This window comes from Geodermatophilus telluris (assembly GCF_900102745.1).
In the GTDB taxonomy this organism is placed as follows: domain Bacteria; phylum Actinomycetota; class Actinomycetes; order Mycobacteriales; family Geodermatophilaceae; genus Geodermatophilus; species Geodermatophilus telluris.
Map to the genome: position 1 here is coordinate 355436 of NZ_FMZF01000003.1, position 97235 is coordinate 452670.

At 70.8% G+C, this 97235-nt stretch carries 71 protein-coding genes, 2 pseudogenes and 1 riboswitch (1 of these 74 cut by a window edge); of the genes and pseudogenes, 46 read left to right on the plus strand and 27 right to left on the minus strand.

Annotated features, from left to right (window positions below):
• Nucleotides 1–446, plus strand: partial view of an SMP-30/gluconolactonase/LRE family protein gene (locus tag BLQ97_RS12195; RefSeq protein ID WP_091366126.1) — the 3' end only. It extends 454 nt beyond the left edge of the window; 446 of the gene's 900 nt are visible here — the last part of the coding sequence; the start codon falls outside the window, past its left edge; its stop codon occupies nt 444–446.
• Nucleotides 447–1084: 638 nt separating this feature from the next.
• Here the strand turns inward: BLQ97_RS12195 and BLQ97_RS23330 are convergent.
• Nucleotides 1085–1246, minus strand: a complete 162-nt coding sequence (locus BLQ97_RS23330; protein WP_175471704.1) for a hypothetical protein — start codon at nt 1244–1246, stop codon at nt 1085–1087.
• 380 nt (nt 1247–1626) lie between these two features.
• A riboswitch (cyclic di-AMP (ydaO/yuaA leader) is annotated at nt 1627–1754 on the plus strand.
• Between the two features lie 12 nt (nt 1755–1766).
• Between BLQ97_RS23330 and BLQ97_RS12200 the strand changes: the two genes are divergently transcribed.
• The gene (locus tag BLQ97_RS12200; protein WP_091366127.1) at nt 1767–2279 is read left to right on the plus strand and encodes a C40 family peptidase; all 513 of its coding nucleotides are present in this window, start codon (nt 1767–1769) and stop codon (nt 2277–2279) included.
• Nucleotides 2280–2334: 55 nt separating this feature from the next.
• Here BLQ97_RS12200 and BLQ97_RS12205 read toward each other — a convergent pair whose 3' ends face one another.
• Nucleotides 2335–3471 (minus strand): N-acetylglucosamine-6-phosphate deacetylase, encoded by a 1137-nt coding sequence (locus BLQ97_RS12205; protein ID WP_091366128.1) that lies wholly within the window; start codon nt 3469–3471, stop codon nt 2335–2337.
• Between the two features lie 32 nt (nt 3472–3503).
• On the opposite strand from BLQ97_RS12205, the gene BLQ97_RS12210 reads away from it, so the two are divergent.
• The gene (locus BLQ97_RS12210; protein WP_175471705.1) at nt 3504–4421 is read left to right on the plus strand and encodes a carbohydrate kinase family protein; all 918 of its coding nucleotides are present in this window, start codon (nt 3504–3506) and stop codon (nt 4419–4421) included.
• A gap of 3 nt (nt 4422–4424) precedes the next feature.
• Here BLQ97_RS12210 and BLQ97_RS12215 read toward each other — a convergent pair whose 3' ends face one another.
• The gene (locus tag BLQ97_RS12215) at nt 4425–4730 is read right to left on the minus strand and encodes a DUF3303 domain-containing protein (protein ID WP_091366130.1); all 306 of its coding nucleotides are present in this window, start codon (nt 4728–4730) and stop codon (nt 4425–4427) included.
• 178 nt (nt 4731–4908) lie between these two features.
• The gene (locus BLQ97_RS12220) at nt 4909–5331 is read right to left on the minus strand and encodes a hypothetical protein (RefSeq protein ID WP_091366131.1); all 423 of its coding nucleotides are present in this window, start codon (nt 5329–5331) and stop codon (nt 4909–4911) included.
• Nucleotides 5332–5485: 154 nt separating this feature from the next.
• Between BLQ97_RS12220 and BLQ97_RS12225 the strand changes: the two genes are divergently transcribed.
• Together BLQ97_RS12225 and BLQ97_RS12230 are read left to right on the plus strand one after the other, a co-directional pair.
• A complete protein-coding gene (locus tag BLQ97_RS12225; protein WP_091366132.1) occupies nt 5486–9442 on the plus strand; it encodes an nSTAND1 domain-containing NTPase in 3957 nt (1318 codons plus the stop codon).
• Between the two features lie 118 nt (nt 9443–9560).
• Entirely contained in the window at nt 9561–10022 is a 462-nt protein-coding gene (locus BLQ97_RS12230) for a hypothetical protein (protein ID WP_139173595.1), read from the plus strand.
• 42 nt (nt 10023–10064) lie between these two features.
• On the opposite strand, the gene BLQ97_RS12235 is transcribed toward BLQ97_RS12230, so the two are convergent.
• On the minus strand, nt 10065–13337 hold the full coding sequence (locus BLQ97_RS12235; protein WP_091366134.1) for a TM0106 family RecB-like putative nuclease: 3273 nt from the start codon (nt 13335–13337) through the stop codon (nt 10065–10067).
• 82 nt (nt 13338–13419) lie between these two features.
• Nucleotides 13420–14415 carry a hypothetical protein gene (locus tag BLQ97_RS12240; RefSeq protein WP_091366135.1) on the minus strand — a complete coding sequence of 332 codons (996 nt, stop codon included), beginning with the start codon at nt 14413–14415 and terminating at the stop codon, nt 13420–13422.
• A gap of 185 nt (nt 14416–14600) precedes the next feature.
• On the opposite strand from BLQ97_RS12240, the gene BLQ97_RS12245 reads away from it, so the two are divergent.
• On the plus strand, nt 14601–16025 hold the full coding sequence (locus BLQ97_RS12245; protein WP_091366136.1) for an ADP-ribosylglycohydrolase family protein: 1425 nt from the start codon (nt 14601–14603) through the stop codon (nt 16023–16025).
• 71 nt (nt 16026–16096) lie between these two features.
• Nucleotides 16097–16975 carry a HepT-like ribonuclease domain-containing protein gene (locus BLQ97_RS12250; protein WP_091366137.1) on the plus strand — a complete coding sequence of 293 codons (879 nt, stop codon included), beginning with the start codon at nt 16097–16099 and terminating at the stop codon, nt 16973–16975.
• A gap of 617 nt (nt 16976–17592) precedes the next feature.
• Here BLQ97_RS12250 and BLQ97_RS12255 read toward each other — a convergent pair.
• A complete protein-coding gene (locus tag BLQ97_RS12255; RefSeq protein WP_091366138.1) occupies nt 17593–18174 on the minus strand; it encodes a hypothetical protein in 582 nt (193 codons plus the stop codon).
• 1 nt (nt 18175) lies between these two features.
• Nucleotides 18176–19567: a DUF4407 domain-containing protein gene (locus BLQ97_RS12260; protein ID WP_091366139.1), complete on the minus strand. Its 1392-nt coding sequence runs from the start codon at nt 19565–19567 to the stop codon at nt 18176–18178.
• 157 nt (nt 19568–19724) lie between these two features.
• Between BLQ97_RS12260 and BLQ97_RS12265 the strand changes: the two genes are divergently transcribed.
• Nucleotides 19725–20141: a cupin domain-containing protein gene (locus tag BLQ97_RS12265; protein WP_091366140.1), complete on the plus strand. Its 417-nt coding sequence runs from the start codon at nt 19725–19727 to the stop codon at nt 20139–20141.
• A gap of 12 nt (nt 20142–20153) precedes the next feature.
• Here BLQ97_RS12265 and BLQ97_RS12270 read toward each other — a convergent pair whose 3' ends face one another.
• Nucleotides 20154–20414, minus strand: coding sequence for a FitA-like ribbon-helix-helix domain-containing protein (locus BLQ97_RS12270; RefSeq protein WP_425402614.1), 261 nt, complete (start codon nt 20412–20414; stop codon nt 20154–20156).
• 110 nt (nt 20415–20524) lie between these two features.
• Between BLQ97_RS12270 and BLQ97_RS12275 the strand changes: the two genes are divergently transcribed.
• The 4 genes from BLQ97_RS12275 (at nt 20525) to BLQ97_RS12290 (ending at nt 23173) form a co-directional block, all read left to right on the plus strand.
• A complete protein-coding gene (locus tag BLQ97_RS12275; protein ID WP_175471707.1) occupies nt 20525–20728 on the plus strand; it encodes a ribbon-helix-helix protein, CopG family in 204 nt (67 codons plus the stop codon).
• On the plus strand, nt 20725–21102 hold the full coding sequence (locus tag BLQ97_RS12280; protein ID WP_091366142.1) for a type II toxin-antitoxin system death-on-curing family toxin: 378 nt from the start codon (nt 20725–20727) through the stop codon (nt 21100–21102). Before BLQ97_RS12275 ends, BLQ97_RS12280 begins: the two co-directional genes overlap by 4 nt.
• Nucleotides 21103–21267: 165 nt before the next feature.
• Nucleotides 21268–22479, plus strand: a complete 1212-nt coding sequence (locus BLQ97_RS12285) for a hypothetical protein (RefSeq protein WP_091366143.1) — start codon at nt 21268–21270, stop codon at nt 22477–22479.
• A gap of 28 nt (nt 22480–22507) precedes the next feature.
• A complete protein-coding gene (locus BLQ97_RS12290; protein WP_091366144.1) occupies nt 22508–23173 on the plus strand; it encodes a DUF6308 family protein in 666 nt (221 codons plus the stop codon).
• A gap of 76 nt (nt 23174–23249) precedes the next feature.
• Here the strand turns inward: BLQ97_RS12290 and BLQ97_RS12295 are convergent, their stop codons facing one another.
• Genes BLQ97_RS12295 through BLQ97_RS23340 form a run of 3 tightly spaced genes read right to left on the minus strand, consistent with a single transcriptional unit; the run spans nt 23250 to nt 26309 of the window.
• Nucleotides 23250–24026 carry an endonuclease/exonuclease/phosphatase family protein gene (locus BLQ97_RS12295; RefSeq protein WP_342670506.1) on the minus strand — a complete coding sequence of 259 codons (777 nt, stop codon included), beginning with the start codon at nt 24024–24026 and terminating at the stop codon, nt 23250–23252.
• Nucleotides 24027–24066: 40 nt separating this feature from the next.
• On the minus strand, nt 24067–25425 hold the full coding sequence (locus BLQ97_RS23335; RefSeq protein ID WP_175471708.1) for a DUF4407 domain-containing protein: 1359 nt from the start codon (nt 25423–25425) through the stop codon (nt 24067–24069).
• On the minus strand, nt 25422–26309 hold the full coding sequence (locus tag BLQ97_RS23340) for a hypothetical protein (RefSeq protein ID WP_175471709.1): 888 nt from the start codon (nt 26307–26309) through the stop codon (nt 25422–25424). Before BLQ97_RS23340 ends, BLQ97_RS23335 begins: the two co-directional genes overlap by 4 nt.
• Nucleotides 26310–26527: 218 nt before the next feature.
• On the opposite strand from BLQ97_RS23340, the gene BLQ97_RS12305 reads away from it, so the two are divergent.
• Both BLQ97_RS12305 and BLQ97_RS12310 read left to right on the plus strand, forming a co-directional pair.
• A complete protein-coding gene (locus BLQ97_RS12305; protein ID WP_091366147.1) occupies nt 26528–27046 on the plus strand; it encodes an HAD domain-containing protein in 519 nt (172 codons plus the stop codon).
• Between the two features lie 95 nt (nt 27047–27141).
• Nucleotides 27142–30396 carry an ATP-binding protein gene (locus tag BLQ97_RS12310; protein ID WP_091366148.1) on the plus strand — a complete coding sequence of 1085 codons (3255 nt, stop codon included), beginning with the start codon at nt 27142–27144 and terminating at the stop codon, nt 30394–30396.
• Here the strand turns inward: BLQ97_RS12310 and BLQ97_RS12315 are convergent, their stop codons facing one another.
• A complete protein-coding gene (locus BLQ97_RS12315; RefSeq protein WP_091366149.1) occupies nt 30397–31077 on the minus strand; it encodes a hemerythrin domain-containing protein in 681 nt (226 codons plus the stop codon).
• 168 nt (nt 31078–31245) lie between these two features.
• Between BLQ97_RS12315 and BLQ97_RS12320 the strand changes: the two genes are divergently transcribed.
• Entirely contained in the window at nt 31246–31866 is a 621-nt protein-coding gene (locus BLQ97_RS12320) for a hypothetical protein (RefSeq protein ID WP_091366150.1), read from the plus strand.
• 439 nt (nt 31867–32305) lie between these two features.
• Here the strand turns inward: BLQ97_RS12320 and BLQ97_RS12325 are convergent, their stop codons facing one another.
• Nucleotides 32306–33952, minus strand: a complete 1647-nt coding sequence (locus BLQ97_RS12325; RefSeq protein WP_091366452.1) for a nuclease-related domain-containing DEAD/DEAH box helicase — start codon at nt 33950–33952, stop codon at nt 32306–32308.
• Nucleotides 33953–34152: 200 nt separating this feature from the next.
• On the opposite strand from BLQ97_RS12325, the gene BLQ97_RS12330 reads away from it, so the two are divergent.
• Nucleotides 34153–34740, plus strand: coding sequence for a DUF6642 family protein (locus tag BLQ97_RS12330; protein ID WP_139173601.1), 588 nt, complete (start codon nt 34153–34155; stop codon nt 34738–34740).
• On the opposite strand, the gene BLQ97_RS12335 is transcribed toward BLQ97_RS12330, so the two are convergent.
• The gene (locus BLQ97_RS12335) at nt 34741–35415 is read right to left on the minus strand and encodes an NUDIX hydrolase (protein ID WP_091366152.1); all 675 of its coding nucleotides are present in this window, start codon (nt 35413–35415) and stop codon (nt 34741–34743) included. It lies immediately after the preceding gene.
• A gap of 63 nt (nt 35416–35478) precedes the next feature.
• Here BLQ97_RS12335 and BLQ97_RS12340 point away from each other — a divergent pair, with 63 nt between their 5' ends.
• The 6 genes from BLQ97_RS12340 to BLQ97_RS12365 all read left to right on the plus strand — a co-directional run bounded on the left by BLQ97_RS12340 (nt 35479) and on the right by BLQ97_RS12365 (nt 41002).
• The gene (locus tag BLQ97_RS12340; RefSeq protein ID WP_091366153.1) at nt 35479–36330 is read left to right on the plus strand and encodes an ARPP-1 family domain-containing protein; all 852 of its coding nucleotides are present in this window, start codon (nt 35479–35481) and stop codon (nt 36328–36330) included.
• Nucleotide 36331: 1 nt separating this feature from the next.
• Complete coding sequence (locus tag BLQ97_RS12345; RefSeq protein WP_091366154.1) at nt 36332–37750, plus strand: ADP-ribosylglycohydrolase family protein; 1419 nt, start codon at nt 36332–36334, stop codon at nt 37748–37750.
• Nucleotides 37747–38211 carry a hypothetical protein gene (locus tag BLQ97_RS12350; RefSeq protein ID WP_091366155.1) on the plus strand — a complete coding sequence of 155 codons (465 nt, stop codon included), beginning with the start codon at nt 37747–37749 and terminating at the stop codon, nt 38209–38211. The genes BLQ97_RS12345 and BLQ97_RS12350 overlap by 4 nt, the downstream gene beginning before the upstream one ends.
• Nucleotides 38212–38463: 252 nt before the next feature.
• Complete coding sequence (locus tag BLQ97_RS12355) at nt 38464–39465, plus strand: hypothetical protein (protein ID WP_139173603.1); 1002 nt, start codon at nt 38464–38466, stop codon at nt 39463–39465.
• The gene (locus BLQ97_RS12360; protein ID WP_091366157.1) at nt 39462–40118 is read left to right on the plus strand and encodes an HD domain-containing protein; all 657 of its coding nucleotides are present in this window, start codon (nt 39462–39464) and stop codon (nt 40116–40118) included. Before BLQ97_RS12355 ends, BLQ97_RS12360 begins: the two co-directional genes overlap by 4 nt.
• A gap of 125 nt (nt 40119–40243) precedes the next feature.
• Nucleotides 40244–41002 carry a hypothetical protein gene (locus BLQ97_RS12365; protein ID WP_091366158.1) on the plus strand — a complete coding sequence of 253 codons (759 nt, stop codon included), beginning with the start codon at nt 40244–40246 and terminating at the stop codon, nt 41000–41002.
• A gap of 13 nt (nt 41003–41015) precedes the next feature.
• Here the strand turns inward: BLQ97_RS12365 and BLQ97_RS12370 are convergent, their stop codons facing one another.
• A complete protein-coding gene (locus tag BLQ97_RS12370) occupies nt 41016–42137 on the minus strand; it encodes an SIR2 family NAD-dependent protein deacylase (protein ID WP_139173605.1) in 1122 nt (373 codons plus the stop codon).
• 797 nt (nt 42138–42934) lie between these two features.
• Here BLQ97_RS12370 and BLQ97_RS12375 point away from each other — a divergent pair.
• Both BLQ97_RS12375 and BLQ97_RS12380 read left to right on the plus strand, forming a co-directional pair.
• Complete coding sequence (locus BLQ97_RS12375; protein ID WP_091366160.1) at nt 42935–45352, plus strand: PGN_0703 family putative restriction endonuclease; 2418 nt, start codon at nt 42935–42937, stop codon at nt 45350–45352.
• Between the two features lie 167 nt (nt 45353–45519).
• Entirely contained in the window at nt 45520–46587 is a 1068-nt protein-coding gene (locus BLQ97_RS12380) for a hypothetical protein (RefSeq protein WP_175471710.1), read from the plus strand.
• Here the strand turns inward: BLQ97_RS12380 and drmB are convergent.
• The 4 genes from drmB to BLQ97_RS24410 are packed head-to-tail and all read right to left on the minus strand — an operon-like array spanning nt 46529 to nt 54297.
• Nucleotides 46529–48340 (minus strand): DUF1998 domain-containing protein, encoded by a 1812-nt coding sequence (drmB, locus tag BLQ97_RS12385; protein ID WP_091366162.1) that lies wholly within the window; start codon nt 48338–48340, stop codon nt 46529–46531. The genes BLQ97_RS12380 and drmB overlap by 59 nt on opposite strands.
• Complete coding sequence (locus BLQ97_RS12390) at nt 48327–51482, minus strand: helicase-related protein (protein WP_091366163.1); 3156 nt, start codon at nt 51480–51482, stop codon at nt 48327–48329. The genes drmB and BLQ97_RS12390 overlap by 14 nt, the downstream gene beginning before the upstream one ends.
• The gene (locus tag BLQ97_RS12395; RefSeq protein ID WP_091366164.1) at nt 51479–52999 is read right to left on the minus strand and encodes an NERD domain-containing protein; all 1521 of its coding nucleotides are present in this window, start codon (nt 52997–52999) and stop codon (nt 51479–51481) included. Before BLQ97_RS12395 ends, BLQ97_RS12390 begins: the two co-directional genes overlap by 4 nt.
• On the minus strand, nt 52996–54297 hold the full coding sequence (locus BLQ97_RS24410; RefSeq protein ID WP_425402615.1) for a DEAD/DEAH box helicase: 1302 nt from the start codon (nt 54295–54297) through the stop codon (nt 52996–52998). The genes BLQ97_RS12395 and BLQ97_RS24410 overlap by 4 nt, the downstream gene beginning before the upstream one ends.
• A gap of 307 nt (nt 54298–54604) precedes the next feature.
• Here BLQ97_RS24410 and BLQ97_RS24415 point away from each other — a divergent pair, with 307 nt between their 5' ends.
• Entirely contained in the window at nt 54605–55027 is a 423-nt protein-coding gene (locus BLQ97_RS24415) for an effector-associated domain EAD1-containing protein (RefSeq protein WP_425402616.1), read from the plus strand.
• Nucleotides 55028–57303: 2276 nt separating this feature from the next.
• On the opposite strand, the pseudogene BLQ97_RS24420 reads toward BLQ97_RS24415, so the two are convergent.
• Nucleotides 57304–57717, minus strand: a pseudogene (locus tag BLQ97_RS24420) (sacsin N-terminal ATP-binding-like domain-containing protein); the annotation flags it as partial.
• Nucleotides 57718–58112: 395 nt separating this feature from the next.
• Nucleotides 58113–59252: a DNA cytosine methyltransferase gene (locus BLQ97_RS12405; RefSeq protein WP_091366166.1), complete on the minus strand. Its 1140-nt coding sequence runs from the start codon at nt 59250–59252 to the stop codon at nt 58113–58115.
• A 148-nt stretch (nt 59253–59400) separates the two neighbouring features.
• Here BLQ97_RS12405 and BLQ97_RS12410 point away from each other — a divergent pair, with 148 nt between their 5' ends.
• From BLQ97_RS12410 to BLQ97_RS12430, 5 genes are read left to right on the plus strand one after another with little or no spacing between them, the layout of a single operon-like run.
• Entirely contained in the window at nt 59401–62109 is a 2709-nt protein-coding gene (locus BLQ97_RS12410) for a Z1 domain-containing protein (RefSeq protein ID WP_217637166.1), read from the plus strand.
• Nucleotides 62106–63098: a PD-(D/E)XK motif protein gene (locus BLQ97_RS12415; protein ID WP_175471711.1), complete on the plus strand. Its 993-nt coding sequence runs from the start codon at nt 62106–62108 to the stop codon at nt 63096–63098. The genes BLQ97_RS12410 and BLQ97_RS12415 overlap by 4 nt, the downstream gene beginning before the upstream one ends.
• Complete coding sequence (locus tag BLQ97_RS12420) at nt 63095–64996, plus strand: hypothetical protein (protein WP_139173607.1); 1902 nt, start codon at nt 63095–63097, stop codon at nt 64994–64996. The genes BLQ97_RS12415 and BLQ97_RS12420 overlap by 4 nt, the downstream gene beginning before the upstream one ends.
• A complete protein-coding gene (locus BLQ97_RS12425) occupies nt 64993–65886 on the plus strand; it encodes a hypothetical protein (RefSeq protein WP_091366169.1) in 894 nt (297 codons plus the stop codon). Before BLQ97_RS12420 ends, BLQ97_RS12425 begins: the two co-directional genes overlap by 4 nt.
• On the plus strand, nt 65883–66671 hold the full coding sequence (locus tag BLQ97_RS12430) for a DUF6339 family protein (RefSeq protein ID WP_091366170.1): 789 nt from the start codon (nt 65883–65885) through the stop codon (nt 66669–66671). The genes BLQ97_RS12425 and BLQ97_RS12430 overlap by 4 nt, the downstream gene beginning before the upstream one ends.
• 7 nt (nt 66672–66678) lie before the next feature.
• Here BLQ97_RS12430 and BLQ97_RS12435 read toward each other — a convergent pair whose 3' ends face one another.
• A complete protein-coding gene (locus tag BLQ97_RS12435; protein ID WP_091366456.1) occupies nt 66679–67050 on the minus strand; it encodes a very short patch repair endonuclease in 372 nt (123 codons plus the stop codon).
• Between the two features lie 312 nt (nt 67051–67362).
• On the opposite strand from BLQ97_RS12435, the gene BLQ97_RS12440 reads away from it, so the two are divergent.
• The 8 genes from BLQ97_RS12440 to BLQ97_RS12475 all read left to right on the plus strand — a co-directional run bounded on the left by BLQ97_RS12440 (nt 67363) and on the right by BLQ97_RS12475 (nt 87241).
• Complete coding sequence (locus BLQ97_RS12440; RefSeq protein WP_245692116.1) at nt 67363–68418, plus strand: DNA cytosine methyltransferase; 1056 nt, start codon at nt 67363–67365, stop codon at nt 68416–68418.
• Nucleotides 68419–68578: 160 nt separating this feature from the next.
• Nucleotides 68579–68887 (plus strand): hypothetical protein, encoded by a 309-nt coding sequence (locus BLQ97_RS12445; RefSeq protein ID WP_091366172.1) that lies wholly within the window; start codon nt 68579–68581, stop codon nt 68885–68887.
• A gap of 395 nt (nt 68888–69282) precedes the next feature.
• A complete protein-coding gene (locus BLQ97_RS12450) occupies nt 69283–74505 on the plus strand; it encodes a DEAD/DEAH box helicase (protein WP_091366457.1) in 5223 nt (1740 codons plus the stop codon).
• Nucleotides 74502–77372 (plus strand): helicase-related protein, encoded by a 2871-nt coding sequence (locus tag BLQ97_RS12455; protein WP_217637167.1) that lies wholly within the window; start codon nt 74502–74504, stop codon nt 77370–77372. The genes BLQ97_RS12450 and BLQ97_RS12455 overlap by 4 nt, the downstream gene beginning before the upstream one ends.
• Entirely contained in the window at nt 77369–81337 is a 3969-nt protein-coding gene (locus BLQ97_RS12460) for an Eco57I restriction-modification methylase domain-containing protein (protein ID WP_091366173.1), read from the plus strand. Before BLQ97_RS12455 ends, BLQ97_RS12460 begins: the two co-directional genes overlap by 4 nt.
• Entirely contained in the window at nt 81334–84012 is a 2679-nt protein-coding gene (locus BLQ97_RS12465) for an AAA family ATPase (protein ID WP_217637168.1), read from the plus strand. Before BLQ97_RS12460 ends, BLQ97_RS12465 begins: the two co-directional genes overlap by 4 nt.
• A complete protein-coding gene (locus BLQ97_RS12470) occupies nt 84009–85301 on the plus strand; it encodes an McrC family protein (RefSeq protein WP_091366174.1) in 1293 nt (430 codons plus the stop codon). The genes BLQ97_RS12465 and BLQ97_RS12470 overlap by 4 nt, the downstream gene beginning before the upstream one ends.
• 128 nt (nt 85302–85429) lie before the next feature.
• A complete protein-coding gene (locus BLQ97_RS12475) occupies nt 85430–87241 on the plus strand; it encodes a hypothetical protein (protein ID WP_139173609.1) in 1812 nt (603 codons plus the stop codon).
• Between the two features lie 19 nt (nt 87242–87260).
• Here BLQ97_RS12475 and BLQ97_RS12480 read toward each other — a convergent pair whose 3' ends face one another.
• Nucleotides 87261–88013: a GP88 family protein gene (locus BLQ97_RS12480; RefSeq protein WP_091366176.1), complete on the minus strand. Its 753-nt coding sequence runs from the start codon at nt 88011–88013 to the stop codon at nt 87261–87263.
• A gap of 443 nt (nt 88014–88456) precedes the next feature.
• Between BLQ97_RS12480 and BLQ97_RS12485 the strand changes: the two genes are divergently transcribed.
• Both BLQ97_RS12485 and BLQ97_RS24425 read left to right on the plus strand, forming a co-directional pair.
• The gene (locus tag BLQ97_RS12485; RefSeq protein ID WP_091366177.1) at nt 88457–88774 is read left to right on the plus strand and encodes a hypothetical protein; all 318 of its coding nucleotides are present in this window, start codon (nt 88457–88459) and stop codon (nt 88772–88774) included.
• Between the two features lie 203 nt (nt 88775–88977).
• The gene (locus tag BLQ97_RS24425) at nt 88978–89226 is read left to right on the plus strand and encodes a hypothetical protein (RefSeq protein WP_425402617.1); all 249 of its coding nucleotides are present in this window, start codon (nt 88978–88980) and stop codon (nt 89224–89226) included.
• Between the two features lie 7 nt (nt 89227–89233).
• Here BLQ97_RS24425 and BLQ97_RS12495 read toward each other — a convergent pair whose 3' ends face one another.
• Nucleotides 89234–91180 (minus strand): reverse transcriptase family protein, encoded by a 1947-nt coding sequence (locus BLQ97_RS12495; protein WP_139173611.1) that lies wholly within the window; start codon nt 91178–91180, stop codon nt 89234–89236.
• 469 nt (nt 91181–91649) lie between these two features.
• Between BLQ97_RS12495 and BLQ97_RS12500 the strand changes: the two genes are divergently transcribed.
• Both BLQ97_RS12500 and BLQ97_RS12505 read left to right on the plus strand, forming a co-directional pair.
• Nucleotides 91650–91862 (plus strand): hypothetical protein, encoded by a 213-nt coding sequence (locus BLQ97_RS12500; protein ID WP_091366180.1) that lies wholly within the window; start codon nt 91650–91652, stop codon nt 91860–91862.
• Between the two features lie 5 nt (nt 91863–91867).
• Nucleotides 91868–92053, plus strand: a complete 186-nt coding sequence (locus BLQ97_RS12505) for a hypothetical protein (RefSeq protein ID WP_139173613.1) — start codon at nt 91868–91870, stop codon at nt 92051–92053.
• Nucleotides 92054–92198: 145 nt separating this feature from the next.
• On the opposite strand, the gene BLQ97_RS12510 is transcribed toward BLQ97_RS12505, so the two are convergent.
• Entirely contained in the window at nt 92199–93389 is a 1191-nt protein-coding gene (locus BLQ97_RS12510) for a hypothetical protein (RefSeq protein ID WP_091366182.1), read from the minus strand.
• A gap of 449 nt (nt 93390–93838) precedes the next feature.
• Between BLQ97_RS12510 and BLQ97_RS12515 the strand changes: the two genes are divergently transcribed.
• The 4 genes from BLQ97_RS12515 (at nt 93839) to BLQ97_RS12535 (ending at nt 96855) form a co-directional block, all read left to right on the plus strand.
• The gene (locus BLQ97_RS12515) at nt 93839–94105 is read left to right on the plus strand and encodes a hypothetical protein (protein ID WP_091366183.1); all 267 of its coding nucleotides are present in this window, start codon (nt 93839–93841) and stop codon (nt 94103–94105) included.
• A gap of 130 nt (nt 94106–94235) precedes the next feature.
• Nucleotides 94236–94751, plus strand: coding sequence for a hypothetical protein (locus tag BLQ97_RS12520; RefSeq protein ID WP_091366184.1), 516 nt, complete (start codon nt 94236–94238; stop codon nt 94749–94751).
• A gap of 754 nt (nt 94752–95505) precedes the next feature.
• Complete coding sequence (locus tag BLQ97_RS12530; protein ID WP_091366185.1) at nt 95506–96396, plus strand: hypothetical protein; 891 nt, start codon at nt 95506–95508, stop codon at nt 96394–96396.
• Between the two features lie 114 nt (nt 96397–96510).
• Complete coding sequence (locus BLQ97_RS12535; RefSeq protein WP_175471712.1) at nt 96511–96855, plus strand: hypothetical protein; 345 nt, start codon at nt 96511–96513, stop codon at nt 96853–96855.
• 177 nt (nt 96856–97032) lie between these two features.
• Here the strand turns inward: BLQ97_RS12535 and BLQ97_RS23345 are convergent.
• Nucleotides 97033–97235 (minus strand): annotated as a pseudogene (locus tag BLQ97_RS23345) (enoyl-CoA hydratase/isomerase family protein); the annotation flags it as partial.

Genomic DNA, 97235 nt, shown 5'->3' on the forward strand with positions numbered 1-97235 from the left:
TCGTCACCCCGGACGGCGGCACGCTGGTGGTCGGCGAGACGCTCGGCAACCGGTACACCGCCTTCGACCTGGCGGCCGACGGGTCCCTGTCGAACCGGCGGGTGTGGGCGTCGCTGGGGCCGGAGGTCACCGGGCGCACGGTCGAGGAGGTGCTCGGCCAGCTCGCCGTCGCCCCGGACGGCTGCTCGCTCGACGCCGACGGCTGCATCTGGGCGGCCGACGCGGTGGGCGGGCGGGTCGTGCGGGTGGCCGAGGGCGGCGAGATCGTCGACGCCGTCGCCGCGCCCGAGGGACTGGGCGTGTTCGCCTGCATGCTCGGCGGCGAGGACGGCCGGACGCTGCTCATGTGCGCGGCGCCGGACTTCTACGAGCACAACCGCGCGCCGGTGCGCGAGGCGGTGCTGCTCGCGACCGAGGTCGACGTCCCCCACGCCGGCCTGCCCTGAGCCGGCCGCCGCGGGTGACCCGGGTCCCCCGCGGCAGGTCGTGCTCTGCCCCGCCTGACGGGGCAGAGCACGACCGCGCTCGGACCACATTGCACGGGCTGGCTGTGTCCCGCATGGACTGTGGCGGCCGTGAGAGACCGTCTCCGGGGCAGGCCTCGTCGACCTTGACGACGCCGAGGTCGATGACGCCCTCGACGTCCCCGGTGAGGCGCTGGCCGGCGGGCACGTTCTGCGTACAGCCCCGCCAGTTGGCGTCCAGGACCTGCTGGCGCGTGTAGAGCAGGTCGTGCGACGAGCTCACGAAGACGCCGTTCACCTGGATGAGGTCTTGCGCGTCCTGGAGGTTCATCCCCACCACGGACGGCATCGCGAAGTCGACGACCGGCGTCGTCGACTCGTCGTCGTCCCCGTTGACGGCCGAGCCGATGACCCCGATGACGAGGAGCAGGGCGAGGACGGCGAACCACGGCCGCAGGTAGACGGGCGTGTCCTTCTTCTGCGGGGGTGGCGGTGGGAAGCCACCGGGCTGACCCGGCCAGGGTTGTCCGGGAGGGGGACCGCCAGTCGCGATCAGCCCCGGACGTGACGCGGCCCCCGCCCCGGAGGTCCGGGACGGGGGCCGTGATCAGGTGCCGGGATCAGTACCCGCGGCCGCCGGTGGTGCCGCCGCGACCGCCCTTGTTCTTGGCCTGGTAGTCGCGGATGAACTGCTTGATCTTGGCCTGGTTCTGCGGCTTCTGGAGCTCCTGCACCACCTTGGCGGCGACGCCCGAAGCCACGAGCTTCCTCAACATCCCCATGGGGAGCCTCCTCCTGTCGGTCCCTGGACCCGTGCCCCGTCAACGCGCACCGCAACCGTCGCGCTCCCGCCGTCCCCCGGTCGGCCGACCGTGGCCGCGTCCTGACTGCGCGTGCGGACGCACCGCGTCGTCCTTTCTTCTCGACGGCGGCGTGTCCCGGCAGGGGGCACGACCGGGCCGCCCGGCGCCGGACGGCGACGTCGCAGGTCAGGCGGGTGAGCGGACCGGCCGCGCCGACGTCAAGTCGATCGTGGTCCACCGGGCGTGGCGGCCCGGCCGGCCGGTTGAAGGCTCACGGAGCCCTACCTAGCGTCGTCGCGGTTCGGCCAGGGCCCTTCGTCACGTACCCAGTGACACCCGCCGGACACGCCGAACCGGGTGCCGGCCTCCCGCCGCACCCGGACCGGGGACCCACCGCAGCACTGGGGTGGAGCGCGACTCGTCGCGCCGGGCGACTCCCCCGTCCGAACCCGTCAGCTAACCCGGTAGGCGGCCGTGGAGAACAGGAGAACCGTCGTCGATGACGACTGCACGCACGTCCACCGCTCGCCGCACGTTCCGCGGCATCGCCGTGGCGGCCATCGCCGGAGCCGGCATCACCCTCGCGCCGCTGCCCGCCTCGGCCGCGGTGAGCGGGGTCAGCACCGCGGCCGTGACCGCCGCGCCCGCCCCCGCGCCCACTGGCGCGGCCCAGGTCGCGGTCGACACCGCGCTGGCGCAGCAGGGTGACATGTACGTCTACGGCGCCACCGGCCCCGACACGTTCGACTGCTCGGGCCTGACCAGTTTCGCCTACAAGGCGGCCGGGATCAGCATCCCGCGCACCTCCTCGGCCCAGTCGACCTTCGGCACCCCGGTGGCGAAGGCCGACCTGCAGCCCGGTGACCTGGTGTTCTTCTACAGCCCGGTCTCGCACGTCGGCATGTACATCGGCAACGGCCAGATGGTGCACGCCTCCACCGCCGGCAAGCCGGTGGCCGTGGTCGACCTGGACTCGATGCCGAGCTACCAGGGCGCCCGCCGCGTCGCCTGACGCCCGATCCGCACACGGTGCCCCGGCCGGGTCTCCCGGCCGGGGCACCGGCGCGTCAGGACGGCGGGACCACCCACCGTCCCGCGCGCAGCACGCCGGCCACCGACCAGGCCGGGTCCAGCAGCACCACGTCGGCGCGCAGGCCCGCGCGCAGCGCCCCCATGTCGACCAGTCCCAGCGCGGCCGCCGGCGTGGTCGCGGTGACCCGCGCCGCCTCGGCCGGGGTGCAGCCCAGCTCGGTCACCGCGCGGCGGAAGAGCACCGCCGACGTCGCCGTGCCGCCGGCCAGCGCGCCGCCGTCGGCCAGCCGGGCCACCCCGCCGGTGACCGTCACCGCCAGGCCGCCGAGGTCGTAGCGGCCGTCGGGCTCCCCCGCCGCCGCCGTCGCGTCGGTGACCAGCGCGACCCGGCCCGCGCCCGCCCCGGCCAGCACGTGCCGCTCCCACGCCGGGTGCAGGTGCACGCCGTCGGCGACGAGCTCGACGGTCACCCGCTCGTCCTCCAGCAGGGCCAGCACCGGGCCGGGCTCGCGGCCGGCGGGCGCCGGCACGGCGTTGAGCAGGTGCGTCGCCACGCGGGCCCCGGCGTCCACCGCCGTGCGGACGACCTCGAAGGACGCCTCGGTGTGCCCGATCGCCGGGACCACCCCCGCCGCGGCCAGGGCGGCGACCGCGCCGAGCGCGCCGGGCAGCTCGGGGGCGAGGGTGACCGTGCGGACGACGCCGGAGGCCAGCACCGTCGCCACCTCGCCGGGCGAGGGCGGCCGCAGCGCCCCCGGGTCGTGCGCGCCGCGGCGGGACGCCGACAGCCACGGCCCCTCCAGGTGGATGCCGGCCAGCTCGCCGTCCTCGACCAGCCCGGCCAGCTCGCCCAGCGCGCGGTCGAGCGCGGCCGGGCGCAGCGAGACCAGCGAGGCGACCGCCGTCGTCGTCCCGGCGGCCCGGTGCACCGCGAGCGCCCGCCGCGCGGCCCCGGCCCCGCCGTCGTAGGAGGCCCCTCCCCCGCCGTGCTGGTGGACGTCGACGAAGCCGGGCACCAGCGTGCGGCCGGTGCAGTCGACGACGTCGTCGGCGGCCGGGGCGGGCCCGGTGCCGACCGCGGCCAGCCGATCACCGGTCACCTGCACCCAGCCGCCGGGGAGGACGCCGTCGGGCGTGACGACGTCCCCGCCGGTCAACAGCAGCGTGGCCACACCGGGTCCTCCTCGTCGCTAGCGTGGGCCGCGTGACCGGCGGGTGCACGGCGGACGCGCCGCGCTGGCCGGGACCGGCCGGGCGGGGACCGGTCGTCGCGGTGGGCAAGCTGGTCGCCGACCAGGTGCTCGAGCTCTCGGCTCCCCTGGTGGCCGGCGGCCAGCAGCGGGTGGTGCGGACGACGACGGCGGGCGGCGCCCCGGCCAACGTGACGGCGGGGGTGGCCCGGCTCGGGGTGCCGGCGCGGCTGGCGGGCTGGGCGGGTGCCGACCCGCTGGCCGACGGGCTGCTCGCGGGGCTCGCGGGACGGGGCGTCGGGCTCGCCGTGGTGCGCCGCGGGCGGGCGCCGCTGTCGACGGTGCTGGTGCACCCCGGCGGGGAGCGCACCCTGCTCACCGACCACGGGGAGGGCGCCCTCGAGCCCGCCGACGTCCGCGCCGAGTGGCTCGCCGGCGCCGCCGTCGTCCACCTCGACGGATACGACCTGCTGCGCTTCCCGGCCGCGCTGCGGGCCCTGACGGCCACGGCGCACGGGCTCGGGGTGCCGGTCAGTGTGGACGTGGCCGCCGCGACCCGGATCGCCGCGCACGGCGCCGCCGCGTACGCCGACCTGCTCGCGGCGCTGCGGCCGGACCTGCTGCTCGGCAACGCCGGCGAGGCCGCCGTCCTCGGGCTGGACGGCGCACGGCCGGCCTGGGCGCCGCCGCTGGTGCTGGTGCACGCCGGCGCCCGCCCGACGCGGGTGCTCACCGCGGCAGGCACGTGGGAGGTGCCGGTTGAGCCGCTGCCGGAGGACCGGCTGCGGGACACGACCGGCTGCGGGGACGCGTTCGCGGCCGGTGTGCTGGCCGGCTGGCGGGCGGGGCTGCCGGTGCTCGACGCCGTCCGCTCGGGGCACGCGGCGGCCGCGGAGGTCGCCGCGGTGCCCGGCGGCCAGCCACCGCCCTGACCCCTACCGCGCGTCCCGGTACTGGATCCCGCGCATCTCCGCCGCGACGGCGTCCACGACGTCCATCACCGGCTCGACCGTGAAGGTGAAGGCGGCGAAGACCGTCGTCAGGTACTGCAGGTCCGCCGGCTCGTCGGTGTCGATCACCGCGTACCCGCCGAACTCGCCGAGCCGGACGACGAACTGGTGGAAGGTCAGGCTCTCCGGCATCTGCCAGTCGGAGAAGACGTCGAGCACCCGCTTCTGTGCCGCCTCGTACTCCGCGGCCGAGCCCGTCGGCCGCTCCCGCCAGGTGACGACGTACTTCATGGTCGGCTCCCCTCCACGTCCGGTGCGGCGGGACCCTGCCGGTGCCGGAGGGAGGCGACAAGGAGGAGGACCGCGGCCGGACGGACGCCCCGCGGGCCGGGGTGGCCGGCCGGACGCGTCGGCACAGCGCGTGCACCCGGGACCACCGCCCGGCGCGCGCTCCTGCCCCGTCGAGCCGTCAGTACCGGACGCCGAGGTGCTCGGCGGCGCAGCCCGTGCAGAGGCCGGTGCCGTCGTGCACGTGCTCGCGGCCGTTGACCCGCCGGCACACCGGGCACCAGCGGAACGTCCGGCGCCGCCTGCGGGCGACCTCCTCGGCCGCCGCGGCCAGCTCCGCCCGCTCGTAGAGCACCTCGTCGGCGGAGAACCGGCGGTCGGCCACGAACTCCTCCACCAGGTAGTGCCCGGCCCACCGCGGCTCCGGGCGGGCCAGCGCGAAGCCGAACCCGTCCCAGCCGACCGCCACCTGCGCCGGTTCCCCGCTGACGAACCACCGCTCGTGCTCCGGCCCGGACACCTCCCGCCAGCCGTCGCCCAGCGCGCGCACCAGCACGTCGGGCGCGACGCCGACCAGCGCGGCGAGCGCGGCGGTGTCCTCCACACCCACGACTGTGCCAGCGGGGCGCGACCCCCTCGCCCCGAGGGCGGCCACCGGTGACGACACGGTGACACTGCGGTGACGGCGGACCCGCTACACCTGTCCCGGCCCACGGTGACACCGTGCACCCGCCGCCGCGACCCGCTGGAAGGTCTCGATGGAGCCACACGCCGTCGACGGCGCCGCTGCTCCGCGGGACGTCCGCGTCCCGGCGGGTGGACCGGGGACCCGCCACGCGACCGACGTCTTCCTGTCCTACAACTCGCGCGACCGGAGCGCCGTCGAGCGCGTCGCGCGCCACCTCGAGCGGGCCGGCCTCGCACCCTGGTTCGACCGGTGGGCCCTCACCCCCGGGGGCGAGTGGCAGTCGGAGCTGGCGGCCGGACTGCTGCAGGCCTGCGCGTGCGCGGTCTTCATCGGCCCGCACGACGTGGGTGCCTGGGAGCGCCTGGAGGTGTCCCTCGCCCTGAACCGCGCGGCGACCGACCGGGCGTTCCGCCTCTTCCCGGTGCTGCTCCCCGGCCTCGACCCCTTCGACCCGGCGACCCTCCCTCCCTTCCTGGCCACCCGCACGTGGGTCGACCTGCGGGGTGGCCCGGACTCCCAGCGCGGCCTGCGGGAGCTGGTCGACGCGGTCCGCGGGATCCCGTTCGGCGGCACCCCGCGGGTCGGGGCGGACCCCGCCACGTGCCCGTACCGCGGCCTCGACGTCTTCGAGGAGGAGCACGCCCGCTTCTACTTCGGGCGCGAGGGCCACGTGCAGCGGCTGGTGGAGCGCCTGCGGCACGAGCGGTTCGTCGCGGTCGTCGGCCCGTCGGGCAGCGGCAAGTCCTCGCTGGTCCGCGCCGGGCTCCTGCCCCGCGTGCGCGCCGGCGCGGTCCCGGGCAGCGAGACCTGGTGGGTCCGGGTGCTGCGCCCGGGAGCGCACCCCGTCGCCGCGCTCGCCGGACCGGTGCAGGAGCTGACCCCGGCGTCGGGTCTGCAGCGGGCGTCGGACGGCCTCGGCGACGACGACCGGACCCTGCACCTGGCGGTGACCGCGGGGCTGGCCGACTCCCCGCCGGGGCGGCGCGCCCTGCTCGTCGTGGACCAGTGCGAGGAGCTGTTCACCCTGTGCCGGGACGAGCGGCAGCGGTCCCGGTTCCTGCAGAACCTGCACTACGCCGCGGCCGTCCCCGGTGGCCGCACGGCCGTGGTGATGACGCTGCGGGCCGACTTCTACCCCCGCCTGGCGGCCCACCCGGGCTTCGCCCAGCTGGTGCAGTCCCACCAGGTGCTCGTCGGGGCCATGAGCGAGGAGGAGCTGCGGCAGGTCGTCGAGGAGCCGGCGCGCGTCGCGGGGCTGGACGTCGAGCCGGGTCTCGTGGACACGATCCTGGCCGACGTCGTCCGCGAGCCGGGCTCCCTCCCGCTGCTCGAGTACGCGCTCCTCGAGACGTGGCGCCGGCGCCACGGCGGCCTGCTCGGCCTGGCGGGCTACCGCGACACCGGCGGCGTCCGGCGGGGGCTGGGCGAACGGGCGGAGGCCCTCCACGCCGAGCTGACGCCGGAGGGCCAGGAGGTCGCCCGGCAGCTGTTCCTGCGCCTCACCCAGCCCGGCGAGGGGACGGAGGACACCCGCCGCCGGATCAGCGTGCGCGAGCTGTCGCAGGAGCCGGGAGCCGACCTCGTCGAGGAGGTCGTGGGGCGCTTCGTCGACGCCCGCCTCCTGTCGTCCGACGCCGACGACCCCGACGGGGAGCGGTCGCTCGAGGTCTCCCACGAGGCCCTGATCCGCGGCTGGCCGCGGCTGCAGGGGTGGATCGACGCCGACCGCGCCGGCCTGCGCACGCACCGCACGCTGACGGCCTCGGCGGCGGAGTGGCAGCGCCTGGGCCGGGACGAGGGCGCGCTGTACCGGGGCGGGCGGCTCGTGGAGACCGCCGAGTGGCAGCAACGGGCACCCACCGCGCTCAACGAGCTGGAGCGCGAGTTCCTGGCGGCGAGCAGCGCGGCGGAGCGGGCCCGGCGGCGAGCCCGGCGACGGCGCCTGCAGGCCACCTTCGCCGCCCTGCTCGTCGCCCTGACCACGATCAGCGTGGTCGCCGTCGTGGCGGTGGTGCAGGCGCGGGAGGCCACCTGGCAGAAGGACGTGGCGGTCTCCCGCCAGTACGCCGCCGACGCAGCCGTGGCCCTCGAGAGCGACCCGACGCTGAGCCTGGTGCTGGCCCGGCGCGCCTGGGACGCCGCTCCCACGGCGCAGGCCGAGGAGATGCTCCGGCGGGCGACGGACGAGTCCCGGGGGCTGGCGATCCTCCGGGCGGGTGAGGGCCCGGTGCACAGCGCCCGCTTCTCCCCGGACGGGTCCACCATCGCGAGCGCCGGCGCCGACGGCGTGCTGCGTCTCTGGGACGTCGATGAGGGATCCGTGCGGGCCGAGTACCCGGCCCACCAGGGCTTCGTCATGGCCGTGGCGTACAGCCCCGAGGGGGAGCACGTCGCCTCGGCGGGCTACGACGACGGCACCGTGGTCGTGACCGACGTCGCGACCGGGGACCGGCGGGTGGTGGCGCAGGAGCCGTCCGAGGCCTACCCGGTCAACGTCGCCTACAGCCCCGACGGGGGACTGCTGGCCGCCTCCCTCTACGACGGCAGCGTCCACGTCTGGAACCGCGACGGTGCAGAGGTCGCGGTCCTCGGACCGGGCTCCGGCCCTGCGTACGCGTCGTCCTTCGGTCCGGACGGCGACGTGGTCGTCACCGGGAGGGGTGACGGGACGGCCGTGGTGTGGGCCGTCGTGGACCCCTCGCGGCAGACGGTCCTGCGCGGCCACGACGGCGCCGTGACCGCGGTCCGCTTCACCACCGCCGGCGCCGTCGCGACCGGCGACGAGGACGGGACGCTCCGGCTGTGGGACGTGGCCTCCGGGCAGGAGGTGCTGAGCGTGCCCGTGGACGACCAGGCCCTCTACGACCTCGCGCTGAGCCCCGACGGCACCCGGATCGCGGCGGCCCGCGAGGACGGGGCGGTCAGCCTGCTCAGCACGGACGGCGTCGAGCTGGCCGTCCTGCGCGGGCACGTGGACCAGGCCTTCACCGTGGGCTTCCGGAACGGCGCAGAGCCGGGCGGGGAGGTGCTCGCCAGCGCCGGGCAGGACGGCACCGTGCGCACGTGGGACACCCGGGTCGGCACCGCCGTCCGGGCGCCCGTCACCGCCGCCGCGTACAGCCCCGACGGCCGGCTGGTGGTCACCGGCGGGACGGACGGGCGGGTCCGGGTGTGGTCGTCCGCCTCCCTGGAGCCACAGCTGGAGGTCCCCGCGCACGAAGGGCGGTGCTGGGCGGTGTTCTCCGCGGACGGGGAGGACGTCTGGACCTGGGGCGAGGACGGTCTCGTCACCCGGGTGAGCGCGTCGGACGGCCGCGAGGAGTGGCGGCTGGAGCCGGGGCGGGGCGAGGTGTGGTCCGCCTCCGTCGACGAGGCCGGTACGAGGATCGCCGTCGGGAACCAGGACGGGACCGTCCAGGTCGTCGACGTCGCGGACGGCGCCTCGCAGGACCTCGTGGGCCACGCGGGTGCGGTCTACGCGGTCGCCCTCAGCCCCGACGGGCGCCACGTCCTGAGCGGGGACGAGAACGGCGAGCTGCGCCTGTGGGAGCTGGGCACGGGCGGCCGCGACGTCCGGGTCCTGTCCGGACACAGCGGGGCGGTCACGGCGGTGGCGTACAGCCCCGACGGTCGGGTGTTCGCGAGTGCTGGTGCCGACGGGGCCGTCCGGGTCTGGACGGCGACGGGGGAACCGGCCGCGGTCCTGCGCGGGCACCAGGGCACCGCCGAGTCCGTCCGCTTCACACCGGACGGCGGCCGGGTGGTCAGCACCGGGGCGGACCGGGTCGTCCGCGTCTGGGACGTCCCGTCCGAGCGGCTGCTCGTCGGCCTGCAGCGGCACGACGAGACCGTGGCGAGCGGCGAGATCGGTCCGGACGGGACCCTGCTCACCGCGTCCGAGGCGGGCGGGGTGCTGCGGACCTCGCCCTGCGACGTCTGCGGCTCCACCCGTTCGGTGCTCGCGCTCGCGCAGACCCGGGCGATCCGGCCCCTGACCACCGAGGAGGAACAGCGCTTCGGCTCGTGAACCGGCGGGGTCCACGGCACCGGACCGCGCCACCACCAGCCTCTCGGGATCCCGAGAGCACCGGAGAAGGGAGATCGTGATGGGGGACGTCCACACCGACACGGCCAGGGGGACGGACGTGAGCCGGCTCGCGGCCGTGGCCGCGCTCGCCCACCCGCTGGTGCAGCGGCTCCTCCCCGAGGGCGGTGCCCCGCCACCGATGGTCGTGCTGACCGGCCTGGTGGGGGTGATCGACACGGACCCCGAGCGGATCCGGCTCTACTACGACCACACCCTCCAGGACTGGCTGGAGATCCCGGTGCGTCTGGTGCGGCACGTCGAGGAGACGCCTTCCACCGACGGATGCCCGTGGGGTCAGGACGTCGTCTGGCTGCTGCACGAGGCCCCCGGAGGTGAGGCCGACGTCGCACGTGACGCCGCCGGTTCCACGGAGGCCGGATCGGATGAGACGGGTGTGATCCCGGACGTCGTCCCCAGGGGGCCCGGGCACTTCACGCTGGACCAGTACATGCGACGGCCTGTGGGAGGGCTGGGTGTGGCGCCGAGACCGAAGCCGACTCCTCCGCCTCCGCCCGGGTGAGCCCGGGACCGGCTGCACGCCGGTCCGGCCGGAGCCGCTGCGTCAGGTACCCGCCATCTCCGCCAGCCGGCACAGGGCGTTGACCTGGCGCAGCTGCTCCGGCGTGCGCACCTGCGCGTCGAGCAGCAGCGGGCTCATCACCACCACGGCCAGCGCCTTGGCCCGGGAGACCGCGACGTTGAGCCGGTTGAGGTCGTAGAGGAACGACACCCCGCGCGGGGCGTCGTCGGCCGACGTGGAGGTGGTCGAGTACACGACCACCGGCGCCTCCTGGCCCTGGAACCGGTCGACGGTGCCCACCCGTGCGCCGTCGGGCAGCAGCGAGCGGATGAGCGCCACCTGGTTGTTGTAGGGGGCCACGACGAGCACGTCGTCGGGGCCGATCGGCCGCTCGCTGCCCTCGGAGTCGACCCAGCCGACGCCCTGCAGCGACCGCCAGACGGCGGCGACCTCGGCGGCCTCCTCCCGGGACGACGCCGCCGCCGACGCCGTGTGGGCCACGGAGCGCACGGCCAGGCCGCTGCCCGAGACCAGCCCGCCCGGCCGCACGCTGATCCGCTCGCGCAGCGGCGCCGACTCCAGCCGGCCCTCGTAGGCCAGGTCGGAGACGAACGCGGTCAGCGCCGGGTGCATCCGGTAGGTGGTGTCGAGGAAGATCCCCCGGCCCTCCGGCACCGTGGGGTGGCCCTCGAGCAGGTGCTCCAGCGCCGAGAGCCCCGAGTCGCCGGGGTGCACGCCCTGCGAGGGCTGGGCGAGCTGCTGCGGGTCGCCGAGCAGCACCAGCGAGCGGGCCGACCGCGCCACCGCGACGGCGTTGGCGAGCGAGAACTGCCCGGCCTCGTCGACGACGAGCACGTCGACGGCCTCGGCGAGGTCGGGCTGCGTCCAGAACCACGCCGTCCCGCCGACCAGCGACACGTCGCCGTCGACGAGCCGCCGGGCGACGTCCCTGCCGTCCTTCGACCACTCCACGCCGGGCGCGCCGCACGCCTGGTGCTCGTCGCACTTCTGCAGCGCGGGCCGCCCGACGGCCGAGAGCACGTTGCCGATGACGGCGTGCGAGGTGGCCGTGACGCCGACCTTCTTGCCGGCGTCGAGCAGCGCGCGGATCAGGTGCGAGGCCGCCCGCGTCTTGCCGCTGCCGGGCGGTCCCTGGACGGCGAGCACCTCGCCGTCGAGCCGCAGCCCGATGCGGACGACGGCGTCGCCGGCCTGCTCGCCGGGCCGGCGGCGGCAGTCGGCCGGCACCCGCCGCTCCAGCAGCGCCTGGCCCAGGCAGTCGCGGCCGTCGAGCACGGCCTCGGCGGTGGCCGCGATCGCCCCGCGCATGCCCTTGTCGTCGAGGGGACCCTCCGGGCCGAGCGCCCGCGGGGAGAGCTCCTTGGTCGTCTTGACGACGACGCGGCCGGCGACGGCGTCCAGCTCGCGGATCTCGCCGACCCGGGCGCGGGTGTCGACGTCGACCACCTTCGACCCGACCGAGAGCTTCGTGTCCTGCGTCGGGAAGCCCAGCGCGTAGAGCTTCGACCGCTTCTCCGTGCCGATCTCGACCGGCGCCGACAGCCCGCCGAGCACGGTGCCGTCCTCGACCAGGGCGGCGTCGTCGAGGTCCGTGCGGCTGAAGAACTCCCACCAGCCGGGCCGGGCCTCGCGGCGGTGCCACTGGACGAGGTCGGCGAGCAGGCCGTGGCCCGCCTCCTGCAGCCGGCCGACCAGCGCCAGCTCGGCGAGCTCGGCCTCCGACCGCTCGGCCGGCCCGGTGGTCTCCGAGACCAGCGGTCGGTCCTGGCCGCCGAACTCCCGCTCCAGCTCCTCGCGCTGCGTCTCCAGCCAGTCGTGCAGCTCGCGGGTGGAGTCGACGTCGTCCTTGTTGTACAGCTCGATGGCGTCCAGTCGTGCCGGGTCGCGGTCGGCGAGCCACTGCTCGTAGGCGATGACGCTGCCCATCGCGCTGGCGACGTCGCCGGTGTGCTCCCGGCCGTAGAACGCCTCGACCTTCTTGATCGAGTACGAGCCCTTGCTGATCCGCATCGACTGCTTCACGACGGGATAGAGGTCGACGAACCGCTCGGCGCGCAGCAGCTCGTCGAGCTCGGCCTCGCGGACGCCGTAGCGGCCGGTGAGCCGCTTGAGCGCGCTGACCTCGTAGGCGGCGTAGTGGTAGACGTGCATGCCGCGGTCGGCCTGCCAGGCCTCGCGGACGAGGTCGATCAGGTCGCAGACCATCTGCCTCTCGGCGACGGGGTCGTGCGCCCAGAGCGCGGTGAAGCTGCCGTCGCGCCGGCCGATGCCGGCGAGGTACTCCAGCCCCGCGCCGTCGGCGGAGTGCGGGTCGCCCTCGAAGTCGAGGTAGAGGTCGCCGGCGCTGGGCTCGGGCAGCCGGAGCAGGCCGGTGTTCCGCGCCGGTGGCAGCAGGGTGCGGGTGGGGACGCCGGTGGCGCGCTCGCGGAGCTGCTCGCGGGCCTGCTCCTGGACGCGGGTGCGGGTGGCCGCGCCGATGCGGGCGGCCCGCAGCGTGGCGTCGTCGGCGGCGGCGAGCTGCTCGAGGGTGGTGATCCCGGCGGCGCGCAGGGCGGCGCGGGTGTCGGCGCGCATGCCGGCGACGAGGCTCAGGTCGTCGGCGGCGGCCAGCTCGGCGTCGCACCTGGGCTTCCAGGTGCACTGGCTGCAGTAGGGCGTCGGGACCGGCTCGGTGGCGGGCGGGTCGGCGACGAAGGTGGTGAGCCGGGCGCGGGCGCGGCGGGCGTAGGCGGCGACGTCGACCAGCCGCCACGGGTGCGCGACGCCGTCGCCGGTGACCACGCAGACCCGCTCGGGCTGCCGGCCCTGGAGGACGGCGAGCCGCTCTGCGTAGGTGGCCATCTGCAGCAGCGCGGGCACCTTGACGCGGCGGGCGAGCTTGGCGTCGGCCACCTCGTAGGACCACTCCCCCAGCGCCGACGGGGTCAGCACCTTCAGGAGGAAGTCGGCCGCGCCGGCCCACACGCCGTCGGTGAACTGCGCCTGGTGGACGACGTCGACGCCGGCGCGCATCGCCCGGAGGGTCTCGGCCTCGGCCTCCCGGCGGCCGCGCGCGTCGAGCCGGACGGGGATGCGCACGATGCTGCGCCCCTCGGCCTCCAGCGCGTCGAGGTAGCGCAGCTCGTGCTCGGTGCCGAGGTCGGCGATGAGCTCGGCGTGGTCGCCGGGGCCCTCGGCGAGCGGCGCGAGCCGCCCGTCGGCGACGGCGAGGTCGAGCGTCGTGAGGTGGGCGCAGGCCTGGTGGCGGGTCAGGTCGGTGGGGCTCAGGACCAGGGAGCCGTCGGTGCGGTACATCGAGACGGGACGGTCTCACGCGGGCGCCGGAATCGGGGCGATGCGCGCCGGAGGGAGGGTCGCCCGTCCCACCGAGCACCGGTCAGTCGAGGACCGCCTCCCAGGGGCCCGTGGTGTCCACGACCAGGTACTCGGTGCCCGGAGGGATGCGCACCTGGCCGCGGTAGGCGCCGACGTGGTTGACGAGCAGGTCCCAGTCGGCGCCATGCGCGGTGACGGCGAGGTGGTCGAAGCCACGGTAGGTGATCGTCGCGCTGACGAGCCCCTGAGCCGGCGCGGGGAGGACCAGCACGCCCGAGTCCGTGCCGCGCTCGTGCCCACGCCAGCGCGGGACGTCCCCCCAGGGGACGAGCGTCAGGCTCCACGGTCCAGAGGCGGACACCTCGAAGCCGGCCAGCGGCCCCTGCTGCCCACACACCAGCGTCCCCGAGTAGCGGCCAACGACGTTGACCAGCAGCTCGCCCTGGTCACCAGCCTCCGTGACCTCGAAGACGGCGAAGTGGTCGCTGCCGGAGTGTTCGACGCGCAGGACTTGGGCGCCGGGGACATGTGCGCGGACGAGCTGGTCGGTGGTCCCTGTGACGCTGTCCTGCCCGGCTCCCTGCGAGGAGGGCTCGGTGCTGCGACGCGGAGCACGCGGCAGAGGACGATCCGGGGCGGGCACCGGAACGGAGGCGGCCGCCCCGTGGATCGTGTACTCGGCGACCTCTTGGATTGCCAAGCTGACGCCCTTCTTGAAGCGGAGGGCTTCACCGCCTGTGGTCAACAGGGTCAGCTCACCGTTGACCAGCCCAGTTCGCAGGCCGACACGGGTCGCGTCGATCTGGGACAGCGGGATGGAGCGCAGCCCGCCGTCGTGCGTGAACGCGATCCGTTGGTCCGTGACGAGCACGACGTGGTTGGGCAGCCTGCCGAAGGAGCCCTCTTGGTAGTTGCTCACCGCCAGGACCGTCTCCCCAGGGAGGAGCCCGACCTCATCGACGAGCCAGGTGTGCAAGCGGGCGAGGTTCTGCCGCTGTGCGTTCCCGACCAGGGCAGCCGAAGCGGTGGCGAAATCCGGTCGGAGCAGGCTGGTCATCGTTCTACCTTCGCTGTCGTGGGAGTGGACGGACTCGTCGGGACACGACCGTCCAGGACCCGGGAGACAACGGCCAGTAACGGGACGGCGCCATGCCCCGAAGTGGTGGCCTCGCCACGGGGTTCTCCGGAGACCACCCACGGGCACTCAGTAATGGCAAGGGCTGCGTCGCGGAGACTGGACGGGTGACCGCTGGACTGCACCGCTCGCACCGGGTGGCCGGGGCCCTGGTCGGGTCGGCCGTGGGGGACGCGCTCGGGGCGCCGTTCGAGTTCGGCCCGCCCGGGGCGTTCTCGGCGCACTTCCCCAGGGCGGCCCGGGGCGCGGCGACCGAGATGTGCGGCGGCGGGTCGCTCGGGTGGGAGCCGGGCGAGTTCACCGACGACACGCAGATGGCGCTGCTGGTGGCGCGGTCGCTGGTGGAGCGCGGCGGCCTGGACGAGGCCGACGTCTTCGAGCGGTTCGCGACCTGGGCGGCGGCGGGCCCGCCGGACATCGGCGTGCAGACCCGCGCGGTGTTCGACTCCGGGCTCCCCTGGGACCGCGCGGCGGCCGAGCACTTTGCGGGCACCGGCCGGGCGGCGGGCAACGGCTCGCTCATGCGGACGACGCCGGCGGCGATCTGGTTCTCCCGGTTCGGCACCGCGGCCACGGTGGACGCCGCCCGCCGGATCTCGGCGCTCACCCACGGCGACCCGGCCGCGGGCGAGGGCTGCGCGGTGTTCCACGAGCTGCTGCGGGTGGCGCTCGGCGGCGGCGACCCGCTGGCCGCCGTCCCCGCTGCCCTCGACCTGGTCCGGCCGGAGCACCGCGACCGGTGGGCGGCTGTGCTGGCGCCGGACTGGGAGCCGTCGCGGGCGACGGAGTCGAACGGCGCCGTGTGGCCGACGCTCGGGCAGGCGCTGTGGGCGCTGCGGCACGGGCGCGACTTCGCCGAGGTGCTGCGGCTGGTGGTCGACCTGGGCGGGGACACCGACACGGGCGCGTGCGTGGCCGGCGGGCTGGCCGGGGCGGTGTACGGGATGGGCGGCATCCCGATGCGGTGGGCGTCGGTGGTGCACGGCCGCGTGCCCGGTCACGGCGCGCGGGTGGAGCGGCTGGCCGACCTGCTGCGGCTGGCCGCCGACCTCGACGGCAAGGAGTTCTTCCAGGCGGAGACGGGCGTGATCCCGCGGGTGGGTCCGGCCGAGGTGCTGCCGGGGATCTGGGCGGGCAACCTCGACGGCGCGCGGTACAGCGAGGAGGACTTCGCCGTCATCAGCCTGTGCCGGCTGGCCGAGCCGTTCCCGCACACGCTGCACCGGATGGCCTACCTGACCGACAACAACCACAACGTGGACGTCGACGTCGTGCTGGCCGACGTGCTCGACGACCTCGCCGCGCTGCACGCCGAGGGCCACCGGGTACTCGTGCACTGCCACGGCGGGGCGTCGCGGACTGGGCTGGTACTGCGCGCCTGGCTGGTGCGCGAGCAGGGCATGACGCCGGCCGAGGCGACGGCGCACGTCGCCGAGCGCTGGCCGCACCTCGGGCTGTGGAACGACAGCTTCACCGCGGCGCTGGAGCGCCTGGCGTCGGAGCGACATCGCCAGACACCACTGCAGAGCTAACCGCACGGTGCGGATGCAGCCTCGCATGGGCTTTTTGTGAGCAACCAGCTACAGGGAGCTACGGTACGGCGGTGAGTGCAACTGAACTCGTCGTCGAGTTGGTGAAGGCCCTTGCTTGGCCGCTTGCCGTCGTCGTCCTCGTCCTCCTGCTGCGCCCTTTTATCGCCGACCGCCTCACGGACTTCGAGGCCTTCGGAGTCCGGGCGCAGTTCCGCGAGCTGACGGAGGAGGCTCAGCGTAGTGCCGAGCAAGCCGCTGAGACGAGCACCGGTCAAGGCTCGGAGCCCTCACCCGACGCCATTACGAGCGTGGACGAGGACCTGTACGTCGCAGCTGAACGTGACCCGACGAAGGCCATCATCGCGGCCTATGAGCGCGTCGTGGACAAGGTGCGTGAGCGCCTGGCGGCAGCCGGACTGCGCGCACCTGAGTCGAACAGCGGCCTGCAGCTCGCCCGGATCGGTCACGACAGTGGCGTCATCGATGCATCCACCGCTGAAGCGATCCGGAGCATGGCCGAGCTACGCAATCGGGTAGTACACGGCCGTAAAGAGATCCGCTCCGCCGAGGCCATCGATTACCTGACTGCCGCGGACAACGTCCTGTACAGCTTGAGTCGAGATGCAGGCAGAAGTACCACTCGCTTCACGGTCACTGAAGACGGCCGGGTCCTCGGTCGGCACATGACCGCCTCGGCGGCCTTCAGACTGGTGGCGGATCGAGTGGCCAGAGATGTAGGCATCGACCGGATCCTGGCCGTAGTGGGGCCGCCTCGACTGGGACGGAGCCGAGACGCTTTGACACGCCCTCAACGCGCTCACAAGGTCGCGCCCGACTTGGAGCTGTGGCACACTACCCAGCTGAATCAACGCGACTACCGAGACATGGTGGCAGCCATCGCGCCGCTGTCCGAGCACCGGATCGAGATGGCACCCGACGACCTCGGATGACGGCCACAGGGCTCACGTGCACGCACGTCGACGTGGAACTCGGGGGGAGCGCTTCCGTTCGGACCGTCCTGCAACTACACCTTCGGGACCATTCGCGGTCGAGTCCCGGCGAGGACGGACCTATGCGCGGCCGCCACGGCCGGGCCACGCACGGTTCCATTGATCTTGCCCACTCAGCAGCGTCAGCAGCCGGGCCTCTGAGGCAACGGCCTCCTGCTTGATCTGCCGCTCGGCTCGACATTTGAACGTCCGCCCAGTTGAGTGCTGCGCGTACCCAGCCCTTGGCGCGCTGCGGCGTCCCCGCCCCCAGCAGGGCGAACTGTTGCCGGATGAACGCCGGGTCGGCGAGCGCACGGTCGAGCGCCGCCTCTCCCATGCCGCTCACCGCGCCCTTGCCGCGCGCGTAGACACCCAGTCGGCCGCGGAGCCCGGGTCGGTTGGCGGCACGTTCGCCGGCATGGCCGACGTAGAGCGGCGGCCCGTTCGGGCCGCCGCGTGCCAGATAGACGCCGGGCACGACCGGCGCGGTCGACGCCGCCTCCCTCAACGGCGTCCACGGCGACCAGTCGGCTTCCGGCAGCACCAGCGCGACGGCGTCACGGCGCCACCCTCCCCGGTCAGGCCGTCCGCACGACGATCGTGCGGATGCGGTCAGATAGCCCGGCGTAGGACACCGGCGGGCCGGCCAGCTCCTGCACCCGCGCGAGCCCCAGGCTCGACTGGCCGGTCCCGACAACGACTGAGCGGGGCAGCACCCAGAACGACCACTGACCGAGCTCGAGCGCGTCGTAGCTTGCGTGCTCGGTTGCGGTCTGGACCGCGAAGACGTAGCCGTCCGCGTTGTAGGTCTGGTCAACTCCGCGACCGTCAGGGCCCCACACGCGGGCGCGCAGGCCGCCGAAGGCGATCGCCGTCAGCTTCGACTGCTCCCACGCCTGCAGGTAGGCGCCGGACTTGACCTCCAGCCGCAGACCGTCCGGCGTCCGGACGTCGCAGGAGTCCCACTCGACGCGCGGCCGCAGTTCCGCGCCGACCGCCCGGGCGACCGGGTACTCGGCCAGCAGCGGGCGCGTGGTGTTGGTGCGCAGGTCTGAGTACGCCCAGGACCAGAAGTCCCGCAGCCTCGCGTCGGTGCCGGAGATGGGCTCCTCGCCGCTCAGCAGCCGCGGCGCCGGCAGCGGACCCCAGGTCGTCGCCACGTCAGACCGCGACGCGGTCGCTGGGACGGCGGCGGCCGGTGCGGACGGTCCGCGCGGCCGAGCGGGCCAGCCGGATCGGGCCGGTGTCCCACAGCTGCCGGCTGGGCTCCTCGACCGGCGGCGCGGGCTGCGGCGCCGGGCGGGCGGCCTCCTCCGCGTCGAGCTGGGCCTGGGCGAGGGCGGCGAGCCGGCGGGCGCGGATGGCGGCCTTCTGCCGGTCGAGGCGCTCCTGCTCGGCCATGACGAGCAGCTCCTCCTTGGCCTCGGCCACGCTGCGCCGTGACTGCTGCTGCAGCTCCTCGATGTCCACGTCGCTGCGGTCGCGCAGCGCGGCGAGCTCGTCGTAGGCGGTGGGCGGGCCGAAGTTGAGCAGCACCTTCATGAGCACCGGCAGGATCTCCACGCACATGAACAGCAGGGAGAGCATGAACTTCGCCGCGGCCAGGGTGGCGTTGCGGTCGCTGAGCCGGTCGAGCGCCTCCAGCCGCAGCAGGATGCCGCCGGAGCCCTCGTTGGTGGCGTTGAACGCCGACTGCAGCCGGTCGAGCTCGGCGGTCAGCCGGGCCAGCTCGGCGGAGTCGGTGGCCAGCGCGGCGGCGGCGAGGTCGGCGCTGCGCGACTCGGCGCCGTCGGCGGTGTCGAGGGCGGCGTCGAGCTCACCGCGGGCACTGGCGACGACGGCGGCCTGCGCGTCGGCGGCGGCGCGGGCCTGGACGTAGGCCTCGCCGGTGCCGGCGTCGCCGGTGCCGCAGGTGCCGTCGAGTTCGCACTGGGCGCGCGCCTCGAGGTCGCGCTGGGTGGCCAGGGCCGCGTCGTAGGCGGCCTGCTTGGCGGTGACGTCGGCCTGGACGGCGATCAGCGCGGGGTCGGACTGCCCGCCGGTGGCCACGACGTCCTGTTCCTGCGTGACCCTCTCCTGCAGGTCCTCGAGGCCGGCGAAGCGCGCGTCGGACTCCAGCGACTGCCGGTAGGCGTCCGCGGCCTCGGCCTGCATGACGGTGATCTCGGCGTCGATCTCCTTGTGGAACACCTGCAGCGTCAGCGGGGTGGCGACGACGACGCCGAGGACGAGCGCGAGCCCCACACGGGGGACGGCGAGGGCGAGGTTCCGCTTGAGCGAGGCGTCGTGGGCCATGCCGACGAGCAGCATCCGGTCGAGGTTGACCACGACGGCGCCCCAGCCGAGGCCGAGCACCAGCGCGAACGGCCACCACACGCCGAGGGCCATGTGCAGCGCGAATGCCGCCGAGGCGACGGCGAGGCCGCCGGTGCTGAGCAGGACGCCGCCCAGCGCGGCGAACTTCGGCCGCGCGCCCGGCGCCGCCTCGAGCAGGTCGGGCCGCGCGCCACCGAGGACCGCGAGCCGGTCCTGGAGCCGTCGTCGTCCAGCCATGCGAGAGCCACTCCCCCGAACGACGGGGGTCTGACCGCCGCTCCCCTGGCTCATCGGCAGTCGCGATCGTGGTCGGGACCCCTCCGCCGTCGCGCTCGTCACACCTGCCCCACAGCCTCGTCTTGACCGTGGCCCGGCCACGCGGTCGGCTGGCGGCATGACCGAGCAGCAGGCCGACGGCTGGCACCAGCCGCTGCGGCACATCCGGGCCGACGAGCTCAGCGGGGACACCGGCCAGACCAGCGGCATGGACCGGCGGGAGGCGATCTCGGCGAAGACCGTCGGCTCGCAGCGGGTGTGGATGGGGCAGACGCACGTCGCGCCGCGGACGTCGTCCGGCGACCACCACCACGGCGACTCCGAGACCGCCATCCACGTGCTGCGCGGGCACCCGGTGTTCGTCTTCGCGCGCGACGGCGAGGAGGTGCGGCTGGCCACCGGTCCGGGTGACTACGTCTTCGTGCCGCCGCACACCCCGCACCGCGAGGAGAACCCGACCGACGAGGAGGCCGTGGTCGTCATCGCCCGCAGCAGCCAGGAGGCGATCGTCGTCAACCTCCCCGGGCTGTCCTGACGCCCACACCCATCAACCGGCGACCGGAACAGAAGGCGACGACGACCGCCATTGGCGGTCGTGGTCGTGGAGTTCGAGGGTCTTCTCGGCCGCCAGCCGGCTCCCGGTCGCCCTGACCCGCTGATCGACCCGGTCCCACAGCTCCACGAGACTCGGACGCCGCGCCAGCTCGATCAACAGCGCTCGGACGTACTGCTCCAGTGACTGGCCCACGCGGGCCGCTCGTGCGGCGAGTTCATCGCGCGTCTCGTTCGGGACCTCGCGGATGGTCATCGACACGGGCACACGAGCAGGGTGCCAGCGGCACTCGGTGATGTCGTGCGAGGAGGCAGCTGATCGGGTTGAGCAAGGAACGGTGGTACCACACTTGGTATCGTTGGTTCATGGCGATGACTCTGCGTCTCGACGAGCAGGAGACCGAAGCCCTCCGCCGCAGGGCCGAGCTGGAGGGGCGGTCCATGCAGGACGTCGCCCGGCAGGCGGTCCGCGACTACGTCGAGCGGACCAGCAAGCGCGAGCTGCTCGACCGCGTCCTGGACCGGGAGCTCCCCCGGTACGCCGAGGCCCTGGAGCGGCTCGGCCAGTGATCCACCTCGACCTCGAGGACCTGCTGCACGTCGCGCGGCGGACGCTGGGCACAGTCGAGGTCCGCGACATGGGGTTGCTCGCGTCCGCGGCCGCCAGGCCGGAGGCGACGGCGTTCGGCGAGGACGCGTACCCGACGATCCACCACAAGGCAGCAGCACTGCTGCACTCGATCGCCCGCAGCCACCCGTTGGTCGACGGCAACAAGCGGCTCTCGCTGGCCGCCACCATCGCCTTCTACGGCCTCAACGGCGTGCGGTTGACCCTGTCGAACGACGAGGCGTACGAGCTCATCATGGCGATCGCGGCCGGCGAACTCGACGACGTCGAGTCGATCGCCGCCCGCCTGCAGGACTGCACCGTCCCGTGGAACTGACCGGCGTCCACACCGCTCGTCAACCGCAGTCGGGACATCCGTCCTGCTGGTGAGGCGAGTGACCGCACCAGCACCACGGGTCCCTCGTCGGCGCGCCGGAACGTCGTCGTCCGCTTCGACGAGCGAGCCTCCCGGGGACACCTGTTCCGTCCGTGGGAGACACCCGTGCCCGACACCGCCGCGGAGCGCAAGCTCTTCAACGGCTCTCGCGCAGACGCCATCGCCGCGTCCGTCGACGACCGGCTGGTCCGTGAACCCCGCCGGTCCGACCGCTTCGCCCAGTTCGGCGACGCCGAGACCGTGCTGCTCGTGGCCGGTGAGCAGGAGGAGCGGGCCATCGAGCTGGCGCTGGCGTACGGCGTGGCCTGGGCCGGCCGGCGCCGCCTGGTCCTGGCGCTGCCGGAGGAGTCGAGCACCGCGACCGCCCAGCGCATCCCGTGGCTGCGCGCCGCCGCCCGCCCGGCGCTGTGGCTGCACGACGGCCGGCGCGCCGTCCCCGCACCCGAGCGCAACCGCGAGGACACCGTCGCGGCCGTGACCGCCTCCCTCGGCGGGACGACGTCCGAGGCCGAGTTCCGGCGCGCGGCCACCGCACTGCACCTGCGGGACCGGGCCGACTGGGTCACCGAGCTGGTGGACCTGGCCACACGCGACGACCGCCTCGACCCGGCGCACACCCAGTCGGAGCGGTCCTGGCACCACCGCGGCCAGCGGGTGCTCTCGGTCGTGCGCACGAGTGGCGGCGTCCGTGTCCGGGCCGGCATCCACCACTCCGCCGACCCCGAACGCCACACCTGGCCCTTGAAGGGTCCGCTGTCGGCGGCCGAGCTGAAGGCGATCCGCGAGGAGGTGGACGCCGCGATCGCCGCGCGGTCGAGCGGGGACGACCCGGCCGTCCGGCGCGACGACGAGCACCTGCTCCAGGCCGTGCTGCGCCGCAACCCCGCGGTGGTCGGCATCGAGCAGCAGGCGATGCGGGAGGTCCCGGCCTGGCGGCCGACGGACACCGCCCGCGGGTGGGCGCGCGGGTACGTGGACCTGGTCGGCCTCGACGGCAACGGGGACGTGCTGGTCACCGAGACGAAGCTGGAGAAGAACGCCGATCCGCTCTTCCTCCTGCAGGGACTGGACTACCTGATCTGGGCGCAGGCGTACCGAGCCGCGCTCACTGGCCGGCTGGGCGCGGCCGACGGCGCCCGGATCCGACTGGCGCTGGTGGTGGGGGCCCGCTCGGACGGCGCTCCGCACCTGCCCGCGTACACGCGCGCGCTGGCCGCCGCGCTGGACGACGACGTCCCGTGGACCGCCCGGGTGGTGCGTGGCTGGGCCGAGCCCGACCCGCGCCCGGTCGGCGAACCGCTCGACCTCCTCCCTTGACGACCCACGACACCGAGTTGGAGTACCCGTGAGCTACCGCCTGCCCGAGGCCCTGCAGACCGACGACGACACCCGCGCCCTCGCCTTCCTGCGTGAGTACTACGGCCGCGACGGCGGTTCGGCCTACACCGGCTCCTACTTCGACGGTTGGGGTGGGCAGCAGGACCCGGATCGCTTCACGGCCGAGGACGTCGTCGCCGTCACCTTCCTGTCCGTCGTCGTCCCCCCGATGGCCGCCCACCGCCTGCTGCACACGGAGGCGGAGCGGTTCTGCCGGCTGCTCCGCGACGTCGGCCCGGACCGCGACTTCGCGCAGGAGACCGAGCCCGTGCACCGCGACTGGCCGGGCTGGCGGCTCGAGACCGCCCTGCGGGAGCTCCCCGGGGTCGGCCGGACGATCGCGAGCAAGCTCTGTGCCCGCAAGCGGCCGCGGCTGCTGCCGATCTACGACTCGGTCGTCGGCGAGGTGACCTGCGCGCAGTCGTGGCAGTGGGAGCCGCTGCGGCAGGCGCTGCGGGCCGACGACGGGGCGCTGCAGGCGCGCTTGCTGCGACTGCGCGACGCCGCCGGGCTGGACGCCACGGTCTCCGCCCTGCGGGTCTACGACGTCATCGCGTGGATGGAGGGCAGGAAGCGGGGCGTGCAGCCGACCGACCCCGACGACCAGCTGGGTGCCGCGGTCACCGGATCGTGAGGTCGGCCGGGGACCCGGCGGTGGCGCATCAGAACGTCGCCGCCGGGTCCACCGGCCCATCCGGACCAGGCCGCCGTCAGGTCCGGGGCAGGACGACGTCGGCCGTGTAGGCGGCGTGGTCGCTGAGGTCCCGGCCGTCCGGCCAGGTCGGCCGGTGCACCTCCACCCGATCGGCCAGCACGTCGGAACTGACGGCGAGGTGGTCGATGGCGTGAGACTGGCCGTTGAGGTGCGCCATCCCGGCGGTGAGCGGGGTCAGGCCGAGGTACTCGAAGGCTGCCCGTAGTGTCCTCGCTCCATCGTGCGTGCCAGCCCAGTGCGGCTGCAGGAGCTCCTGGTTCAGGTCCCCGCCCCAGACGACCGGCTCACCGGTTCGGCGCTCGGCCGAGATGCGGGCCACGTGGTGGTCGAGGACGGACCGGAACTGGTGGAACTGGCCGTCCGGGAGCCCGCGCCAGTAGGAGCCGGCTCCCCGCCACGGCAGCACCGAGCAGGCGACGAGGACCGACGTCCCGTCCAGGTCGACGCGGGCGAGGGCCAGTCCCTCGGCGCCCGCGTGCTCCCGGTCGTCGGGCTCGACCTCCGTCAGCGGCAGCCGGGCCTCGATCCCGGCCCAGCGCTTGGACTCGTCTCCGTCATGGCTGCGCGGAGGGGACGTCACGAACGCCGCACCGTGCGGGTGCCATGCCGCGTGCACCTCGGTCAGAAGCCAGAGGTCCGCCTGCTGGGTGTCGAGCCAGGCAGCCATCGCCCGCCCCCTGTCCGACGACGAGGTGGGGCAGAGCTTGAGGTTCCAGGTACCGATGCGCACGGTGCTCCTACTTAGGGACGGTCGGTGTCCCGACACCCTCACCTGCCGAACCGCGCATCCGGTGATCCGGCGCGCGGTCGGGTCAGGAGCGCTTCACGAGATCCGTCCCGTTGACGCGGACCGCGCCGGCGAGCTGCTCGTCGCGCCAGCGCTGGACACCGTGGCGGGTCACGTCGAGCTGCGCGTCGAGCACCATCCCGGTCGCCCGTGACTCGGCCTCCAGCGTGCGCGCCGCCCGCGCCTCGGCCGCGGCGAGCGCCGACCGGGCCAGCACCTCGGCCTCCTCGTACTCGGCCTGCATCCGCAGCCGGACCCGCTCCTCGACCTTCTCCTCCTCCAGCGCGAGCAGCCGCTCGTAGAGGGACGGCGGGGACAGCGCCAGCATCGTCTTGAAGATGATCGGCAGGCACTCGATCGCGGTCATGAAGGCGAACAGCAGCCAGTGCGCGGTCGCCAGCGTCGGGTTGTCCTCCCCCAGGCGCCCGAGCGCCGTCAGCCGGGCGAGGATGCCGTCGCTGGTGCCGACCGCCTCCTCGTGCGCGGCGACCTCCGCGTCTCGGGCCTCCTGGGTGCCGGCGACCAGCGCCTCGAGCCGGTCGAGTTCCGTCCGCTGGTCGGCGGTCTTCTGCACCTCCTCCGCCTCCAGCTGCTCGCGCACCTCGACCTTGAGATCCTCGAGCCGCTGCGCCAGCTCGATGACCTCTCGCTCGAGGCGGTCACGCACGATCCGCTTGGCCTCGGTCTCGGGCCCGTCCCCCCGCACACCGCTGCCGCCCGTACCGTCGCGCTCCGCCTGGTACGCCTGCTCGGCCTCCTCGAACCGGGCGCGCGTGTCCGCGAGCTCCTCCTGCAGTGCCAGCACAGCGGGATCCGCGTTGACGTCCGCGGGCGTGACCCCGTCAGCGATGTCGGCCTCCAGCGCGGCGATCTGCTCGCGCAGCGCCGGCAGCTGGGCGTAGCGACTGTCCTCGGCGAGCTGCCGGGTGAAGGCGTCCTCCTCCTCAGCAGCCATCACCCGCACCTCGGTGTCGATCTCGGCGCTGAAGACGGCGAGCGTCAGCGGCGTCGAGACGACGGCACCGATGAGGACGGCGAGCAGCACGCGCGGCGTCGCCATGGCCAGCGTGCCGGCCTTGCTCCTCAGCCGCGGCGAGGAGACGACGAGCCAGCGGTCGAGGTTGAGGATGACCAGGCCCCACACGAGGCCGCCGGCGATGGCGACCGGCCACCACAGGTGCAGTGCCAGGTGGAGCGCGTAGCTCGCCGACACCACCGCCAGCCCCGCGGTGGAGAGCAGGACGGCGCCCATCGCCACCTGCTTGCCGCGCTCCTTGGGCGCCTCGCGCAGCACCTCGCGGTTGGCGCCGGCGACCGTGAGCAGCTGCTCGGTGACGACGGCGCGGCTGACCAGACGGCGGGCCGCCGACTTACGGGAGCTCACTTCGGGTCCTTCCGGCCGGCGCTGCGGCGCAGGCTGTCGACGAGGGAGGAGGGCACGCCCACGACGCGGGGCGAGGTCTCGAACCGCGGGCGGAGGGCCTCCTGGGTGGCCAGGAAGTCGTCGAGCCGCTGGGTGACCGACGACGGGGCGCCGACGGTCGCCGCGACGTCGGAGTGCAGGGACACCGGCGGGGGCGCGCTCACGGTCGGGAGGTCGAGCTGCGGCACGGCGACGGCGGCGACCACCGGCGTGGCCGCGGGCGTCGTGGCGAGGCGGTTGCGGCCGGCGACCTCGATGCGCCGGCTGGCGTCGACCCGCACCATCGCCTCGCCGCACGGCGGGTGGCCGCCCCGGCCGTCGACGACGACGTCGAGCGCGTGCTCGAAGCACCAGGTGACCAGCACGCGGGAGCCCGGCCGGACGATCGTGTGGCTCACCGAGATTGCGCGCAGCACGGGCACCTGGGTGTCGTGCGGGCCGCCGTCCGCGGGGACGCCGTGCCGGCAGGCGACGGATCGCGACTCGCCGTCCGCCGTGCCGGACGCGCGGCGGTGGGCGTCGTCCTCGCGCCAGTCGCGGATCCAGCGGTCGGTCCACGGGAGGGAGGAGTCCGGCCGCCGCGCTCCCCCGCCGCTGCCCGTGCGGCGCACCGGACCGCCGCCGGCCCACCGCCACGCCCTGGCGCGCAGCCAGGCGAGCAGCAGGAGGAGGAAGAAGGACCAGAGGAAGGCTTCGGCGAGGTCCTTCAGGAAGCCGGCGACGCGGTCGGGATCGAGGGAGCCGCTCCACTCGGTGTTGCCGTCGAGCGCGACGAAGCCGGCGAGCAACATGACGACCGCCCAGCCGACGACGAGCGGATCCCGGTGCAGCGGTTCCCGGAACACGTCTCCCCCAGCCGCGGGTGGCACCCGCCCGTCCGACCATCCGGACTCCCCCGTTCCGGAGTCCTCGTGGTTCGTACCGGGCGCGGCCGACGCGAGGCAGGGCCTCCTCACCCCTCCGGGTCAGGCGCGGGGCCGGGCGCTCAAGGAACTGGGAGCAACCTCACGGCCGGTCGTGGGTACGGACCCGTCACCCGTCCGCCGCACCTGGAGGGCCGGCCATGCGCCAGACCGGCGACTGCCCGATCCTGCTGCTCGACGTCGACGGCGTGCTCAACGCGCCGCGCCGCGAGCTGCCCGACGGGTGGCGGCGGGGCACGTTCAACGGCTTCCTGCTGTCGTGGGACCCCACGATCACCGCGCGGCTGCGGGAGCTGCACGAGTCGGGCCGGGTGGAGATCCAGTGGCTGACCACCTGGACGACGGACGCCGACCGGCTGCTGGCCGAGCCGATGGGTCTGCCGCGGGGGCTCAGGACCCACGCCCGCGCCGACGCCGCGCCGACCGGCTTCCTCGGGATCTTCGGCGGCGCCTCGGGCTGGTGGAAGCTCGACGCCGCCCGCGAGGTTGCCGAGTCGGAGCCGGACCGGCGGATCGTGTGGATCGACGACGACCTGGCCGAGCAGGCGGAAGACACCGGCGACTGGCTGGCCGCGCACCCGCACGTGCTCGTGGTCGCCCCGGACCTCTACGTCGGCCTCACCCACGAGCAGTTGGACCGGATCGAGGCCTGGCTGTAGCGGTGCCGCCGACATCGACAGGACGGGACACGCCAGCGGCTCCGCCCGCCCGCCGGCGGCGCGCCGCTCGTCCGGCCGGTTAGGTTCTGCCCGCCATGGCTGCTCCGGTCCCCGAGGTCCCGCCCGTCGACGTCCCGCAGGTCGCGGTGTCCGTGCTCGGGCCCGTGCAGGCCACGGTCGCCGGGCAGCCGGCGGCACTGGGCGGCCCGCGGCAGCAGTCGGTGCTCGCCCGGCTGGTCCTCGCCGGCGGGCACGTGGTCTCCACCGACCGCCTGCTCGAGGACCTCTGGGACGGCGAGCCGCCGCCCAGGGCCCTGGCCTCGCTGCAGGTGCACGTCTCCCGGCTGCGGCGGGCCCTGGAGCCGGCCGGGGGTCGCCGGTCGGGCGCGACCGTCGTGGTCAGCGTGGCGCCGGGCTACCGGCTGCAGCTGCCCCGGGAGGCCGTCGACGCCTGGCTGTTCGAGGACCTCGTCGCCCGGGCGCACGCCTCCGACGACGTCCCGACGCGGCACCGGCTGCTGGAGGAGGCGCTGCGCTGCTGGTCGGGCCCCGCCTACGCCGGCTCGGCGGACGCCTCGTGGGCCGCGCCCGAGATCGCCCGGCTGGAGGAGCTGCGGCTGGTCGCCCTCGAGCTGCGCGCCGACGCGGACCTCTCGCTCGGGCGGGCGCCGGCCGTCGTCCCCGAGCTGGAGCGCCACCTGCACGACCACCCCGGCCGGGAGGAGGCCGTGCGGCTGCTCGCCCTGGCGCTCTACGGCAGCGGCCGGCAGGGCGACGCGCTCGCCGTGCTGCGGCGGGCCCGCGAGCACCTGGCCGAGGAGCTCGGCGTCGACCCCGGTCCCCGGCTGCGCGAGCTGGAGGCCGCCGTGCTCGGGCAGGCGCCGGCACTGGACCTGCCCGCCCCGCCCGTGGCACTGCCGGCCACGCACGCCTCCACCGCCCCCGCGCCGACGCCGACGCCGGCCCGGGCCGCGGAACTGCGGCAGCTGCTGGACCTGGCCGCCGAGGGCACGCGGGTGGTCTGGGTCGCCGGGGAGGCCGGAGCGGGCAAGACCACCCTGGTCGAGGCCGCCGCAGCGCAGCTGCGCCGGACCGGCTGGCGGGTCGTCGAGGGACGCTGCCCCGAGGTGGACGGCGCTCCCCCGGCCTGGCCCTGGACCGAGATCACCCGCGCGCTCGGCGGCCCCCCGCTGCGCGAGGACACCGCCTTCTGGCTGGCGCGCGCGGTCGCCGACCGGCTGCGCGACGCCCTCCGGGAGCAGCCGCTGCTCGTCGTGCTCGACGACGTCCACCGCGCCGACGAGCTGACCCTGCAGCTGCTGCGCCAGGTCGTGGACTCCCTCGGCGGCTCCCCGCTGCTGGTGCTGGCCACCTACCGGGACGCCGAGGACGGCGAGGCGCTGGCCGCCACCCGGGCCGCGCTGGCCTCGGCCGGGGCGCGGCACCTGCAGCTGCGCGGGCTGGACGCCGACGGCATCGCCGTCCTGGCCCGGCAGCACGGGCTGGAGGACGCCGGGGACGAGGAGCTGCGGCTGCTGCGCGAGCGCACCGACGGCAACCCGCTCTTCGTCCGGGAGCTGACCCGGCTGCTGGTCGCCGAGGGGCGCGGCGCGGCGCGCACCGGGGTGCCCACGGGGGTGCGCGACGTGCTGCGCCGGCGGGTCGAGCGGCTGCCCGGGCCGGCCGTGACGGCGCTGCGCCAGGCCGCGGTGCTGGGGCGGGAGGCCGACGTCGACGTGCTGGCGGCGGTGGCCGGGCGTGACGTCGACGAGCTGCTCGACGCGCTGGAGACCGCGGTGCTGGCCGGGCTGCTCGACGAGCCGGCGCCCGGGCGGGTGCGGTTCACCCACGCGCTGGTGCGCGACGTGCTCTACGAGGACACCCCGCTGCTGCGCCGCGGCCGGGTGCACGCCGCGGCGCTCGCGGTGCTCCGGGAGTCCGGCGGGGTGGACGCCGCGACGCTGGCCCACCACGCGGTCGCCGCGGCCGGGCCGCGCACCGCCGCCGATGCCGTCCCCTACGTCGCCGCGGCGGCGCGGGAGGCCGGCCGGCTGGGGGCGGCGGCGGAGGAGGCGCGGCAGTGGGCGTCGGCGCTGCGGCTGCTGGAGCTGGCGGGCCGGCACGGGTCGGCCGAGGAGCTCGACGTGCTGCTGGCCGCGATCCCCGCGCACGCCCGCGCCGGGGACGTCGTGGCCGCGCGCGCCCAGCAGCGGGACGCCGTCCGGACCGCCCGGCGGCTGGGCCGGCGCGACCTGCTGGTCGCCGCGCTGGCCGCGTGGGACGCGCCGCTGGTGTGGACCGTCCGCGACGACGGCGCGCAGGACCCCGAGCTGCTCGACCCGCTGCTGGAGCTGCTGGAGACCCCCGCCGGCGACGACCTGCCCGGGGACGTGCGCTGCCGGCTGCTGGTCGCGCTGGTGCGGGAGGTGGAGGGCGTCGACGACGAGCGCACCGACGCGGCGAGCGCGGAGGCGGTGCGCCTGGCGCGGGCGGCGACCGGTCCGGCCGCCGCCCGGCTGCTGTGCGCGGCGCTCAACGTGCGCGCGTACGCGGCGCTGGGCCCGCACCTCGCCGCCGTCCGGGAGCCGCTGGCCGAGGAGCTGCGCGCGGTGGCGAGCGCGGCCGGGATGACCGACCACCGGGCGGTGGCGCACTGGCTGCTGTTCCTCGCCGCCTCGGCGCGGACCGACCTGGTCGCGGCCCGCCGGCACGTCGACACCGCGGTCGCGCTGGCCGACGCCGGCCAGCTGGGCCACGTGCTCGGCGCCCTGCAGGTCTTCTCCGGCGCGCTGCTGGTGCTGGCCGGCCGCCCCGACGAGGGGCGGGCGCGCTACGAGCAGGTGGCCGCGCACCTGGTCGAGACCGGCGCGATGAACGGCGGGCTGATGGCGCTGGTCGGCCGGTTCGTGGCCGGCTTCGCCCGCGGCGACCTCACCCCGGCGGTGCCCGAGCTGGAGTGGCTGCACGCGGCGATGCCCGGGGCGCTCACCGACGCCGTCGTCCTCGGGCTGCTCGACGCCGGGCGGACGGACGACGCCCGCGCGGCCTGGGCGGTGCGCCGGCCGATCAGCCGCGACTACTACTGGCTGGCGTCCACGACGCTGCGCGCGCACGCCGCCGCGCGGCTGGGCGACCTGGCCGTCGCCCGGCAGGTGCGCGACGAGCTGCTGCCCTGGGCCGGCCGGATCGCGGGGCTGGACTCCGGCACGCTCGTCGTCGGCCCGGTGGACGACGCGCTGGCCGCGGTCGCCGACGCCCTCGGGGACGCCGGCGCCGCGGCCGCCGCCCGGCGCGGTGCCGAGCGGGTGCGGGCGGAGCTGGCCGCGCAGCTGGCCGCCGTCGGGGTCTGATCAGGCCCCGAAGACGGCGCGCTCGCGGCGGCGGAACGGCGGGACGAGCACGGCGAGGAGGACCCGGAGCGCCAGCCCCCCGTCGGCCTCGATCGCCGCGCGCTCGGCGTCGCTCGCGACGGCGAGCACCCGCGGGGCCTCGAAGGAGAGCTTCGCGCGCTTGCGGATGCGGGCCTCGACCGCGGCCCAGTCGGCGACCGACACGTGGCGCTCGATCACCGGGAAGACCGAGGCCTCCTCGTCGCCGATGTGCTCGGTGAGGGTGTCGCGCAGCTCGGCGAGCTCCACGGCCAGGGCGGTGGCGGTGTCCTCGCCGGGGCGGGCGCGGAAGGCGTCGGCGGTGGTGCGCAGCCGGGCGAGCGCGGGGTCGAGGGCGGCGTGGTCGTCGGACAGCTCGGTGAGGTCGACGTGCGGGCCGGCGGAGGCGGCCAGCACCGGCCAGAGGACCTCGTCCTCGACGCTGTGGTGGTGGTGCACCGAGTCGGCGAAGTCCCGGACGTAGCGGGCGACGGCGTCGGCGCGCCGCGCGTCGCAGGTCCCGGCGGCGAGCCGCTCGGCCAGGTCGGGGAGCCGGTTCGCGTCGCGCAGCATCGCCCGGTGCGCCAGCCGCATGCCCATGACGTCGGGAACGGGGTCGCCGTCGGTGCGGGGGCGGACGCGGACGGGGTGGGAGCGGGTCATCGGGGTTCCTCCAGGAAGCGGGGTCGGTCGGCAGGGACGCTCGCGCGGACCGCTTACCGGCCGCTTGCAATGCCGGCACCGATCGGCGGCAAGACCGCGGCAAGGAGTGGTCGCCACGGTGGTCGCCGACCGGGTCGCCCCGACCCGCTCCGATGCGAGGAGATGCCGGTGACCGCCACCGCCCTGCCCACCCCGTCCACCCCGGCCCCGGCCGTCGCCGACCACCGGCCCGGTCCGTCACTGCGCGGACTGGCCGTCACCGCCGGAGGCGTGCTGTTCGCCGCCGGCAACGCCCTGCACCCGATGGAGCACAGCGCCGCGGCCCACTCCGCCACGACCTGGGTGGCCGCGCACGTCGTCTTCAGCGCCGGCGCGCTGCTGATCGCCGCCGGGGCCGGAGCCCTGGCCGCCCGCCTCGCTCCCTCCCGCGTCGCCACAGTCGGGCTGGCGGTGCTGTGGATCGGGCTGACCCTCATCCCGGTCGGCGGCTACACCGAGGCCTACGTCGCGCCGGCCCTGCACGACGGGTTCGCCGCCATCGAGGAGGCGACCCTGTGGTTCTCCGCGCTGGCGGGCACGGCCACGCTGCTCGGCCCGCTGCTGATCGCGATCGGGTCGCTGCGGCACCGGCTGCTGCCGGCGCCGGTGGCGCTCTCGCTGGTCGCACTGCCGGTCGGCGGTGTACTGGCGGGCGTGCTACCGGTGGAGGGCTGGGGGATCATCCCGGGCACCGTCGTCTTCGGCCTGGGCATCGCCGCCGCCGGGTGGTCGAGCCGGTCGCGCGCCTGACGTCCCATCCCGAGCGCCCCGACCCCCTGTCCCCGGGTCGGGGCGCTCGCCGTTCGGGACCTACGGGCGAGGTCCTAACGGACGGCGAGGTGACCACCGGACGCGGAACCTGGGCCGTCGACCCGCGGGACCAGTGCCAAGGGACGGCTGTCTGGCCCTGGCCCGGAAACGCCACAGGGCCACCCTGATCCGCGCACTCGACGGGGTAGCGACTCCCGAGGGACAAGCCCTTCGCGCGCGGGGGTGACCCCGGACGGGCCGCGTCCAGGAGGACACGTGACATGTCACAAACGCGGCCTGTCACGCACGGTATTCGACTCACCCATCCACCAGTGCGGGACACGCCGACGGGCCACCTCACGCCCATACGATCCTGGGCCTCAGCCGGAGATCACCGGTGGCAGCCGGCTCCAGTTCAGGACGAACTCCCCGTCGTCCCTCACCTCGCGGCAGCCGTCATGAGGCGCTGGGCGACACCTTCTCCACCGACGCGGCGGATCAGATCCAGGTCGCCGCAGACCACGAGCAGGTCGCGGGCGCGGGACAGGCCGACGTAGAGCATCTCGCGGGCCCGCGCCTCGTCGCGGAAGCCGTTGACCGCCAGGACGACGGCCGGCCGCTCAAGGCCCTTGAAACCGAGGACGTGCCCGTAGAAGAGGTCCTCGTCGTCCCAGAAGGTGGCCCAGTAGGCGTCCTGCCCCTCGGCCTGCCGCTCCCTCTGCACGGGGTGCCGCTGGTGCGTGGTCAGGAGGGCCACGGACTCCGGCGGCCAGTCCTCGTCCTCGAGCAGCGCGGCGGCGACGCCGTCCGCCACGTCGACGGCCTGCTCGGAGGCGCACGGCACGAAGCGCACCGGCACCCCGGACAGCCCGCGCACCCTCATCTCCGGCGCCAGGCTGGAGAAGGTCCCGGCGATCTGCTTGGTGTTGCGCAGGTTCTCGACGAGGGGGAACGACTCCAGCTCGACGGTGGGTCGTCCCTGCCGCGCGAAGATCCGCTGCCCCTCGTCGGAGAAGACGTGGAGCGCCCCCGTCGCGGGGTCGCAGAGGGCGGCGAGGACGGCGTCCCACCAGCTCTCGGCGAAGTCCTGCCCCTCGTCGACGACGATCGCGTCGAAGCGCTCGGACTCCGGCAGGTCCCCGGCGAGGGACACCATCCGCGCCGGCAGGAACTCCTCCCAGTACCGGCAGTCGTCGTCCGATCCCTCGGGGACGCCCCAGCCGATGCCGAGGTGGTGGAAGGTGCCGACGTAGTCCGGCCGCTGCCGCTTCGGCAGCTTGTCGACCCGGCGCCGGAGGAACTCGGCCAGGCCGCGCGAGTAGCACATGAGCGCGACGCGCTGTCCCTCCGCGGCGAGCCGGCGGGCCTTCTCCACGGCCAGCCAGGTCTTGCCGGAGCCTGCACCCCCGGTGATCTCCACCCGGTGCCGGGCGGACAGGAGGTCGAGCACCTTGGCCTGGTCCCTGGTGAGCAGGTCGCAGGCCGCCTCCCGCTCGGCCAGCCAGGCCACCAGGTGCTGCTGCGGGATCGCCGTCCCGGCGAGGCAGTCGACCAGGTCCTCGACGTCCTCGGCGCTGGGCGGGTTCGGCTCGTCGCGCATCTGCTGGAGCGCCGCCCGGATGCGGGCAGCCGCGTGCGGCACGTCCGTCCTGTCGAGGGCCATCCACCGGGCGAGACCCGGGGCGCGGAAGGCAGCCGACAGCGTGGTGGCCGGCAGCGCGACGAGGTGCACCAGGCGCGGACGCCCCGCGGTCCAGCGGGGGTGTTCGTCGAGGTAGTCGCCGAGCAGGTACTTGCACGTGACGGCCTGGTCGACCGGGTGGATCTCGCGGTCCACGCCGTCCCCGACCTGGCGCCACATCCCGCGCTGCAGTGACACGCTGCCGCCCTTGACCTCGACGACGGCGACGCCCACTCCGGGCCAGGCCACGATCAGGTCGGCCTCACGGTCCTCCGCGCGGTCACTGAAGCGCAGGTTGCAGAAGAGGACGGCGTCGTCGGGCAACTGCTCGCGCAGCGTCTGGACGAACAACTGCTCGGACGCCGACGCGAACTGCGGCTCGTTGGGGAAGAGACGCGCCGTCATGTGCACACCCCGCTCGTCTCCGTCCAGCGCCGTGACGGTCCACGACGCGACGCCGACGAGCATCGCAACGGACGACTCCGCCCTGGAACACCCCCGAGGGGTGGACGCCTCGTCCGGCTCTCTGAGCACCACGGCCCCACGAGTCGCACCGGCGTGCCGGCCTCCACGGAACGATCGGCGGACCGGGTCAGCCTGTGTCCGTGCCGAGCAACGGGATCTTCTGCCTCGAGGGCGAGTGGGAGGACCGGCTGACGGACAAGCTCAGCGTCCGCCCGGGCCTCGACATGCTCATGACGATCCGCGAGGACCGTCTCATCCACCGGAACGCCGCGACGTCCCGCGAGTTCGGGCACTACTTCACCAAGTGGACGTCACACCGGTACGACGCCTTCCCGTTGGCTTACCTCGCCTGTCACGGGCGCCGCGGCAGGGTCTGGCTGGGTGGTGACGAGCTATCCCTGGCGGAGATCGCGGACATGGTCGAGCGACCGCTGAAGGACCGAGTCGTCTACTTCGGCTCCTGCGGGACCCTGGCCGCCTCCGACGATGAACTCGCCGACTTCGTGGCCCGCACCGGCGTCCGCACGGTCGTCAGCTACGTCGGGAGCGTCTCGTGGAGCGAGTCCGCCGCTTTCGACCTGACCCTGCTGCCCGAACTGCTCGACAGCGTGGACATGCGCAAGATGTTCACCCGACTCCGGGACCGGCACCCGTACTTCGTCGACGGGCTCGGACTCCGCGTCGCGACGGCCAGTTGGGTGTCCCCGCGGACGCGCACCGCGGCGTAGTCACCGGGACGCGTGGCGGAAGAGCTCGGCCGGTCGACCGACCGAGCCGCGGGTGGCCTCCCCCGTGCTCTGGAGGTGGTCCCTGACGTGCCGCCGGAAGACGTCCGGCTGGAGCCGGCGACCGGCGACGGCCTCGTGCAACCGCCGCAGGTCGCGCAGGGTGAACGGCTCCGGCAGCAGTCGCTCCGGGTCCGGCCGCTCGGCGTAGGCGGCCCGGACTTGGGCGACCGCCATCTCGACGATGCCGTCGTGGTCGAAGGGCAGGCCGGTCGCCTCCGCCACCGGGCGCAGCTGGACGTCGTCCGGCCGCTCCTCGGCGACAGGGGCGACGACCGCCGGGGGGAGCAGGACGACGTGCGCCACCGACAGCACCCAGCCCCGGTCGTCGCGCCGCGGGTCGTCGAAGACGTACAGCTGCCGCGGCGCCTGGCCGCGGAGGCCCGCCTTCTGGTCGAGCGAGCGCAGCACGGCGCCGGCCAGGGTCTCGCCCTCGTGCAGGAAGGTGCCGGGCAGCGCCCACGCGTCGGATCGGGTTGCGCTGTCACGACGGACCAGGAGGACCAGGAGCCCCCGCTCGGGGTCGGGGGTCAGGACGGCCGTGTCGACGGCGACCGACGGCCGCGGGTAGTCGACCAGCCGCCGGCCGGAGGAGTCGTGGTACTCGGGGATTGACATTAACGCGGATCCCGCCTAATTTGAGTTTGCGCGATGGAGCGCAATCTACGGGAGGTGGGTGCCATGAACAACCTCGAGGTCCGACTGCACGTCGGCCAGGGGACCGCTGGTGGTCCGCTGACGGTCTTCCCCGTCTGGACCGACGCCCCGACGCTGCCGACGCGTTACCTCACCGGCGCAGGCGTCCCGGTCGAGGTCGCCGAGCGCGCGGGCTCCCCCGTCGTCGACCAGATCGTCGTCACCAACCGCGCCGACCGTCCGGTCCTGCTCCTGGCCGGGGAATTGCTCGAGGGCGGCTGGCAGACGCGTGCCCTGACCGGCTCCACGCTGCTGGCTCCCGGGCTCCCGACCGTGCAGCAGGTCGTCTGCGTGGAGCAGGGCCGGTGGGGTGGCTCCACCGCCCACACCCGGCGCGCCCGCCGGACCCCCTTCACGGTCCTGTCCGCGATGGACGGGGACCAGGCCCAGCACGCTGTCTGGGACCGGGTCCGCGGGCTCGGGTCGGTCGCCGGCCCGTCGGCCACCGACTCGCTGACCGACCGCCTCGACCGCACGGACGCGACCGCCCGGAACCTGACCCGCGGACTGCGGCCGCTGGCCGGCCAGCGCGGTCTGCTGGTGGGCATCGCCGGCCGCCCGGTCTGGACGGAGGTCTTCGACAGCGCCCGCACCCTGAAGGCTCACTGGCCGGGACTGCTGCACGCCGCGACGGTCGACGCGCTGGGCCGTCCGGCCGTCCGCACCCCCGCTGCCGTCGCCCGGGCCTTCGCCGAGCGGGTCGAGCGCACCCGTCTCCTCCCCGACGGCCCGGCCGGCCTGGGACAGCGTCTTCACGGCGGCGGCCGGATCCGGACGACCGCCCTCCGCTGGACCGACCGCACCGTCCACCTCACCGCGATCGCCCAGGAAGGCTGAGATGACCACTCCCCCGTCCCGCCGGCACCGCGTCGCCGGCGCCCTCGTCGGCTCGGCCGTGGGCGACGCGCTCGGCGCGCCGTTCGAGTTCGGCCCGCCCGGCCGCTTCTCGACCCGCTTCCCCACCGCCCGGCGGGGTGCCAGGACCGAGATGTGCGGTGGCGGCTCCCTCGGCTGGGAGCCGGGTGAGTTCACCGACGACACGCAGATGGCCCTGCTCCTGGCGACATCCCTCGTCGACAACGGCGGACTGGACGAGGCGGACGTCTTCGACCGGTTCCGCACCTGGGCCGCCGCCGGTCCGCCGGACGTCGGCGTCCAGACGAGCGCCATCCTCCGCTCTCGCCTCCCGTGGGACAGGGCCGCGGCCGAGCACTTCGCGCGCACCGGCCGGGCGGCCGGCAACGGCTCGCTCATGCGGACGACGCCCGCCGCCATCTGGTTCTCCCGCTCCGGCACCGCGGCCACCGTCGACGCCGCCCGGCGCATCTCGGCCCTGACCCACGGCGACCCGGCGGCCGGCGAGGGCTGCGCGATCTTCCACGAGCTGATGCGCGTCGCCCTCGACGGCGGCGACCCGCTGGCGGCCATCCCCGGAGCCCTCGTGCTGGTCGAGGAGCAGTACCGCGACCGGTGGGCCGCCGTCCTGGCGGAGGACTGGACGCCGGAGCAGGCGACCGAGTCCAACGGCGCCGTCTGGCCCACGCTCGGCCAGGCGGTGTGGGCCCTGCGGCACGGGCGGGACTTCGCCGAGGTCATGCGGCTGGTCATCGACCTCGGCGGGGACACGGACACCGTCGCGTGCGTCGCCGGTGGCCTGGCCGGCGCCGTGTACGGGATGGGCGGCATCCCGTCGCGCTGGGCGACGGTCGTGCACGGCACCGTCCCCGGACACGGCGACGGGGTGTGGCGGCTGGCCGACCTGCAGCAGCTCGCGGCGGCGCTCGACGGCGGACCACTGAAGGCACACGACCCCGGCCCCACCGAGCGGCTCGGACCGGTCGAGGTCGTGGACGGCATCTGGGCCGCCGACCTCGACGGCGCCCGCTACAGCGAGGAGGACTTCGCCGTCGTCTCGCTCTGCCGGCTCGGGGAGCCGTTCCCGCACCGCGTGAGCCGGATGGTCTACCTGGCCGACCACGACGACAACCCGGGCCTGGACGACGTGCTGGCCGACGTCCTCGACGACATGGCCGCGCTGCGCGAGGAGGGCCACCGGGTCCTCGTGCACTGCCACGGCGGCGCGTCGCGGACCGGCCTCGTCCTGCGCGGCTGGCTCGTCCGCGAGGAAGGCATGGGCGTCGACGAGGCGACCGCGTACGTCCGCGAGCGCTGGCAGCACCTCGGCACGTGGAACCACAGCTTCACCGCCGCGCTGCACCTCCTGGCGGACCGCCGCACCGACAAGGAGGACGCGTGAGCACCCTGCAGGAGCACCTCGACGCCCTGGATCCCGCCCCGGCGATCCGGGCACTCGCGACCGCGCTGGCCGCGGAGACCGCCGTCGAGTCCGACCGGCAGGAGCAGTACGTCAGCCTCCGCCCCTCCATGGAGGGCGCCGTGGCGGTGTACCTGCACAGGACGTGGATCTCGATCGCCGTCGAGCCCGATGGCGCTGCCGCGGTCGCGGCACGGCTGCCCGGCGCGACCGTCCACCCGAAGACGGCGGCGACCACCTACCTGCACCTCACGGCCGACGCCCTGGCCGGCGCGCCCGATGCCGCCCTGTCCGTCGCCCGCGAAGCGGTCGCCTGGCGCGCCGCCGGTCCGCGATCGAGCGTCGGCACCGGCTCGGCGAAGAAGGTCGCCGAGCCGGTCGCCACCTGCCCGTCGCACTGGATGGCGCTCCTCCCGAGCGGCGCCTGCCCGGTGTGCGGATGACCGCTGTGGACGTCGCGACGGTCCGCGCCCCCGTGGTCGAGCGCGTCGCCTGCTGGGACGACGAGGATGTCGCCGTCCGCGTGTCCGTCGGCGGCGACGCCGCGCTGCACGTCGCCGTCACCAGCCGCGACCCGCTCATCTACTACAGCCAGGGCGTGACCCTCCGGGCCGACGGGCGGGTCACGGTCGACGCGCCGGACGACGGCTCCACCTCCCCCGGCACCCGCGGTACGGAAGCCGGCGCCGCGACGGATGACGACGAAAGCCGTCGACCTCGTCGTCCACGAGGTCGAGGACGCAGTGCGGGAGCTGCGACGGCGACAGGCGGACTCGCGCGACCTGGCCCGCCCCGCCGAGCAGCCGACAGTCGCCGCGGAGGACCTCGCCGTCCCCTGCGAGATGTGGCAGGGCGGCCGGGACACCGGGTCCTCCCGCCTAGGCGGCGCCGCCCAGGTCCTGACCGGTGTCCGGCACTACTTCTCTGCACCGTTCATCGCGGCGCAGGAGCAGCAGGCGCGGGCGTCGCTCACCGACCTGCGGACGGGCATCACCCTGCTCCGCGCGGTGAACGCCGCCGACCACCTCGACGCCGACGGGTGGCACGCCCGGGTCGGCCTGCCGGCGCGCGGCTTCGCCGGACGAGGCCTCGCCGCCAAGCCAGAGCAGGACCCGCAGATCGAACGGCAACTGCGGACGGGCCCGATCGAGATGCCGCTGTGGGGCGTCTCGCTGAGCCCCGCCGTCGCCGACTCGTTCGGCACCCGGTTCCTGTTCGAGCTCGTCGGCCCGTTCCCCGCCGTGCCGGCGTGGCTGGCGTCCGGGGTCAAGGCGGACGAGGAGGAGCTGATCACCGGCGGGCGGTACAGGGTGCTCGGCCGGGAACAGCGGGGTGAGACGACGCACGTCCGCCTGCGGTGGATCGGCGCGAGCGGCGACCGGGTCGGCTCGGACGACCTGCTGCTGGCCGTGCTGAGCGCCGTCCCCGAGGTGGTTGGCAGCTCGCTGACCCGAACGGCCGACCGCGAGGTGCTGGAGCTGCGGCTGGGCGCGGAGGACTCGGCGACCGTCACCCGTGTGGCGGACGCGGAGGAGGTGCGGGTCGTGCGCTACTGGCCGCCGGATGCCGGTTGGGGCGCCAAGGGCGATGACCCCGACAGCCAGTGGGCCGCCATCCGGGCGGCTTCACGGACGACGACGGAGAAGGCGACGGTCGACGCGGTCGTCGCCGCGGTGAGGAGAGGACGGGACGGATGACGACGCTCGAGGACCGCAAGACGATGGGCAGCGGCCCGCTGTCGACCCGCTACGACGACGCCTTCGCGTATGCGGCGGAGCACCACCGGAAGCAGCTGCGCAAGGGCTCACAGGTGCCCTACCTGACGCACCTGATGAGCGTCAGCGCGTTGGTGCTCGAGCACGGCGGCAGCGAGGACCAGGCGATCGCCGGGCTGCTGCACGACGCCGTCGAGGACGCGCCGAAGGGCACCGGCGGCGCCGTCTTGGCCGAGATCCGGTCGCGCTTCGGCGGCGACGTCGCGGACATCGTGCGTGCGTGCTCCGACGGGCTGGACGCCCAAGGCAACCGCCACGGGACGTGGGCCGAGCGCAAGCGTGCCTACGTCGAGGCGCTACCGAGCAAGCCGGCCGAGGCCCTGCTGGTGACCGCGGCGGACAAGACGCACAACGGGCTCTGCATCGCGGCCGACGTCCGCCGGTACGGGCAGGGCTTCTGGTCGACGTTCAACGCTTCGCGCGAAGAGCTGCTCTGGTACTACACGAGCGTCGAGCGGGCGGTCGCCGCCCGGCTGCCGGATAGCTCGATCGTCGACGCACTGCACCGCGCCGTCGACGACCTGCTCGCTACGGCCGGCACCGAGCGCTCCGCCGTCCCGGTCGAGATGCCGTAGCGGCAATGCGGCTCCGGGCCTGCCGTCACCCGTTCGGGTCGACATCGACGGCCGACTGGCTGACCCGTCCTTCCTGTCACAGGGCTGTGATCATCTTCGACCACCCAGCGCTCGGAGGAGGTCAGGTGGCCAGGTCGATCGGGGATTGGTTCGCGGACCACGCACACGAGTTGCCAGATGGCTCGCCGGACGACGAGGTCGTCGAACGGCAGGCTCCCTGGGACCTCCAGTCGTCAGGGCTCTCGACCACCCGGTCGGCTCGCCGTGACGGGGGTTTGAGTGCCGAGACCGCCTGGACGGCGAGGTCTCTGGCCGGCGGCGGCCGGAGCGCCGCCGCCGGAACGCCGGCGCAATACGGCGCGGCGGCATCGGCTCGAAGCGCCTCGAGTTCCGTCCCCAAGTCGGTGCGCAAGAAGATCCTGACCGCCGCCCGCATCAATCCCCGAGCTGACGTCAACAGCCTTGCGGCCTCGCTGACGAGGGCCGGCACTCCGGTCTCCTCATCCCAGGTCGCGGCCGTCCTGGGGCGGCCTCTCGCGGCAGCCGGCACCCGTGGGCGTGCGACGGACACGAGCCGGGTCGCCCGGAAGGTGGCGTCGGAGATCCGCCGTACCGCACACGCCAATCCGCAGATGGGTCACAAGCGGCTCGCCGCCCTCCTGCGGGCACGCGGGGTCGACGTCGACAAGGCCCAGGTCGCCGAGGTGCTGACTCGCCGCTGGCGGTTGTCCTCACGGAACGGACGTGCCGCCAAGGGCACGAAGCCGGCCATGGTGATCAAGGTCAACGCGGGCGCTCAGACGAGCCGAACGCTTCACGAGACCCCGCTGTGCCCGTCCTGCGGCATGCGGCTCAGCGTCCTCGCCATGTGCCGTTGTTCCTGACGCATCCGTCAGGTCAGGCCTGAGGCCGACGCCTGCGCGCACCCCAGCTCTCCAATTGTTCGAGCACCCGCTCCCACTCGGCGCCCCGCTCGGACGTCGGGAGGAACTCCCGGATCCGCTCAGCGGCACCGGCCAACTGCTCGGCGACGGCGCGTTCCTCGTCCGCCCCGGCGGCGAAGAGGTCCGCATAGCGCCGGTCGAGCAGATGATGCACCGAGTCCTGGGCAGCCAGGGCGGCGACGCGGTCGAGGAGGATCTCGAGCGACCGGCCGGCGTTCGCGATGCGTGCCGCGGCCTCGTCCCGCGACTCCCCCGCCGGTCCGAGCGGTCCCAGCGGGACGGTGGTGAACTCCGGCGCCCACAGCTTCGCGGTGAGCTCCTGCTCCTCAAGTGTCAGCAGCGTCCCCATCGTCCGGCTCCGGTCGTGGTCCTCGTTGAGAGTGGCGACCTCGTGCACCAGGCGGATGACGTTGTCGTCCGTCATGGAGGCACCGACGACGAGCAGGTGCCTGGTCAGCAGCGTCGCTTGCAGGACGCTGGCGAGCGGCCGCTGGGTGGCGTCGTAGCGGACGAAGGACCGCCGGTCGAGCACGATGCTCTCCGGTCGCCGCGCATCACCGTGGAGCTTGAGCAACCAGCCACGGCCCCGTCGCAGGTCGTCCTCGGGCTCCCGGTCAGGGAGGACGACCGGGATGACACGACCGGTGACGGCCTGGACGGCCCTCTCGTACAGGTCGTCGAAGTTGGTCGTGATGACCTGCTCCGTCCCCAGCGCCGCGAGCAGGACGTGAGCCAGCGCGTAGCGCTGTGGCGTGCCCAGGACAGCCGCGACGTGATGACCCAGTGTCTCCCCCGGCGCCCGGCTCCCACCGCTGGTGGCCACCGCGTGGGCGCTCCGGCGGAGCACCTCGGCTGCGTCCAGGGGGCTGAGCCGGGACAGCGCCTCAGCGCCTCCCGGGACGTCCAGCCGCGCGGCCAGTGCTTCGAGGAGTCCCCACCAGGTCGGCAGGCCGGCCGCGACGCCCGTGCCGGCTCCCATGAACACGGCCAGCTGCCCGGCCCTGGCTCGGCCGGCCAGAGTGGCAGCGGTCTCCTCGAGGAGCTCGTCGTCCAGCCGTCCCATGCCGAGCGCCACCCGACGGGCCTGGAGGGCGGCGTAGTCCGCCCGGCTGTTGGCGACCAGGACGACGTCGAGTGTCTCGGGCGCCCGGTCCAACTCCGCGAGGAGCTGGTCGATGACCGCGCCGCGCTGACGACCGAGGCCACCCCCACCGACACCGACCACCGGAAGGGCGACCCGCCGCGGCAAACCGGTGGCGGTGGGGCCCGTGTCCGCGACCGCCCGCAGGGCCTGGCGGACCCCCTCCGGCAGCCACTCGACGCCCTGACCGGCGAGCGCGCCGACGTGGAGCAACCAGCGCGCCGGCCCGCCGCCGTCCCGGCCCTCGGGGTCGAGCTGCACGTACCGGCGGGCGTCCGACAGGCGTGTGACCTGCTCCCGCTCCACCGGTCCCGATGAGCCGTCCCAGCCCAGAACGGGCCACCAGTGCTCCCTGACGCCTGCAGGACCGCGCTGGTCCGTCGAGACGACCACGTCGTCACAGTGCAGGGCGTCCAGGGTTCCGGGGACGACGAAGACATGGGCTGCCACGCCCGCATCCTGTCGCGCCGTCGTAAACCGCCGGCAACCCGCTCACCCATACGGCGCGCTGTTGGCGCACTGCCCCAGTCAGACCCCACCTGCCCGTCGCCACGTCCCACTCAGCCGGCATCCAGGACCTGGGCACCTCATGAGCTCCTGCGCCCCACCCGTCCCCTGTGCAGCCGCGGTCCCGGACAGCCCATCGGAGGACGACGGCGCCAGCCCGTCCCACCTACATCCCGGCGGTTCGTCGGGCCCCGACCGCACCGAGAGGAACCGACCCGTGACGCGTGGCGACACCCCAGCGCACCTCTTTCAACCGGGAGGTAGCGCCCGCCATCGCGGCGGCCACGGGCATACCGGAGTGCTCATCCGACGGCCGGTCCGACCGGTTTGCCTACTTCGCCGACGAGACCCGCTTCCTCGTCGTCGCTGGACCGCAGGAGGGCGATGCCGCCCAGCTGGCGCTGGCGTACGTCATGACCTGGGCCGGCGACCGCCGGCTCGTCCTGGCCCTCCCCCACGGCCACTGCACGGCCACTGCACAGCGCATCCCGTGGTTCACCGACGCACGCCGTCCCGAGCTGTGGCTGCACGACGGGGCCACCGTCCGGCCGGCACCCGTGCTCGACCGGACGGCAGCCGTCGCCGCCCTCGGCGCGCGCCTGGAGGACGGCGACGTCCGCACGGACTTCGCCGCCGCATCGACCGCCCTACACCTCGGCGCCCGTGCGGGTGCTGTCGGCCTGCTCGTCGACTGGGCGACCCGCGACCCCCGGCTGGACTCCGCGCACCGGCAGAACGAGCGCGCGTGGCACTGCTCGGGACAGCGGGTGCTGTCCGTCCGCGGCCGCCGGGGTGCAGTCCGGGTCCTGGCCGGCATCCACGGCAGCACCGACGACCGCGCACCCCTCGCGCTCGAACTGGAGCACGGAGCCCGGCTGACCGACGAGCAGCTCGCTGAGGTCAGGGCCGCGGTCGAGGCGGGGATCGCCCGGCGTCTCCAGCCGGACGAGGGGTCGCTGCACCGTCCCGACGAGCACTGGTTGCAGGCCGTCCTGCGACGCCGTCCCCACCTCGTCGGCATCGAGCAGCCGGCGCTCCGCGAGGTGCCGGCCTGGCGTCCGCGCGACACTCCTGCACGGTGGAGCCGCGGGTACGTCGACCTGCTGGGGCTCGACGGTCACGGTGACCTGCGCGTCGTCGAGACCAAGCTCGCCAGCAACGACGACGCCCTCCTCGTGCTCAAGGGCCTCGACTACCTCACCTGGGCCCACGCCTACCGCGACGTGCTCGCGGACCGGCTCGGGGCCTCACCGGCGGCCCGCCTAGTTCTCGACCTGGTCGTCGGTGCCGACGACGATGGCCAAGTCGCCCTGTCCCGGTACAGCGACGCCCTGCTGACCGCCCTCGCCGACGACGTCGCCTGGTCGGTGCAGGCCGTGACCGACTGGTTCGGCCCGGACGTCAGCCCGTCCGTGGTGTCCCCCGCCGAGCGCACCGTGCCCGCCGAGTGGACGGAGCCCGCCAGGACGAGTGACGACGCCTTCAGCACCGCCTGCCGCGCCACCGCCGTCCGCTGGAAGGAGCGGACCACCGCGCTGCCGGATGACGCTCGTCGCCCGGCGCCGTACTGGGGCGGCCCGTCGTCCGTTCCGCTGAACTTCTGCCTTCCGGTCGAGCACGCCGCGGCCAACCTGCTGCCCGACGTCCGCGAGGAGGCGCTGTCCCTCTTCGCCGAGCTGGGCATCCCGTGGCACCGGGGCCACGGCGGCGGGCCCGGCAACCACCTGCTGTCCTCGCAGGTGCAGTGCGTCAACGCGCTGGCTCGTATGCTCCGCGACCCCGCTCGACTGCAGAAGGCGTTCGGCAGGGTCCTCGACATCGGGGAGGTGCTGCCCATCGAGCCGGGACGTCACCTGACGTTCGAGTTCATCGGCTCGGCCGACGTCCTGGGCGAGGCGCGGGGCGGCAGCCGCACCCGCGGTGCGCAGAACACCAGTGTCGACGCGGCCTTTCTGTACCGGACGTCCGAGGGCGAGACCGAGCTGGCGCTCGTCGAGTGGAAGTACACCGAGGACTACCGGCGCGGGCGCCCGGCCGACCCGGTGAAGGACGCCGTGCGGCGGCAGCGCTACCACCACCTGTGGGCGGCGGACGACGGTCCGCTGCGCACCGACGTCGTCCCGTTCGAGGACATGCTGGCGGAGCCCTTCTACCAGCTGATGCGCCAGCAGCTCCTCGCGCACGGACTCGAGGCGCGCGGAGAGCTGGGCGCCTCGGCGGTACGGGTCGTGCACGTCCTGCCGCGGCCAACAGCGCATACCAGGCCAGCCTCACCCGGGACAGCCACCACCAGGCAGGCACGACCGTCGACGAGATCTGGACGCGGCTGCTGCGCCGGCCCGACCGATTCCAGCACCTGGATTCGGCCGTCTTCTGCGACCCGACGGTCACCTCGGACAAGTACGTCGCCCGCTACGGAGGAGGCATCGCGTGACGGGCCCGACCGCGGAGGTCGGGGCTTGTGCACCTCACCGCTGCACTCCCCGCGCTGGCCGCGGACGAGTTCTTCCTCCTGTACAGCGGGGACGTCCAGATTCGCGCATCGGCTTGCGGAACCTCGACGTCCGCTTGCGGCCTACTCGCCTCAGGCACCCGCGCCGCTCCGACAATCGTCACGGACAGCAGGTCGGAAATCGCCATGAGTGACACCGCGTACGTTCCCCCGCAGCAGGTCGTCCCCACCTCGAGTGAAGCGAGTGCGTCACCGGTGTCCGTTGACGTCACTGCCACGAGGGTCCTCAGCTACGCCCTGGCACACAACCAGGTGCCTGTGGTGTCCTGGGTCGCGGTCCGCAACCCCGGAGCTCCCGTGTCCGGGGCGACCATCCGCCTCTCGGTGCGCGATGCCGAGGGGACGATCGGCAGCCCCGTGCAGCTCCATGCGGACCTCGGCGAGTCGGCCATCACCGTGCTGACCGACGTGCCACTCCGCCTCGACCCCTCAGCGATGCTGCAGATCGAGGAGCAGCGGCCGGGGACCATCGAGGTGGAGGTGGTGCACGGGGACCACCCCCTCGGACGGCAGGCGCTTCCCGTCCATCTGCTGGCCGCCCAGCAGTGGCTGGCCACCCCGCCGTCGCTGGCCCTGGAGATGCTCGCGGCGCACGTGCTGCCCAATCACCCGTCGATCACAGCGCTGGTCGACGAGGCCGCGGACCTGCTCCAGGAGCGCACTGGCAGCCCCTCCGTCCAGGGCTACCAATCGGGTCCCGAGCGGGTCGACCAGATCGTGGCGGCACTGACCGAGGCCATGTACCGGCGGGGCATCCGCTGCAGCGAGCCGCCGGCGAGCTGGGCCGACACCGGGCAGAAGGTGCGTACGCCCGGCGATGTCCTCGACGGGCGAATCGGCACGTGTCTGGACACGGTCGTCGTCCTCGCCGCGGCACTCGAGCAGGCCGGCATCCGGCCGATGCTCTGGATCGTCGAGGGCCACGCGTTCCTGGGCTACTGGCGGGAGGAGCGACCGGTCGACAGCGCGGCCACCACCGACGTCGCGCCGCTGGTGGACCTCGTCGACCTCGGCCTCGTCCGCCTGATCGAGACCACGCTGTTGACCGAGCGCGGCGACGGCGTGACCCTTCCGGACCTCCACCGCCCGGCCTACGCCTCGTGGCTGACCGGGGACCTGGACCGTGTCCTGGGGGTCGTCGACGTCCACCAGGCCCGACAGGACCACATCCTGCCCCTGCCCGCCCGGACCAGGGACGCCGACGGCACGGTCCAGGTCGTGGAGTACCGGCCGGCCGTACACGGCGCACCGGCCCGGCCCGTGCCGGCGGAGCCGACCTGCACGGACGTCGTCCTGCCCCGCCCTCTCAGTGGCCTCCTCCGACTCCTCGGACCTCCGGAAGCACGGTCTCGAGGAGGCCCGTGACGTTGGTGCCGCCGAGAACCAACTGACGATCCAGCATGCGGTTGCCCGTCTCGCATGATGTCTCGCTGATCAGAGCGCAGCCGTGGCATGCCGATAGGTTGAGACGCGAGGACGCTTGGCTATCACTTTCGATACAGACAGGATCATTCGAGCAGACGTCCGCGTCGTCCAATGCCGCGACCAGCAGCGGTAGAAGCCTGGCCGGCTCCCCGAGCCGGACTAGCCCTCCGAGCGTCCCCTGAGCGTCGCCCGCGGCGGTGTAGATGAAAATGCCCGCGGTTCGGTCAGGGCGATCCGTGCTGGCGTAGATCCGTTCCTGCAAGGAGGCGGAGGAGTACCCACTCGCGAAGGCGAGTCGTCGAATGAGCAGATGCGCGATGGTGTGGAGAGCGATGAATCGCGGCTCAGGCACGTCAAGGCGATGAGCCCAGGCTTCGCGAGCCCGCCGATCGACAAGGATGTTCGCGCGCTTGCGGACGTCAGGATTGTCCTCCCACTCGGCGAGCTTGCCTTCGTCGAACCTCAGGAAGATCCCCTCGCCGAAGAGTTCGATGGCTGGATAGACGGGCCGGCGACGCCGGTCGGGACCAAGGTCCGCCGAGATGAGATCCGCGCCCGGATTGTGACGCCGGAAACCCAACAGCGCGCGAACCTCTCGCACGCGACGCACCTGACCTACGCCGGACAGCCGCCGGGTCAGTTCCTGGGGCCCGAGACGGTCGTCCGAGACGGTCCAACCGTCGACGACGAAGTCCTCACCGCTTCGGTCCCTTCCGTGCTGCAGTTTCTTCAGGAAGGCCGCCCACTCCCCGTCCTTCAGCTCGAGGAGCGGGAACTCGTCAGATCCATCGTTCGCGGCGACGCTCAGAACGGTTTCCGGGGACACCCCTAGTTCGCTGGCGATCCACCCGGCAACCATCTCCGCCTGCGGACCGCCATTGTCTGCGACTACCTTCTCGAAATAGACGTGCCCACGGATGAGGTCCCCCTGCTTCTCCGAGATCGGACGCTCCTCCGGGATGTCGAGCGCGGACAGGCGTTCGGCGATGTAGTTGCCCGTCGCGCCTCGCTGCACGGCTACAAGCTGGTGTTCGCACGGCTCCGTCACCGATCCGGTGTCTTCCCAGGGCTGGCGACCGTCACACCGGATGCCGTCGCGGCGGAGCGACTCCTTCTCGACGAGCTCGGAGAGCGGCCGCGAGCGCTTGCAGCCGTTGCACGTCACACGAAGCGAGGCGAGTCCCTCGCCTCGCTTCGAGGACCGTTCGAACTTGAGTTCCTTGTAGGCGCGACAGAAGCGCACCGCCTCGGTCACGCCTTCGTCATGGCCACGGTGCGCCCACTTGAACCAAGGGATGTCCTGCACATGGCTGCCGTTCTGACAGACCGCCACGTACCGCATCGCGACGAGTATCCCGCCGCACTCACAAGTATTTGTCCAACGCCCCTTCTTCTTCCCCGTGAGCATCGAGAGCTTAGAGCAGCGCTCACAGAATCGCCAAGCGGGAAATCGCCAATAGGGCAACCCGGCCGTCTCCTTGGCGGCGCGCCCGGCATGCGTGGGCGCTTGTCGCAATTCGCCCGGACCGACACGAGCGAGCAACCGCTCGCAACTGATCCGTGGCGCATATTTCTTGTCCCACCACGACGTGTCGGGAGCGATGAGCGATTCTCCCCGGACATCGACGATGGCGCCCACCCCGAACGGAGAGATCGTCTCGGACAGACGCAGGTCGTGCTTAATCTTCTCCACGGTCCACCTCCTGAAGCGGCTCCTGGACCTCCACGGCCACGTTCGGCTCCACTGATCGCATCGAGTCGCCCACGACCCATCCCTCACCGGACTGCCCGAAACGCTTCAAGAGCGCGTTGTCGCCTTGCGCCCGTCGCTCATACTTGAGAGTGCCGTTCTCCTTCCGGGCCAGTGCCGCTCGACGGTCCCAGTCACGCAGGCGACTCCAGACGTCGCCCTCCGCCTCTTCCTTCTCCGCTGCGTCGGATCGAACGACGGATTCCACGAAGGAGGTCACCAGCTGATCCATGGCGCGGCTCATGCGGCTGTCGTCGAGATCCATGAGGACAGCCGAGGAGTCAGACGCGAGATCCCGGAACGAATGCCGCACCAGTGCCACCAACGCGCCGGCGAGTGACCGCTCGCGGGACGCCAGCGACCACGGCGTCACGCTGGTGGGCTCGACACTCCGATACAGCGCTTCGTGGTAGCCACGGAACGTTTCGAAGTGGGATCGATCGCGTGCACGGTTGGAACGAAAGAGCGTGACGACGATGCCGTTGTTGTCACCGCGTCCGACCCGGCTGGTGGCCTGAATGTATTCGGCAGTCGTCTTCGGCTGGCCGACCATGAGCATGAGTGCCAGGCGCGGTATGTCGATACCGACCGAGAGCATGTTCGAGGAGAGAACCACGTCGATCGCCTGGTCGGAATCGTCCGCACTGACCCGAAGCTCGCGTAGGTCGTTCGGAAGTTCCTCAGGGCCGCGGCGACTCGTCAGCTCCAGCACTCGGCCCGCTCGCACCCGACGCAGGGGAAGTCCGAGGCGCTCTGAGCGGGTTTCGAGCCGACCATTGACGTCGTCGAGGATCAGAGCGCTGGTGCGACCGAGCTCGCGGAGGCTGTTGTGATACATCACGAGCGTCCAGTAGGAGTCGAGCGAGGCCCTTGACTCCTTCCTGAACACTTCGGGCAGCTCAACAAGAGGTGCGGCCGCAGCGACCAGAGCCGACGCCTGCGACACCGACTGCGGCATGAGTCCGATGTACAACCGGCCCTCACCGCTCTCCACGGGCTGCGAGAAGAACGTCTTGTCCCCGTCGAGCCCCGAAGGCGGGTAAAGAGCGACTTTCCGCCCATAGAGTCCCTTGACCTGATCCTCGGACGACCGGATCGTCGCCGTCGAGGCAACGATCTTCGGGCTGCACCCGCCCCTGCTGAGCAGGATCTGGATGACCGCGTCGAAGACAGCGACGGTCGTGCCGAGGGGGCCGGACAAGAGATGGAGCTCGTCCTGGATGATCATGGACGGCTGGCGGAACACGGTGTCGATACCCAGCAGGGCCCCCGCCTCGGGCTTGAACTGCAGTCTCGCGAACTTGTCCACCGTCGCCAGGAGGATCGTCGGCGGCGCGTCGAACAAGACCTCGTCCACGACTGCCAGCGGCAGTTCCCGGTTGAAGGGACAGCGCTCGTCCGTGCAGTGGATGACGACGTCCTTGCCCACGAGACGAAAGCCGTAGCGTCCGGGATCCGTCTCCTTCCGTCTGGGCACGAGCGGGGCCAGACACCATGGGCACCCCTCGACCTGGAAGCCGTTGGCCTCCTCCGGCCGGGCTGCTTTGTGCAGACGTTCGAGCGCCCACTTGGCGTCGGCGGCCGTCCCCGGCGTGACGTCGTTCCCCACCCAGAGCCCGATGCTGAACGGCGTCATGCCCTTGGCGCGACGGTCCGTGGTCCTGAGCAGCTCCATCGCGCAAATGAGCGAGGCGGCGCGCTGGAATTGCTGAGCCGTCAGGAGACGCAGGGTGTAACGCGTGATGATTGCGGTGCCGCCGCCGGCCGCACCGTGCGCGAGTCGACGGTGGAAGACCTCGATGGCGGCCAGGCCCAGATATGCCTCTGTCTTCCCTCCGCCGGTCGGGAACCAGATGAGGTCGACGAGCTCGCGATCGGCGTGCCGTTCGTCGACGGTCGATGCAAGGGCGACGAGGAGGAACCCGAGCTGGAAGGGACGCCAGCGAGGTTCCTTCGCCGGCTCACCGCGGTTGGTGGCTGCTCGGCTCATCTGGAGTCGCATGGCTGCCATCGCCAGCGCGAACGCCTGCCGAAGCTGCCCGTTGTCGGGGTTCCGCAGGAGGTCGACGCTCTCTTCCATCCGCCGCACCGCGGCCCGCGAACGCGCGATGATGGTCTGCGCTATTTCTGCCTGCTCGCCGAATGTTTCCACTCGGGCTTCCTCGGCCGCCACCCAAGTCGAGAACGCGCGCACGAATGACCCGAGACTGGACAGCACGTCATCGGGCGCCGTGTCCATACGTGACAATTCATCCAGCCTCAGGGCGTGCGCTTCCTCTACGTCCGGAGCGAAGCCGGTGGTCTCCACGCTCGGGACAATGAACGCAGGAACCGGCGTGAGGAAGACTTGGGCACACCGCTCCGAGTCGAGGTTCCAGTCGGCCGCCATGCCGTGCCCGACCGCGTAGACCTTCCGGTCCCGGTACCGCAGCCGCAGTTCCGACGACTCGTCGTCGAGGTCGAACGCCCGAGCCCTGTCGTACTCGAGGATGTGTCCGCCGGCCCCTGGCTTCACATCGAGCTCGAATTGGAACAGGGCGAGACCGACATCCAACTTGTCGCTGTTCGTCGAGGTCGCAAGGACGCGTGCATGGACGGTTACCAGGTATCCACCACGGAACGGTCGCCAGCGCGCCCCGATCTCGAACGGGACGTCGTCGGCCCTGAGCTGCTGTGGCGGCTGTCCCTTCACCAACTCCAGTGCGGTGAACGCGAACGGGCGGCGCTGCCATCTCGGCGGACCGTCTTCGGGCACTCGGGCATACGTGCCGCCCCGCACGTCGCAGAGCGCCACGGTGGAATCGGTGACGAAGGAGATTGCGACGGATGACGGACGCCAGTCCTCGGCCAGCGGCACGCGGGCACCGTCCTCCTCGACTTCGCCCTCGCTGACAGGCGCGCTGACCTGTGGGGCCGCAGTCGATCTGTTCGACTCGGCTGCCGCCGAGCCCTGAGGGAACAGCATCCCGACGACGTATTGCAGGTCGGGCCTGTTGTAAAGGACTTCGTCGTCCCCCTCCGAGGGGCCGACGTAGGCCGCGCGCACATGGTCGAGCGCCGATTGCTGCGCCGTAGTGAGGCTCATTCGAGCGTCGCCCCCTGCCGAATGAGCGTCTGCATGCGTCTCCTGTCCGCGTCGGAAGTCATGATGTGAAGGGACACGCGTGCGCGAGTGACCGCCACGTAGAGGGCCGCGATTCCCTCGCGATCGAACCTCTCAGGCAGGTCGCACACGACCACGTGCTCCGCTTCGAGCCCCTTGGCGTACCGCGGGCTCGTGACCGTGATCCCGTCCACGGTCGACGTCGGAGCCGACTGCGACTTCGTGCTGATGATCCAGATGTCCGACTTGCGTGCGCCTTCGGCCGCCAAGCCCAGTGCGACCTCCGAGGCTTCTTCCACTCCCGCTGCCTCGCCGGACCGGTACCACCGGACCTTCTCGCCGTGCACGATGCCGGGGTCGCCGACGTCCGCCCCCAGGTACTCCTGGACGACATGGACGATGGCCTTCGTGTTCCGGACGTTCCGGTCGAGGTCGAACGACGGCGCCTCGTCGGCCACGAGCTCATACACGTCGCGGTCGAATTGGCCGTCGACGTGAGCCTGATTGTTCGGGTCCAGGAACATGCGCCATCGCCCGTGGGCCCGGCCCCCCGAGATGACTCTGTCGAGCCGGTCCATGCCCTCGGCCGTCATGAGGTCCTGTGCTTCGTCGACGAGCACGACGTCGTAGGTCTTGTCGCCACCCAAGGCGCTGAAGGGCAGGATGTCGATCGCCCTGTCGGAGATGCGCGCCTCGAAGAAGGCCACGAGCGCCGGCGACCCGAAGGTGATCAGGACCGACCGTGCCGCACTCGCCTCTTGTTTCGCCGCCTCCACCAGCAGGAGGGACTTGCCGGTCCCGGCGCCCCCGAGCACCATCATGCGTCGGTTCCGCGCGAGCGACGCCAGGACGCGTGCCTGGTCCTCGGTGGCTCGGTTTTGCGCCTCGAGCACCGCACCGCGGTGCGCGTCCATGACGGGCATGCGGGTGAACTCACCGAAGAGGCGCGTCCGCAGATCGTCGCTCCGGGCGAGTCTCTGACGGGCGGGGGGTTGGCGGCTCCCCGCGACGAGGGCATCAAGAGCGCTCACCAATCCGGCGGCCGTCATCGCCTCCTTGGCGAGCCAGTGCGTCGGCTTCCACTCGACCGAGTGCGGCGGAGCGTCGATGTCAGGCGTGATGACGATGGCCTCGTGGGGGAACCACCCCACCCCTTCCTCCTGAAGGATGTCCCTCAGCGCATACATCGCGGAGCGGGCCTGCTCCATGGGCGAGCCGCCGAGTCGGTGCCAGTCGCCGCGGCGATCGACCGAATACCACACGCCGTCGTGCTTTCGGACGCCGCCGCCCTTCACCTCGACGACTACGACGACCCCCTTCCAGAGGACGACGAAGTCGGCCTCTGCCTGCTGCTTGTAGGCGTGGGATCGCAGTTTGAGCGAGTGGAAGGCGACTGCGTCAGCCGGTCCGTCGACGGTTTGCAGCAGACGCGCAACGAAGCGCTCCGCGTCGCTGTCCGCCGTCTTGACGATGTCGACCAGGTCGGGGACAAGGATCATCCTTCTTGCTCCTGCCACAAGTCCTCGTAGGCGCGGAAGCCGAGAAGTTCGTTGATGTCCCCGAAGTTGTCGGCCATGTCCACGATGAGGCACTCATCCTTGCCGCCGTTCGCAGGCCCGCGCAGCCCTCGGCCGGCCATCTGTATGTAGGCGCTCGGGCTGAACGTCGGGCGAGCGATGTACAACGCGCGGACACCGGGCGCATCGAACCCTTGGATCAGGAGATCGCAGTTCGTCAGGACGCGCAGTTTGCCCGCCTTGAACCTGTCGATGATGTCTCGCCGCTCCTGCCGACCCGTCTGACCGCTGACGGATGCGGCCTCGACGTCTCGGTATCGCAGGGTCGCCGCGAGGACCTGCGCGGAGAGGACGTTGGGCGTGAAAACGAGGACCGGCCAGGTCGGATCGAGCTTCATGATGTGGTCCACCAGGATCGTCATGCGCCTGTGATCCTGACCGATTCGGTCGAGGACGTTCGGAGCGAGTCGCCGCTTCTGTGTGGCCTCCTCGCGTTCGGAGCGAGTGAGCTTCACCTCCACGCCGTCCAGCACGTCGTGCTGCACACTCGCGAGCACGCCCAGCGCGACGAGTTCCTTGTACGGGTTCTTGTCCTCGTCGAACGCCTGCAATTTTCGGTTGCCGAACCGGCTCGCGAGGGCTCGCGTGCCCTCGCCTGAGTGACCACCCTTGAACGGTGTTGCGGAGAGTCCGACCAGCGGCCGCGCCCACCCGTGCCCGGCGATCCCGAGCCACGTGAGGAGGCGCGTGTATCGCTCGGAGCCACCAGCACGGTGCCCTTCGTCCACGATCACCGCCGACGGTTCCCTCAGCCACTCGTACTCGGGGGATTCGCGGATTACGTCGAGCTTGGCGTCGGTTGCCACGATGACGCTGAACTCCGTGTCGGGCTCGTGGACGACGTTGTTCTCCCACAGCCGTCCCACCGTCAGTGGGCGCTCGTCGCCGAGTCCCCGCCAAACAGTGCTCCATGTCTGGACGGCCTGTTCGCAGAGTTCCTGTGACTGGGCGATCCACAGAACCGGGCCACGCAGCTTGCCCTCGATGAACAGACGGAGGACCGTCTCGGAGGCCACTCGCGTCTTGCCGGCGCCCGTCGGCAGCTCGACCATCGCCTTGAGTGCTCGGCCGTCCTGGCGCGCGGTCACGACCTCACGAAGCTTCCCGCTGATGTCCTGCTGGAAAGGGTGAAGGCTACTGAGCCTGACAGCCCCTGGGACCACGAACTCGTCGTCCTGATGCTCGAGGCGGCGGCCGGCGTACTCCGTCCCGAAGCCCATCTTCCGGAGCCATGAGATGGCGGCCGCCCCGCCGGCCCACGCGGTCGGGACGTCCGTGAAGCCCTCCCGTCTGAACAGCTCGGCGAGCAGCTTGATCGAGTCCGAGCCGTAGACCGTCAGATACAAGTCGGCGACCGACGTCGAAGCGTCGACGAGTCCCTGAGCTTCCAGAGCCGGCCAGAGCCCGCGCGGAAGTTCGTCCCGAAGGTCGTCATCACCGAAGTAGATTTCGAGCCGTTCCACATCGGTCGCGGCGGCGACGGCCTGCTGCCGCAGCTGCTCGAGTCTGTGGTCCAGTCCCGCCTTGATGACATTGCTCAGGTCAGCATTGTTGAACCGCAGGTCGAAGGCCTCGTCCACGATCTTCAGCAGCCGCTCCTCGCTCACAGCGCTGTGGACGACGAGATTCAAGCCGTCCAGGTGCCACTCGAGCGACTGGTCCTCGACACCGTCCTCCGTCGTGACGCGTTTGGTCACCCTCGCTGCGCGCGTCACGGAGGCGTTTGCCAGGTTGCTGGCCACGAACGTGGATCTGAGGCCGGGGAACAGGTCCAGCACAGGTTCACTGACCTGCTGCCCCTCGATGAGCATCGAGAAGGCGAAGCTGTCTTCGAACCGCTGGCAGCCGACGGCCTCGGCGAACTTCTCCGCCAATTCCTGCGACATACGCAGGTATGGGCGCTGTCGAGACGCGAGGAAAGCGCTCTGCTCGTCGCTGATAGCCAGGTAGACGGCCTTGGTCGGCCTTGCCTCGAGCGCGCGACCGACCCGTGCCGGGATCTGCGGTGGCTGCGCGCCTGGGTAGGCGATGCGGCTCGCCCGGAGGACGAAGTCGGTCAGGACGTCGTCCCGGATCGCCGGGGGTAGAATCTCGGACTGCAGTGCCGTCCGGAGCAGCGACGGAGGTATGTCTTCAAGTTCGTCAGGGAGTCCCAGTGCCTTGGCGACCTCGCCTGGCCCCTCGAACAGCGGCAACAGGTCGCGGTACAAGAGGAGCGACGGTGCGACGACCTCTTGCGGCGCACGGTATCCCCGCGACGACCTGACCAGGCCCGCTTGTTCCACAGCCCACCGAACGGGCGAAGGCACGGCTCGACTCACTCCTGAGTCGACGTCTTCGGCGTCCCACGGCGCATCGCCGAAGGACAGGAGCGCGCGCGTCCACGTCTCACGCGTCTGATCGGACGCGCCGGCATCGCGCAGGATGAGCAGCAACGAGAAAGGGCCCGGTCCCTGCCCGGGAAAGAGGTCGATCCGCTCGATCGGCCGTTCGCCGGATCCGAGGCGCGAGTTCAGTGTTTCCAGCACCCACTTCCGGTAGTCCTCGTTGAGAGGCTCGTCCTCCAGGTCGTAGGTCTTTACGGGCTGCCGGACCACGCCCAGGGCATACGCAACCTGCGGCAGGCATCTCTGGCGGTCCAAGACCATCGACGCGTAGGCGCCGGTCAACGGTTCATCGAGGTCGACTACCTGCTGCGGCCAGGCCCATCCCCCGTCGCGGGTCGGCACCTTGACCGCGGACTCCGTATGGCGCTTGATCGCCTGGACCGCGTCCCCGGGCGACACTTCCAGGACGGCGTCCCAAAACCTCGAGAGGTCCTCGTCTCCGGCGTCCGTCGTCAGCCTGGCGACACGCGCACCAAGAACAGCGATGGGGTCGAGGTTCCGGAAGCCTGCCTCCCGAAGGAGTTTCTCGATCCCGGGCTGAGCCAGGAACGAGGGTCGGACGAAGACGGCACCCTCGATCTCGATGTCCTCCTCGCGCTCGAGGAACACGACGCTCTTGTCGCTCAGTGCGTGAAGGCCGTCAGTAGCAGGGATAACTCTTGCCTGCTCGATATCCGGGAGGCTCCGGTATCCCATGACGAACCTGAGCGCATTCGCCGCGGAGATGTCGTCGTCACCATCGGCCCATTCGCGCAGCCACGAAAGGACGCCTCGCCTCGGCATCACTTCGAGGGCACGCCTCATGTCCCGACTGTCTTCTTCTACAAACTCAGCGCTGATGCCGACGGCGAACAGCTGGCGGAGTCGGCTCACCCGCTGCAAGGAGGTGTAGCAGCGCCAGTGAGGGACATCGTTGGCGGTGTTCGGAGAGTCCATCCACGCCGCGTGAATGGTCTCGTCCACGGTTATCGAGAAGTCGAGAGGGCGTAGATCTTCCGCGTGCTTGAGGTCACCGACGGCATCCGGGATGAGCGCCACCTCGCGCGACAAGAGCGGAACGTGGGCGCAAAGCAGCCCATCGCCGAAGGATCGCTCCTCGCGACCACGCGCCGGCAGGTAGTCCAGGTGCGCGGCCCGATCCTCGCTAGTGCTGAGACGAGGCAGTACGCCCACGAACATCTCCGCGAGCGTCTTGACGATCTCACGGTTGTAGTCGTTGCGGAGCAACGTCGTCCGGTCGTCGTTGACGCTCCACGGAGCGTTGAACAGGGCCGATGCTGACGTCTCGTCCTGCAATGGGAAGTACGACCAGAACCGGCCTACACGCTGCTGCGCATGACGCACAGGCACCGCGACGGTGACCTTGACCTTGTCGCGAGAGACGGCCTCACCGACCTCGTGGCGCGCTTTCGCCGACGGCTCATGCATACGCTCGGCGACGATCCATTCGTCACCGCTGCCATCGGGACGTTCGATCTTGAAGATCCCACCGCCAAGTTCGCGGGACACGTGACTTGTTTCGAACCCGTCCTCCCCAAGCACGCGCAACTTGACTTCGCGGACGGAACCGACGAAGAGCAAGAACTCCGATGCGAAGGAAGCGATCTCATCTCGCAGCCGCCTGGTGTTCCTTGCGCTCGGCAGCTTGACGATGGTGGCAGCCCACTCGGCGAGCTCGGCGAGAATCGGATCGGCACCGAACTCGTCTTCGGGTTCGATGAGGGTCGCTGTACGCAGGATCGGGTATCGCTTCGCACGCGCGCCAAGGGCCGCCAGTTCCGATCGTGACTGCGCAGAGTTGAACTCGAACGACACCGAGCGACTGAATACCTGCGGCGAATCGGACACTGCGAGAACCGACTTGAAACCGAGACCGAAGCGACCGATCTCGTCGCCTCGCTTGCCGCTGAGGTGCGCATGCATGATCGCCGTAAGGCCGCTTTTCGAGAACGGGCGCCCCGCGTTGGCGCAGTAGAGCGTCCCCCTGCGCTCGTCGAGCACGATCTCGACGCGGCCTCGATGCTTCGATACTTCTCCGCCGCGCGTCCCTGACATCGCGTCAGCCGCGTTTTGGACGAGCTCGAGGAGCGTCCGGTTTGCATACCCGCCTACCCGGATGGATTCCTCGTGGTTCGCGTGCTCAGTGATCAGATTGGGGTTCGCTCGGTACGAGGCGATAGCACTGTCGAACAGCGCGTGCACTTCCTTGGCAAGGCCAGCGTCAGAGTTCCATGCTGAACTCGTCGTCACCATGCTTAATGACTCCTAGGTTCTGTCGTCGATCGACGCTCACCGGCGCTAGAGCGCACGCGAGGCGTGGCCCGCGGCCTATGGGTACAGCGCCGAGGGCGCATGCGTGCTGATGACCTGCTCGCCGCGGCGTTTCAGTTGCTGCCGTCCAGGGTGGGACCCGCCTCGGTCACGCGTGACTGCACCGGAAGCCTTGACCTGACCGGACCCCACACGGCCCGCTGATGCATCTCGTCTTCTCGAGAGTTGTGGCCCAGCACATAGCGGACCGTAGGCGAACGCCATCGCAGAGCAACAGAGCTTCCGGACCTGCGTGCCTCGAAAGTGACCACAGTGAACGATGGGCCGAAGGACGGCGCAGACCCCTCAAGCGGGTCACCACCGGGCGAGCGGTGCAGCTAGTCCAAGCCCGCGGCGTCACCGACGGCGTCGAGCCGTCCAGCCACTACACGGGCCACGGCTTCGGCCAGGGGCGGCGGGACAGCGTTACCGATCTGACGGGCGATGGCGGCCTTGCTGCCGCACCACACGTGCCGCTCGTCGAAGCCCTGGACGACGGCGGCCTCTGCGTGGGTTAGTGCGCGGTTGATCTGCACCCCGCCGTTCTCCCATTGAGGGTGGAGAAAGCGGCCCTTCTCGGGACGAAAGAACTCGGTCCGCATGGTCACGGCAGGCTTGTCCCACTCAAGACGCCCCAACACATCGCCGGCACCCTTCGTGTGCCTACGCCAGCAGGGGTACTGCAGCTCATCAGGCAGATGAAAGCGCGACTGCCCCGGTGCGATGTGCGCGTATCGGATCTCCGACGTGAGGTCGTAATGCCGTGTCAAATGCAGATCGTGAAGCTTGAACGCTCCTTCGACCGACTTCCCTTGGAAATCGACGGTGCTCTCCGGCAGCCACACCTTACGAACTTCGGGCTCCAGCAGCACGGGACCTTCGAGGAACGCCTCGCGCAGGCTTCGCCAGCGGGATAGCTCACCAACCGGGGCCTTCGCATGGGTCTGAACCGGGTCGGCAACGGGCCCGATACGTGACCCGACCACGATGGTCCGGATCCGCTTCTGAGGCGTGCCGAAGTCGGCCGCGTTCAACCGGAAGACCTGTGTCCGGAAGTCGGCGAGCTCGCCCCCGTCGCCGGCGGCTACACGGAGAAGGACGAACTCGGGAGTCCGCGCGAACCGGTCCACGTTCTCGAAGACGAACATGCGCGCATCGGACTCACGCACGATTCGAACGAACTGGCGCCAGAGCTGGTTGCGGAGGTCGTTCGGGTCCCGTTGGCCAAGAGCCGAGAAGCCCTGGCACGGCGGCCCGCCAATGACTACATCGACCTCCGGGACGTCGGTGAAGCCCGCGATGTCCCCGGCAAAGGTGTGATCACCGCTGGGATCGAAATTGGCCGCGTAGGTCGCAGCGGCAGCGCGGTCGATCTCAACCGCGCCAACAGAGTCGAAGCCGCCCTGATCCAAGAAACCCCGGGTCATCCCGCCGCAACCGGCGAACAGGTCGAGCAATGTGAACCTGTTCCCCCGCACGGCCCCACGCTAGCCGGCAGCACTGACAGTGAGGGCCACCGACCCGCCGTCATCGAAGTTGCCGCCCATGGGTCGCTCGGCTGGGCCGGGACGCTCACTTGCCTGCGGAGCGCGCCACATGGGCACCCTTCGGAACACCAGCCCCGTCGTGCCCGCCAAGCGGCGCTCGCCCACGCAGGGCACCGACTCATCTGCTTACCCTCTTCAGAGCATCGCCAACGAAGGAGACTCGGTGACAGCCGGCTCGGGGGAACAGGTCGACCACCTCTACAAGGTCTTCCAGCAGTTCACGCAGTCCATGACGCCGCACGATGCGGTCAAGAATCTGCAGATGTTCGGCGCGGATGAATCGATCATCCGCGCCGTCCGCGAGCGGCATGACGCCGAAAGCCTGCGCATCCGGAATCTCGACGAGCCGTCCTCCGTCTTCTTGGACGGCAGGCAGACCTGGTACACGGGCCCCGACATGGACAACGACCGGAACTGGCCGGCACTCATCGCGTCGTTGCGTCACAAGGGGTTCGGCGACGAGAACATCGAGGCAATCGACAAGTCCTCGACGAAGGTCGTCGCGCTGCTCGAGCATCCGAAGCAGGCTGCCTTCCGGACGCGTGGGCTCGTCGTCGGCTTCGTCCAGTCGGGCAAGACCACGAACTTCACAGCCGTCATGGCCAAGGCGGCCGACCGCGGCTACAAGCTCTTCATCGTCCTGTCCGGCATCCACAACACCCTTCGCCGCCAGACACAGATCCGACTTGTCAAGGATCTTGTCGAGTCGAACCCCGGGCAGTGGCACCAGGTCACGAGCGAGACCCATGACTTCCGGCCACCGCCGAACCCGAAGGCGTTCTTCGCCTCGACGGACCAGTGCCTGCTCCTGGTGGTCAAGAAGAACGCAGCCGTGCTGCGAAAGCTCCGGACGTGGCTGAGCAAGGCCGGTGAGTACCTCGAGAACTGCCCCACGCTGATCATCGACGACGAGGCCGATCAGTCGACGGTTGCCACGGCGAAGATCAACCCGTTGCTCTTCGACGTCCTGAGCAAGTTTCCCAAGGTCGGCTACGTGGGCTACACGGCGACGCCCTTCGCCAACCTCCTGATCGATCCCTCCGTCGAGGAGGACTTCTATCCCAGGGACTTCATCGTCAACCTCCCTCAGCCGGTCGGCTACCACGGCACCGAGGTGCTGTTCGGGCGGGAGCTGCTCGACGGAGAGGACCCGGCCGACCTGCCGGGCGGCCACGACATGGTCCGCATCGTCCACGACGACGAGGTGGACGACCTGAAGCCCCGCAACAAGAAGGAAGCCGCGACCTTCCAGCCGGCCGTCACGCGCTCGCTGCAGGCAGCGGTTGAATGGTTCTGGTTGGCGACTGCCGCTCGACGTGCGCGGGGCCGAGGGAACCCGCACTCGACGATGCTGGTTCACACGACCACCGAGACCGTGGTGCACGAGGCGTTCAAGGAGCCCTTGCTACACCTGCGCTCATCGATCGCGGAACGACTGGACAAGAACGACGCGCGAACCCTCGACCGTCTGCGGGCGACGTGGGAGCGCGAGACCCGCCTCGTCCCGGCCGCGGATTTCGCCGAGGACAAGGTCGCCTTCGACGTCCTGCTTCAGCACCTACCGAAGGTCGTCCGCGAGACGAAAATCATCGTCGACAACTACCGAAGCACCGACCGGCTCAACTACGAAGCCGGGCCGGTCACCGCGATCGCGATCGGCGGCAACACGCTGTCGCGAGGCCTGACCCTGGAAGGCCTGGTGTCCAGCCTCTTCGTCCGGGCTGTGTCCGCCTACGACACGCTGCTCCAGATGGGGCGGTGGTTCGGCTACCGCGACGGGTACGGCGACCTACCGCGCATCTGGATGACCGAGGAGCTGGCCGAGTGGTTCAGCCATCTCGCGACTGTCGAGGCCGACATGCGCCGCGACATCGACCGCTACATGCACAACCCGGCGGAGACCCCGATGACGTTCGCGGTCCGCATCCGATCGCACCCGAAGATGGCCATCACCAACAAGGCCAAGATGAAGTCCGCCATCCTCTCCCATGCCGCCTACGGCGGGACGCTCGTCGAGTCACGCTTCTTCGACGTCACGCCCGAAGGAAAAGCACGGCTGGCCGAGAACGCCGCTGCCGCCCGCTCGCTGCTCCACGACGCCCGTCGGCACGGGGTCCGAGCTGAGCCACCGCGCCCGGAGACCGCGCTCTTCACCCAGGTGCCCCACGACGACATCGCCGCATTCCTGCGCAGCTACGAGTTCAACGAGCGATCGTCCGACGCTCACCGCGGGCGCCTTTTGGACTACATCAGCAGGCGCGCGCGTAAGGGCGCGCTCAAGCAATGGAGTGTCGCCGTGGTCGGCAACTCCCTGGCCGGCGCCACGACCGATCGATGCAGCCTCGGCGCCGACATCGAGGTGCGGATGGTCAAGCGTGCCCGACTCGGCCACGAGTCGGAGCTGGACCCGGAGTCGGAGTCGGTCTTCGACGGCGTTGCGGACATCAAGACCCTCAGCAGCCGGCGGGACGAAACGATCGACCTGGATGTCACCGGTAAGGAGCTCGGTAGCCGGGAACGGATCCTGGCGTTGCGCGACGATCAACGACCGGATCAGGGTCTGCTGCTGATCTACCCGATCGAACCCGAATCCAAGACCGGGAAGGGCGGCCGCCTGCCACTCGACGCTCCGACCGACGACGTCGTGATTGGTGTTGCTCTCGTCTTCCCCAAGCCGCGCCCGGGTACCTCGGACTCGGACGTCGAGTACTGGAGCGCCGACCTGTCCGGTGTGGTGGTCGAGGAGGAGGACCTGTCTGTCCTGGACCAGGACGACGAGGCCGCGTGACGCTCGACGGCGCACAGCTCGACCTGATCTGGGCCGCTGCGGCCGGTCGTCCAGTCGTTTCCGCCTTCCGCACGGCTCCCATCGGGGTCGATACACCCCAGGGCGCGGTGCAGGCGGGAGTCGACGCCGAGGGACACCGTCACCTTCTGGTGCCCTTGGCATCCAGGCACAGCCTCCAGGAGATCCTCGACGGCGACGCCGTCATCCTCCGCCGGAGGGCACTCGAGGACGAGCACCGCTATCAGCAGTACGCCTCGCTCGAACTCATCGACGAACGTCAGACCGATCTGTTCACGGCACTCTGCGTCGAGGTGGCGGAACGGGTCGCCGCGACGCCTGAGCGAGCCGTTGCCGCACTGCGCGATGCGCTCAAGGACTGGCGCGCGCTCTTGGCGGGCAATCGTCAGGTCCTCACCCCTTCGGCCCTGGCCGGCCTCTTCGGGGAGCTGCACCTGCTCCGGTCGATGCTCCTTCAGGACACCGGTGCCGCCGAGTTCTGGACGGGGCCGAACGGGTCCGCACAGGACTTCCACCACGGCGGCCGCGCTGTCGAAGTGAAGACGACGACGGCACCGGAGGGTCGGTCCATCCGCATCCACGGCACCGACCAGCTCGACGTCGAGGCGCCTGGGCGGCTGCTCCTGCACTGGCTGCGAGTCCGCTCCGACCAGGGCGCGTCGGTGCCCGAGCTCGTCCACGACATCGCGCGGAGGACCGACGACACCGCCGGCTTTCGGAAGCGGCTGCAGGAGGTCGGCTACCACGAGGCGGACCGCGACATCTACGCGCGGAAGCGCTTCGACGTCATCGAGGTCCGCACGTACGACGTCGGCCCGGGGTTTCCTCGGATCACACCCGCCGGGCTGACCGGGGACGCCGCACTCGGCGGGGTCGGGCCGGTCGAGTACAGCATCGATCTGAACGCCCCGGCGGCCGACGCTCGTCGCGTCGATCTCGACCCGGCCTTGTTCCTGCTGGAGCGCACATGATCACGCCACGCTGGTGGTCGCAGCCATTTCCTCCGACGGGTGCAATCGCCTCGGAGGGGATCCGCAACCAGCTCGGGCGGCCACCGGTGGACCCGCTGACGGTGTTCGTGCGCGAGACCGCGCAGAACTCCTGGGACGCCCGGCTCCCCGGCGTCGAGACGGTCTACCGACTCGAACTGACCACCGTGGCTCCGACTCACCGGCCGACCTGGGAGCGGCTTCTCACCCCGCCGGCTGCCGTCCAGGAGCACCTGGGCGTCGGCCGGGCCGTGCGGACACCGAACCTGCGGCTGTTGTCCGTCGTGGACCGAGGGACGAAGGGTCTGGGCGGTCCCACACGAGCGGACCAACTGGCCGACGGCCGCCGCGACTGGATCTCCTTCGTGCTCAACGTCGGAGAGAAGCGCGACACCGCATTGGGCGGCGGCACCTACGGATACGGCAAGGCCGTCCTCTATCGCCTGTCCCGCGTCGGGACGATCCTGGTCTACACGCGCACGGCGGACGAGACGGGCGCCTTGCACTCCCGTCTGATCGGGATCGCCCTCGGCAGCTCGTTCGACAATCGCGGCCGGGTCGACGCGGATAGCAGGCCCTTCACCGGTCGCCACTGGTGGGGCGATGTCCACGACGATCATGTGGAGCCGCTCGTCGGCGATGACGCGGACGAGGTCGCGCGAGCGCTCGGATTGAGCCCGTTCGAGCGGGGCGAGTCGGGCACCACGCTGGTCGTGATCGACCCGGAGCTGGACGAGCTGGGCGACACAGCGGATGCAGCGAAGCACCTGGCCGAGACCATCGCCTGGCAACTGTGGCCCGTCATGCTTCCCGAACGAGGAACCGAACGGCTCGTACCCGAAGTCCTGGCCAACGGTCGCAGCTTCCCCGTACCTGAACCGGCCCGCCTACATCCGCTCAGTATGTTCGTCAACGCATATCGCAAACTTCCGACCGACGTGGCCAAAACCCTCGAGTGCGGCAATCCTCGGCAGCGGCTCGGACGGTTCGCATTGGAACGCACCGTCGTCGTACCCATGTCGCCGAGTGCGGTCTCCATGGCGGCCAGCTTCGCCGGGGTCGACGGAGATCCGCACCACGTATGTCTGATGCGTTCGCCGGAACTCGTGGTCCGCTACCTCGAAGGACCGACCACCAGCTCTGTGCACAGCGTGTACGCGGGCGTCTTCCGTGCCGACGACGAACTGGACGGCGTCTACGCGGCGGCCGAGCCACCCACTCACGACAACTGGGTATCCGAGCAGCTGACGGGGCACGAACGCACGTTCATCAGAACCACCTTCATGCGGCTGCGGGAGCAGCTGGCCGTCTTCCGCGCCCCGGTGCAGAACGCGGTATCCACCTCGTCGCGGACGGCCCTCGGCGCCGTCAGCAACTACCTGGGTGGGCTCGTCGCTGCCGCGTTCGCGTCCCCCGACGACCAGTCGTCTCCGCATTTCGCGGGCCGCCTCGACGACGGGTGGACCGGTACGACGAGCAGCCGACTTGACCAGGCAGGCGCCCAGGGCTCAAGGGCCGGCGCCCGACCTGGGGCAGCGACTCGTACGCGTGTCACCACGCTGATCGAGCCGCACATCGAGGCAGTGGACGGGGCCGTTGTCCTGGTCGCGCGGTATGGAGTTAACACGCCTGGCCCTGTTGAACTGAGCGCTCAGCTGTCCATTGTCGCCTGGGAGGGTCGCGAGACCGATCCGCCCGCAGGGGCGGCCCAACCGCGAGTGCTCGAGTGGCGGACCGCCCACGGCCCGATCACCGAGGACTCGTGCACAGTGAACGGTCCCACAGAGGTCGAACTCGTGGTGATGCCGGTACCGGACACCGCCACCGATATGAGGGTCGTCGCCGCGCCGCTGGCTGAAAGCGCCGAGGGCGCCGCGTGACTCGCGTTTTCCCCTTCCTGCGGCCGCCGATCGACGTCGTCTCGATCGGCCCCTGGTCCCGGCTCTCCCCTGACGGCACCGAGCCCCTCCCGGACAACCTTCTCGACTGGGACTACAGCACAACGCTGTCCCTGCACCGGCCGGTCATCGTCGATGGCCTACGGCTGCGGGAGCTGACCGGTCTCACCGAGGACGCTGCGGTCGATCTGAGCGTGCAGTGGTTCGCGACCAACTCACTGCTGCGCGGTCGGGCGTGGCGATCTCCGCTGCCTGCCGACGATGCATTCGAGGTCACGATCGAGTTCGAACTGCCAGGCGGCGACCTCGGCGGCGCACTCGACCTCGTCACGAATGTGACGCTTCGGTCACCGTCTCCCGGGTCCTCTGCGGCGGCCCCGACGCGTCCCGGCAGCGTGCTGTGGTCCGATCGACATCGGGTCGTCCTCGAGGGGGACAACGCGCTCTTCCCGATCGCGACTGCGGACTTCCATGACCTGCCCTACCCGACGGGTGCCGGCTGGTACCTGCACATCGACGAAGACCTGGACGGCGCGGCACTCGGTTCGATCCTCCTGCTCGTGAACGAGCGCCACGACGTCGTCATGCGTGCAGTCCGATCAGCCTCCTCGCCCAGTGAGGCCGACCAGCGCGTCTTGTCCACTTTGCGGGCGGACGTCCTTCGCGTGCTGGTGGAACGCGCGCTCACTGATGAGGACCTGCAGGAAGGCGCCGACCACCCCGCCGGCTCGCTTGGAGCGCTGCTGATCAACGTCGTCCGGAATGCCTTTCCAGGATTCTCCATGGAGGCTCTCCGCCGTGAGCGACAGAACGCACCGGCACTGTTCAGCAGTCGCCTCCAGGAGACGTCCCAACTGCTGGTGGCGTCGTGAGCGTCCTCTACCCGCGACTGCTCGGAGACGCCGCCCGGGAGCTGCATCGCCAGTACCAGCACGCTCCGATCGCCGAGCTCCAGGAACGGCACTCTCTGCGCCACCCGTCCGCGGTGTTCGCCGCCACCGGTGGGCGGCGCGTCACTGCGGAGGAACTCCAACGCCTGCGGGACGACATCCTGGTCGTCGCTGCGCGAGCCGGCTTCCCGGACGAGAGCCGACGCCAGGACCGCATGACCTTCGACGTCGAAGTGGCGCAGCTGTTGCACCAGCGGTGCGGGTTGGTCGCGGCCGAGGCGTCCGTTAGGCCGATGTGGGCCTTCCTCGCCCTCGTGCTGTTGCCCGATGTCTCCTACTGGCGGTACCCCCGCCCTCCGGGGGACCGGGTCCTGGGCACGGACATCACCCGACACGTGTGGGGCAGGCTCTGGTGGCGAGCGCACCTGCTGGCCCTGCCACAGGTCCACGAGCGGTACCGCCTTCTCGAGACCTTTGGCGAGGCAGCCTTCGACCAGATGTACGCCCGCAGGAAGTCGATCGGTGGCAGCCGCGCCCTCGTCCGTGCCATTGCGGACGTCTGGCCGGCGGTGGACCGAGGTCGAATCTCCGAGCGAGCCATGTTGATCGACGTGCTCAAGCGGCTGTCCCGCTGGGGAGCAGTAGTCGACTTCGAGTCGCTCGACGACGACGAGCTGAGGCGCCAGGTCCTCGAGGCGGTGACTGAGTCCGCGGTGCTGCTGGGCGCCCAGGCACAGGACGCAGGACCAAGGCATCGGCGCGCCTGAGCCTCGGCTAGGTCCCGCGGACCACTCGCTCGATGACGTCGACGGCTGCGATCGGGTTCTCGTGCTCCCAGAAGCGGAGCACCGTCCACCCAAGCTCTCGGAGGTGCTCATCGGTCTGGCGGTCGCGTTGCTGATTTCGCTCGAGCTTCGCGACCCACCACTCGCGGTTCGCCGTGGGGGTCGTCGCATGGATCGGGCACGAATGCCAGAAGCACCCGTCGACGAAGACGGCGACGTGTCGGCCACCGAAGACCATGTCCGCCCGCCGGCGCGGCAGTCCTGGCAACGCCGCATCGACCCGATAGCGAAGGCCCCGACGGTGCGCCTCGCGCCGTATAGCCACCTCGGGGGCGGTGTCGCGCCGCCGGGCGCGACTCATCCGTGCCGCCACTTCTGGGCTCGATGCGGGGGGGCGAGCCGTCACCCGCTCAGCCTCCCCCACACACCCATCCTGCTTGGCGACATGCGCAGTTGCCCCGCCCACCCCACCCGACAACAGCTGTAGGGGCCCGGGAAGGAACTGTCGTTGGGCGCGCTTACGGTCGGTGGCAGCCCGCGCTCGATAGTGTCGCGGGGAAGGACACGCGTGCCACTGCGAGGGCACGCGCCAGCAAGAACGGCGGGTGTTACCTCAATGGGCGGAGCTGGTCGCGACCCTGATTCGACAGCGGGTGTGGCGACACCCCTGCGAGTGATCGACCTCTTCGCCGGTTGCGGGGGCCTGACCCAAGGCTTCAAGGAGACCGGGCACTTCGAGCCCGTGGCAGCGGTCGAACACGACCTCGCCGCGGCCGCGACGTATGCGGCCAACTTCGGCGAGGACCACGTCCACTGGGGCAAGATCGAGGACTGGGTAACCGGGGAACTGCCAGACGCAGACGTCGTCGTCGGCGGACCACCCTGCCAGGGCTTTTCAAGTCTGAACAAGCGCAGGATCGACGACCCCCGCAACGAGCTGTGGCGTCACTACGTGGAGACGCTGATCAAGGTCCAACCGAGGGCCTTCCTCATCGAGAACGTCGACCGGTTCGGCGCGAGCGACCAGTTTCAGATGCTCCGTCAGGAGACCGATTCCGGCGGCTTGCTCGAGGACTATCAGATTGACGCCCGCATCGTGCGGGCCACCGAGTTCGGCGCGGCCCAGCTCCGCCGACGCTTCATCGTGATTGGCACCCATCGCGAACTGTCGAAGATCGACGTGCCCACTGGGTCGGTACCCCAGGACGAATGGCGGACCGTGCGCCAGGCCCTCGAAGGGCTCGACGAAGTCGTACACCCGGACGACCAGCGGCTCCCGTCAATGACGACCGAGGCCTTCGGACGCGTGCTCCCAGGCGTCTTCAAGTCCCCTGACCTGCACTTGACTCGTAACTACCAGGACCTGTCCCTCAAGCGATTCCGGCACATCCCTCCAGGGGGAGACCGCCGCAACCTGCCCAACAAGCTGAAGGCCCCGTGCTGGATCGGGCACAACTCCGGCTCGTTCGATGTGATGGGGCGCATGCACTGGAACCGGCCCTCGGTGACCATCCGGACCGAGTTCTTCAAGCCCGAGAAGGGCCGCTACCTCCACCCCGAACAGCCTCGCGCCATCACTCATCACGAAGCCGCCCGGCTTCAGGGGTTCCCGGACGAATTTCTGTGGTGTGGCGGCAAGCTGGACATCGCCCGTCAGATCGGCAATGCCGTCCCGGTCGAGCTGGCACGCGGCCTGGCCCAGCACATTGCATCGGCGCTGGGCCGCTGAGGCGGCGCGGGGACAGCTGCTACATCGGGCTGTCGGAATGACGAACCGTAGCGCCAGCTGGTTGACCCTTTGAGGCTCATTGCTGCTCGGAATTGCTCGGAGCGGCGTTGATCGGCACTCGTGCTTCCTGTGCGCGGCTGCGCTGAGGCACACTCCCCCGGTGACGCTGGCGGAGGAGTTTCAACGGGCATGCCAGGCTGCTGTCGACGAGTCCCGAGAGCTGGGATATACGCCGACCGCGTGGATCAGCATGATGAACGGCCCTGGTGGGGCCGCCACTGCTGCCCGCCGCCTGCTGACGAACGGTGACGTCCAGACGGGCTTCCAGCGCCTGATCTCAATGGGTAGGCGAGATCTCACTGTGGAGCAAGCCGTGTTGGATGAGTACTGGGTCGACCTGTTCACCGACGCTCACCGAGAAGCGGCACGCTGGCGACTGGCTCAGGCAGACGGCGACGGGCCTGCCTGACCCAGCGATGACTCAGCCTCCTCGCGGCGGCCTGGACGTGTAGCGATCGGCGTTGGCGCCGACGAGGTGTCCCGGCGCTCCGCGAGCCCCTTGACCGCCAAGCCGGCTGTCCCCGGGAGCAGCGGACCTGAGTCTCCACGGCTGCAGCCAGTACAGTCCCTCCTTCTCGTGCTCTCCCACAAAGGCCAGCGCCGAGGCGAGCTTCTGCCAGCTGGAGGCAGGCCCCGCCCGCAGACCTGTTCCACGCAGCAAGAGTCGCGTGGCCAACTTGCTGACACGGCGGCCCCGCATTGGACCCACTCGTCACAGGGGTCCCGCGCGTGAGGTAGGTCGCTCGGTGTCACGGCGCGCGCACTCTAAGGTCAACCCAGAACCGGAACGGGGATGGGTTGGTTTTGGACGTTTTCAAGATCCACGAGCAGGTCATCGCCGACTACCGGGACTTCACGTCCGGGTTCGTCCAGGTCCGCGATCAGCGCATCTCCACGTTCGTGGAGGCGCAGTTCCGCGACGGCGTCCAGTGGCCCGACCCGTGGCTGAGCCTCAACCCGTCCTTCGCCTCGGGTGGTGCCATCCCAGACCTCGTGAGGGAAGGCCTACTCCACGAGGAGTGCGAGCGGATCTTCCGCCGCAAGAGCGGTCCCCAGGACGCCGGCCGCGACCCGATCGTGCTGCACCAGCACCAGCGCGAGGCGATCGAGGCGGCGCGAACCGGCAAGAGTTATGTCCTGACGACCGGCACCGGCTCGGGCAAGTCCCTGGCCTACATCATCCCGATCGTCGACGCCGTCCTCCGCGACCGGGACGCGAACGGCGGGAAGCGGCGACCGGGCGTCAAGGCGATCGTCGTCTACCCGATGAACGCGCTGGCCAACTCACAGGTCGGCGAGCTGGAGAAGTTCCTGAGCTTCGGCTACCCCGAGGGCGGCGAGCCGGTCACATTCGCCCGCTACACCGGGCAGGAGAGCCAGGACGAGCGACGCCGGATCCTCGCCGAGCCGCCGGACATCCTGCTCACCAACTACGTGATGCTCGAGCTGGTCCTCACCCGGCCGGAGGAGCGCAAGCACCTGGTGCGGGCCGCGCAGGGGCTCCGCTTCCTCGCCCTCGACGAGCTGCACACCTACCGCGGTCGCCAGGGCGCGGACGTCGCGATGCTCATCCGCCGCCTCCGCGATCAGTGCGCTACTGACGACCTCCAGATCGTCGGCACGAGCGCCACGATGGCCAGCGCCGGGACGACCGCCGAGCGCAACGCCGTCGTCGCCGACGTGGCCACCCGGCTGTTCGGCTCTGAAGTCACCCCGGAACGGGTCATCGGCGAGACCCTCACCCGGGCGACCACCGCGACCGCCCCAGCTGCGGAGCAGCTCCGGTCAGCCGTCGATGCGGCGCAGGGTCCCGAGCAGACACGTGGCCACGCCGAGTTCGCCGCCGACCCGTTGGCCGGCTGGATCGAGACGACCTTCGGTCTCGACCATGAGGCAGGGACGGGTCGACTCGTCCGCCGGGCCCCAACCACCCTCCCTGAAGCCGCCGGCACCCTCGCCGAGCTCACCGGACACACCAAGGAGGCCTGCCGGACGGCGCTGCGTCGGGTGCTCGAAGAGGGCTCCCGTGTCCGGCAGCCGGTCATCGACCGCCCGGTGTTCGCCTTCCGGCTCCACCAATTCCTGTCCAAGGGCGACACCGTGTACGTCTCCCTGGAGCCGGAGGACACCCGGCACATCACCGGCTCGTACCAGGTGACCGTTCCGGACCACCCCGACAAGGCCCTGCTCCCCCTCGGCTTCTGCCGCGAGTGCGGTCAGGAGTACTTGGTCGTCGCGAAGGCAAAGCAGGCCGGCCGAAGCTCGTTGGTGTCCCGCCGGGACGCCGACGCCAGCGGCGGCGACAACATCACCGGCTATCTGTACGTCTCCGCCGACCTGCCCTGGCCCAATGACCCGCTGGCCAGTGGCCGCCTGCCCGAGTCCTGGCTCGTCACCGATCCGGACACGGACCGCGTCGAGATCCTCGACAGCAAGAAGAAGTACCTGCCCGAGAAGGTCTACGTGTTGCCTGACGGCACGCTGGACAACGCCGGGCTCGGGCTGCCGGCCTGGTTCGTCTCCACGCCGTTCGCCTTCTGCATGCGCTGCGGCGTGTCCTACGAGCAGGTTCGCGGCCAGGACTTCGGCAAGCTCGCCACTCTCGACTCCGAGGGCCGATCTAGCGCCGTCACCCTCCTCAGCGCGTCCATCGTGCGGCACCTCCGCTCGGTGCCCCTCAAGGACCTCGACGCAGACGCTCGCAAGCTGCTGACGTTCGTGGACAACCGGCAGGACGCCAGCCTGCAGGCCGGCCACTTCAACGACTTCGTCCAGGTCAGCCAGTTGCGCGCAGCACTCCACGCAGCACTGGAGAAGGCCGGGGCGGAGGGACTGACGCACGACACGATCGCCGGCGCGGTGACCGATTCGCTCGGCCTGCAGACGGCGGACTTCTCCGCGAACCCGCACGCGAAGTTCAGCGCCAAGGCGGCCGCGGAACGAGCGCTGCGCGCAGTGGTCGAGTACCAGCTGTACGTGGACCTGCAGCGAGGCTGGCGGGTCACGATGCCGAACCTCGAGCAGACCGGATTGCTCCGGGTCGACTACCGCGACCTAATGGAGCTCGCGGAGGACGACGAGTCCTGGGCCGGTACCTACTTGCTGGAGCAGATCTCTGCGGCACAGCGGGAGGAACTGGGCCGGATCCTCCTCGATGAGCTGCGTCGAGTGCGTGCGATCGACGTCGACTGCCTGACCGAGGAGGGACTGGAGCGGCTGCGGAAGGAGTCTCGCCAGCAGCTCATCGATCCCTGGGCCATGTCCGAGGACGAGCGGTTGGTGGAAGTCGGGCATGCCGCTCCGCGCCCGTCCAAGCCGGGCGGCCCGCGTGGGCGACTGGCGCTGACCGGGCGGGGCGCTTTCGGCCGCTATCTCCGCACGGACGCAGCCGGGCTTCCTGGTGTGGTCAAGACGGACGACGCCAGCAAGGTCATCCTCGATCTGCTGCACGTCCTCGCCGAGGCAGGTCTGCTGATCAGGTCGGAAGGCCCGGACGGGTCGGAGTACCGGCTGCGCGCCGCGGCCCTTCGCTGGCTAGCCGGCGACGGGAAGGAAGGGGCCCCGGACCCGCTCCGGCGCCGGTTCAAGGGCGAGGCGACCGCACGGGTCAACCCGTTCTTCCGCGATCTCTACAGGGACCTGGCAGCCGGCTTCTCCGGGATGCACGCCAGCGAGCACACCGCTCAGGTGCCTCAGCAGATGCGTCTTGGTCGTGAGGACGCGTTCCGCAAGGGCGACCTCCCACTTCTGTACTGCTCCCCCACCATGGAGCTCGGCGTCGACATCTCCAGCCTGAACGCCGTTGGACTCCGCAACGTGCCGCCGACACCGGCGAACTACGCCCAGCGCTCCGGGCGTGCCGGCCGGAGCGGTCAACCCGCCCTCGTCCTCACCTACTGCTCGACCGGGAACGCGCACGACAGCTACTGGTTCCGCCGGTCCCGCGACATGGTGGCCGGCTCGGTCGTGGCTCCGCGGCTCGACCTCACCAACGAGGACCTGATCCGCTCGCACGTGCACGCCATGTGGCTGGCCGAGACCGATCAGTCGATGCACTCGTCCATCACTGACCTGCTCGAGGCCGACGGGGACACCCCGACCCTCCGGTTGCTGCCCAACCTCTGGCAGGCCCTGTCGGACTCGGACGTCACGCTGCGGGCGGAGCGCACCGCCCAGCGGGTGATGGCCGACCTGCGTCGGACGTGGCAGGCGACCGGTGGCGAACCGCCGTGGTGGAGCGACACGTGGGTGCACGACCAGGTCAAGCATGCCGCCCGGCTGCTGGACCAGTCGTTCGACCGCTGGCGGCAGCTCTTCCTCGCGGCACTGACCGAGTACCACGAGCAGCACAAGCTGGCGATCAACGTGAAGTCCAGCAGGCGCGATCGGCAGCAGGCCGAGCGCCGTCGCGCGGATGCGCGCAACCAGCTCATCCTGCTGCGCAACGAGGACCGGGAGGTCGGCGCCACCGACTTCTACTCGTACCGGTACCTGGCCAGCGAAGGATTCCTGCCCGGCTATTCGTTTCCCCGGCTGCCGCTCGCCGCGTACATCCCGGCCCGGCGCGGCGGAAAGGTCGACGGCGACTACATCCAGCGACCGCGCTTCCTCGCCATCAGCGAGTTCGGGCCCGGTGCGCTCATCTACCACGAGGGGGCGCGGTACGAGGTGACTCGTATCCAGCTCCCCCGCGACCCGGGCGAGACGAACAGCAGTGGTGCGGTGACCGAGACCGCCAAGCGGTGCGAGTACTGCGGCTACCACCACCCCGTCGTCGTCGGCACCGACACCTGCGAGCACTGCGGCGCGCAGCTGGGCGTCTCCCAGTACGGCTTGCTGCGCCTGCAGACCGTGTTCACCCGCCGGCGTGAGCGCATCAGCAGCGACGAGGAGGAACGACGCAGGTCCGGCTTCGACCTCGAGGTCTCCTTCCGCTTCCCCGACCGCGGCGGACGCGCAGGCTTCACCAAAGCCGAGGCGGTCGTCGACGGCCAGGCCGTGCTCGAGCTCGTGCACGCCGACGCGGCCGTGATGCGCATCGCCAGCGTCGGCCGCCGCCGCCGGAAGAACCCGAGCGACCGGGGCTTCTGGCTCGACCTGAGAGAAGGTAGGTGGCTGTCGGAGACCAAGGCCGCCGACAAGACGGTCGACACCGAGAGCCTTGACGCGGCGGAGGACGTCGCTGCGAAGGAGAAGGTCACCCCATACGTCGAGGACCGGCGCAACGTCCTCGTGCTCCGACTCACCGAACCCGCCTCGGAGACCGTCGCCGTGACCCTGCGCGCGGCACTCGAGCGGGCTGCGGAGGCGACCTTCCAGCTGGAGGACTCCGAACTCGACAGCGTGGAGCTGCCCGACGCCGAGGGCCGCGGACGGATGCTGCTGAACGAGTCCGCCGAGGGTGGCGCCGGCGTCCTGAGCCGGTTGCTCGAAGAACCCCGAAAGCTGGCGGACGTCGCACGCAAGGCGCTCGAGCTCATCCACTACGACCCCGACAGCGGCGCCGATCTCGGCAAGGCCCCTGGCGCCCGGGAGCGGTGCGAGAAGGGCTGTTACGACTGCCTGCTGTCGTACGGGAACCAGTACGACCACAGTGCAATCGACCGGCACCAGATCGTCCCGCAGCTTCGCGAGCTGCTAGAGGCCGAGGTGACGACCGGCGCCGGGGAGCGTGACCGGTCGGAGCAGCAGGAGTGGCTGTCGGCCCTGTCGGATTCCGGCCTGGAGCGCCGGTTCGTCGACTGGCTGCAGGAGAACGGCCATCGCCTCCCGGACGACGCGCAGCAGACGGTCAGCGCGGCCAACGCCCGTCCGGACTTCGTCTACAACGTTCCGGGCAGCCCCGTCGCGGTCTTCGTCGACGGTCCGCACCACGACGCCGAGGCGCAGCAGCTGCGCGACGAGCGGGCGACCGAACGGCTCGAGGACCTCGGCTGGACGGTCGTCCGGGTGCATCACAGCGACAACTGGGCGGCGCTCGTCGCCAAGCATGCGTGGATTTTTGGACCTGGAAGGACTGCACGTTGAGCATCACCGAGAAGACCGTCGACTTCGCCGTCGGCGGGCTGGTTCGCGCCCGCGGACGTGAGTGGGTGGTGCTTCCCGACACGACCCCGGAATTCCTGCTGCTCCAGCCACTGGGCGGCGGGCCGGACGACGTGGTGGGGGTCTTCCCCGACGAGGGCGTCGAGCCCGCGACCTTCCCCGTCCCCGCAGCCGACGACCTGGGCGACGCCGCCTCGACCGAGCTGCTCCGCACGGCGCTGCGAGTCGGCTTCCAGTCCTCGGCCGGGCCCTTCCGATCGTTGGCCGGGATCAGCGTCAGTCCGCGGAACTACCAGTACGTGCCCTTGATGATGGCCCTGCGTCAGGACACGGTCCGTCTGGTCATCGCGGACGACGTGGGCATCGGGAAGACCATCGAGGCCGGCCTGATCGCCGCCGAGCTTCTCGCCCAGGGCAGCGTCAAGCGCATGGCTGTGCTGTGCTCGCCGGCCTTGGCAGAGCAGTGGCAGCGCGAACTGCGGGAGAAGTTCGGAATCGATGCCGCCTTGGTCCTGACCAGCACGGTCAAGGGCCTGGAACGCGGGCTCATGCTCAACGAGTCGCTGTTTGACCGCTATCCGCACGTCATCGTCTCGACCGACTTCATCAAGTCCGACCGGCGCCGTCACGAGTTCGTGCTTCGTTGCCCTGAGTTGGTGATCGTGGACGAGGCGCACAACTCCGTCGCGGGCAGCGCCGCCGGCCAGCAGTCCCGCCACCAGCGGTATGAGCTGCTCAAGTCCCTGGCCGCCGACGAGAGCCGCCACCTCATCCTCACCACCGCGACGCCGCACTCTGGTGACGAGACGGCGTTCGCGAACCTGGTCGGTCTCTGCCACCCGGACCTGGCAGCGGTCGACCTCAGCAGCTCGGCCGGGAGGACGTTGCTGGCGCGACACTTCGTTCAGCGTCGGCGCGCCGACATCCGTCACTACCTGGACGAGGACACGCCCTTCCCCCGGGACAGGGAGACGAGGGACGTCCCTTACACGCTGAGCCCCGCGTACAAGGACCTCTTCGAGGACGTCCTGACCTACGCGCGCGAGCAGGTCCGCGACAGCGTCTCGGGGGCGCGTAGCCGCGTCCGGTGGTGGTCGGCGCTGGCGCTCCTGCGTGCCATGGCGTCCAGCCCTCGGGCGGCCGTCGCCACGCTGGGCACGCGGGCATCGAACGCGGATGTCACGAACGCGGCGGAGGTCGATGCCCTGGGGCGCGCGGGCGTGCTCGACAGCGCCGATGACGAGACGCTGGAAGGGCTCGACATGACGCCCGGCGCGCTCGTGCACCAGCCGGAGGAGCTCGAGGCCACGAGCGGTGAAGCGGAGCGCAGGCGACTCTCCGCCTTTGCGCGTCGGGCGGCGGAGCTCGAGGGTGTCGACCAGGATCGCAAGCTGGCCATGGTCATCGGCCAGGTCAAGCAGCTGCTCGCCGACGGCTTCGCGCCGATCGTCTTCTGCCGCTTCATCCACACCGCCGAGTACATCGGCGAGCACCTCGCCACCGCCCTGAGCGGCAAGCGCGGTGCCGACGTCAACGTCGGCGTCGTCACCGGCCTGCTGCCGCCCGCGGAGCGAGCGCGCCGAGTGCAAGAACTGGTCGACATGCCGGGCCGACACGTCCTGGTGGCGACCGACTGCCTCTCCGAGGGCGTCAACCTGCAGGAGGCCTTCTCCGCCGTCCTCCACTACGACCTGGCCTGGAACCCCACTCGGCACGAGCAGCGCGAAGGCCGCGTCGACCGCTTCGGCCAGCGCAAGGACGTCGTCCGCGCACTGACGCTCTACGGCGAGGACAACGGCATCGACGAGATCGTCCTCGAGGTGCTGATCCGCAAGCACCGCGCGATCGCCAAGGCCACCGGCGTGGCCGTTCCCGTTCCCGGCAACGGCGACGGTCTGATCGACGCGCTGGCCGAGGGACTGCTCCTGCGCAACCGCCACGCCGAGCAGCTGACGATCGACCTCGACCTGGATCAGCGCACCATCGACTTCGATGCTGCCTGGCAGTCCGCGGCCGAAAAGGAGAAGGCGTCCCGCACCCGTTTCGCGCAGCACACGATCAAGCCGGACGAGGTCGTCACGGAGGTCACCGAGATCCGTGAGGCTCTCGGCGCGCACGGGGACCTCGAGCAGTTCCTGGTCCACACCTTGCGAGCCCTTGGCTCCACGGTCACTCAGGTCGACGACGGCTTCACTGCGGTCCTCGGCACCCTGCCGCTCGGGCTGCGGCACAGCCTGCCCGTCGGAGTGCATGACCCGCTGCTGTTCCGCGCGGAGCCGCCCGCTGGTCGCGGGGAGGCGGTGATCGCCCGTACCGACCCCACGGTGCAAGCCATCGGCCGCTACGTCCTGGAGAGCGCCCTCGACCGCGCGGTGCCCGAGCGCGACCGCCCGGCCCGGCGGGCCGGAGTCATGCGGTCCGATGCGGTGCAGACCCGCACGACCTTGCTGCTGGTCCGCTTCCGCTTCCAGCTCGCGCTTCCGACGCCGGACGGCGTGCACTCGCAGGTCGCCGAGGACGCCCGAGTCCTGGCCTTCGAAGGGGCACCAGGAAGCGCGGTCTGGCTCTCCGACGAGCGAGCCGAGGTGCTCCTGAGCGCGAACCCGTCCGGCAACGTTCCCGCCGATGCGGCGCGACTCGCCGCGGAGCGAGTACTCGATGGGCTGCCGGAACTCACCCCGTACCTGGAGCACGTCGCCGACGAGCACGCCGACCGGCTGCTCGGCGCCCACCGCCGAGCCCGCCTCGGAGCCGGCGCCGTGCGCCGCGGGCTGTCAGTGACCGCCCAACGCCCCGTCGACGTACTGAGCCTGCAGGTGCTCCTGCCGGCTGTTGGGAGCAACGCATGACCGGCTCGTTCGTCTCCGTGCGTGTGGGCGGAGGTCTCCTTCCCTCGGACGTGTTGTCGGCGGTGCTGGGCGGCAGCCTCGATGGGCTGCGCTCCACCGACTACCACCTGGCCGGGGAGAACCCGCGGGAAGCTTCCGCCCGGGTGTGGACGCACCTGCTGGGCGTGTACCGCCGGTTTCGCGACGACCTGGCTCGGCTGCCCGAAGGGGATCCCGCAGTCGGATTGACCCGGGAGCGGTGGCTGACAGCGGTGCTCAGCGAGCTCGGCTATGGGCGGGTGCCGGTGACCGGCGCCGGCGGGCTGACCGCCGGGGACAAGCAGTACCCGGTCAGCCACCTGTGGGGTTCGACCCCGATCCATCTCCTGGGTTGGGGTGTGCCGCTGGACAAGAGGACGCCGGGTGTGCCGGGTGCGGCACAGCGGGCTCCGCACGCGATGGTCCAGGAGCTGCTCAACCGCACCGACGACTACCTGTGGGCGATCGTGTCCAATGGGCGGGCGCTCCGTCTGCTGCGGGACTCGACAACGCTTACCGGGCAGGCGTATGTCGAGTTCGACCTGGAGGCGATGTTCGACGGCGAGCTGTTCGCCGAGTTCGCCCTGCTCTACCTGCTGGCCCATCAGTCCCGCGTTGAGGTGCCAGCCGACGGGGTGCTGTCGGACTGCTGGCTGGAGCGCTGGCGGACGACGGCGATCAGCCAGGGCGTGCGCGCCCTGAATCTGCTCCGCGACGGGGTGCAGGATGCCCTGGAGACGCTGGGCACCGGCTTTCTGCAGCATCCGGCCAACGCCCGACTGCGGGAGGACCTCGCCGGCGGAGCGATTCGGCTGGAGGATCTGCACGCCGCTCTGCTGCGCACCGTGTACCGGCTGCTGTTCTGGGCCGTCGCCGAAGATCGCGACGCGCTCCACGCACCGGACACGCCCCGCGACGTTCGCGACCGCTATGCCCAGCACTTCTCCTCGGGTCGGCTGCGCCGGCTCGCCGTCCGTCGGCAGGGCAGCGCCCACGACGACTTGTGGCAGTCCGTCGACCTGGTGCTCACCGCCCTGGGACGGCAGGACGGCGAACCCCGCCTCGGCCTGCCCGGCCTCGGCGGGCTGTTCACCACCACCCACGCCGATGTCCTGGCCGGCGCCCGACTGGGCAACCAGCCGCTACTGAAGGTGATCCGCTCGCTGTCCGTCGTGCAGCCCAAGGGCCAGCCCCGCCAGCTGGTCGACTTCCGCCACCTCGGCGCGGAGGAACTCGGGTCGATCTACGAGTCCCTGCTCGAGCTGGTTCCCCGCCATGACCCCACCCGGCAGGTCTTCACCCTCGAGACCCTCGCCGGCAACGACCGCAAGACCACCGGCAGCTACTACACCCCCAGCGACCTGGTCGACCTCGTCCTGGACACCGCCCTTGACCCGGTCCTCGACGACGCCGAGAAGCAGCCGAACCGCGAGCAGGCCCTGCTCGCCGTCACCGTCTGCGACCCCGCGATCGGCAGCGGCCACTTCATGGTCGCCGCCGCTCGGCGCATCGCCAACCGGCTGGCCATGGTCCGCACCGAAGAGGTCGACCCCAGCCCAGCAGACCTCCAGCAGGCCATGCACGACGTCGTGGCCCGCTGCATCTACGGCGTCGACCTCAACCCCATGGCCGCCGACCTCGCCAAGGTCAGCCTGTGGCTGGAAGCCATGACCCCCGGTCAGCCGCTGTCCTTCCTCGACCACCACATCAAGGTCGGCAACGCCCTCCTCGGCACCACACCGAAACTCCTCCACGCCGGCATCCCCGACGCCGCCTACACCGCCCTCGCCGGGGACGACAAGAAGACCGTCACCGCCTGGAAGAAGCGCAACAGCATGCTGCGCAACAACCAGCTCGACATGCTGCTGGACGCCGGGATTCCCGTCGGTAACGAGGGTCTCCGGATCGTCGCTGAGCAGGTGGCAGAGCGAGCGACGACCGGGCAGACCTTGGCGGACGTCGCCTGGGCTGCCCAGCGCTACGCGGCCGGACAGTCATCCGAAGCCGCCATTCGAGCCCGCCGCACCGCCGATGCCTGGTGCGCCGCCTTCCTCGGCCACAAGACCGCCGACGATCAGCCGATCACGCACGCCACCCTGGAAGAACTCAGTCGCGGCACTGCGCCGCAGCACGTCATCGACACCGTCGATTCGATTGCCGCCCAGCACCGACTCTTCCACTGGCACCTCGAATTTCCCGACATCTTCAGCGTGCCCGGCGACGAGCCCGCCAACACAGTTATGGGCTGGACGGGTGGGTTCAGCGCCATGCTCGGAAACCCACCCTGGGAACGCATCAAGGTTCAAGAACAAGAATTTTTTGCATCCCGCGATGCCGACATTGCCGCGATCAAGAATGCCGCGGCCCGCAAGAGGGCTATTGTAGCTCTGACCACCTCACATCCCGAACTCCTCGACGAATTCAACGCGGCCAAGCGCCAGGCGGAAGCTACCAGCCACTTCCTTCATACTTCCGGCCGCTATCCCCTCTGCGGCGTCGGGGACGTCAACACCTACAGCGTCTTCGCCGAACACTTCCGCGCCAGCATTGCACCCAGAGGGCGGAGTGGAGTAATCACGCCTACAGGCCTAGCCACCGATGCAACTACAGCCGCCTTCTTCGCAGACACCCTCGCAGCCTCGCGCCTTGTCGCCTTTTACGACTTCGAGAACAGCGCTCCGTTGTTTGACGGCGTACACCGCAGTTTCCGTTTTGCGGTTTCCTCAATGACCGGAGGCGAACCGGCGCACGAAGTGAAACTCGCCTTTTTTCAAAAGTCTGTTCCTGGCGTATCGTCCTCGACCTTCCCGCTAGAGGCAGACGAGATCCTCCTCCTAAATCCCAACACGGGCACTTTGCCGGTCTTTAGGACCCGGATTGACGCTGAGATCACACTCGCGTGCTATCGCCGGCACCCAGCGCTCCTCCGAGATGGAGTTCCCGATGGGAACCCCTGGAGTCTTCGCTTCGGAACGCTGTTTCACATGACCAACGACTCAGACGTCTTCGTTTCCGCCCAGGAGCTTGAGTCTCGGGGAGCCATATCGGATGGATGGGCCTGGGTCGACGGGTACCGTCGCTGGCTACCCCTCTATGAAGCCAAGATGCTCTTCCATTGGAACCACCGATTTTCCACCTACGCCGGAGTGTCAAACGACAGCGTCAGTGTGGTGCTGCCGCGCCTCGACGAGGATGAACTCGACAATCCAGCGATTGAACCCCACGCCCGGTATTGGGTGGACGAGAAGCTCGTAGTGAATGCTATCCCTGACAGGTGGGACCGTGATTGGCTCCTAGGATGGCGCGACATTACGAACGGAGGCAATGAGCGCACGTTCGTGCCGAGCATCCTTCCCAAGACTGCGGTCGGGAACTCCTTTCTCCTGGCCATGCCGGAGGCCCCGGAAGCCGCACCCATGCTGCAAGCCGTGTTCTCGAGCCTAATCTTCGACTTCATTGGCCGTCAGAAGCTAAGTGGCAGCCACATGAACTACTTCACAGCCAAGCAGCTTGCATGTCCGGCTCCGCACACTTTCGAGGCGACTCGGGAATGGCTTGGTGCCACCCTGCGGGAGTTCCTTACGCCACGAGTTCTGGAGCTCACGTACAATTCACTGAGAATTGGGCCCTATGCCCGGGACATTGTAGGCACCGATCCAGGTGCGCCATTCCGTTGGAACCCGAACCGTCGTGAGCAGCTTCGTGCCGAGATCGACGCCGCAATCTTGCGCGTTTATGGACTCGACCGGGCCGCCGCAGAGCACGTTCTAGACTCGTTTACGGTGCTGCGGAAGTACGAGGAGCGCGATCACGGCGAGTTCCGCACCAAGCGCCTGGTACTTGAGGCCTACGACGCGATGACCGAGGCCGCCCGCACCGGCGTGCCGTTCGTCAGCCCCCTCGACCCGCCCCCCGGGCAAGGCCCACGCCACAAGGAGCGCATGTGACAGCGGAAGCTCTCGAGCCGCCGGTGCTTTTCGAGTCTGGACAACCGGTTCAGGACTCCGGATGGGTGCTGCGCTGCCGCACGCGGCTGCGCGCCGCGCTGGAGGTCTTGGCTGAGCAGGGCGAGCCGCTGAAGTACACCGAGCTTCAGGACCTAACTGCGCAACGGGTCCCGCTCAACGCCTACGACGCGTCCGTGACCAAGAGCGGTTCGGTACGTGCGTGGACCAACTTCGGCTGGAACCTGACCACGACCTACGAACACGCTGGCTGGTTGCACGCCACGTCGGATGGCGGCTTCCGCCTGACCCGTGAAGGCCGCGCGGCGCTTACGAGGTACCAGGACCCCCTGGAGCTGTATGACCTAGCCGGCAAGGCATACGACGACTGGGATGCGGCGCGCAGCGAGGCCCTGCCCGAATTGCTGCTCTCCCCCGCTGCCGACGTCCTCCACGGGGGTTCGGGGACCGCGCATGCGCTGCGAGCCGTGGAGCCGGTGCTCGAAGCATGGCGGACCGGTGGGTCAGCCTTCCTCGCCGACGTATCCGTCTGGAATCCGGCCACCACGACGGGGCTGTTGGAGTACCTCGAGTCGGCGCCACAGCCCACGCCGGCCACCCTCCCCGGATTGGTCGGGCTTGCGCCCCGGACGTTGGCTGCGGAAGCTCTCGTTCTGTTGGTCGGCCCACTCAGCGACATGATCGGCAGCACCAAGCGCAGCCGGGTCCGCAATCCGCTCATCCCCGTCCAGGATCCGCCCGGCCTGCCGATCCAGCTGTCCGCAGACCTCGAGCACGGGTTCGTCCACGGCGGGAAGGCCTTGATCGCCAGTCCCGTGGCGATGCTGACTTCGTGCGTTCGTATCCTGGACCACTGGTGGCAACAGCCCCAGGAGTCCCGTGACGCGGCGTGGTCCGATCCATGGGCGTTCCGCGATCTCGTCAACGGAGTGCCAGGCGCCGACGATCGGGTTGCCTCGCTGCTGTGCCTGCTCACGCATCCTGGGTCGTTCACCACGCTCCTGCGTCGGGCCGACCGCGAAAAGGTCGTCGACGTCTTCGGCACTCACCTCGACACCCCTAGCGGCGACCTCGAGCGCGACCTGAAGACCATCACGCTGCAGCTTCAGGCAGAGCAGGGCGGCAAACCCGTCCGATTCGACACCGCGCCGTTGCTCCAACAGTGGACCCAAGACGTGGAGGGCGGCCGAGCCTGGCTGGTCCGGGGGGAACTCGACCAGCAGAACCGGGTGCCGGCCTGGGTAAGCCAGGGCCGGGTGACGCTGACGGTCGGTCGGCTGACTCACCTCCCGGCGGAGCCCACCCAGGACGCGGTGAGCACCCTGGTGGACCAGCGGTACTCCGACTGGCAGGTAGTCAAGCGCGAGGCCAAGAAGCGCGACGTCCTGGCCTTCGTGCTCGGAATGCAGCCTGGTGACCTGGTGGCGACCGTCGACGGCGAGCAACTCCGCCTGGGACGCCTGGAGGACGGTCCTGCGTCCTTGCAGGGGATCGGCGGCTCGATGCTCCTCACGCGACCGGTCGCGTGGAGCGCCGACTCGACCCCGTCCGTCAAGGGCCTCCCCGGATCTGTCCGCACCCGAATGCGATTCAAGGGCGAAGACGTCCTCGACCTCACCGAGATCAACGCCGCCCTTGAAGCGCTGGCCGAGGTGGATGAAGCACTGACGGGCGAAGTCGACCTCGAGGACACGGATCTCCCGATCGATTTGGAAGTGGTGGTACCGGAGAGCCAGCCGACCGTGCCTGCGGTTCTCGAGTGCGACGTCGACGCGCTGGCGAAGTCTCTGCACCATGCCGATGGCAGTTGGCTGACGGAGCTGCTGATCAGCCTCAACGAGCGCAAGCAGGTCGTGCTGGAAGGCCCCCCAGGTACCGGAAAGACGTTCTTGGTCCAGCGTCTGCTGGAGGCATGCGGTGTCGTCGAGGGCCAGTCCGCATTGGTGCAGTTCCACCCCACCTACTCCTACGAGGACTTCGTCGAGGGGTTCCGCCCTGTGCCGACTACCGACGGGTCCGGAGCAGCGCTCAGCGTGCAGCCGGGACCCCTCAAGCGGATCGCCGACGAGGCCAGCAAGGCGCCGAACAAGCCGTTCGTGCTGGTGATCGACGAGATCAACCGGGCGAACATCGCCAAGGTGTTCGGAGAGCTCTACTTTCTCCTCGAGTACCGCCAGCAGGAGATCGAGCTGCTGTACAGCGCCGGCGAACGCTTCAGCCTCCCGGACAACCTGTTCATCATCGGCACGATGAACACGGCCGACCGCTCCATCGCGCTGCTGGACGCCGCGATGCGGCGGCGGTTCGTCTTCCTGTCGATGGACACGTCCGAGCCCGCACTCGGCGGAGTGCTCCGACGCTGGTGCGAGGCCAAGGAGCAGCCGACGGCCGTCGCCGATCTCCTGGACCGCCTCAACAAGCGGATGGTGGAGCGGGGACTCGACCCGTCGCTGGCCTTCGGACCGTCGTACTTCATGCGACCCAACGCCGGGGATCCCGCCGCGCTCGACCGCCTCTGGCGACGAGAGCTTCTGCCGATGCTGAGGGAGCATCACTACGACGCCCAGGATCAGTTGGGGAGCTGGTATCCGTTCGCCAAGTGGATGACCGAGCTGGGCCTCGCCGCCGCGCCACAGCCTGAGGGCGCCGAGGGTTGAGCCGGGAAGCGCTGCAGCACCTGTCCGAGGGGCAGGTGCTGACCGGGGTCGACCTCACCCGCGCCGAGGCGGTGGCACTGAGCGGCACGAAGCTGGTCACCGCGACGCCCGAGGGGGACGGTTGGAAGGTCGCGGCCGGCCAGTGGGTGGGGGCGGTTCGCTGCGGTGACCTCAAGGTGCGGGTGGCACCCAAGGTAGGCGCCGTCAAGGTCCTCCAGCTGCTGGCGCGAGCGCACGGCGTCCGCAACCTGCACGTGGATGCCGACCAGCTGGGCCTGGCCGACGATGCGGACCTGAGCACGGTGCTGGCGGTCCTGTTCGAGCGGGAGGCGCAGACGGCGCTGGCGCAGCGTCCGCAGCGCGGCTACCGGACAGAGGACCAGTCGCTGCCCGTCGTCCGGGGACGGATCCGGCTCGTCGATCAGGCGCTCCGCCGCTTCGGCGTTGTGACGCCGATCGAGGTGACCGTCGACGAGTGGACGCTCGACACGGACGAGAACCGACGCCTCCGCGCCGCGACGCGGGTGCTGCTCACCTTGCCCGGGATCCCCAAGGCGACGCGTAGCGGGCTCCGCCGAGTCGACCGCATGCTTGCGGAGGTGACCCTCCTTCCTCGGGGGGCGCGGCTGCCGCCGTGGATTTCCACCCGGCTCAACAGGCACCTCCACCGGCTGCTGTACCTGGCCGACCTGGCGCTCGGCGGCGGGAGCGTTGAGCACCGCGTAGGTGACGTCGTCGCTCACGGCTTCGCCCTGAACATGGCCTGGGTCTTCGAGGCCCTGGTCGCGCAGGTCCTCGAGGAGGAGTGCCTGCGATCAGGTCCTGGTCGCCTGCTGTCTCAACAGACCTATGCCCTGGACGAGGGCGAGCGCATCACGATCAAGCCGGACCTGGTGGTTTCTGCCGGCTCGGAGGTCCTGGCGGTCGCCGACACCAAGTACAAGCTGCTCGACGACGACGGTTCCTTTCCCAACGCCGACTCCTACCAGCTGATCACGTACGCCCTCCGGCTCGGGCTTTCGGCAGGCCACCTCCTGTATGCGGGTAAGCCCTTGTCCCATCCGGGAGTTCACGCAATTCGTGGGTCGGACATATCCCTGCACATTCACGCCGTCGACCTCACCCAGGCGTTGCCCGACATCGAAAGGCAAGTACACGAAATCCATAGGCGCCTCGTCGTGGCCTGCGGTCCGTCGGCGCCGTCAACGGGGGCGTCGGGCACACCCGAGGACCTATTGCAGCCAGCCGGGCAGTTACTTTCCCCTTCAGCGTTCGCCGCCCCGAAGTAGGGGGTGCGCGACACCTCGACTCAAGTTCACGGGTCGCGCGACCGAATGTGCCTCTAGCGCCGACCTTCCCCAGGCCTGGCCACGCATTAGTGGGGAACTTGATGCTCTGGGTTGTCGGGACAGTTCTGGTGTTGGCGATTATCGGCGTGTTGACCGTCGTCGGTCCGCGGATCACACGTCGGTCGGAGATCGGCGAGGTGGTCCGGGGACGCTTCGCGGCGATGGCAACGACCGCCCTTCGACCGGCACCTGAACTCCTGGATGGAGTGTCGACCTTTCGGGCCTCGATGGACCTTGGGGCGGATGACCCGCGGGCAAGTGCTCGAGGCTCAGCCTCGCACCGACGGGCCACCGCCGGCCGGTCGGCCCTAGGCGACGCGGTTGTGCCAGGTGCGATCGCCGCTGGGGTTGGCGCCGCCGAGTGGCTGACTCCCAACCAGAGCGTCCTGGACGCCATGCAGGCGCTGACCCACGACCAGGTGTCGAACAGCCTCGACCTGTGGAGCGGCGTTCATGACAACGGCTATCACCTGTGGAGCGCTAGCTCGCTCATCAAATGGCGTGGGCACGTAGGCGAACAGCAGGTCATGGAACAGCTCTCCCCCTGGCTCGGTGACCGGATCCAACTGGAGCCGCTGAGCAACAATCCCGGTTCTGACCTGTCCATCGACGGACGCGACTTCAACGTCAAGGTGACGGAGGATTTCCAGAACGTCGGTCCATCTCACTTCGCCGAGAACCCCGACATCCCCATCATCCTCAACTCCGATGCGGCCAACATCCCGCAGGACGCCCTGCATGTCGATCTCTCCGAACCCTTCGACGTCGCCATGCTCGACGGTCACCATGTCATCGTCGCGGAAGGATTCACGCTCTCCGGAGCCGAAGACGCGTTGACCGACGCCTTCGGTCCGGTGGTCGGCGGCATCCACGATGCGGGTGACCTCGGCGACGCAGCGAGTGCTGCGGTGCATGACGCCGCCTTCCCCGTCCTTGGGTCGGCCATCAGGGTCGTGCGGAGCGGCATCCGGGAAGGTGCGCTGCTCAAACACCACGGCGACACAGGTCGCCTGGTCAAGAATGTCGGAACGGACGTCGCGGTGACGGGCGGCGGTGTTGCCGTCGGCGCCACAATCGGTCACATCGTCGGAGGCGGTATCGACGTTCTCAGCGGTGGGATGACCCTGGGAGCCGGCACGTGGCTCGGCGGCATTGCCGGGTCGGCACTCGGCGGCTTCCTCGGCTCTCAGGCGAGCCGCAGTCTCCGAATGGTCCCGTTGAAAGACGCCCGGGCTGACGTCGGGATCAAGCTCGAGGCCTACTCGAGCAAGATCACGGAAGTCGAGGACCGCACCAACCGCACCTGGCACGAAGACGTCCTGCCTACCGCACAGCGACGGGCCGAAGTCGCAACCGCAAGTCTGCGGGGGACAGCTCAGGCCTCTATGTCTGCGGCGAGCACGGATCTCCACGCGGCCGCGACGCTGGACCGCGGGAGCCGGAAAGCGCTGCTGGACCGAGCGCGTAAGCGGGTCGACGCAACGAGCGCGCAGGAGGACTCGGCTCTGGCCCGCCGACGCGCTCGCGCCTGGTCGTTAGCCGCTGATACGGCATGGGAGACCGCAGACGTCTTCGACGTCGTGCTCGCGTCCCCCGGAGGCGAACGCGTCACTCGGGAATGGCTTGAGGACGCCGCCGCTCGTCAGGAGCTCGTGCTCGCCGCTGCGGCCGAAACTGCACGGTTGATCGGGGAGGCTGCCATCCGAACGCGGGCAACACTGGCCTCGTCCCTCGCGGACACGCGGGCCGAGCTGTTCGCGGAAGGCAAGCGACAGCTGGACAAGCCGCTCCGTGATCTGGAGCAGGCGAACGCCAAGGTGCGCCACGAACTCGTCGCCACAGGCCTCGTGAAGCCGGAGGACGTCGTCGTCGACAACTGATTCCCTCCGGGGTCAGGAGCTACTTCTTCGCTATCGCGAAGACGACATCCCCTCGGCCACTCGGGCAGATGCCGCACCGTATGCAGGCGGAGCCTTTCTCGGTGATCAGCGGAAGGCGCCGCCCGTTCTCCGGACACGGATAGCGCTTGCCCGGCAAGGCCGCCAGGTCCGCGCGCCCGTCGGCGAACGTCTCCGCGAGGTAGGCCCATCGAGCCCATGGGTGGCGCCGTCGAGCCTCCATGGCCGCCGGCAGATTGTCTGGGTCAACCGACAGGTAGACCGTGAGGTTGGGCAAGTCCGTCAGCGCGGGGAGGACATCGAGGGCCGAAGGGTCGAAGCTCCGGGTGTAGACCCAGAACCGGACGTCGGGACTGGCGCGGATCACGTCGGCCCACGCCTCCGCGTACTCCAGCGAGAAGAAGTCGCCGTCCCAGTGGATGCGGAAATGGCGCGGCACGGTGCTGCCGCGGCGCTCGGCTCGGTCGCAGTCGGCGCGGAAGCCGTCGATCATGTTGGCCAGCAGGGCCCCCATGGCCGCTCGGTCGAGCCCCGCGAGTGCCTGCATGTTGGTGGTCAGAACGTCGAGCACGCCCTTGTAGAGCTTCTCGAGCTTGCCCGCGTAGCAAACACGCTCACACGTGGCAGTGGCGCCAGGACAGGAATGCTGACGTCCAGCGGGGAGACCGAAGCTGTTTGCAATCCTCGCCGTCTTGCCGTTCGCCGACACCAGATTGGTGACCTTGCGATCTGCCGAGCGACGTAGCGCGCGCACGTCGCCCTGGGCGCACGGCGCGGTGGAGCTGACCGCTCTACCTGGCCTGGCGCCCGCACCAGCACCAGCACCAGCACCAGCCGGCGGACTCATGGCCCGGCCGCTAGCTATGCAGCCGGTTCGCTATCTCGTTTGCTCGGCGGAACCCGTAGGCGGCCATACCGGCGCGAGGGATGCAGCCGGCCGGTCGCCGGATCAGCCCGACGTGCCGCCAGGTGCTCACTGACTATCGCGGTCCCCGTGTCGATCGTGGTGCCATCCATGGCCGCCTCCTCGACAAGCGAGGTCAACGGTCCGGGACTGCTCCGCACGGTCAACAGGGGACGACGTCGGACGCGCCGTCACAGCACGTCCGCGACCCGACGCACTCTCGCGCTCACTCGTTGGGATCGAGTCGTGCGTCGTTTACTGGCAGACGCGCGTTCTCGCGCGACAGTGACCATGTGCTGAGCAAGGACTCGCTTCTGCGCGTGGGCGCGACGAAGCACATCGCCATGCGGCGTGAGGCCATGGCCAACAGCCTCAAGGAGTTGTTGGCGGCCGCACCCCATCAGGACAAGCGGCAGCTGCTCTCGGCGCTTGGCCAGCGTGGCTTCACTGGAGTGACCACCACTGACGTCAAGAGCGTCCTGTACGAGCGCCGCAGCTGCTTCGCCTCCGATGGCGGAACGCCACCCCTATGGCGACTGGCCGCCTCGCTTGCAAAGACGTCGACAACTGCTCAACCCGCGACCGGGGCCTTCGAGACCCTCCACAGCTAATCTGTCCATGCCAGAGTAGCGGCGAAGGTCCAGCTCGTAGTTCAAGGCCGAAGCAGTGCAGATGGTGCTCGTGACCGGCGAGCCCACGGCCCAGGTCGCTCGCGACCTGGATCAACGAGGGCACGGGCTCGCAGACAGGGGCGTCACGGTCCGCTCGCTGGAGCAGGGCCAGCACAAGCAGGGACGCGCCTGTCGTCATGACCATGCATCGCGCCAAGGGCAGCGAGTTCTCCCGCGTACTCGTCTTTTGGGTCGACGAGGGTCTGGTACCGGCCGAGTGCCTGCTCAAGGATTTGCCCGAAGCCGAACGGGCCGACGCTGTGAAGCGGAGGCGGTCTCTGCTTCACATGGCGGCTACCCGAGATCGGGATGAGTTCAGGATGACCACGGGAGGGCGGCCGAGCCCGTTCCTGAATGGCTCCGGCACCAGGTGCTTCCCAGGTGCTGCGTGAACATCTCCTATGGCTGCCGGCTGAGGAGCATCTCGAGAAGACGCGAGGCACAGCTGACCATGAGGTCCAGCCGCAGGTCATCGGGCAACTCAGTGCCCTCGCCCAGATGGCCGAGCAGGTAGTCGTCCGTCGTCAATGTCGGGTCGAGTCGGCTGAGCACGAGGTACGTCGTCGCCTCCGCTTCGACCTCGTCTCTCCTGCGCGTGCCTCCACGGCGGTCCAGCCATGGGAGTTCCGGGTGTTTACCGAGGTGGCCACAGGAGAGGTGGGCCAACTCGTGCACGAGTGTGGCTAGCCGGTCCGGCACGGGCAGGTTGCGGTTGACCTCCACCTCGAAGCGCAACGGGCGGACGTCCTCGCCTTTGCCCCGCGGTCCAGGACGCCGGACGAGTTGGTCAGTCATCTGCGTGCGGTATGTGCGCCCGCAGGCACTGGCTGCATGGTCGACGAGGGTGACGCGCACGCCCCACCGCACGCTGTTGTCCAGGAGAGTGGACCACGCCGTCTCGAGCGCCTGGACAGGGATTGCCGTCCGGATCGACACCGGATCGGTGACGCCGTGCGGGAGCGGGGGAGCCTCGCGCAGCGGCTCAGTGTCGCCGACGTCGTAGGTCACCATGTACGGGCCGCGAGGTTGGAAGATCATGATGCGCTGGGCACCCGGTTTCGGCACCCGCCGGTATTCACGCCGCCAACGGGCCTCGGTGAGCACGAAGGTGGAGCCGGGCCGCTGCAGGCGTACGACCATTGCGTTGAAAGGCGCATACCGGTGAAAGCCGCCAATGAAGCGCATCAAGTCCGCAAACTCGGCGCTGGACCGGTACTCCGATCCGTGGCGCAGCAGGGCGGCGATGGACTCGCGAGCTTCCCCGGTGTCTAAGTCGCTCGGTAGTTCCGTGCTTGTGGGATCGCCGAGGAGCTCGACGTCGCCGACCTCGAGCGCGCGTGACCAGGCGTCCGTCAGCAAGCGACCCTTGGCCGGTTCCACGAAACGAACCCAGGACAGCAACCCGTCGACAGCGTTCCGGGCTGCTTCGGGGGTCTCGAAACCCATGTGCGCCGCGTGTGCTCTCAGGCCGGCGATCCGCACCCCGCGGACGTGACACTCAAGACGCCGATAGGTCTCCCTAGGTACGCGTGGAGCTGAGCCGTCTACAAGCAGGCCCAAGACCAGGCGTCGGCTGCCAGGGCGCGAGACGCGTGTCTTGGCGTCGTTGAGATGTAGGCCAACTTTCGTCGCGAGCACGGTTCGGACGTCGGTGACCAGCTGGGCGATGATTCGGCGGGGCACGAGCGCGCGCGACGACCAGATGAGGTCGTCGGCGTAGCGGGTGTAGCGCAGGCCCAAGCGGTCGGCGAGCCCGGACAGCTCGACATCCACCTCGTACATCACGAGGTTGCTGAGGGCGCCGCTGGTCGGCGCCCCCTGTGGCAGGAAGCCCTCCCGCTGGTCCTGGTACGGGTAGGCGCGAGCGACCAGCGGGTCCGTCGATCTCTGCCCGAGGCGCCGGGCGCCCGTACCCCTGTTGATCCACGATTCGCTATCCGGGGGCGTTGTCGTGCACAGGAGCGTCAGCTCGTAGGCCTGCACGGCGGAGAGGGGCCCGCCGATGGCCGGACGCCGACGGAGGGACGCGTAGACGTGCCTCTCGCGGATGTTGTCGAAGAAACCAGCGACATCGAGCCGGACGACGGTGTGCGCGCGGCAGTGCACCTGCGCGCACTCGACCACGGAGCGTCGGGGGCGGTAGGCGTAGGCAGCCGGGTGGACGGCGTGGTGCGCCAGGACTTCATCGAGCACACGTCGCTGCAGTCGCATGAGGTCGGGCGCCGGGGTCAGGAGCGTGCGGCTGCCCCCGCCCGGCTTGCGGTGCTGGAGTACCGAGTAGGGCCACGTGCTGCGATTCAGCAGGGCGGTGAGCCGGTCTCCGTCGAGACCGCTGTCGGCCGCCATGCCCCGCACAAGGGGTGTAGGCAGCGGGGGACGACGACCTCCACCTTGCCCTGGCAGCGCAGCCACCGGGTCGAACCTCCGATCACACCAGCCCACCCGAAGGAGTGGGCATCCGCTTTCGCGACCGGCTCACCGCAGAGGTGAGTTCCTGGAGGCCGCCATCCCCCGCCGGGGACGGTAGCGACGGACGCCGACAGTTCACTGCAGGCCAAGGCAACCCAGCGTGTCGGACCTTCCCGCGCGCCCACGACGCAGCGGGCGCTCGGCTGTCGCATTCCTGCCGTCGGAAGCGGGCCGCCGCAGGTGTGCAAAACGTGTGCAGACGGCCGGCGCCCAGAGCCAGGCAAGCCAGGGATGAGACGACGAACCACGCTTGTCAGGCGGCCCCGCGGCTCCTCGCGGGCCGTGGTACCACTGGCAGTGTGGGGGTCACGGGTTCTAGTCCCCTCAGCGGGACGCGGTCCGTGCCATGCGCGAGCAGGCCGCCGATGCGATGGGTGGCCCGTTCGACGTCCAAGAGTGGGAGATCGCCCTCCTGCATCGCGCGCACCAGGCTCTGGAGGGGGCCTGCTGCCGCGTCACCTGGAGTCGCGGGGATGCCGGCCGCATGTACCAAATGACCGAGACCTTCCGCACCGGCATCGTGCCGCGACTGGACGGCATCCCGGGTTTTGCAGCGTGAGCCTGATGGGCGACTGCCAGACCGGCAGGAGCGTCCTGACGGCCACCTACGACCGCAGCTCGCTGGAGGGCTTCGCCGAGACGGTGCGGGGCATGCGCGAGCGGTTCACCGCGGAGACAGACTCGGAGGTCATGCTGATCGCCGCGTTCGAGCTGGCGATCCACCACCTGCGCGTCCCCGAGATGGCCTGAGGACGGCGGCCGGCGCGGGCGGGGCGCGTCGGCCTGCGGTCACCGGAAGGACGGTCAGATCCCGACGTGCGCCAGGGCATGCAGTAGCGGCGTGCTCTGCTCCTTCTCGAACTCGGCGACCACGGCCCTCCAGGGAGCGAGCAGGTCAGTCCGCGGCTCGGAAGAGCCGTGAGATCCCTAGGTAACTCAAGATGGCCGTTCCTGGCATCGCCAGGAGGAGCACTAGCAGGTCGAGCCAATCGTCTTGGAGGTTGGCGTTCGAGCCGAAGACAGCAGCCACAAGACCCGGGGCCAGTAGAACCGCGGCCAACGTCGCCAATCGTTCCTGATATCGCTCGGCGCGGAGCTGGTCCACCAAGCTGAGAGCACTTGCTGCCGCGCCACCCAAGGCTTGTAGCGCTTCCAGAGTACGTTCAACCTGGTCTCGGACGTGCTTTGCTTCACGTTCCTGCTCGAACCCTGCCCAGGCGAGAGCCGACGGGTGCCTCAGCGGCTGCAGAGCCTGCGTGACATTGGGCAAACTTGCCTGCAGCCCGACGAGAAGCCCACGTTCCGGGCTGGGCTTTCTGGCGAATGTGAGCCGCCAGAAGTCGAGCCTGGAAGCCAGGTCTGCCTCCAATACGCCGAAACTGTTGACGGCGTGCTCCAACACGATCATCGCAGCCTCTAGAGGGTCCGCCGCACCAGCCAGTCCGAGGGCTTGGAGCTCAGCGATGTACGCCTCTGGCACGGGGACGTCGGCATCGCCTGTCGAAGCCCCGTCGACCTCGATCTCGGCTGTGTGGCGAACGACGAGCAAGCAGTTTGGAGTAACCGCGAGTTCGACGAGCGCTCGGCGCACCTCAACTGACGGCACCTGCCTTGCTTGGTCATGTGATGGAAGCGCCATATACACGCTGGCTAGGCGAGGTCCCCCAGACGCGTGCGTTCGCTTGAACGACGCCTCGACATCGGCCTGCAGCAGGTCATCGATTGCCTCGGGTGGAAGGTCCGGGAGCAACTTGAGCAAAGCGTCGCGGAGCCTGTCCCCATCAGCGTGCCCGACCACAACGTCCACGAAAACCGGCGTCGCGGCTGCGACATCCGCCGGGACCGCAGCGACGGCGACTCCTGCTGGCCATCTCCACAGGGATACGCCGTGGGGAAGCGCTCCCGCTGTCTCGGGCTCATCGTGCGTGATGGGGTTGCGTGACGACAGCCGCACGCTGCCAGCGCGCTGAACCACCGCCATCGGCGGTTCCACCACCAGGCCCGCCTCGTCCAACGCTCTGCCGATGCGGCTGCGGGCGGCGTCAGTCAGGTTGTAGAGACCGAAGGCGGCTAGCAGAGTCGTCACCTTGCGCCAGGAGCGCCGCTTGCTCTGCGATTCCGCCAGTCGGACAGACTGTGCAATCTCTTGAGCAATCTCCCGATCGCTTGCCATTTCCCCGCCCCGAGTTGTCGCACTATGGAAGATGCACCCTCGCATGGCAGCAGCGGGACCAACAACAAGCGCGCCCCAGCCGGGTGACGTCCCGAGAAGTGGGTGTAGTCAACCTCGTCGACAGCGGGCCACCGCCCGTCGGTGCCGGTGCTTCACCGGGACTGGTCGACGAGGACGAGTACCGCTATCCCGCCGTTGTCGAGGCCGTGAAGCCAGGGAGCTAGGGCTTCCTCTACCGGGTGTGCTTCAACTCCTGACGTCCACGCGCGAACAGCGAGAAGGTGGGGTCTACCGGGAGGGGGTCATCCCCCGCCTCGCCTAAGGGCGTCAGACTGGCTCGGCGGTCCAGGAGGTTAGCGTCCGTGGCCATGGGTGCCGCCTCTGCCTCGCAGAACCTCGACCACGTCATTGCCGTCGCAACCCGCTACATCGAGCAGCACCTCGGGGAAGATCTGCTGCAGTGGAGCGAGGTCATCGACCACCTCAAGGCGGGCGGCTATACCGATGAGGCAACCTTGGCGGTCACCCGTGCCGTCTTGGACCTCGAACGCACCGACGTGATGTTCTACGCCATCGAGGGCATGCGCCGCCCCCGCCCCCGGCGACGCCGCACCCGCACCACTCCATGAGGTCGCGGGCGCGGTCCTGTCTCTGCAGTGGCCATGCACCCGCAACGACCGACCGGGCGGCAGCCGGTCCATCTGGGAGGCGTTCGAAGAGCTCGGCGGGCGTTACCGGCACTGCGACGTCTACGACGCCATGCACGAGCGACTGAAAGGTCACGAGCTCAAGAGCGGCCGCGTCTACTGGCAGCGGACCGACCTTCCGTCACGCTTCGACACAGCCGGCCGCTTCACTCAACGGGCCGAGGCCGTCGCCGTGCAACCGCCGGCCTCACCAGCCCGCCAGCAGCTCGAAGCGGACCTCGTCGCCGCGTATGTCGCGACACTCCCGCACCGCTACCTCCGAGAGCACCCCATCGGTGAACTGCGCGCCGACGTGTACGAGCCGACCATCCGGCGCATCGTGGAGGCGAAAGCCGCCGCCGACGTCGTCACCGTCGCTCACGCGTGGGCTCAGGCAGCCGCCTACCGGTACACAGCGAACACCTCCGCGCTCGACGACCGGACCACCGTCGAGTCCATCGCGGTCCTGCTCCCGGTCGCACCCACCGGGACCGCTCGCGGCTTCCTCGAGCATGTCGCCGCGGACTGCTTCGAGGTCGAGCTCATATACCCCCACGGCGAGACATTCCGGCACGAGCAACTCACCTGACCGGGCACCGACAACGGTCAAGTCAGCTGCGCGAGCAGCTCCCCGGAGGGGCGTGCGGCTTGACGCTGAGCCGGTCCTGGGCCCGGAGCTGCTCGAGCCACAGGCTGGTCATGGTCGCGACCATGGACGCGCTGGACGCCTGATGGCCGCCCACCTTCATGCTGCCCGGGTTGTGGCGGACGCGGTTCGCGTGGTCGACGATGGCCTGAGGGACGGCCGTCGGCGCGGGCGCGGGGCCCGCCCGACGGCAAGTTCTGGCGCTCACCCAGCGCACGTCGGAAGGCTGTAACAGCGGCTCGTCAGCCGGTACCGCGAGCCTGCGAGTACCGGCGGTAGGCCGTGCTCTGTGACAACTCGCTCACCGCCGCCTACATCGACCGACGGTCCATGGATGCCTCCCGCCAGCGGGGCCGTTGGCATCCACGGCGAGTCCGCCGCGCATTGCGCATGTGCGCCAGATGTGGCCGAGTTCGACGTCGTCCTCCACCACCTGAGCGTCCCGACCTGGTCTCACTATCCAGTATCACGGCGCGGGAAACCCCAATCGACCCGCTTGCCCCGTGCGGCCCACTCGGGAGACCGTCACGTTCCGCAATTTTTCGGTTCCCAGGAATCTCACCCGTTCACTGCCCTCTCGCAATCGGAGGAAGTGCGCGACTCTCAGTCACCAATCTTCACGATGCTCCCGAAGGGAGGGCCGGGCGCTTCCCCGGAGGTCCCCAAAACGGCGCCAAGCCGTCGTTACGCTCCCGCGGTGTTCACGACCGACGGGAGCGATTCCCGATCCGCACAGCCCACCGCCGGCGACGACGTGCAGTACGAGTACACGTCCGCTCGCGCACTCCGCGGCACCGAAGCACGGACGATCGCCAAGGCGGCTAAGGACGGCTGGGAACTGGACAGCCAGACTCAGGGCAAGCTGCGGACCGAGTTGACCTTCCGTCGGGTGAAGCCGAAGAACGCTTGGCAGTTGTGCGTGGCACTTATCGCCGCGCACTGGTCCGCCTTCGGCCGGCTGAAGTCGACGACGCAGCAGTTCGCCCTCGCTGCGGCGGGCGGCCTGGTCGTGTTTGCCCTGGTCGTCGCAGTCGTGGTAGCGAGCCGGCCGGGAGGCAGCACACCCCAGGCGACCACGGCACCGACCGAGGTCACCCCCAGCGGGCAGCCGTCCGAGACACCCCCGTCTGCGGAGACCCAGCCCGACACATACATCTACACGGGGCCGCAGTACGAGGTCGTCGTGGTCGACGAGAACGTGGGCCCGGCCGCCCTGGATCAGTACTGGGTGCTGACCAGCCCGCTCGACTACTCCACCGACGAGTACAAGAACCAGATCAAGCTGATCATCGAGGACATCGCGCGCCAGGACGGCTCTGCGGCGCTGATCGTGAACGTCGTCACCGACCGGGAAGTGGCCGAAGCCGAAGCCATCTCGACCTACGAGCAGTTCGACGCCGAGCACGGGACGAACTACGCCGTCAACGCCATTCCCGCCAAGGAGCCGGAGCACTGGGCTGCGTCCTACACGGGGGGTTTCGACTTCGACGCCGGCGAGGCGAGCGAGTCGGCCGAGGCGTTCGAGGTGATCTGGCGCCCGTATGCGACCCAGGAGACCGAGCAGTGGCAGCCGGCCCTCGCCGGTTGAGCTGATCCGGGACGGTCGTCAGACGCCGAGGTGGTTCAGCGCCTGCAGCAGCAGGGTGCTCTGCCCGTTCTCGAACTCGGCGAGCACGCCGACGTCCAGGAGTGGGACATCGCGGTGCTCCACCGGGACCGTCCGGCCGGGGACCGCGCCGGCGGGCAGGTCACCTGGGCCCGCATAGCGCCGGACCGCCTCAACCACCTACTCGACGCCTACCGGCACAACCTGCTGCCCAAGCTGCAGGAGCTGCCCGGCTTCTGCAGCGTCAGCATGCTGGTCGACCGGCGTCTCGGCCGGACCGTCAGCGTCACCAGCTTCGAGAACCGCGACGCCGCGAGGCTGGTGCGCAAGCACGCCCGGTCCCTGCGCGAGCAGTTCGCCCAGGCCATGGGCGCCAAGATCGTGGACGTCGCCGAGATGGACCTCGACCTCGCCCACCTGCACGTCCCCGAGGCGGTGTGAGCGGTCGCAGTCCCGGCTGGCCTGCCGGCGCATCGACCACATCTGCGCGGGGCGCTCGAACTGGCTGGCGACCTCCCAGCTCACCGCGCCGTTGACGACCTCCCGCCGGAAGTTGCCCACGGCCACCCGCGCCAGCTCCGGGTCGGCGGCGACGCGGCCGGCCAGCTCCGACGCGCGCTACTCGACGTCGGCGTCGTCCACCGACTCCCACGCCAGGCCCAGCTGCACGGCCTTGGTGCCGTCGATCTCCTCGCCGAACAGCGCCATCGCCGCGACGGCCCCGCAGCCGATCAGCCGCAACAGGATCACGAAGTGCCCGCCGCCGGGGTGCATGCCGCGCTTGAGGAAGCCGGCGATCAGGCGGGCGTCGCTCGCGACGA

Bases quoted from the DNA above. Each gene is read 5' to 3' on its own strand.
- BLQ97_RS12200 (WP_091366127.1), top strand. From the start codon at position 1,767: ATGACGACTGCACGCACGTCCACCGCTCGCCGCACGTTCCGCGGCATC.
- BLQ97_RS12305 (WP_091366147.1), top strand. From the start codon at position 26,528: ATGCGCCAGACCGGCGACTGCCCGATCCTGCTGCTCGACGTCGACGGC.
- BLQ97_RS24410 (WP_425402615.1), bottom strand. From the start codon at position 54,297: ATGGGCTTCGGGACGGAGTACGCCGGCCGCCGCCTCGAGCATCAGGAC.
- BLQ97_RS12460 (WP_091366173.1), top strand. From the start codon at position 77,369: ATGACCGGCTCGTTCGTCTCCGTGCGTGTGGGCGGAGGTCTCCTTCCC.
- BLQ97_RS12265 (WP_091366140.1), top strand. From the start codon at position 19,725: ATGACCGAGCAGCAGGCCGACGGCTGGCACCAGCCGCTGCGGCACATC.
- BLQ97_RS24425 (WP_425402617.1), top strand. From the start codon at position 88,978: ATGCATCGCGCCAAGGGCAGCGAGTTCTCCCGCGTACTCGTCTTTTGG.
- BLQ97_RS24415 (WP_425402616.1), top strand. From the start codon at position 54,605: ATGACATTGCTCAGGTCAGCATTGTTGAACCGCAGGTCGAAGGCCTCG.
- BLQ97_RS12260 (WP_091366139.1), bottom strand. From the start codon at position 19,567: ATGGCTGGACGACGACGGCTCCAGGACCGGCTCGCGGTCCTCGGTGGC.
- BLQ97_RS12240 (WP_091366135.1), bottom strand. From the start codon at position 14,415: ATGACCAGCCTGCTCCGACCGGATTTCGCCACCGCTTCGGCTGCCCTG.
- BLQ97_RS12390 (WP_091366163.1), bottom strand. From the start codon at position 51,482: ATGAGCCTCACTACGGCGCAGCAATCGGCGCTCGACCATGTGCGCGCG.
- BLQ97_RS12275 (WP_175471707.1), top strand. From the start codon at position 20,525: ATGGCGATGACTCTGCGTCTCGACGAGCAGGAGACCGAAGCCCTCCGC.
- BLQ97_RS12345 (WP_091366154.1), top strand. From the start codon at position 36,332: ATGACCACTCCCCCGTCCCGCCGGCACCGCGTCGCCGGCGCCCTCGTC.
- BLQ97_RS12315 (WP_091366149.1), bottom strand. From the start codon at position 31,077: ATGACCCGCTCCCACCCCGTCCGCGTCCGCCCCCGCACCGACGGCGAC.
- BLQ97_RS12520 (WP_091366184.1), top strand. From the start codon at position 94,236: ATGCACGAGCGACTGAAAGGTCACGAGCTCAAGAGCGGCCGCGTCTAC.
- BLQ97_RS12270 (WP_425402614.1), bottom strand. From the start codon at position 20,414: ATGACCATCCGCGAGGTCCCGAACGAGACGCGCGATGAACTCGCCGCA.
- BLQ97_RS12435 (WP_091366456.1), bottom strand. From the start codon at position 67,050: ATGAGTCGCGCCCGGCGGCGCGACACCGCCCCCGAGGTGGCTATACGG.
- BLQ97_RS12325 (WP_091366452.1), bottom strand. From the start codon at position 33,952: ATGACGGCGCGTCTCTTCCCCAACGAGCCGCAGTTCGCGTCGGCGTCC.
- BLQ97_RS12215 (WP_091366130.1), bottom strand. From the start codon at position 4,730: ATGAAGTACGTCGTCACCTGGCGGGAGCGGCCGACGGGCTCGGCCGCG.
- BLQ97_RS23330 (WP_175471704.1), bottom strand. From the start codon at position 1,246: ATGGGGATGTTGAGGAAGCTCGTGGCTTCGGGCGTCGCCGCCAAGGTG.
- BLQ97_RS12505 (WP_139173613.1), top strand. From the start codon at position 91,868: ATGGGCGACTGCCAGACCGGCAGGAGCGTCCTGACGGCCACCTACGAC.
- BLQ97_RS12310 (WP_091366148.1), top strand. From the start codon at position 27,142: ATGGCTGCTCCGGTCCCCGAGGTCCCGCCCGTCGACGTCCCGCAGGTC.
- BLQ97_RS12360 (WP_091366157.1), top strand. From the start codon at position 39,462: ATGACGACGCTCGAGGACCGCAAGACGATGGGCAGCGGCCCGCTGTCG.
- BLQ97_RS12500 (WP_091366180.1), top strand. From the start codon at position 91,650: ATGCGCGAGCAGGCCGCCGATGCGATGGGTGGCCCGTTCGACGTCCAA.
- BLQ97_RS12420 (WP_139173607.1), top strand. From the start codon at position 63,095: ATGATCACGCCACGCTGGTGGTCGCAGCCATTTCCTCCGACGGGTGCA.
- BLQ97_RS12235 (WP_091366134.1), bottom strand. From the start codon at position 13,337: ATGTACCGCACCGACGGCTCCCTGGTCCTGAGCCCCACCGACCTGACC.
- BLQ97_RS12340 (WP_091366153.1), top strand. From the start codon at position 35,479: ATGAACAACCTCGAGGTCCGACTGCACGTCGGCCAGGGGACCGCTGGT.
- BLQ97_RS12355 (WP_139173603.1), top strand. From the start codon at position 38,464: ATGACGACGAAAGCCGTCGACCTCGTCGTCCACGAGGTCGAGGACGCA.
- BLQ97_RS12225 (WP_091366132.1), top strand. From the start codon at position 5,486: ATGGAGCCACACGCCGTCGACGGCGCCGCTGCTCCGCGGGACGTCCGC.
- BLQ97_RS12335 (WP_091366152.1), bottom strand. From the start codon at position 35,415: ATGTCAATCCCCGAGTACCACGACTCCTCCGGCCGGCGGCTGGTCGAC.
- BLQ97_RS12395 (WP_091366164.1), bottom strand. From the start codon at position 52,999: ATGATCCTTGTCCCCGACCTGGTCGACATCGTCAAGACGGCGGACAGC.
- BLQ97_RS12495 (WP_139173611.1), bottom strand. From the start codon at position 91,180: ATGGCGGCCGACAGCGGTCTCGACGGAGACCGGCTCACCGCCCTGCTG.